At 47.8% G+C, this 115,343-nt stretch carries 109 protein-coding genes, 2 tRNA genes and 1 pseudogene (2 of these 112 cut by a window edge); 42 read left to right on the top strand and 70 right to left on the bottom strand.

The window, feature by feature from the left end:
* The 3 genes in view from RS24_RS08250 to RS24_RS08240 are tightly spaced (each overlapping or abutting the next) and all read right to left on the bottom strand, a layout consistent with a single transcriptional unit that may run on beyond the window.
* Positions 1–9: the beginning of an SDR family oxidoreductase gene (locus RS24_RS08250; RefSeq protein ID WP_021777751.1), read on the bottom strand. The gene continues 846 nt to the left of window position 1, outside the view; the window shows 9 of its 855 coding nt (coding positions 1–9); its start codon is at positions 7–9; its stop codon lies beyond the left edge, outside the window.
* Positions 6–1,211, bottom strand: a complete 1,206-nt coding sequence (gene queG, locus RS24_RS08245; protein WP_420885952.1) for a tRNA epoxyqueuosine(34) reductase QueG — start codon at positions 1,209–1,211, stop codon at positions 6–8. The genes RS24_RS08250 and queG overlap by 4 nt, the downstream gene beginning before the upstream one ends.
* Positions 1,198–1,875 carry a glutathione S-transferase family protein gene (locus tag RS24_RS08240; RefSeq protein ID WP_021777749.1) on the bottom strand — a complete coding sequence of 226 codons (678 nt, stop codon included), beginning with the start codon at positions 1,873–1,875 and terminating at the stop codon, positions 1,198–1,200. Before RS24_RS08240 ends, queG begins: the two co-directional genes overlap by 14 nt.
* A 148-nt stretch (positions 1,876–2,023) precedes the next feature.
* Here RS24_RS08240 and RS24_RS08235 point away from each other — a divergent pair, with 148 nt between their 5' ends.
* Positions 2,024–2,824 carry an undecaprenyl-diphosphate phosphatase gene (locus tag RS24_RS08235; protein ID WP_204365704.1) on the top strand — a complete coding sequence of 267 codons (801 nt, stop codon included), beginning with the start codon at positions 2,024–2,026 and terminating at the stop codon, positions 2,822–2,824.
* Between the two features lies 1 nt (position 2,825).
* Here the strand turns inward: RS24_RS08235 and RS24_RS08230 are convergent, their stop codons facing one another.
* Positions 2,826–3,767: a complex I NDUFA9 subunit family protein gene (locus tag RS24_RS08230; protein WP_021777747.1), complete on the bottom strand. Its 942-nt coding sequence runs from the start codon at positions 3,765–3,767 to the stop codon at positions 2,826–2,828.
* Positions 3,768–3,941: 174 nt separating this feature from the next.
* On the opposite strand from RS24_RS08230, the gene RS24_RS08225 reads away from it, so the two are divergent.
* The 8 genes from RS24_RS08225 (at position 3,942) to RS24_RS08190 (ending at position 8,358) form a co-directional block, all read left to right on the top strand.
* Positions 3,942–4,028, top strand: a tRNA-Leu gene (locus RS24_RS08225).
* 128 nt (positions 4,029–4,156) lie between these two features.
* Positions 4,157–4,771, top strand: coding sequence for a ribonuclease D (locus RS24_RS08220; protein ID WP_021777746.1), 615 nt, complete (start codon positions 4,157–4,159; stop codon positions 4,769–4,771).
* 24 nt (positions 4,772–4,795) lie between these two features.
* Complete coding sequence (locus RS24_RS08215) at positions 4,796–5,458, top strand: Type IV pilus biogenesi protein (protein WP_021777745.1); 663 nt, start codon at positions 4,796–4,798, stop codon at positions 5,456–5,458.
* Complete coding sequence (locus RS24_RS08210) at positions 5,451–5,993, top strand: LptA/OstA family protein (RefSeq protein ID WP_021777744.1); 543 nt, start codon at positions 5,451–5,453, stop codon at positions 5,991–5,993. The genes RS24_RS08215 and RS24_RS08210 overlap by 8 nt, the downstream gene beginning before the upstream one ends.
* Positions 5,994–6,079: 86 nt before the next feature.
* Complete coding sequence (gene lptB / locus RS24_RS08205) at positions 6,080–6,859, top strand: LPS export ABC transporter ATP-binding protein (protein WP_021777743.1); 780 nt, start codon at positions 6,080–6,082, stop codon at positions 6,857–6,859.
* A 53-nt stretch (positions 6,860–6,912) separates the two neighbouring features.
* A complete protein-coding gene (hpf, locus tag RS24_RS08200) occupies positions 6,913–7,488 on the top strand; it encodes a ribosome hibernation-promoting factor, HPF/YfiA family (protein WP_021777742.1) in 576 nt (191 codons plus the stop codon).
* 59 nt (positions 7,489–7,547) lie between these two features.
* On the top strand, positions 7,548–8,006 hold the full coding sequence (gene ptsN / locus RS24_RS08195; RefSeq protein ID WP_021777741.1) for a PTS IIA-like nitrogen regulatory protein PtsN: 459 nt from the start codon (positions 7,548–7,550) through the stop codon (positions 8,004–8,006).
* Between the two features lie 136 nt (positions 8,007–8,142).
* On the top strand, positions 8,143–8,358 hold the full coding sequence (locus tag RS24_RS08190) for a helix-turn-helix domain-containing protein (protein WP_021777740.1): 216 nt from the start codon (positions 8,143–8,145) through the stop codon (positions 8,356–8,358).
* A 30-nt stretch (positions 8,359–8,388) separates the two neighbouring features.
* Here RS24_RS08190 and RS24_RS08185 read toward each other — a convergent pair.
* Positions 8,389–8,464, bottom strand: a tRNA-Ala gene (locus tag RS24_RS08185).
* A gap of 105 nt (positions 8,465–8,569) precedes the next feature.
* A complete protein-coding gene (locus RS24_RS08180; RefSeq protein ID WP_038300992.1) occupies positions 8,570–8,986 on the bottom strand; it encodes a TIGR02300 family protein in 417 nt (138 codons plus the stop codon).
* 119 nt (positions 8,987–9,105) lie between these two features.
* On the opposite strand from RS24_RS08180, the gene aroA reads away from it, so the two are divergent.
* The 11 genes from aroA to RS24_RS08125 all read left to right on the top strand — a co-directional run bounded on the left by aroA (position 9,106) and on the right by RS24_RS08125 (position 19,513).
* Positions 9,106–10,473 (top strand): 3-phosphoshikimate 1-carboxyvinyltransferase, encoded by a 1,368-nt coding sequence (gene aroA / locus RS24_RS08175; RefSeq protein ID WP_021777738.1) that lies wholly within the window; start codon positions 9,106–9,108, stop codon positions 10,471–10,473.
* An 18-nt stretch (positions 10,474–10,491) separates the two neighbouring features.
* Positions 10,492–11,139 (top strand): (d)CMP kinase, encoded by a 648-nt coding sequence (cmk, locus tag RS24_RS08170; protein ID WP_021777737.1) that lies wholly within the window; start codon positions 10,492–10,494, stop codon positions 11,137–11,139.
* Between the two features lie 124 nt (positions 11,140–11,263).
* The gene (gene rpsA / locus RS24_RS08165) at positions 11,264–13,156 is read left to right on the top strand and encodes a 30S ribosomal protein S1 (protein WP_021777736.1); all 1,893 of its coding nucleotides are present in this window, start codon (positions 11,264–11,266) and stop codon (positions 13,154–13,156) included.
* A 108-nt stretch (positions 13,157–13,264) separates the two neighbouring features.
* Entirely contained in the window at positions 13,265–13,552 is a 288-nt protein-coding gene (locus RS24_RS08160; RefSeq protein ID WP_008518798.1) for an integration host factor subunit beta, read from the top strand.
* Between the two features lie 9 nt (positions 13,553–13,561).
* The gene (locus RS24_RS08155) at positions 13,562–13,843 is read left to right on the top strand and encodes a hypothetical protein (protein ID WP_021777735.1); all 282 of its coding nucleotides are present in this window, start codon (positions 13,562–13,564) and stop codon (positions 13,841–13,843) included.
* A complete protein-coding gene (gene pyrF / locus RS24_RS08150) occupies positions 13,836–14,555 on the top strand; it encodes an orotidine-5'-phosphate decarboxylase (protein WP_021777734.1) in 720 nt (239 codons plus the stop codon). The genes RS24_RS08155 and pyrF overlap by 8 nt, the downstream gene beginning before the upstream one ends.
* Positions 14,556–14,557: 2 nt before the next feature.
* Complete coding sequence (locus RS24_RS08145; RefSeq protein WP_021777733.1) at positions 14,558–15,199, top strand: phosphoribosylanthranilate isomerase; 642 nt, start codon at positions 14,558–14,560, stop codon at positions 15,197–15,199.
* A 39-nt stretch (positions 15,200–15,238) separates the two neighbouring features.
* Positions 15,239–16,453: a tryptophan synthase subunit beta gene (gene trpB / locus RS24_RS08140; protein ID WP_021777732.1), complete on the top strand. Its 1,215-nt coding sequence runs from the start codon at positions 15,239–15,241 to the stop codon at positions 16,451–16,453.
* A 12-nt stretch (positions 16,454–16,465) separates the two neighbouring features.
* Positions 16,466–17,290, top strand: a complete 825-nt coding sequence (gene trpA, locus RS24_RS08135) for a tryptophan synthase subunit alpha (RefSeq protein ID WP_021777731.1) — start codon at positions 16,466–16,468, stop codon at positions 17,288–17,290.
* Positions 17,291–17,348: 58 nt separating this feature from the next.
* Positions 17,349–18,236, top strand: coding sequence for an acetyl-CoA carboxylase, carboxyltransferase subunit beta (gene accD, locus RS24_RS08130; protein ID WP_021777730.1), 888 nt, complete (start codon positions 17,349–17,351; stop codon positions 18,234–18,236).
* 20 nt (positions 18,237–18,256) lie between these two features.
* Positions 18,257–19,513 carry a bifunctional folylpolyglutamate synthase/dihydrofolate synthase gene (locus RS24_RS08125; protein WP_021777729.1) on the top strand — a complete coding sequence of 419 codons (1,257 nt, stop codon included), beginning with the start codon at positions 18,257–18,259 and terminating at the stop codon, positions 19,511–19,513.
* On the opposite strand, the gene trxA is transcribed toward RS24_RS08125, so the two are convergent.
* From trxA to tsaE, 5 genes are all read right to left on the bottom strand, one after another.
* Complete coding sequence (trxA, locus tag RS24_RS08120) at positions 19,510–19,836, bottom strand: thioredoxin (RefSeq protein ID WP_021777728.1); 327 nt, start codon at positions 19,834–19,836, stop codon at positions 19,510–19,512. The two genes, RS24_RS08125 and trxA, sit on opposite strands and share 4 nt — an antisense overlap.
* A 94-nt stretch (positions 19,837–19,930) precedes the next feature.
* The gene (addA, locus tag RS24_RS08115; protein WP_021777727.1) at positions 19,931–23,440 is read right to left on the bottom strand and encodes a double-strand break repair helicase AddA; all 3,510 of its coding nucleotides are present in this window, start codon (positions 23,438–23,440) and stop codon (positions 19,931–19,933) included.
* Between the two features lies 1 nt (position 23,441).
* Positions 23,442–26,516 carry a double-strand break repair protein AddB gene (gene addB, locus RS24_RS08110; RefSeq protein ID WP_021777726.1) on the bottom strand — a complete coding sequence of 1,025 codons (3,075 nt, stop codon included), beginning with the start codon at positions 26,514–26,516 and terminating at the stop codon, positions 23,442–23,444.
* A gap of 46 nt (positions 26,517–26,562) precedes the next feature.
* On the bottom strand, positions 26,563–27,315 hold the full coding sequence (locus RS24_RS08105; RefSeq protein ID WP_021777725.1) for a nucleotidyltransferase family protein: 753 nt from the start codon (positions 27,313–27,315) through the stop codon (positions 26,563–26,565).
* A complete protein-coding gene (tsaE, locus tag RS24_RS08100) occupies positions 27,312–28,832 on the bottom strand; it encodes a tRNA (adenosine(37)-N6)-threonylcarbamoyltransferase complex ATPase subunit type 1 TsaE (RefSeq protein ID WP_021777724.1) in 1,521 nt (506 codons plus the stop codon). Before tsaE ends, RS24_RS08105 begins: the two co-directional genes overlap by 4 nt.
* 90 nt (positions 28,833–28,922) lie before the next feature.
* Between tsaE and RS24_RS08095 the strand changes: the two genes are divergently transcribed.
* A complete protein-coding gene (locus tag RS24_RS08095; protein ID WP_021777723.1) occupies positions 28,923–30,152 on the top strand; it encodes an NAD(P)/FAD-dependent oxidoreductase in 1,230 nt (409 codons plus the stop codon).
* A gap of 12 nt (positions 30,153–30,164) precedes the next feature.
* On the opposite strand, the gene ahcY is transcribed toward RS24_RS08095, so the two are convergent.
* The 6 genes from ahcY to RS24_RS08065 all read right to left on the bottom strand — a co-directional run bounded on the left by ahcY (position 30,165) and on the right by RS24_RS08065 (position 35,139).
* Positions 30,165–31,454: an adenosylhomocysteinase gene (gene ahcY, locus RS24_RS08090; protein ID WP_021777722.1), complete on the bottom strand. Its 1,290-nt coding sequence runs from the start codon at positions 31,452–31,454 to the stop codon at positions 30,165–30,167.
* Between the two features lie 186 nt (positions 31,455–31,640).
* Complete coding sequence (locus tag RS24_RS08085; protein ID WP_021777721.1) at positions 31,641–31,916, bottom strand: HPr family phosphocarrier protein; 276 nt, start codon at positions 31,914–31,916, stop codon at positions 31,641–31,643.
* Positions 31,916–32,323, bottom strand: coding sequence for a PTS sugar transporter subunit IIA (locus RS24_RS08080; protein WP_021777720.1), 408 nt, complete (start codon positions 32,321–32,323; stop codon positions 31,916–31,918). Before RS24_RS08080 ends, RS24_RS08085 begins: the two co-directional genes overlap by 1 nt.
* A 65-nt stretch (positions 32,324–32,388) precedes the next feature.
* Complete coding sequence (locus tag RS24_RS08075) at positions 32,389–32,844, bottom strand: HPr kinase/phosphorylase (protein WP_021777719.1); 456 nt, start codon at positions 32,842–32,844, stop codon at positions 32,389–32,391.
* Positions 32,845–32,863: 19 nt separating this feature from the next.
* Positions 32,864–34,435, bottom strand: coding sequence for a stimulus-sensing domain-containing protein (locus RS24_RS08070; protein ID WP_192814064.1), 1,572 nt, complete (start codon positions 34,433–34,435; stop codon positions 32,864–32,866).
* 5 nt (positions 34,436–34,440) lie between these two features.
* Positions 34,441–35,139, bottom strand: a complete 699-nt coding sequence (locus RS24_RS08065) for a response regulator transcription factor (protein ID WP_021777717.1) — start codon at positions 35,137–35,139, stop codon at positions 34,441–34,443.
* A 257-nt stretch (positions 35,140–35,396) separates the two neighbouring features.
* On the opposite strand from RS24_RS08065, the gene RS24_RS08060 reads away from it, so the two are divergent.
* On the top strand, positions 35,397–36,998 hold the full coding sequence (locus RS24_RS08060) for a phosphoenolpyruvate carboxykinase (RefSeq protein ID WP_021777716.1): 1,602 nt from the start codon (positions 35,397–35,399) through the stop codon (positions 36,996–36,998).
* Positions 36,999–37,031: 33 nt separating this feature from the next.
* On the opposite strand, the gene polA is transcribed toward RS24_RS08060, so the two are convergent.
* Positions 37,032–39,884, bottom strand: coding sequence for a DNA polymerase I (gene polA, locus RS24_RS08055; RefSeq protein WP_021777715.1), 2,853 nt, complete (start codon positions 39,882–39,884; stop codon positions 37,032–37,034).
* 82 nt (positions 39,885–39,966) lie between these two features.
* Here polA and RS24_RS08050 point away from each other — a divergent pair, with 82 nt between their 5' ends.
* Positions 39,967–40,959, top strand: a complete 993-nt coding sequence (locus RS24_RS08050) for an ABC transporter ATP-binding protein (protein ID WP_021777714.1) — start codon at positions 39,967–39,969, stop codon at positions 40,957–40,959.
* Positions 40,960–40,963: 4 nt separating this feature from the next.
* Positions 40,964–42,508 (top strand): cryptochrome/photolyase family protein, encoded by a 1,545-nt coding sequence (locus RS24_RS08045; RefSeq protein ID WP_021777713.1) that lies wholly within the window; start codon positions 40,964–40,966, stop codon positions 42,506–42,508.
* A 9-nt stretch (positions 42,509–42,517) separates the two neighbouring features.
* Here RS24_RS08045 and RS24_RS08040 read toward each other — a convergent pair whose 3' ends face one another.
* Positions 42,518–43,153 (bottom strand): inner membrane-spanning protein YciB, encoded by a 636-nt coding sequence (locus tag RS24_RS08040; RefSeq protein ID WP_021777712.1) that lies wholly within the window; start codon positions 43,151–43,153, stop codon positions 42,518–42,520.
* 126 nt (positions 43,154–43,279) lie between these two features.
* Between RS24_RS08040 and RS24_RS08035 the strand changes: the two genes are divergently transcribed.
* The gene (locus RS24_RS08035; protein ID WP_021777711.1) at positions 43,280–45,379 is read left to right on the top strand and encodes a TonB-dependent receptor; all 2,100 of its coding nucleotides are present in this window, start codon (positions 43,280–43,282) and stop codon (positions 45,377–45,379) included.
* A 111-nt stretch (positions 45,380–45,490) separates the two neighbouring features.
* On the opposite strand, the gene RS24_RS08030 is transcribed toward RS24_RS08035, so the two are convergent.
* A complete protein-coding gene (locus RS24_RS08030) occupies positions 45,491–46,654 on the bottom strand; it encodes a saccharopine dehydrogenase family protein (RefSeq protein WP_021777710.1) in 1,164 nt (387 codons plus the stop codon).
* A gap of 149 nt (positions 46,655–46,803) precedes the next feature.
* Here RS24_RS08030 and RS24_RS08025 point away from each other — a divergent pair, with 149 nt between their 5' ends.
* A complete protein-coding gene (locus RS24_RS08025; protein WP_021777709.1) occupies positions 46,804–47,607 on the top strand; it encodes a class I SAM-dependent methyltransferase in 804 nt (267 codons plus the stop codon).
* On the opposite strand, the gene RS24_RS08020 is transcribed toward RS24_RS08025, so the two are convergent.
* On the bottom strand, positions 47,547–47,918 hold the full coding sequence (locus RS24_RS08020; protein WP_021777708.1) for a GIY-YIG nuclease family protein: 372 nt from the start codon (positions 47,916–47,918) through the stop codon (positions 47,547–47,549). The two genes, RS24_RS08025 and RS24_RS08020, sit on opposite strands and share 61 nt — an antisense overlap.
* An 88-nt stretch (positions 47,919–48,006) precedes the next feature.
* Here RS24_RS08020 and bioB point away from each other — a divergent pair, with 88 nt between their 5' ends.
* Positions 48,007–49,035, top strand: coding sequence for a biotin synthase BioB (bioB, locus tag RS24_RS08015; RefSeq protein WP_021777707.1), 1,029 nt, complete (start codon positions 48,007–48,009; stop codon positions 49,033–49,035).
* A 21-nt stretch (positions 49,036–49,056) separates the two neighbouring features.
* Here the strand turns inward: bioB and RS24_RS08010 are convergent, their stop codons facing one another.
* The 3 genes from RS24_RS08010 to RS24_RS09810 all read right to left on the bottom strand — a co-directional run bounded on the left by RS24_RS08010 (position 49,057) and on the right by RS24_RS09810 (position 51,684).
* Positions 49,057–49,623: an ActR/PrrA/RegA family redox response regulator transcription factor gene (locus RS24_RS08010; protein ID WP_021777706.1), complete on the bottom strand. Its 567-nt coding sequence runs from the start codon at positions 49,621–49,623 to the stop codon at positions 49,057–49,059.
* A 195-nt stretch (positions 49,624–49,818) separates the two neighbouring features.
* A complete protein-coding gene (locus RS24_RS08005) occupies positions 49,819–51,069 on the bottom strand; it encodes an ActS/PrrB/RegB family redox-sensitive histidine kinase (RefSeq protein ID WP_021777705.1) in 1,251 nt (416 codons plus the stop codon).
* On the bottom strand, positions 51,070–51,684 hold the full coding sequence (locus tag RS24_RS09810; RefSeq protein WP_021777704.1) for an ankyrin repeat domain-containing protein: 615 nt from the start codon (positions 51,682–51,684) through the stop codon (positions 51,070–51,072).
* Between the two features lie 95 nt (positions 51,685–51,779).
* Here RS24_RS09810 and RS24_RS07995 point away from each other — a divergent pair, with 95 nt between their 5' ends.
* Entirely contained in the window at positions 51,780–52,397 is a 618-nt protein-coding gene (locus tag RS24_RS07995; RefSeq protein ID WP_021777703.1) for an SCO family protein, read from the top strand.
* Here the strand turns inward: RS24_RS07995 and gyrB are convergent.
* From gyrB to mutM, 8 genes and pseudogenes are all read right to left on the bottom strand, one after another.
* A pseudogene (gyrB, locus tag RS24_RS07990) lies at positions 52,394–54,831 on the bottom strand (DNA topoisomerase (ATP-hydrolyzing) subunit B). The gene RS24_RS07995 and the pseudogene gyrB sit on opposite strands and share 4 nt — an antisense overlap.
* Before the next feature lie 18 nt (positions 54,832–54,849).
* The gene (gene recF / locus RS24_RS07985) at positions 54,850–56,046 is read right to left on the bottom strand and encodes a DNA replication/repair protein RecF (RefSeq protein WP_021777700.1); all 1,197 of its coding nucleotides are present in this window, start codon (positions 56,044–56,046) and stop codon (positions 54,850–54,852) included.
* Between the two features lie 5 nt (positions 56,047–56,051).
* On the bottom strand, positions 56,052–57,170 hold the full coding sequence (dnaN, locus tag RS24_RS07980; RefSeq protein WP_021777699.1) for a DNA polymerase III subunit beta: 1,119 nt from the start codon (positions 57,168–57,170) through the stop codon (positions 56,052–56,054).
* A gap of 239 nt (positions 57,171–57,409) precedes the next feature.
* Entirely contained in the window at positions 57,410–58,879 is a 1,470-nt protein-coding gene (gene dnaA, locus RS24_RS07975) for a chromosomal replication initiator protein DnaA (protein ID WP_081696256.1), read from the bottom strand.
* Between the two features lie 45 nt (positions 58,880–58,924).
* The gene (locus RS24_RS07970) at positions 58,925–59,407 is read right to left on the bottom strand and encodes a rhodanese-like domain-containing protein (RefSeq protein ID WP_021777697.1); all 483 of its coding nucleotides are present in this window, start codon (positions 59,405–59,407) and stop codon (positions 58,925–58,927) included.
* Positions 59,408–60,001: 594 nt separating this feature from the next.
* Positions 60,002–60,265: a 30S ribosomal protein S20 gene (gene rpsT / locus RS24_RS07965; protein WP_021777696.1), complete on the bottom strand. Its 264-nt coding sequence runs from the start codon at positions 60,263–60,265 to the stop codon at positions 60,002–60,004.
* A gap of 153 nt (positions 60,266–60,418) precedes the next feature.
* Complete coding sequence (locus RS24_RS09805) at positions 60,419–60,784, bottom strand: hypothetical protein (protein ID WP_131443761.1); 366 nt, start codon at positions 60,782–60,784, stop codon at positions 60,419–60,421.
* 115 nt (positions 60,785–60,899) lie between these two features.
* On the bottom strand, positions 60,900–61,808 hold the full coding sequence (gene mutM, locus RS24_RS07955) for a bifunctional DNA-formamidopyrimidine glycosylase/DNA-(apurinic or apyrimidinic site) lyase (RefSeq protein WP_021777694.1): 909 nt from the start codon (positions 61,806–61,808) through the stop codon (positions 60,900–60,902).
* 115 nt (positions 61,809–61,923) lie between these two features.
* Between mutM and ubiE the strand changes: the two genes are divergently transcribed.
* The 7 genes from ubiE to RS24_RS07920 all read left to right on the top strand — a co-directional run bounded on the left by ubiE (position 61,924) and on the right by RS24_RS07920 (position 68,293).
* Entirely contained in the window at positions 61,924–62,694 is a 771-nt protein-coding gene (gene ubiE, locus RS24_RS07950) for a bifunctional demethylmenaquinone methyltransferase/2-methoxy-6-polyprenyl-1,4-benzoquinol methylase UbiE (RefSeq protein WP_021777693.1), read from the top strand.
* A 1-nt stretch (position 62,695) separates the two neighbouring features.
* A complete protein-coding gene (ubiB, locus tag RS24_RS07945) occupies positions 62,696–64,240 on the top strand; it encodes a 2-polyprenylphenol 6-hydroxylase (RefSeq protein WP_021777692.1) in 1,545 nt (514 codons plus the stop codon).
* An 89-nt stretch (positions 64,241–64,329) separates the two neighbouring features.
* Positions 64,330–65,568: a bifunctional phosphopantothenoylcysteine decarboxylase/phosphopantothenate--cysteine ligase CoaBC gene (gene coaBC, locus RS24_RS07940; protein WP_021777691.1), complete on the top strand. Its 1,239-nt coding sequence runs from the start codon at positions 64,330–64,332 to the stop codon at positions 65,566–65,568.
* Positions 65,568–66,047, top strand: coding sequence for a dUTP diphosphatase (gene dut, locus RS24_RS07935; protein WP_021777690.1), 480 nt, complete (start codon positions 65,568–65,570; stop codon positions 66,045–66,047). Before coaBC ends, dut begins: the two co-directional genes overlap by 1 nt.
* A 2-nt stretch (positions 66,048–66,049) precedes the next feature.
* Positions 66,050–66,505, top strand: a complete 456-nt coding sequence (locus RS24_RS07930) for an RrF2 family transcriptional regulator (RefSeq protein WP_021777689.1) — start codon at positions 66,050–66,052, stop codon at positions 66,503–66,505.
* Positions 66,506–66,521: 16 nt separating this feature from the next.
* Positions 66,522–67,472 carry a cysteine synthase A gene (gene cysK / locus RS24_RS07925; protein WP_021777688.1) on the top strand — a complete coding sequence of 317 codons (951 nt, stop codon included), beginning with the start codon at positions 66,522–66,524 and terminating at the stop codon, positions 67,470–67,472.
* Positions 67,472–68,293, top strand: coding sequence for a HesA/MoeB/ThiF family protein (locus RS24_RS07920; RefSeq protein ID WP_021777687.1), 822 nt, complete (start codon positions 67,472–67,474; stop codon positions 68,291–68,293). Before cysK ends, RS24_RS07920 begins: the two co-directional genes overlap by 1 nt.
* 28 nt (positions 68,294–68,321) lie before the next feature.
* On the opposite strand, the gene RS24_RS07915 is transcribed toward RS24_RS07920, so the two are convergent.
* Complete coding sequence (locus RS24_RS07915; protein WP_021777686.1) at positions 68,322–69,320, bottom strand: 2-hydroxyacid dehydrogenase; 999 nt, start codon at positions 69,318–69,320, stop codon at positions 68,322–68,324.
* 152 nt (positions 69,321–69,472) lie between these two features.
* Between RS24_RS07915 and RS24_RS07910 the strand changes: the two genes are divergently transcribed.
* Positions 69,473–70,012, top strand: a complete 540-nt coding sequence (locus RS24_RS07910; protein ID WP_021777685.1) for an SH3 domain-containing protein — start codon at positions 69,473–69,475, stop codon at positions 70,010–70,012.
* 1 nt (position 70,013) lies between these two features.
* Here RS24_RS07910 and RS24_RS07905 read toward each other — a convergent pair whose 3' ends face one another.
* From RS24_RS07905 to irrA, 4 genes are all read right to left on the bottom strand, one after another.
* The gene (locus tag RS24_RS07905; RefSeq protein ID WP_021777684.1) at positions 70,014–70,607 is read right to left on the bottom strand and encodes a DUF3501 family protein; all 594 of its coding nucleotides are present in this window, start codon (positions 70,605–70,607) and stop codon (positions 70,014–70,016) included.
* Between the two features lie 12 nt (positions 70,608–70,619).
* A complete protein-coding gene (locus RS24_RS07900; RefSeq protein ID WP_021777683.1) occupies positions 70,620–71,972 on the bottom strand; it encodes a (Fe-S)-binding protein in 1,353 nt (450 codons plus the stop codon).
* A gap of 102 nt (positions 71,973–72,074) precedes the next feature.
* Positions 72,075–72,491, bottom strand: a complete 417-nt coding sequence (locus RS24_RS07895; protein WP_021777682.1) for a rubrerythrin family protein — start codon at positions 72,489–72,491, stop codon at positions 72,075–72,077.
* Between the two features lie 141 nt (positions 72,492–72,632).
* Positions 72,633–73,073, bottom strand: a complete 441-nt coding sequence (gene irrA, locus RS24_RS07890) for an iron response transcriptional regulator IrrA (RefSeq protein ID WP_021777681.1) — start codon at positions 73,071–73,073, stop codon at positions 72,633–72,635.
* Between the two features lie 179 nt (positions 73,074–73,252).
* On the opposite strand from irrA, the gene fabA reads away from it, so the two are divergent.
* The 3 genes from fabA to RS24_RS07875 all read left to right on the top strand — a co-directional run bounded on the left by fabA (position 73,253) and on the right by RS24_RS07875 (position 75,306).
* A complete protein-coding gene (gene fabA, locus RS24_RS07885) occupies positions 73,253–73,765 on the top strand; it encodes a 3-hydroxyacyl-[acyl-carrier-protein] dehydratase FabA (protein ID WP_021777680.1) in 513 nt (170 codons plus the stop codon).
* A gap of 15 nt (positions 73,766–73,780) precedes the next feature.
* Positions 73,781–74,992 carry a beta-ketoacyl-ACP synthase I gene (gene fabB, locus RS24_RS07880; protein WP_021777679.1) on the top strand — a complete coding sequence of 404 codons (1,212 nt, stop codon included), beginning with the start codon at positions 73,781–73,783 and terminating at the stop codon, positions 74,990–74,992.
* A 131-nt stretch (positions 74,993–75,123) separates the two neighbouring features.
* Positions 75,124–75,306, top strand: coding sequence for a YegP family protein (locus RS24_RS07875; RefSeq protein WP_021777678.1), 183 nt, complete (start codon positions 75,124–75,126; stop codon positions 75,304–75,306).
* 97 nt (positions 75,307–75,403) lie between these two features.
* Here RS24_RS07875 and pnp read toward each other — a convergent pair whose 3' ends face one another.
* The 27 genes from pnp to mutS form a co-directional block, all read right to left on the bottom strand.
* Positions 75,404–77,560: a polyribonucleotide nucleotidyltransferase gene (pnp, locus tag RS24_RS07870; RefSeq protein WP_021777677.1), complete on the bottom strand. Its 2,157-nt coding sequence runs from the start codon at positions 77,558–77,560 to the stop codon at positions 75,404–75,406.
* Between the two features lie 64 nt (positions 77,561–77,624).
* Positions 77,625–77,894, bottom strand: coding sequence for a 30S ribosomal protein S15 (gene rpsO / locus RS24_RS07865; protein WP_021777676.1), 270 nt, complete (start codon positions 77,892–77,894; stop codon positions 77,625–77,627).
* An 11-nt stretch (positions 77,895–77,905) separates the two neighbouring features.
* The gene (gene truB, locus RS24_RS07860; RefSeq protein WP_021777675.1) at positions 77,906–78,877 is read right to left on the bottom strand and encodes a tRNA pseudouridine(55) synthase TruB; all 972 of its coding nucleotides are present in this window, start codon (positions 78,875–78,877) and stop codon (positions 77,906–77,908) included.
* A 2-nt stretch (positions 78,878–78,879) separates the two neighbouring features.
* Positions 78,880–79,416 carry a ribosome-binding factor A gene (locus RS24_RS07855; RefSeq protein ID WP_021777674.1) on the bottom strand — a complete coding sequence of 179 codons (537 nt, stop codon included), beginning with the start codon at positions 79,414–79,416 and terminating at the stop codon, positions 78,880–78,882.
* 43 nt (positions 79,417–79,459) lie between these two features.
* Positions 79,460–81,949: a translation initiation factor IF-2 gene (gene infB / locus RS24_RS07850; protein ID WP_021777673.1), complete on the bottom strand. Its 2,490-nt coding sequence runs from the start codon at positions 81,947–81,949 to the stop codon at positions 79,460–79,462.
* 54 nt (positions 81,950–82,003) lie between these two features.
* A complete protein-coding gene (locus tag RS24_RS07845) occupies positions 82,004–82,600 on the bottom strand; it encodes a DUF448 domain-containing protein (RefSeq protein WP_021777672.1) in 597 nt (198 codons plus the stop codon).
* An 18-nt stretch (positions 82,601–82,618) separates the two neighbouring features.
* Positions 82,619–84,337 carry a transcription termination factor NusA gene (nusA, locus tag RS24_RS07840; protein ID WP_021777671.1) on the bottom strand — a complete coding sequence of 573 codons (1,719 nt, stop codon included), beginning with the start codon at positions 84,335–84,337 and terminating at the stop codon, positions 82,619–82,621.
* Position 84,338: 1 nt separating this feature from the next.
* Entirely contained in the window at positions 84,339–84,956 is a 618-nt protein-coding gene (gene rimP / locus RS24_RS07835) for a ribosome maturation factor RimP (RefSeq protein ID WP_051295614.1), read from the bottom strand.
* A 150-nt stretch (positions 84,957–85,106) separates the two neighbouring features.
* A complete protein-coding gene (gene trmB / locus RS24_RS07830) occupies positions 85,107–85,841 on the bottom strand; it encodes a tRNA (guanosine(46)-N7)-methyltransferase TrmB (protein WP_051295613.1) in 735 nt (244 codons plus the stop codon).
* An 18-nt stretch (positions 85,842–85,859) separates the two neighbouring features.
* The gene (gene metK, locus RS24_RS07825) at positions 85,860–87,029 is read right to left on the bottom strand and encodes a methionine adenosyltransferase (protein ID WP_021777668.1); all 1,170 of its coding nucleotides are present in this window, start codon (positions 87,027–87,029) and stop codon (positions 85,860–85,862) included.
* Positions 87,030–87,112: 83 nt separating this feature from the next.
* Positions 87,113–87,538, bottom strand: coding sequence for a helix-turn-helix domain-containing protein (locus RS24_RS07820; protein ID WP_021777667.1), 426 nt, complete (start codon positions 87,536–87,538; stop codon positions 87,113–87,115).
* Between the two features lie 75 nt (positions 87,539–87,613).
* Positions 87,614–89,245: an apolipoprotein N-acyltransferase gene (lnt, locus tag RS24_RS07815; protein ID WP_021777666.1), complete on the bottom strand. Its 1,632-nt coding sequence runs from the start codon at positions 89,243–89,245 to the stop codon at positions 87,614–87,616.
* Positions 89,214–90,104 carry a hemolysin family protein gene (locus tag RS24_RS07810; protein ID WP_021777665.1) on the bottom strand — a complete coding sequence of 297 codons (891 nt, stop codon included), beginning with the start codon at positions 90,102–90,104 and terminating at the stop codon, positions 89,214–89,216. The genes lnt and RS24_RS07810 overlap by 32 nt, the downstream gene beginning before the upstream one ends.
* Positions 90,101–90,673, bottom strand: a complete 573-nt coding sequence (gene ybeY / locus RS24_RS07805; protein ID WP_021777664.1) for an rRNA maturation RNase YbeY — start codon at positions 90,671–90,673, stop codon at positions 90,101–90,103. The genes RS24_RS07810 and ybeY overlap by 4 nt, the downstream gene beginning before the upstream one ends.
* A gap of 72 nt (positions 90,674–90,745) precedes the next feature.
* Positions 90,746–91,831 carry a PhoH family protein gene (locus tag RS24_RS07800; protein WP_021777663.1) on the bottom strand — a complete coding sequence of 362 codons (1,086 nt, stop codon included), beginning with the start codon at positions 91,829–91,831 and terminating at the stop codon, positions 90,746–90,748.
* A gap of 146 nt (positions 91,832–91,977) precedes the next feature.
* Entirely contained in the window at positions 91,978–93,348 is a 1,371-nt protein-coding gene (gene miaB, locus RS24_RS07795; RefSeq protein WP_051295611.1) for a tRNA (N6-isopentenyl adenosine(37)-C2)-methylthiotransferase MiaB, read from the bottom strand.
* A 27-nt stretch (positions 93,349–93,375) separates the two neighbouring features.
* Complete coding sequence (locus tag RS24_RS07790) at positions 93,376–94,221, bottom strand: lysophospholipid acyltransferase family protein (RefSeq protein WP_021777661.1); 846 nt, start codon at positions 94,219–94,221, stop codon at positions 93,376–93,378.
* Positions 94,222–94,223: 2 nt separating this feature from the next.
* Positions 94,224–94,679, bottom strand: a complete 456-nt coding sequence (locus RS24_RS07785; RefSeq protein WP_021777660.1) for a Fur family transcriptional regulator — start codon at positions 94,677–94,679, stop codon at positions 94,224–94,226.
* Positions 94,680–94,687: 8 nt separating this feature from the next.
* Positions 94,688–95,203: a GNAT family N-acetyltransferase gene (locus RS24_RS07780; protein ID WP_021777659.1), complete on the bottom strand. Its 516-nt coding sequence runs from the start codon at positions 95,201–95,203 to the stop codon at positions 94,688–94,690.
* Positions 95,204–95,212: 9 nt separating this feature from the next.
* Positions 95,213–95,941: a tRNA (adenosine(37)-N6)-threonylcarbamoyltransferase complex dimerization subunit type 1 TsaB gene (tsaB, locus tag RS24_RS07775; protein ID WP_157833798.1), complete on the bottom strand. Its 729-nt coding sequence runs from the start codon at positions 95,939–95,941 to the stop codon at positions 95,213–95,215.
* Entirely contained in the window at positions 95,934–96,530 is a 597-nt protein-coding gene (locus RS24_RS07770; RefSeq protein WP_021777657.1) for a malonic semialdehyde reductase, read from the bottom strand. Before RS24_RS07770 ends, tsaB begins: the two co-directional genes overlap by 8 nt.
* Positions 96,523–97,116, bottom strand: a complete 594-nt coding sequence (locus RS24_RS07765) for a NifU family protein (protein ID WP_021777656.1) — start codon at positions 97,114–97,116, stop codon at positions 96,523–96,525. The genes RS24_RS07770 and RS24_RS07765 overlap by 8 nt, the downstream gene beginning before the upstream one ends.
* Positions 97,117–97,148: 32 nt before the next feature.
* Positions 97,149–97,625: a universal stress protein gene (locus RS24_RS07760; RefSeq protein ID WP_021777655.1), complete on the bottom strand. Its 477-nt coding sequence runs from the start codon at positions 97,623–97,625 to the stop codon at positions 97,149–97,151.
* Positions 97,626–97,704: 79 nt separating this feature from the next.
* On the bottom strand, positions 97,705–98,724 hold the full coding sequence (gene trpS / locus RS24_RS07755; RefSeq protein WP_021777654.1) for a tryptophan--tRNA ligase: 1,020 nt from the start codon (positions 98,722–98,724) through the stop codon (positions 97,705–97,707).
* Complete coding sequence (gene murJ, locus RS24_RS07750) at positions 98,725–100,338, bottom strand: murein biosynthesis integral membrane protein MurJ (protein ID WP_021777653.1); 1,614 nt, start codon at positions 100,336–100,338, stop codon at positions 98,725–98,727.
* A complete protein-coding gene (locus tag RS24_RS07745; RefSeq protein ID WP_021777652.1) occupies positions 100,338–103,139 on the bottom strand; it encodes a [protein-PII] uridylyltransferase in 2,802 nt (933 codons plus the stop codon). The genes murJ and RS24_RS07745 overlap by 1 nt, the downstream gene beginning before the upstream one ends.
* Before the next feature lie 83 nt (positions 103,140–103,222).
* Positions 103,223–105,979 carry a DNA mismatch repair protein MutS gene (gene mutS, locus RS24_RS07740; protein ID WP_021777651.1) on the bottom strand — a complete coding sequence of 919 codons (2,757 nt, stop codon included), beginning with the start codon at positions 105,977–105,979 and terminating at the stop codon, positions 103,223–103,225.
* Between the two features lie 158 nt (positions 105,980–106,137).
* Between mutS and RS24_RS07735 the strand changes: the two genes are divergently transcribed.
* Positions 106,138–108,399: an NADP-dependent malic enzyme gene (locus RS24_RS07735; protein WP_021777650.1), complete on the top strand. Its 2,262-nt coding sequence runs from the start codon at positions 106,138–106,140 to the stop codon at positions 108,397–108,399.
* 37 nt (positions 108,400–108,436) lie between these two features.
* On the opposite strand, the gene RS24_RS07730 is transcribed toward RS24_RS07735, so the two are convergent.
* Entirely contained in the window at positions 108,437–109,936 is a 1,500-nt protein-coding gene (locus tag RS24_RS07730; protein WP_021777649.1) for a YifB family Mg chelatase-like AAA ATPase, read from the bottom strand.
* 161 nt (positions 109,937–110,097) lie between these two features.
* Here RS24_RS07730 and RS24_RS07725 point away from each other — a divergent pair, with 161 nt between their 5' ends.
* Positions 110,098–110,382, top strand: a complete 285-nt coding sequence (locus RS24_RS07725) for a hypothetical protein (protein WP_021777648.1) — start codon at positions 110,098–110,100, stop codon at positions 110,380–110,382.
* Positions 110,383–110,390: 8 nt separating this feature from the next.
* Here the strand turns inward: RS24_RS07725 and gshB are convergent, their stop codons facing one another.
* Genes gshB through rsmI form a run of 4 tightly spaced genes read right to left on the bottom strand, consistent with a single transcriptional unit; the run spans position 110,391 to position 113,313 of the window.
* The gene (gene gshB / locus RS24_RS07720; protein WP_021777647.1) at positions 110,391–111,335 is read right to left on the bottom strand and encodes a glutathione synthase; all 945 of its coding nucleotides are present in this window, start codon (positions 111,333–111,335) and stop codon (positions 110,391–110,393) included.
* Between the two features lie 14 nt (positions 111,336–111,349).
* Positions 111,350–112,018, bottom strand: a complete 669-nt coding sequence (locus RS24_RS07715; protein WP_192814063.1) for a BON domain-containing protein — start codon at positions 112,016–112,018, stop codon at positions 111,350–111,352.
* A gap of 27 nt (positions 112,019–112,045) precedes the next feature.
* A complete protein-coding gene (locus RS24_RS07710) occupies positions 112,046–112,429 on the bottom strand; it encodes a YraN family protein (protein ID WP_021777645.1) in 384 nt (127 codons plus the stop codon).
* Complete coding sequence (gene rsmI, locus RS24_RS07705) at positions 112,426–113,313, bottom strand: 16S rRNA (cytidine(1402)-2'-O)-methyltransferase (RefSeq protein WP_021777644.1); 888 nt, start codon at positions 113,311–113,313, stop codon at positions 112,426–112,428. The genes RS24_RS07710 and rsmI overlap by 4 nt, the downstream gene beginning before the upstream one ends.
* A 178-nt stretch (positions 113,314–113,491) precedes the next feature.
* Between rsmI and RS24_RS07700 the strand changes: the two genes are divergently transcribed.
* Complete coding sequence (locus RS24_RS07700) at positions 113,492–115,153, top strand: penicillin-binding protein activator (RefSeq protein ID WP_157833797.1); 1,662 nt, start codon at positions 113,492–113,494, stop codon at positions 115,151–115,153.
* Here RS24_RS07700 and hemW read toward each other — a convergent pair.
* A protein-coding gene (hemW, locus tag RS24_RS07695; protein ID WP_021777642.1) for a radical SAM family heme chaperone HemW crosses the window boundary here: on the bottom strand, positions 115,064–115,343 show its 3' end. 905 nt of this gene lie beyond the right edge of the window; 280 of the gene's 1,185 nt are visible here — the last part of the coding sequence; its start codon lies off the right edge, out of view; the stop codon is at positions 115,064–115,066. The two genes, RS24_RS07700 and hemW, sit on opposite strands and share 90 nt — an antisense overlap.

The following is a 115,343-nucleotide window of genomic DNA, read 5'->3' as shown; positions in this document are numbered from 1 at the left end:
GAGATTCATAACCAGAACTCCCATTCAGCCCGCACAGTTTCATCCATCTCCTGAGCGGAAACAACACCTGATGAGGAGTCAGACAAAACATTGGTCGCTCGGGATTTCATGTCATCAGCGGAAAGATATTGGCCAAGCGCCCAGACCGCCATGCCACGCACAAGCGGTGCCGTATCCGCCAAGCGGCTTTCTATGGCTGTGAGATATTTTAATCTCTGCGCGTTGTTTGCCGCCCCCGCCGCATTACCAATAGCAATTAAGACATTGCGCACAAATCTGTCCCGCCCTGTTCGTTTAATGGGCGAGGCACGAAACAAAGCTCGAAAATTGGTGTCATCCAATTTCACAAGCGTTAACAAATCAGGCGCCGTAAGCTCTGTACGCGCGTGCAATTTGGCTTCCCGGCTGATAGAGGCATATTTATTCCACGGGCAAACAGTTAGACAATCATCACAGCCATAAATATGGTTGCCCATTTTAGAACGAAACTCGAGCGGGATTTGAGATTTAGCCTCAATCGTCAGATAAGAAATACACCGCCGCGCATCAAGTTTATAGGGTTCGGGAAACGCGTCAGTGGGGCAAATGTCGAGACACGCCGAACAGCTCCCACAGTGATCAATTTCAGGCGTGTCTTTTGGCAAATCAGAAGTGGTGAAAATACTCCCAAGAAAAAGCCACGAACCAAAAGTACGAGAGACAAGATTTGTATGCTTGCCTTGCCACCCTAGTCCGGCGGCTTCCGCGAGTGGTTTCTCCATAATTGGCGCTGTATCGACAAATACTTTCACTGCCCCGCCGGTTTCCTCAACAAGCCGCCGCGCCAGCTTTTTCAATTTCTTCTTAATGATATCATGATAATCATGCCCACGCGCATATACGGAAATCACACCCTTTTCTTTGACCTCCAACGCATCCAGCGGATTGGTGTCAGGGCCATAATTCATGCCAAGCATAATGACGGTTTTTACATCGGCCCAAAGATTAAGTGGCGCTTCTCGTCGTGTCTGGTGTGTCTCCATCCAATCCATATCACCATGTCTTCCCGCACTGATAAATTCATGCAGGCGTGTCGCGGCCTCGGGAATGGCATCAGGGCTGACAAAACCAACGGCATCAAATCCTTCAGCATGAGCTATATCTCTGAAAAGACGCGTCAGGTCTTCAGGTGCATCAATATGCGCGTGGTTTTCAATCTTAGAAGTCAAGATCAGTATAATGGCTCGCCGGGCGAAGACCGGCAAGGTGATCGGATAACAGGCTGCGGAAACTTGGACGTGACTTCAGTTTGGCATACCATTCACGGGCATCAGGCCATTCGCGCCATACAACATCACCCGTATAATCAAGACAGGATAAATGCGCCGCCGCAGTGATATCGGCAAGGCTCAATTCCTGTCCGGCGAGCCAGTCGCGTTGCGAGAGAAGATAGCAAATATATTCAAGATGTATTTTGAGATTATGCAAACCGATTCTGACATTTTCCATATCAGGCGTGCCGCCACCCTGTTCATGGTTCATGAAGCGGCGATCAATTTTTTCATGGATAATCAGACTGCCCACCTCTTTATGAAACTTATCATCAAACCAGGATATTAAACGTCGGACTTCCGCACGCCCCAGACCGCTATCGGGAAAAAGTTTGGCAGCACCTCCTTTTTCTTCCAGCCATTCTGAAATTGCATAATGACCTGCAATCGTCCCCACCTCACCTTCGAGTACGGGCACTTCGCCGGAGGGGTTAAGCATCAAGAAATCCAGACGCCGCTCCCATGGTCGTTCCTCAACCATATCGGCAGCGAATTTTTTCTCACCCATGATTAAGCGGATTTTCCGAGAAAACGGACAAAGCGGATTATGAAAAAGGGTCGCCATAAACTTCACCAGCCAAACAAGTTAAACTATTGTATGTATTAAAATATGAATTTCAATATATTAGGTTTCAATATGTCAGGTATGAGGGGGACAACCCGTCCCGCACTTACAAGAGACACAATAAGGCGGTTAAATTAGTCAGATGTCAATGACCCAAATTTTCTTACTCGCCATCATTCAGGGTGTTACGGAGTTTTTACCTGTCAGTTCTTCAGGTCATCTCAACCTATTGCATGGCCTGACTGATTTACCTGACCAAGGTATTATCATTGATGTCGCTGTTCATGCAGGGACATTGTTAGCAGTTATGATTTATTTCAGACATGATGTCCTCCGACTGCTCCACGGCGGGATAGAAATTCTAAGCCCTCAAAGCGCGAAAAAACCCTGTGAAAACAAATCCGCGGCCATTCAAATTATTATCGCAACTCTCCCGATACTCCCCGTCGGCGCATTATTGGTTCTAACCGGATGGATAGATCTGTTGAGAGACCCGAAAGTTGTTGCATGGGCGACAATTATTTTTGCTCTTCCGCTATTTCTCGCTGATCATTTTCGACAATCCAATATCTCGGTTGCGGCAACGGGATGGCGGGGTGCGGCGATTATTGGATGTGCGCAGATATTTGCTCTTATTCCGGGCGCCAGTCGCGCTGGGGTGACCATAACGGCAGCGCGGACTTTAGGATGCACCCGACAGGATGCCGCCAGATTTTCTATGTTATTGTCCATACCTGTCATTGTCATTTTCGCAGGGTTGGGTCTTATGGATTTAATCGTTGCAGGTGATTTGACTTTAATGGGGAATGCGGCTCTGGCAGCTGTGCTTGCGGCCGCAACGGCCTTGGTAAGTATTCATCTGTTTATGAAAATGACGGCAAAGCTCTCGCTCTTGCCATTCGTGCTATACCGCCTGGTTCTTGGCGCATCTCTGCTTTACATATTGTAGTTTAGCGGCTTTTAAAGCGGGAAAGATAATGCGGCAAGACCGACTCGATGGGTGTTGGCGCAATACCTAAATCGCCCAGACCGGGCAAATTATCATCTGCAATATTATCAGAACGGAGCATTATCACCTGATCAGGTGTTAATGGCGGGTTTGGGAGAAACTGTGTGAAACGGCTAATAAGTTGCGCCGCGAAAAACGGCAATGGTGCCAAAATTCTTTTTTGCCCCGTATGGCGCAACATGATTTCCATCAAATTTTTAAAACTAAAAATATCAGGGCCACCCAACTCATATATTTTGCCACCACAATCAGGGTTTTCTAACGCCTCACAAGTGGCTTGCGCGACATCCTGAACGGCGACAGGTTGATAAAGCGTTTCTCCGCCCCCTACCAAAGGTAAAGCTGGCGCCAATGCCGCCATTTTGGCAAATCGGTTGAAGAAGTCATCTTCAGGGCCAATAACTATGGACGGGCGTAAAATCACCGCCTGCGGGATAGCCTCGAGGACTGCAGCTTCGCCGGCGGCTTTACTTTGGGCATAGGCCGCCTCGCTTTCAGAGGACGCACCAATGGCAGAAAGCTGTACAAATTTTTGGACACCTTCATCGGCGGCGGATTGTGCGACGGTGCGCGCGCCTTCTGCCTGAACGGCAGAAAATTTCTGCTTTCCGGTTTCATAGAGGATACCCACCAGATTGACGACGGCATCCACGCCCTTAACAGCTTTACGCACGCTTGCTTCGTCGCGAATATTCGCTTGCATTATCGCTACCTGACCGACAGCACCGGCAGTTTTCAAAAACAAGGCTTCATTGGGGCGGCGAACGGCAACACGTAAGCGCCAGCCGCGTTTTACGAGCGCGCGCACAATGTGACGACCTAGAAAACCGGAGCCACCAAAGACGGTAACAACAGGTGAAGCGGAACTGACTGTCCGGGACATAAATACCTCGTTTAATACGAAACCTAGCAAGACTTTATTATCCGAATTGATGGGTTAGGTCGAGAAAAGAGTTGTCGCAGGGCATGAATTCAGCCCCCGCTGGAAATAGGGAAAACCGATTGACAAGTCCTACCCTGCGGCTTAATCAAAACCTCTGGATTTGCCCCTGTTAAAGCCCAGGTGGCGGAATTGGTAGACGCGCTAGCTTCAGGTGCTAGTGCCCGTATGGGCGTGGAAGTTCGAGTCTTCTCCTGGGCACCATTTCTCAGTTTTGTACTGGAAATTTCACCTAGTTCTTACCTGTAAGATGACCTGACAGCAAAACACTGTTATAAAGTTTCGATTATAAAAGTCTGATTTACCCGCAAATATCAGGAAGGTTTTGACTCATGAGTATTACGTTTCACAAAGGCGATTTGCCGGACGATGTCACCTTTTCAGGCAGTGTCGCTGTGGATACTGAAACCCTTGGCCTGAAAATATTGCGCGACAAGCTGTGTCTGGTTCAACTCTCAGCCGGTGACGGGACGGCGCATATCGTCCAACTGGACAGAGAAACCTATGAAGCACCAAATCTGAAAAAACTGCTGGGCGATCGCAATGTGGTTAAGATTTTTCATTATGCCCGTTTTGATGTCGCGGTTATCGCACATTATCTTAGAGTTCATTGTGCGCCTTTATGGTGCACAAAAATCGGCTCTAAACTGGCACGCACCTATACCGACCGCCACGGCTTGAAAGATTTGTGTCGCGAGTTGCTGAGTGTCGATCTGTCTAAACAACAACAAAGTTCAGATTGGGGGGCGGATGAGTTAAGTGACGCTCAGCTCCAATATGCGGCATCCGATGTGCTTTACCTGCACCAACTTCAACTTGAGCTGACAAAAATCTTGGAACGCGAGGGGCGGCTGGATATGGCCATGGCGTGCTTCGATTTTGTTCTGGTTCGCGCGGCTATGGATATTGCCGGCTGGGAAGATATGGATATTTTCTCGCACCATTAAAGTGTGGGAACAAAATAATCGAGCATGACCGATACCCCCCCGCACCAAAAACGAGATATAGAGTCCAGTTCCCAGCGACATTCCAGAAGAGTTAGGCAATTAAGAATTGTCTTGCCGGTGACGGCTGGCCTTTTAATGGTGGTCATCTTTCTTCTCATTCGACCCAATAACTCGAATACGCCAATCAGATTCGAAAATGCCGCCCTTACAAATCAAGGGGTGGTCATTCAAAACCCCGTCTTTTCTGACTCAAGTGAAAATGGTGAACCATTTGACCTGTCTGCGGCATCAGCAAGGGAGGATTTAGCTTATCCGGGATGGGTTTATCTCGACACGATCCGTGCCTCAATGACAAGCCGGGAGAATGTTTTAATCGAGCTGGTTGCCCCCGAAGGCGACATGCTGAGAGCACAAAAAAAGCTCGTCCTTTCTGAAAAAATTCTGAAGGGTGACACGCTTCCAGTTTCTCTGATCACCTCAAACGGGTACCACTTGGATATGCGAGATTTGAATGTGGATTTTGAAAAAAGGTCAGCCTATACAGATAATGAAGTCATTGGAAAAGGCCCTATTGGTCGTTTCCGTGCGGACAAAATGGTTTTAAAGCCCGATGCGCATCTCATTTCATTTATCGGCGACGTCACTATTCGCGTTACCCCGCAAAAACAGGAGGCACGCAATGAATAGCATCCTTGGAAAACTAAATGCAGTGATGCTTCCGATAATATGCGGCGCGGTTCTTATTGGCATAACCGACATGAAGGCAAGTGCACAGAAAAGCTCAAGTCACTTGTTCAAAACAGATGCCAAGGCAGAAATTTCTCTCAAAACTGACCGGCTTGATATTGAACTAGACAGTGAAACTGGCAGGCGGCAGGCTATTTTAAGCGGTAATGTGAAGGCGTCACAGGGCCCACTTTTATTGCATAGTGATAAAGCAATTATAGAAAATCAAAGAGGACAAGTCGGTAACATCAATGTCCGTGGAAATGTTATGATTGTTTCAGACAATGGTCAGCAAGCAAATGGCGACTGGGCTAATTATGAAATTGGTAAAAAAATTATTACCATGGGCGATAATGTGACCCTGACCCAAAATGGCAACAAGCTTCAGGGGCGCAAATTGATTATCGACACATTGACCGGTATCGGCACGTTGACCGCAGACCCTCAACAATCAGTCAGTCGAGTGCGCGGCGTCTTTACACCAGTCCAAAAATAATTTCATAAAATCGGTACAAATTAATCAGCCAGCAGAGACTTGTACATTTGCCAAGATTGGCTAGACTTTAATTGAGGTATTTCTTGTTGGACGCACAAAACAAAACAAACGACACCAAATTGACGACAAATTTTTCCGACAGCTCTTCAGGGCTGATCGTGCAAGGTATTGGTAAATCTTTTGACAAAAGACCAGTCGTTCGCGACGTTTCGCTGAGAGTTTCTCGCGGCGAGTCTGTTGGAATTTTAGGCCCTAACGGTGCCGGCAAAACCACCTGCTTTTATATGATTACTGGGCAAATTCCTGCCGACAGCGGACGCATCCTGCTGGATGGTGAGGATGTTACCGACCTTCCGATGTATCGCCGCGCGCGGCTCGGCATTGGTTATTTGCCTCAAGAAGCTTCAATTTTCCGTGGGCTTTCTGTTGAAGATAATATTTTAGCCATTTTGGAAGTCATTGAGCCGGATATAGAGTTGCGACATAAAAAACTCGAAAACTTGCTCACGGAATTTGCAATTGAACATTTGCGCCATCACAAAGGCGTATCTTTATCCGGTGGCGAGAGAAGGCGTGTGGAAATTGCGCGTGCGCTGGCAACTGACCCATCTTATTTATTGCTGGATGAACCATTTGCGGGCATTGATCCGATCGCAGTGAATGATATTCGCGAACTTGTCTCAATGTTGAAAAATCGGGGTGTCGGGGTTTTGATTACTGACCATAATGTGCGCGAAACATTGGGTATTATCGACAGGGCAATTATTGTTCATGACGGTCATGTGCTGACCGATGGGAAGCCAGAAGAGATAATCAAAAATGATGATGCTCGTAGGCTCTATCTTGGCGAAGCATTTGAACTTTAACGTTCATAAATTTGAACATTTAGATTTAAACGAGAAGCGTAAAGGAGATAAAAATGCAAATAAAAATCACCGGTAAGCATATCGATACTGGCGAGGCGCTCAGAAATCATGTTGAAAAAAATATTGAAGCATCAATCAGCAAATATTTTGAGCGTGGTGCGGAGACAAATATTATATTTTCCAAACAGGGACATTTTTTTCGGGCAGATTGTACAATTCATCTCGACTCGGGCCTGCTGATTAAATCCAGCGGCGATAATGATGATATTTATGCCTGTTTTGATACCGCCCTGCAAAAAGCCGAAAAACAATTACGTCGTTATAAGAGACGCTTGAAAAACCACCATATTCAAGGTGGTAAGCGTGTAGAACAGCAGAATGCGACGGCACGCATCATCGCACCTGAACCGGAAAATGAAGAATTACCCGAAGAATGGTCACCAATTACTATTGCGGAGGACAGTATTTCTGTGCCAGAACTCTCCGTAAGTGAAGCCGTCATGCAAATGGAAATATCGCATGAGGATTTTCTGATTTTCAGAAACGGCAGTCACGGTAGGCTGAACATCGTCCATCGTCGTCCCGACGGGAATATCGGTTGGATTGACCCTGAGGAAAATGCCAAATAATTGCAGGTTTAAAGCCAGCTTATAACCAGCATATAGGAAGACTCGAGTCTATCTAAGCGATGCTATTGTCAGAATTTTTAAGCCCTGACCGCGTTTTAGCGGGCGTAAAGGCATCTGGAAAAAAACAGATATTGCAGTTTCTCACAGAACTTGCAGCCGAACATACGCAACTTGATGCCCATGACCTTATGGACACTCTTCTTGCTCGCGAAAAACTCGGTTCGACAGGTGTCGGTCATGGAGTCGCCATCCCACATGGTAAAAATGAAGCTCTGCAGGAGCTTATTGGTTTTTTTGTACTGCTGGAGCGTCCGGTACCTTTTGATGCCATTGACCAGGAGCCGGTAGATCTTATTTTCTTATTGCTCGCGCCAACAACGGCAGGGGCTCAACATCTCAAGGCTTTAGCAACCATTTCTCGCCTTATGCGGGACGAAAGTGTTGTCAAAAGAATTAGAAATGCCACCCAAGCTGATGCCATTTATGCCTTGCTGACCGACCCAGATATCACCAGTTAGTTTTTTTAATGTCATCCTTGAGACTATAAAAAGGATGCACAATTATAATTTTCTGTCATTTCCTATCAAACTTTGGATAATTAATTGATACATAAAGTCTGTAGATATAAAGTCATCAGAATATTTTGATGACGTTATGAAAGCCTTTGAGAATATTATTAAAAAGATATTCGGGGCGCGTGTCAGAGCCTTACGAACCGAAAAAGGTTGGTCACAGGCAGACTTCGCTTTTGAGTGTGGTTTGCACAGGACTTACATTGGCGCCGTTGAACGCGGGGAACATGATATCTCACTTGAGAACATCAAAAAGATAGCCGATACATTCAGGGTTGATATTGCTGAGCTATTTTAAAGCTAGATAAACCGGACTGTAAAAGAAATATGGTGGAGCCAGGCGGAATCGAACCGCCGACCTCTTGCATGCCATGCAAGCGCTCTCCCAACTGAGCTATGGCCCCCGAGACAGAATGCAAAATCATGCCGTCTAAGATTGTGCGGAACTTAGGTAATTTAGCTGTGTCAATCAAGAAGATTTTATGACGGTTTCAGGATAACAAAAAAGCTTATTCTTCATTATCGTCGATAAGGGTGACATCGCCATCATCATCATCGATTTCGTCATCATCAAAGTCTTCTTCAAACTCATCAAACTCTTTGAGTTCATCAAGTTCATCGTCATCGTCTTCACTGAGATCGTCCTCAATTGAGTCTTCCAAGGAGACAGTCGTGTCATCATCCGCAATGACTTCAACATCATCGGCCTCAGCAGCTTCGTCTGTTTCCAACGCAACCTCTTCAACCTCAGGCGCTTCTTTAAACGGCGCAATGGGTGCAGACGGTTTAGGCGAAGCTATTTCTTCATAAGGGGTACCACATTTAGGGCAAATGATTGGGGTTTTACCCAAATCATAAAATTTTGCACCGCAAGAACCGCAAATGCGCTTTACACCAAGTTTATCTTTAGAAACTTCTTTGGACACTTTTATTACTCCAACAAGAATTCCACTTTTTTCCATTGCCACAAGGATAAGCCCCTGTCAAAAGCTAATATATTGAATTTTTAATTTTTCTTAACATCATTGAATATTAAACTGCCGACATGAAAAACAAAGAAACACCTCAGCCAGTCACCACAGAACGCTTAAAGGCATCCTTACGTGGTGAAATTCAGCTGCCTGGGGATAAATCAATTTCCCATCGAAGTTTCATTTTATCGGCGCTGGCTGTCGGCACGTCCAAAATCCACGGACTGCTTGAAGGCGAAGATGTATTGGCAACAGGTAAAGCTATGCAGGCCATGGGCGCTCAAACCGTTCGGCAGGCAGACGGCACATGGGAAGTCACAGGCCGAGGGGTTTCAGGTCTGACCAGTCCAGACGAAGCACTTGATTTTGGGAATTCTGGTACAGGCATTCGGCTGACACTCGGCGCCATGACAGGCTGCCCGGTCACGGCTAAATGCGTTGGTGACGAGTCTCTCTCTCGCCGCCCCATGGGAAGAGTGACAGAACCACTAGAGCAAATGGGTGCAGTTTTTGAATTTCATGGCGTGGCACGAGGACAATTACCCTTAACACTGACCAGCCCCCAAAGAGCCTTACCGATTGATTATGTTCTTCCTGTTGCATCTGCACAGGTGAAGTCCTGCATTTTGCTTGCCGGATTGGGCGCGCCAGGCATAACTGCAGTGACGGAAAAACAATCTACGCGTGACCACACAGAAAGAATGCTCACCTTATTCGGCGCGAAAATTTCATCCACGCCAGAAGGAAAAGGTCTCGTTAAAGGCAGGCGAATTGAACTGACAGGCGAGACAGAATTATTAGCTACAACCATAAACGTACCGGGCGACCCCTCCTCTGCAGCGTTTCCGATGGTTGCAGGTTTGCTCTCGGACGGGGCAGAAATTCGTTTAAACAATGTCATGGTCAACCCTTATCGAAGTGGCCTGTGGGATTGTTTGAAGGAAATGGGCGGCAAAATAGAAGAAGTGAATATGCGCGACGCCGCCGGTGAGAAAGTCGTCGATTATATTGTAAAAGGTTCAGAGTTGATCGGCATTGATGTGCCGCCCGAAAGAGCGCCCGATATGATTGATGAATTTCCTATTCTTGCCATGGCTGCAGCCTGTGCGCGAGGGACCACACATCTTCACGGTCTGGCAGAATTGAGGGTCAAGGAAAGTGACCGGCTCGCTGCTATTGCCGATGGGCTGAAGCTGTGTGGCGTGACAGTCACTGACGGCGAAGATGATCTGGTGATTGAAGGATGTGATGGTCCCGTTCCCGGCTTGCAGGATAATGTCCCCATCACAACCCATCTTGATCACCGCATTGCCATGAGTTTTCTGGTGCTAGGTCTGAATTCCGAAAAACCGATAAGGATTGACGACTCACGCATGATTGCCACCAGTTTCCCTAATTTCTTTGAACTTATGGGAACGTTGGGCGCAAAGTTTATCTCTTAATAGCTGGAAATAGTAAACATGTCTTACCCCTCACCCATAGCTATAGATGGACCGGCAGCCGCCGGCAAAGGCACACTTGCCAAAAAGCTGGGGAGCCATTTTAATTTCGCTTGTCTTGATACCGGAGCCTTATATCGGGGGGTTGCTTTGCTTGTTTTACAAGCACAGGATGACCCTACCGACTCGCAAAAATCTCTCGAAGCGGCACAAAAACTTGATATTGATAAAATTGACCATACCGCCATCCGTAGTGCGGAAGTTGGACAAGCTGCAGCGGATGTTGCTGTCCATCAGGGTGTTCGTAGCTGTATTCTTGACCTACAACGTCATTTTGCCGCCAACCCGCCAGCCGGAAAAGACGGAGCCATATTGGACGGAAGAGATATAGGCACATTTGTATGCCCGGATGCACCGGTTAAACTTTTTGTAACTGCAAGCGCAGAAATCCGCGCTCACCGTCGCTGGCTTGAACTTTCAGTCAATGACCCCTCACTCAAAGAGGCCGACATTCTGGAAGCTGTGATTGCCCGCGATAAAAAAGATATGGAGCGCGCAATAGCCCCTCTACGCCCGGCTAAAGATGCGCACTTGCTAGATACTTCAGATTTAGGTATAGAAAACGCATTCGAGGCGGCTCTGAAGCTGATTACATCAATCGGTGGCTGAAATCCAAACCGCTCGGGTAATTTCATAATAGCTCTTTGCCGTCGCATGGTGTGGCGGTTAGGGAAGACCGCCGGACACAACCGGCCGGCACTTATTTAATTTGATGATTAACAGGAGATGACACTTGTCTCAAACCTCTAACCCGTCGGAACTGAATCCGACAACTGAAGATTTTGCTGCCCTGCTGGAAGAAAGTTTTTCCGGTCAATCTGTTCTTGAAGGAACTGTCGTTAAAGGGCGCGTAACTGCTATTGAAAATGATCTCGCCATTATTGATGTGGGCCTCAAAACAGAGGGCCGTGTCCCTTTGAGAGAATTCGCTATGGCCGGACAGCCCGCCGATCTGAGTGTTGGCGACGATGTCGAGGTCTATTTGGAACGTATTGAGAATGCTATGGGCGAAGCCATGCTCTCGCGCGACAAAGCTAGGCGCGAAGAGAGCTGGACTGTGCTTGAAAAATCATTTGAAGCCAATGAACGTGTAACCGGTGTTATTTTCGGGCGCGTGAAAGGCGGCTTCACTGTCGATCTGAATGGCGCGACCGCTTTCTTGCCGGGCAGCCAGGTTGATATTCGTCCGGTTCGCGACATCACCCCGCTAATGAATAAGCCACAACCTTTCCAAATTTTAAAAATGGATCGCCGTCGTGGAAATATTGTTGTATCGCGTCGGGCGATTATGGAAGAAACACGTGCAGAAGCCCGTAGTGAGATTGTCCAAAATCTTGCAGAAGGCCAAGTCACAGAAGGCGTGGTTAAAAACATCACTGATTATGGTGCATTTGTTGACCTTGGCGGTGTTGATGGCCTGCTTCACGTTACGGACATTGCTTGGCGCCGGATTAATCATCCATCAGAAGTGCTGACTATTGGTCAAACCGTTCAGGTTCAAGTCGTTAAGATTAATGCTGAAACCATGCGCGTTAGCCTTGGCATGAAGCAACTCCATAATGACCCATGGGACTCTGCGGAAGAGAAATTCCCACTTGATGGCAGGTTTACAGGCCATGTGACAAACATCACCGATTACGGTGCCTTTGTTGAACTTGAAGATGGTGTTGAAGGTCTTGTCCACGTTTCGGAAATGTCATGGGTGAAAAAGAATGTCCATCCGGGCAAAATCGTCTCAACTTCGCAAGAAGTTGAAGTCATGATTCTCGAGGTAGACAGTTCCAAACGCCGCATTTCTCTCGGACTAAAACAATGCATGGATAATCCATGGGACAGCTTTGCTACAACCTATCCGGTTGGTACGAAAGTGACAGGGGCCATCAAAAACATCACAGAATTCGGTCTCTTTATCGGACTTGAAAATGATGTCGACGGTATGGTGCATATGTCAGACCTTGACTGGAATCTTTCCGGTGAAGAGGCGCTTGCAGGCTTTGCGAAAAATCAAGATGTCGAAGCAGTTGTTCTGGATATTGATGTGGAAAAAGAACGCATCAGTCTTGGTATTAAACAGCTTGAGAGTGACCCGATGGAAGGTATCAGCAAACTCAAGCGCGGCGATACAGTCACATGTTCGGTTACTGCCGTTAATGATGGCGGTCTGGAAGTGTCTGTTGGTGAAAGCGAATTTAGCGCCTTTATCAGACGCTCCGACCTGTCCCGTGACAGAGAAGACCAGAGACCTGAACGTTTCGCAATTGGTGATAAGCTGGATGCCATGATCACCAATTTTGATGCCAAGGCACGTCGGATTGGACTTTCTATTAAAGCTTTGGAAATCGCGGAAGAAAAAGAAGCTGTGGCACAATATGGTTCAGTGAGTTCAGGCGCGTCACTAGGTGACATTCTGGGTGAAGCTTTGAACAAAAACACGGATGCAGAAGCACCATCTGAAAAAGCTGCTGAAGAAGCACCAGCCGAAGAAGCCCCTACACCAGAAGTTGCCGAGGAAGTGCCCACTGAAGAAGTTACAGAAGAGGCAACTCCTGAGGAAACGCCCGAAGCAGAGGCAACGGAAGACACAACAGATGAATCTGCTGATGAGTCAGGTGACGATTCCGCATAATTGAATAAGTTAAGGGGTGATATTTTTTTAAGAATATTGCCCCTCTAGCGACTTGACTGATATGCGGTTGAAAGGATAACTTTTCCTTACACCAAGGAATTATAACTCATGATCAAATCTGAACTCGTTAATCGTCTTGCCGACCAATATCCCCATCTTTATCAAAGAGATGTAGAGCGGGTGGTGAATACGATACTTGATGAAATCACCGAAGCCCTTGGTCGTGGTGATCGCGTTGAGTTACGCGGGTTTGGCGCTTTCTCTGCTAAAATACGTCCACCCAGAATAGGACGTAATCCCAGAACCGGCGAAGCCGTTGCCGTTGCCGAAAAATGTGTGCCTTTCTTCAAGGCCGGTAAGGACTTGCGGGATCGCCTGAACAATGAAGGCTCGTGAGGGCCTCTATTGAAACTTCTTAACAGGCTGATATTTTTTCTGATTGCTTTGGGTGTTATCTTTCTAGCCCTTGCCAACAGACAAATCGTTTCCTTTAGCCTAAACCCATTCTATCCTGATGACCCTTCATATGGATTTCGCGCACCGCTTTTTGTCCTTTTAATGGGCGCCATTGGCTTTGGCATTTTACTCGGCTATATACGCAGTGGCGTGACCAGTGTGATGAATGGTTTAACTAAAAATATGGACCGTATTTTTTCGAGGGATAAGGATAGAGAAGACGATGAATGAAAATCCAGTTTTTTGCGCCCTCGACACACAGAACCCCGCACGGGCAACTGAACTCGCTGAGAACTTGTCACCCCATATTGGCGGCATTAAAATTGGCATGGAGTTTTTCTACGCCGCAGGTTTGGCAAGTTATCAAAACCTCGCCGCGACCGGACTGCCGATTTTTCTAGATTTAAAGCTTCACGATATTCCTAATACTGTGGCGGCTGCTGTGAGCGCGTTATGCCCGCTTCAACCAGCCATTTTAAATGTGCATGCGGGGGGCGGCCTCGACATGATGCGCGCCGCCAGTAAAGCCGCTAAAGATACCGCGGCGGAAAATGACCTTACTGCGCCTTTGATGATTGCAGTTACCGTGCTCACCAGCCTTGAAGATGACGACCTTAATCTGATTGGTGTTAACGCCACTCCGCGTGACCAGGTATTAAGGCTTGCCGATCTTGCCCAACAAGCCGATATGGGGGGGGTTGTCTGCTCAGCGCATGAAGTAGAGGCGCTCAGAAACCAGTGCGGCCCAGATTTTAGACTCATAGTCCCCGGCATTAGACCGGCTGAACATGCAACAGATGACCAAAAACGCATTATGACGCCCGAAGCTGCTTTGGAAGCTGGGGCGGATATTCTTGTCATTGGACGCGCTATTACCCAAGCCACCGACCCCGTTCAAGCGGCATCTGCTATTTTGGCTTCTCTAAAGAGTGCCAGGGGCTAGAGATGAGCATTAAAGTTAAAATATGTGGCATTACTAAAATAGAAGATGCGCATTTTCTGGAGGAGTCTAAAGCCGATTACGCCGGCTTTGTCTTTCACCCCGGATCATCTCGTCATTTATCTTATGAACAAGCCGGGTTGATTGCCAAAGAACTGCATGCGTCTATCAAGAAAGTCGCTTTGGCCGTCGACCCCGACGATTATCTGACAGAATATATGATTGAGGCCATTGCACCGGATTATATTCAGCTGCATGGCGCGGAAAGCCCTGAAAGATGCACAATGCTCAAGCAGAAATTTGACTGCAGAATTATCAAAGCACTGGGAATTGGCTCTGCGGCGCATTTGGAGTCTGCCAAAAACTTTGATAGCTGTGCGGATTTCATTCTTCTGGATGCCCTACCTCTTCCTGATGGTCCAAAAGGGGGCACAGGACATCGTTTTGACTGGTCGTTATTGACGGATTATGACGGCGCTCTTCCCTGGTTCTTGGCAGGGGGGCTGACACCAAACAATATCAGAGAGGCTGTGCTAGCGACCGGTGCAACCTATGTGGATGTTTCTTCCGGTGTGGAAAGCCAAGCAGGGATAAAAGACCAGGATAAAATTTCACGATTTATTCAAGCAGCCCGCTTAGAAAAATGATATATAACCCACTTTGTGATTTCAGAAATGGAACAGGCCATGTCGAAAGCAAATTCCTATACAACTGGACCGGATGAAAATGGCCGTTTTGGCATTTTTGGTGGGCGCTTTGTTGCCGAAACGCTTATGCCGCTTATACTTGATTTGGAAAAAGCCTACGGCGCAGCACGTCAAGATCCGGCATTTCTCGACCAGTTACAGGATTTACAAACTCACTATGTAGGACGCCCCAGCCCATTATATTTCGCTGAACGCCTTACGGAACATTATGGCGGCGCGAAAATCTACCTTAAACGGGATGAGTTAAATCACACAGGGTCTCACAAAATAAATAACTGCCTTGGTCAAATATTGCTCGCAAAGCGCATGGGCAAAAGTCGTATCATTGCCGAAACTGGAGCAGGTCAGCACGGTGTTGCTGTGGCAACAGTGGCAGCGCGCTTTGGTCTGCCTTGTACAGTATTTATGGGCGCAACAGATATTGAACGCCAGAAGCCCAATGTGTTCCGCATGAAATTACTGGGGGCGGAAATCATGCCGGTCACATCCGGCGCGGGCACATTGAAAGACGCGATGAATGAAGCCCTGCGCGACTGGGTCACCAATGTCGACTCGACTTTTTATATTATCGGCACTGTCGCAGGGCCGCATCCATATCCCGCTATGGTCAGAGACTTCCAGTCCATTATCGGGCAGGAAACCAAGCAACAAATGCTCGAACGCGAGGGCCGGCTTCCGGACACTTTATGTGCCTGTATTGGCGGCGGGTCTAATGCGATGGGCTTGTTTTATCCTTTCCTCGATGACGAGTCAGTCAACATTATCGGCGTTGAAGCAGGTGGGCATGGTCTTGATACACCTGAACACGCCGCTTCACTGGCGGGGGGCAAGCCGGGTGTATTACATGGGAACAGAACCTATCTCCTGCAGGATGAAGATGGGCAGATTACCGAAGGACATTCTATTTCTGCTGGCCTAGATTATCCTGGCATCGGGCCAGAACATGCCTATCTCAAGGACACTGGTCGCGTTACTTATGTGTCCGCCACTGACCAAGAGGCGCTTGACGCTTTTCAGCTTTGCACAAAACTTGAAGGTATTATTCCCGCTCTCGAACCGAGCCATGCGCTGTCTCATGTCGGTAAAATAGCGCCAGACCTTCCAAGCGATCACCTTCTGGTGATGAATATGTGCGGTCGCGGAGACAAAGATGTGTTTTCCGTTGCAGAGCACCTTAATGTGGATATTGGCTGACGGACAACACTGATGCAGCAGACTAGACTTGATAAGACTTTTAAACATCTCAGTGAAAGCAATTCTAAAGCTTTTCTGGCATTTATTTCCGCCGGTGACCCTGACCCGACAACCTCACTAGAAATTATGAAAGGGTTACCCGGCGCAGGTGCGAATATTATTGAGCTGGGAATGCCTTTCACCGACCCAATGGCGGATGGGCCGTCTATTCAAGCCTCATCGCAAAGGGCTTTAAAAGCGGGCATGACCCTTAAAGGCACGCTTGACATGGTACGCCAATTCCGCACTCATAACGACCAGACACCAATTGTACTCATGGGCTATTACAATCCGGTTTATATATATGGCGTAGACGCCTTTATTCATGACGCCAAGCAAGTAGGTGTCGATGGCCTGATTATTGTCGATTTGCCGCCCGAAGAAGATGATGAGCTTTGCATACCAGCTTTGGATGCAGGGCTGAATTTTATTCGCCTTGCAACACCGACAACCGATGACGTCCGCCTTCCCGAAGTACTCGCGAACACCTCTGGCTTTGTTTATTATGTTTCCATAACAGGTATTACCGGCTCCGCCAGCCCCGAACGTCATGTTGTTGAAGAGGCTGTCGCACGCGTGAAAAGACACACCGATTTACCGGTTGCCGTTGGTTTTGGTATAAGAACTGCTGACCAGGCTGAAGCTATCGCCTCTGTCGCTGATGGGGCTGTGGTCGGTTCGGCCTTGGTAGATATCATAGCTGACTCGCTTGATTCACAAGGGCGCGCAAGTTCCGAAACAGTGGGGAAAACGCTAAAAAAGGCACAAGAGCTTGCAGATGGCGTAAAACGAGCGTAAAAGGGTTACTTATATTCAGAATATCGAATAAATCCATGCAGACTACATGGGATAGAAAATGAACTGGATTAAAAATTTCGTAAGGCCAAAATTCGAGAGTGTTTTCCGCGGTAAGGATGACACTGAAGAAAATTTATGGGTCAATTGTACAGAATGCGGCGAAATGATTTTCCATCGAGATATGGATGATCTGAGCAAAGTATGCCCTGGCTGCGATCATCACATGCGCCTTTCAACAAAAGAACGCTTTGAGCTTCTTTTTGATGGTAGCTATGACCTTGTGGAAACACCAGAGGTACCCGTTGACCCACTGAAATTTAAAGACCAAAAACGTTATATTGACCGTTTGAAAGAAGCACGCAACAAAACTGGCATGCAGGATGCTGTGTCCATTGGTGTTGGCGATATTAGCGGCGTTGAAACAGTTGTGGTCGTGCAAGATTTTGCCTTTATGGGCGGGTCTCTGGGCATGGCAGCTGGTGAAGCTGTTATTCGTGGCGGGGAAACAGCACTTGAAAAAAATTGCCCGTTTATTGTTGTCGCGGCGGCTGGTGGCGCGCGTATGCAGGAAGGCATCATGTCCTTGATGCAAATGCCACGCACAACAGTCATTATTCAAGAATTACGCGATAGGGGCCTGCCCTATATCGTTATTTTGACCGACCCTACCACAGGCGGCGTGACTGCTTCTTATGGCATGTTGGGTGATGTTCATATTGCCGAACCGGGCGCACTTATCGGTTTTGCTGGACCACGCGTTATTCAGGACACGATTAACGAAAAGCTTCCTGAAGGTTTCCAGCGTGCAGAATATCTGCTGGAGCATGGCATGGTTGACATGGTTGTTCACCGTCACAGGCTGGCTGAAACGCTTGGCAAATTATTGCGTCTTCTGATTGACCCGCAAAGTGGTCAGGAGAAACAAGCTATTCCTGCCGGAGAATAATTCTGTCGCGTCAAAGTGATATGACGCTAGCAAATTTACTGGCGCTTCACCCGAAATATATAGATTTATCATTAGACCGCATGTGGCGTTTGCTTGACGATTTGGGCAACCCTCAAAACCACCTGCCTCCGGTCATTCATATCGCCGGAACGAACGGTAAAGGCTCAACTCTCGCCATGCTCATGTCTATGTTGGAGGAAAATGGAGCGCAGGTGCATAGCTATACATCACCGCATCTCGTAAATTTCCATGAACGCATCCGTCTCAACGGATGTGATATTTCCGAAGACCTGCTCTCTGAAACTCTGGCAGAGGTTGAACAGGTCAATAATGGCGAACCAATTACTTTTTTCGAAGCCACAACCGCCGCCGCTTTTTTGGCGTTTAGCCGCCACCCTGCAGATTATCTTTTGCTGGAAGTTGGACTTGGCGGAAGATTAGACGCCACAAATGTTATTGACGCACCCTTATTATCCATCATCACACCTGTCAGTTTGGATCATGAACAGTTTCTGGGCACGGATATCAGGGCTATTGCAGCTGAAAAGGCGGGTATTCTTAAACCAAGCCTCAACGGAATGCCTGTAATCATATCGCAACAAGATGAGGGTGCGCGCGAAGTTATCATGGCGCGCGCCACCGAATATAATCTCCCTCTAATGTGTTACGGACACGATTGGGGAGCCTATACAGAACATGGAAGGCTCGTCGTCCAGCACCCAGACGGGCTGATGGACTTGCCCATACCGGGACTTATCGGAGCGCACCAAATAGTTAATGCCAGTACGGCTGTGATGGCAGCATATTATCTGGGCATAGCTGAACATGCGATATGTGAGGGTCTTAAAAAACCTGTATGGCCCGCGCGCCTCCAAAAACTCACCACCGGGAAACTTATAGATATGGCGACAGGTGAAGTCTGGCTTGATGGTGGGCATAATCAGGCAGCGGCAGAAGCACTTGCCGTCTGGTTATCTGACTATTTTTCTAGCGCGGATAAACCTGTAACTCTTATTTGCGGATTAATGGCAACCAAACATGCTGAAAAATGGCTGGAATCATTCAGTCAAAGCCATGTGGTCTTGAATTGCATCACCATTCCTGACCAACCAAATAGTTACACCGCACATGACCTGACCGCAAAAGCGCAAGCCGCCGGACTAAAGGCGGTAGCATTCAATGACCTTGAAACTGCTATTTCCGCAGCACAGGGAGATGTCTTAATTTGCGGATCTCTGTATCTGTCAGGCTATGTGCTAGCAGAAAACGATAACTAAACCGTTTCCTCAATCCAGCTTACCAGATCGGATTTCGATGCCGCGCCGACTTTTGTCGCTGTTGTCTGACCGTCCTGGAAAATCATCATTGTCGGAATAGACCGCACACCATAATTAGTTGGGGTTTTAGGGTTTTCATCAATATTGACTTTAACAATCTTGATGTTTCCCATTTCAGCCGCAATCTCTTCAAGAGCCGGGGCAATTTGCTTGCAAGGCCCGCACCACTCTGCCCAAAAATCGACCAAAACGGGTGTGTCGGCATTTAATACTGTTTCTTCAAAATCACTGTCACCGGCGTTGATGATGGCATTATCTGACATGCAGTTTCTCCTTGTTTTGTTCTATGAAACTATGTCTTCGAGCCACTAATTTCAAGAACCTGCCAATAAGTTTACGCGATTTGCACACGTAATTTTAATTTATTTTTTTCCAGGCTGTTTCAAGTTCTTCAGATGTAACAGCTCGGTAATATGGCCCTGTTGTCCAAACAATAGCACAGCGCACCTCTTTACCGGGGCAGGCGGCGGTTACAAGTTTTCTATAGATTTCCAACTGAACGGCAATATCCGTCTCAATAGGATCATCCGGTGAAGGTGGATGCCGTGTCGTTTTATAATCTGCAATTAAAATCTTTTCAGGCAATTCGACATATCGGTCAATTCGCCCGCTGAAAAGTTGCTGATCGCCACCGGGCATAAGCACCCGCCCGCCTATCGGAACCTCAGCACGGCTATGTGGCCCGAAGAGCATTTGCAAATCTGGGTTTTCCAGAAGTTTTATCACCTCAGAGATTATCTGCTCATGTTCAACTTCCATATCAGGGTAATGCATCAAAAATTGTCGTGCAGTTGTTTCGTAATATTCAGCTTCAAGTCCGGCAAGCCCTTCCAGCAAAAGGTGTATAATTGTTCCGCGTTGGCGAGCTTTTATATCTGGTGTTGGCGTTTCATCAGACCTCTTTGGTAACGGGTCTTTAGGCCCCCGCCTTTGGTGAAAATAATCAGAGGGACCAAGTGGCAGGTTTGAAATGGATTCCCTTTTGGCGGCCTGATTTACCCATGATGGAAGCGGCACATGAGTTGTTGGAAGGTCTTCCGCATTTGGTACTTCAGAAGACACAACACCTTCTTCATCAAGCGCAATTTTTTCACCGACAGCAGAAGCATCTCCAATTTGCCACCCAGCCCCATCCGGCAAAGCATGCCCGTCAAGTTTTATGCCTTCTTCAATCAGACTGTACCAGCAGGCCTCTGGCAAATTCCTATTCGCGGGAAGAAATCCTGTGACATATAGACGGTCTCTTGCGCGTGTGAGCGCGACATATAGAAGCCGCTTGTGCTCGGCACTTTCAAGGGCGCGCTCTTTATCGCCGGTTTGTTTTCCCGCTTTACTGATAAGTTTTTTCGATGGCTGCCACAGAACATTCCCTGCAGGAGAAAAGCTTATAGGCGATTGAAGATTTGCGGATTTAACGGGCGAACGGCAAGTATCAGGCAAGAAAACCACCGGTGCTTCAAGACCTTTGGCGCCATGCACTGTCATAATACGCACCGCATCGCCCCCCTGTTCCATATCTCGCTTGATTTGCAAATCATCATATTGAATTCTGTGCAAAAAACCTTGCTGGCTGGGCAAATTTTGTCGCTCATATTCCAGCGCCTGATTTAAAAACTCCTCCACTGGATCATCGACCTCTACCCCCAACCGGGCTCTTAATTTGTCCCGCCCGGAAAGCGCGTCTAACAAATAAGCATAGAATTCATACGGCGGGAGCTTGTCAGCATGGGTCATCAAAATATCAATCATCTCCAATGCTGCACGGGCGCGCATGAGATAACCCTTGTCTTCGCCAGATGTCCCGTCGGCATCAATTTGACGCAAACAGGCAAGCAAAGATTTTTTTCCACGATTAAACCCAGAATTGAGACAGAGTGTCATAAGGTCCTGTTCACTCATCCCCCCTAATGGCGAGCGTAAAAATGTAGCTAACATCAAATCATCTTGCGGCATCAAAACAATTTGCCCAGCGCAGATAAGATCTTTAACTGCTAACTGGTCAGTCAATGTCATCCGGTCAGCCCCGGCAACATCTATCGGCGGATGTTGGCTCTTGAGAGCACGTATCATATCTTGCACAAATGGTCCGCGATTTTGTACCAAAATCAAAATATCGCCAGGCGTGATATTGCTCTCTGGATCATCCCGCCATTCGGCAATTTGATGCGCAATTTTGCGCGCCACCTTTTGCTGTGGTGTCATCGTCACCCCACCTGTGATGTCCGATGCAGTTTCCGAAGCCTGTCGGGGGTCAAATAAATCTACCGCCGGGCGTGTTTCACCTTTTTCAACCGGCCATAATGTTACCAACCCGCCTGTCTCATTTTTCTTGGCACGCATGCTGATATGCGAAACCTTCTCACCCTGCTTGGTTAATTGCGACTGCACTTTCTGATTTTCACAAACCCTATCAACAAGGTGCAAAACATCCTTTGTGGATCGCCAGGATGCAGTGAGTTCAACCTGTTTAAAATCAGCCTGCGCATGGGCGGTTTTGTCTGCGTAAAAACTCCGCATGCCATCAAATTTATCGGGGTCTGCCCCCTGAAAACTAAATATGGATTGTTTCTCATCGCCTACGGCAAATAGGGTACGCTGGCGGGGGGAGGCGCCTTCACCGGCAAAAAACTCCTCCGCAATAGCGGAGATAACCGACCATTGCCGCGGGCTTGTATCCTGCGCCTCATCGACCAGAATATGATCAATGCCGCCATCCAGCTTATACAGCACCCATCCAGTATCCCGGCGATTGCTGAGAAGTTTATCGGCATAAAAAATTAAATCATCATAATCAAGATAACCCTGTTGATTTTTTTTGAGGTCAATCTCAGCCAGCAACGCATCTGCCAGAGTATAAATATCCAAAGAAATTTGTAGATTAAGCTGCGCGAGAAAATCCTCCCGCAAGCGGATATAAATCGCCTGAAGCTCCAACAAATAGCCGGTTTCTTTCGGGAATTCTTCGGCAACAGATTTGGTAGCAAATTTCTTTCGAGGGCCATTATCCGTCATGAAGAAATCTTCCATCGTCGGGAAAAGCATTTCAAAATCGGTGAATTGTTCGAGCGCCGCCAGCAATGTCTCAATTGAGTTGGCGAGTTTCTGATCACTTGTGCCGGACTTTTTAAGGCATTGCGCTGCATCCACCAATGTGGAATTTGAGATACCCTTGATAAACGCGTCGCCGAAGCTTTCCAACGGAACATGCTGTGTTACGTTCAACATATTCATTAACCCGTCACGTCGCTCTTCATCGCTTTGCGTCAAAAAATCTCGCCGCTTTTCAGTAATAGCTTTACACAAATTGTTAAAAACAGTTTCATTCATGCGCCGCGTTAATCGTTGCAGTGCTTTTGTCAGCTCATCTGACTCGGTTTGTTGAAGAATTTTTTGTCGCGTATCTGTCGCAAGTGCCTGAAAAGCCCTTTCGTCCATCACTTTGAAACCCGGTGATATGCCAGCTTCAAGGGGAAAGCGATTCAGCAAAGCTTCACAAAAAGCGTGAATTGTCTGAATTTTCAGACCTCCAGGTGTGTCCATAGCGCGGGCAAAAAGCTGACGCACATCGTTAATTTGTTTTTGTGTTGGCGTTAGACCGGTGCGGCGTTTCATTTCGGATTTCAACTTACCATCCGGCAATACCGCCCATTCACCCAACAAATCATTAAGGCGTTGCTTCATTTCCGCCGCAGCTGCACGCGTGTAAGTCAGGCAGAGAAGTTTTTCAGGCCGCGTGCCGGACAGCATGAGCGTCACCAGACGGGTGATTAACACATAGGTCTTGCCCGACCCCGCATGCGCTGACACCCATGCAGAGTTTTCTGCACTGGTAGCCTCTTGAACAGCTTGCTGATGTGCGCGCTCCATATCAACTATCTTCCTCGCTCATCCATTCTTGCACCCTTGCAAGATGGGCATAATCCCTGAAGCTCACACGGTCTGGGTGAAGCTCGGGAATATAAGCCGTGTTTTCATCAGCGTAATATTCCAGTAATTTCTTCAAGCCGGATAAGGCTGTTTCAGCAAGTTCCTCAGGGTTCTCTTCCGTTCTGATTGTCCCTGCGGGATACCCGCCATGCACCTGAATATGTGACAGCTCCTTAATGCGGGCGTTTTTGTCGATACCCTCAAAACCACCAGAAATGGCAATGGCGGCCTCAAGTGGCATTTGCGGCGCACGCATTTTTTCAATATCGGACTTGCTGGGCGGTAATCCGGTTTTGTAATCGAGAATATTAATATACCCCTTATCGGTCAGCTCAATCCTGTCAGCCTTAGCAGTCAAATTAAAAGGCTTGTTGGCAATATCGAATGTCATACTGCCGGTAATTTCAGTAAATATTTTGCTTATCCCGGGACGACGGGACATTTCAAAATCCGCAATCCAATCTGCAACAGCCGAAAACCTTGACCACCAATAAAGCAAAACAGCTTGCCCCTCGGCGGTTTCATCAGCCAATTTTAATGCTGTTTCGCGCAAAGCGGCGGCCGTATCATCCGGCAAAGTATCTGGATGATTGAGAGTGAATTGCTCCAACACTTTATGAATAAAACTACCGCGTATCGCCGCGGTCACATCTGCTTCAAGCGGGTCAAGCGGCTTAAGCTTCAAAATATGTTTTGCGTAAATTGCATATGGGTCAGATTGAAGAGTTGCAATTTGGGTAACGGACAGGCGGTCAGGTCGAACATCGGCAGGCGGTTTAGGTTCAGGCCGTTTTTCCGCCTTTGGTGGTGGTGGTGTATCCAGTGCCGTCCACAAAGTTGATAACCGCTCTGCATCTGGCCAGGAGCAGATATCCTCATATAAGCCTGCATGTAAGGCTCTGAGGCGGCTCAACCAGCGTGAAGGCAATTGCGGTGTACCTGATATTTTTTCCGCACGGGTCAGGAGGACTTCCGGTGCGCTAAACGCCTGAACGAAATCGTGAGCACTTTGACCAATACGGCGCTCCGGCGCAACCATACCAAGGCTCTCCCGCATAGGACGCGACAACCAAGCCCCGGTTTCCGGCAGGGTCGGCCAAGTCCCTTCATTCAGACTACCGAGTATGACCAAATCCGCGTCAACAAGCCGGGCTTCGAGCAAACCCATAATTGATAATCTGGGATGTGCATTGACCCTTGGGCGAACGGGCGTCTGATATAGCCAGTAATCTAACAGAGCCGACCATTCACTTTGTGGCACAGTGAAATCTTCAGCTTTAATAAATTCAACCATTACCGACATGAAGGCATCGAGATGCTCACTATCCTCTTGCCGCGCAGAGTCCCATAAAATTGAGATATTCGCGTCATCACGACTGAGGCTCTCCATCACCGCCAAAAGAGCCAGACCAACTTTGTTCAAAGTTGCCTGAAATGGCACTTCCCTCAGTGGCTTAAATAATTGCTGAAGCTTATCTATAAAGGTAATCACTTCGCCAATATGCGCTTCTTCTTTTGTATTTTGTTTGTCCTGCCTTTTTTCAGATTGCAGGCGCTCAAGGCGCGCCTTGATATAATCAAGACCGTTTTTACTCTCAACTTTTACCCCGTTTCCTGCGGGCTTAAAGCCACGAAGGGCATAAAGCTCCAATCGAGAAATCATCTGTCGGTAGGTCTTGGCACTCTGCCCAGCGCGGCAAAAAGGATGCTTTAAAAGAGCAAGTAAATTAACAGGGGAAAAGTCAGTAACCATGGCTTGTAAGACCAGACCGGCAAAAATACCAACCGGTGTCCGCGACAATGGTTGACCCGCCGTATCGTTAATCTTAACGCCCCATTTTCTCAGCAAAATCGAAACGCGCCGTGCCAATTGACGATCGGGAGTAATTAACATGGCTGTCTTTTTAGGCGTTTCCAAAACCTCTCTGAGGGCCAAGGCGATAACGCCGGCTTCACTTCGTATATCCGGCGCCTCATAGATATGCATGTTTTCAAAAAGATTTTGGGATGGTTTTTCGTCCGTGAGCAAATCAACCCATCGCCCCGTCAGCGATGTCGGCCATAAAGCCTGGTTCACAAAGGCCGCACGCGCGCATTGGATATTCGTGGTAGATTTTGTCTGTAATCCAGGGAAGGTCCGAATATCTGATCGTTGTAATTCCATTGCCTCGCAAAGGTGAAACAAACCAGATTGCGGATGAGCATGTTCATTTTTTAATTGTGCCCAACCTTCCGGCGGCAACTGCATGTCCAACCCCGATAAAACAACCGCCCCCTTTTCAAGCCGCGCAATGCATTGCAATAATCGAGAAGTCGCAGGAATACTCCCCGTAGACCCTGCTGCTAAGACCGGTCCGCCGGGGGGATGCGTTGTCCATAATGTCGTCAGCCTGTCCAATAAGAGGCGACGCCTTTCACTCGGATCACAACGACCAATTTCTTGTTTATGAAGCGGCCATGCCGATGTTAAGATTTTTAGAAATTCAAGCGTCTGTTGCCAATTATGACTGAATTCGCCCGGCACGAGGGAATTCAGTTGAGAGGTATCAACTTCCTCAATTTGCAAACTGTCCAGCAGGGCTGTCAGTTCAGCGGTTAGTTTCGAGGCTGATGCCAGCCCCCCGGCACGACCAGATGTCTCAAGCCAGGCTTGAACCAAGCTCATCAAACTTATATCGCGTTCAATGCCAGAGATTGCCGGTACCTGCGAAGGTAACGCACCGGAAAGACCTGTTAGTCCGGCCTCGGCCTCAGCAAAAATCATCTCCTCTGGATCGACATCCCCCAGAGGGCGGATTTCAGGCATTAAAAGCACATCTGTTCCTGATTTTTGCAACAACAGATTTTGTAAATTTCTTACCGCCCGGCGAGTCGGAAGTAAAATTGTGTAATCCTGTAGGCGTGTTTGCGAGTCAAATAACCCATCGAGAGTCGGGTCAGATAAAATCGTTGTTGCCAGTTGCTCAAGAAAGCTAAAGCCGGAAGGAATATTAAAAACATGCGAGCGTCGTGACATGTTTTTATTCTACCAAATTATCTGAGGGCGCGGATATGTTTAGAGATTATTTTTCTTGCAAAATGCGTTCGGCATCTTGCACACCTTGCGGTGTGCCTACATGCAACCATGTGCCATCCAAAGAACACCCGTAAAGCCGTTCTGCGGCAAGTGACTCATCCCATAAAACATTAAAAGAAAAGGGGTGTGACTTTACCGCCTCAGGCGTTTTTTCAAACAGAGAGGGTGATACAATCTGAACCCCGGCATAAATCCATTCCGCACCCGACTCCACTTTACGTCTTTCAATCTTTCCATGCAGCGTATAGTTGAAATCCCCTGTACCATCATAACCGGTGCAATTATCTCTTGAGGCTAGTAACAAGCACGCGTCCATTTTCTCCGGCTCAAAAGTGCTTGCTAACTTTTCAAGCGTCTTCGTGTTCACATTTTTGGCGTTTTCAATCCAAAGCACATCCGCGTTACACACGAAAAACGGCATATCACCGAGCAGGGGGAGAGCTTGAAAAACACCCCCCCCTGTCTCCATTAAGCTGGCGCGTTCATCGGAAAAAATAATTTCAAAGGGATAATCTACATCTCGCAAATGCGCCTCAATCATCTCCGATTTATGATGCAGATTAATCACCACATGCGTTACCCCGAAATCCGCAAGGCGTGTCAGCATGCGATCCAATAAGGCAATGCCACCGATTTTGGTTAGAGGTTTCGGCGGGTCCGTTTCGGAGGCCTGCATCCGCTGCCCCAATCCGGCTGCAAGCACCATGGCATGTGTCGGCTTAGACATTGGAGAGGTCATGTTGCCAGCACCTCTGGAACATAAGTCTCAAACCAGCCCCGCAAATCAGCCAGCGCCGCATGTGCCAAGCCAGCCTTAATATAACCATTCACCCTTGGAATATGTTGCAAATAGCTTGATTTGCCCTGCACTTTCGAAAGCCAAACAAAAATACCCAAAATTCTAAGATTTCGCTGCACCCCAAAAATGTTATAGGCTGTGTCAAAATCTTCAGCATCCAGACCAGTTTCAGTCACATAAAGGGCTTTGAACCGTCCTTCAAAATCTTTCGGCAAATCGCGCCGCGCATCCTGAAGCAACGACACCACATCATAAGCGGGGTGCCCGGCGATACCGTCCTGAATATCAATAAACCCGACACGTCTTATGGACTGGCGATTGTCGAGCCAATGCAAATTGGGCGAGTGAACATCTCTGAGCATCATCACATCATGGACCTTCATAGCTTCCAGCTTGGTGACCAACGTCCCCCAAATCTCTTCCCAAGCTGCAAGCGCGCTATCAGGTAAGGTCTTTTCTAATGAGGGCATATACCAATCAATGAATTTCTGAATTTCGGTTAAAATAATTGCTTTGTCATAACGAACCGGCGTACTGAATTGCCTTCCGTTGGTTTGAGGATTTTTCGTATCTGCATGATGATAAAGCGCCGCGAGAGCCATGATGGACTCGTGATATAAAATGGGTAAATGCGGGTCTTTCGCGTCTATAGTTTCTGTGAAATTATGTTGACCGAAATCCTCCAACACCAGAAAACCCTGTGCGTCATCCTGCGCGTAAATTTCGGGGGCGGACAAACCACACCGGATTAAGTAAGCGCATATATCACGAAAATCCGTGACACTTTTGGAGAGAAAAACCTTCGCCTTATAGTCATCATTTTCATTTGGAAGAGCCGGCCAGTCCATCAAGATGAAACGCTTATTATCCATCTCAAGTCTCTCATAGCGACGGCTTGATGCGTCACCAGCCAATGTCGTTCGAACAGCTTGCCCATAACCGTTTTTTTCCAGAAAATCGGTTAGCACCTTCTCACGGTTGATAAAATCATCAAGTCCATGAAAAAAGTCAGCATTATCCGGGACGACGTGGAGCGTGCATTGGCGTATAGATCCAACATCCTCCAGGTGTATCGTCACCGCTTTTTCCGGCATATACGCACCGAGTTTTTCTGGCCATTCAACCAGAACGATGCTATCTGTTTCATCCAGAAGCCCCAATTCAGCTATTTCTTCAGAACTTTCAAGACGATAAAGATCGGTATGCAATAATTTAATTTCTGGTGACTCGTAATGCTGAATGAGTGTGAATGTAGGACTAGGCACATCTGTATACACACCGAAAATCTGGCGAATAATGCCTCGTGCGAGTTCCGTTTTGCCTGCACCCAAATCGCCGGACAACAATAACCAGTCACCTTTGTTTAGCCGTGGAGCTATCCATCCTGCAAAACGCCTGACAGCCGAAATATCGGGCAAAGCCAATTTTACGGAAATTGTCGCATTCCCATTTTTCATAAATGTGGTTGTATATGGTGAAAATTATTGTCGCAAGGGTTGAAAGTTTACCAAATGTTTTTATCCTGCTGCAAAAATAGGAAATGACTCATGAATCACATTGTTATTATCGGCGCCGGTCAAGCAGCAGCACAAGCCATTGTTAGTCTCCGGCAAGGTGGATATGAAGAAGCCATCACTCTGGTCGGTGATGAACAAGAATTACCCTATCAACGCCCGCCGCTTTCAAAAAAATATTTGTCTGGTGAAATGGAGGCTGAACGGCTGTTTTTCAGGGGGCAAGAATATTATGACAATGAAAATGTGACGCTGAAACTGGGTTGCCGCGCCACGGCTATTTCTGCCGACAAAAAAACTGTGACGCTAGAAGATCAAAGCGACCTTGCTTTCTCCAAACTGATTATCTGCACAGGCTCACGCCCTCGCCAATTACCCCTTCCGGGCGCGGAACTGAAGAACATTTTTGACGTACGCACTATTGCCGATATAGACGCAATGAAACCCGCTTTTACACCAGGAAAAAAACTCATCATTATCGGGGGCGGCTATATCGGTCTCGAGACAGCAGCTGTTGCCTGCAAAATGGGTCTGGAAACCACCGTCATTGAAGCCGCTGACAGGGTGCTCGCACGGGTAACCGATTCAGTCATGTCGGCCTTTTATCAACGCGTCCATGCCGAAGAGGGTGTAACCATCCTGACAGGCACAGGCGTCGCCGGTCTTCATGGAACTGAGGTCACTGTGTCAGGCGTCGAACTGTCAGACGGACGAATTCTTGAAGCAGATTGCGTTGTTGTCGGTATCGGTATTGTACCCAATACCGAGCTGGCTGAAGCCGCTGGGCTGGACGTGGATAACGGTATTGTTGTTAATGACGTAGCCCGCACATCCCATCCAGATATTTATGCCGCTGGAGATTGCACCCAGCACCCAAATGATTTGCTGGGTCGTCGCCTGCGCCTCGAGTCTGTTCAAAATGCCATCGAACAGGGCAAAGCCGCTGCGAGCGATATTCTCGGCACACCTGTCGCCTATCACCAGATACCTTGGTTTTGGTCAGATCAATATGACGTAAAGCTTCAGATTGTTGGTATGTCAGGCGACCACGATAAAATCGTGACCCGCGGCGATTTAAACAGCCGATCCTTCGCAGTATTCTACTTTAAGGGAGATCAACTCACTGCCGTCGATGCGGTAAACAGACCCGGCGAGTTTATGGTCGCCAAGAAACTCGTCCACCGTGCCGCCGAGGGCGACGTTTTCGAACCTGACAAGCTCGCAGATGAGAGCCTGTCAGCTAAAGACTTGATGGCTCTTTGACCTGCAAATTTTTTAATATCTGTAGTGTTCCGGCTTGAATGGGCCTTGCTGAGCCACACCAATATAACTCGCTTGTTCGTCGGAAAGCTTTGTCAGCTTCGCACCCAGCTTGGCAAGGTGCAATGTCGCAACCTTCTCATCCAAATGCTTGGGCAGAACATAAACTTTGCGCTCATAATTCGTGTGGTTTTGCCATAGTTCGATTTGCGCCAGCACTTGGTTGGTGAATGATGCACTCATCACAAAGCTTGGGTGACCTGTGGCACAACCCAGATTGAGAAGACGACCCTCCGCCAACAGAATAATTCGTTTACCGTCGGCAAATTCGACCTCATCAACCTGTGGCTTCACATTATGCCATTTTTGGTTTCTCAGCGCTTCAACCTGAATTTCACTGTCAAAGTGGCCAATATTGCCAACAATCGCACGGTCTTTCATATCCCGCATATGGTCAACGGTAATCACATCTTTGTTGCCAGTTGCAGAGATGAAAATATCGCCAATTGGCGCAGCTTCATCCATGGTAATGACTTCATAGCCTTCCATCGCAGCTTGAAGCGCGCAAATCGGGTCAATTTCTGTAACCATAACGCGCGCGCCTTGACTGCGGAGACTTTCAGCTGATCCTTTACCAACATCGCCGAAACCACAAACGACAGCTATTTTACCGGCAATCATAACATCGGTAGCGCGTTTCACGCCATCAACGAGACTTTCACGGCAGCCATAAAGATTATCAAATTTGGATTTTGTCACACTGTCATTAACATTGATCGCCGGTGTACGGAGCGTGCCTTTCTGTTCCATTTCATACAGGCGCAACACGCCGGTTGTTGTTTCCTCAGAAACACCTCGCACATCGTCCAGCAATTCAGGGTATTTATCATGCATGATGACCGTTAAATCACCGCCATCGTCCAACAGGATATTCGGTGTCCAGCCATCCGGCCCTTTTATGGTCTGCTCAACACACCACCAATATTCTTCTTCGGTCTCACCTTTCCAGGCAAAAACCGGAATACCTTCTGCGGCAATCGCGGCAGCGGCATGGTCTTGCGTCGAGAAAATATTACAACTTGACCAGCGAACCTCTGCACCAAGAGCAATCAGTGTTTCAATCAACACGGCTGTTTGAATGGTCATGTGAAGACAACCGGTAATGCGCGCACCATTAAGCGGCTTCTCTTCGCCAAATTCTTCTCTGAGCGCCATGAGTCCAGGCATCTCGGTTTCCGCAATCGCGATTTCTTTTCTGCCCCAGTCAGCGAGGCTAATATCCGCGACTTTATAATCTTCAGCCATGTTGTATCTCCATTAATTTATCGGCTTTTTATCAGCCTAAAACGCTGAAAGCAATGACAATATAAAGATTTCTTTATATGTTTTGCCGCTTCTACATTTCCCAAAATTGTCGCTTACCGGGTAAAAAACCAATCCAACTCAAAGTTCTTTCAGGTTTTAGTCGGGCTTATGGTTATTTTGGGCGCTCTAATCGGCATCATTCTCACCAAAACCGTTCTGCACAAGCGTGACCAGTTCTGCCAATGCAATTTCGGCATCTGCGCCTTCTGCTGATATTTTTATAGAACAACCGAGACTGGCCGCCAGCATCATCAGACCCATGATCGACGTACCGGGTACATTTGTGCCATCACGCGTGACATCAATTTTTGCGTCAAATCTGCGGGCACAGGTAACGAATTTAGCAGAGGCACGCGCATGAAGGCCGCGTTTATTGGTTATCTCCACGACCGCTTCAGGCATTAATCTTCTTTTCGGCTCAGAACTTTACTGGCAACTGAAATGTATTTACGCGCTGAGTCTTGTGCCGCTTCCACAGCTTCTTCAAGGCCCATTTTTTCGCGCACACCCACAAGTTTAATGAGCATGGGCAGATTTACACCTGCAATCACCTCCACGCGCCCATGATCCAGTAGAGAAATCGCAAGATTGGAAGGTGTGCCACCGAACATGTCGGTTAATAAAATCACCCCGTCGCCGCTATCAACATCCTTAGTTGCAACAGCAATGTCTTCCCGCCTTTTTTCCATATCATCATCTGGGCCAATACAAATAGCCTCAAACTGATGCTGTTCCCCTACAACATGCTCAAGCGCGGCTCTGAATTCATTGGCGAGACCGCCATGTGTCACTATCACAAGACCAATCATATTTTCTCCTTAAGTCACCATGCCTGACCCGCTCTTCTCAGGCAAGACCGACTTTGTGTCATAGTTTACACTTTAAAAAGCATCTCTTTTTTCAAAAGCTCCGTAGCCAGCCATAATGTATCGGCACTACTCGCCTCATGACCAGCCAATCTCAATAAAGGGAGAGACAGACCTTCTATTTCTTTTTCACTTTTTTCAGCTATGAGCGGTACATCCTCATGCGGCACAAGCTGAATAATCAAATGCAGTGGCACAGGGGCCATGTAATCAAAATCAACAATACCAATACCATGAATATGCATCATGCCTTTCAGAGCTTCGGGCGGACACGCCATCAAGATTTTATGCGCGCGATTGATAATGACTTGGTCATCTGCAACGAGAGTTCCGCGCCCTGAATTGATCATCGCCAAAGTCAGACCCGTTTTGCCACTGGCGGCCTTTCCTAGAATCAGCACCCCAGTTTCATTTACCCAAAGGCAATTTCCATGTAGAGAGGATGTATCTTGCTGGTCTGTCATAAGCGTCTCATCTGGCTTTTTATTTGCCTTGATGCGGTAGAAATAAAGTGAACCGCGAACCGTAAGCATTAATACGATTGCGGGCAGTCAAATTGCCACCATGTGCGCGGGCTATTTGTTGCGAGATAGAAAGACCCAGGCCGGAGTGAAGGTCATGCCCGTCTGGTCGATCAGTGTAAAAACGGTCAAAAATTTTCTGTTCCACCCCATCAGGCAGACCCGGCCCTGCATCATCTACGTGAACGAAAATACCTGTCCGGTCGCTATCCAAACGAACTGTAATATCCTGCGCCGGAGAAAAAGACAGAGCATTATCCAATAGGTTACGAATGATTTGGGCAATCCGGTCTTTTTGGGCGTTAATACTAACCTTTGTCTTTATTTTTAACTGGATATCGCTATTCACCAGAGGAATCATCTGTTTCAGCAAATCCGATAGGTCAAAATTTTCAGCAGCAGCACGCCCTAACTCTGCATCAAGGCGGGAGGCTTCTGAAATATCAGTAATCAGACGATTCATGCGTAATATATCAGCCTGCAAAATACCCATAAGCTCCTGCCGCGCGACATCATCCGAAGTTGCGGCAAGCGACTGTACAGCGCTGTTAATTGAAGCGAGTGGGTTTTTCAATTCATGAGCAACATCAGCGGCGAAATTCTCAATCGTATCCAACCGGTTCATGAGGCGGTTTAGCATATCCCGTAAGGCCAGCGACAGATCGCCAATTTCATCCTGACGGTTGGAAAAATCCGGCACGGTGCTGGGCGCAGGTAACGGCCCACCTGAAGCCTGAAATGCCTGAATAGCCGTCGCCAAACGACGAACAGGCATGGTGATCGTCCCGGCCAGCGCGAATGATAAAACTAATGTCACACTCAACACGACCAGAAAAACTTTTGCCAGAAAGGTGCGTTCAGCCGCCACCAGGCGGTCAATCTCACCCGGCGGGCTGGTCAGAAGGAGAACGCCGATTATTGCCCGATAATGTTGAACCGGAACCGCCACCATAACAATATCGTCACCATTTGGCGTTCTTTGAGCCGATGCACGCATCTCTCCCTGCATGGCTATATTGATGGCACCCAATAAGGCCTCGTCTCTGCTGCCTTTATTTGCGTCAGGTGGCGTTAAATTAAGCGCGGGTGAATTTTCTTTTTGTGTCTGTGAAGACGGCGGCGGCAAATCGCGAGAAATGACCGCAGCGGAATGAAGCAGAACATCACTATCGATTACTAATTGTCGTTGACGATCATAAACCCTTGCCCGATTTAATGTAGGCTTAATAATGCGTCTTAAAATTTGCTCAGTCAGTTCTGCATTAAGGCGCGGCGCCATAATTTGCCCGGCCTGCACGGTATCTTCATTACTCTCATCAGGGTTGATAATATCACCGGCGCCAGTTTCATCTCCTGCAGACTCACCCAAAGCCTCAGCAATAATTTGCGCCTGCACCTCAAGACTTTGTGTATATGCATCAGTGAGGCTTTCACGTGTCTGGCCTAAAACCAAAATGCCAGCAAAAAAGCCTAATAGTCCGAGACTATTAATCACCACGAGACGCGCCGAAAGCCCTGATTTAAAAAAACTCAACACATTCACGCCTTATACCTGTACCCGACACCGTAAAGCGTCTCAATCGCATCGAAATTTTGATCAATTTTTTTGAATTTTCGGCGCAATCTTTTTATGTGACTGTCAATAGTGCGATCATCAACATAGACCTGATCATCATAAGCGGCATCCATGAGCGCATCGCGGCTTTTTACAAAGCCCGGGCGCTGAGCCAGCGCTTCAAGGATTAAAAATTCTGTCACCGTTAAATTAACCGGCTGTTCTTCCCAAAGGCATTCATGGCGCGCCGCATCAAGCCTTAGCCCGCCGCGCACCATAATATCCTCCTCATCTTCCGTAACTGCCTGCCGCGCTTTGGTGCGACGCAGAATGGTTCGCACGCGTTCAATTAATAGTCGCTGGGAGAAGGGCTTAGTAATATAGTCATCTGCCCCCATTTTAAGACCAATAAGCTCATCAATTTCGTCATCTTTAGACGTAAGATAAATTACAGGTAATTCATGTGTGGCACGCAATCGGCGAAGAAGCTCAAGGCCGTCCATTTTGGGCATTTTGATATCAAAAATACCAATATCAAAGCTATCCGATGGCTGAGATGTCAAAGCTTCAAGCGCGGCAGCACCATCTTCAAAAGCTTCCACAACAAAACCTTCACCCTTCAAAGCCAAAGATAGCGAGGTCACAATATTTTTATCGTCATCTACAAGCGCAATACGTGTCAAACCACCCTCTCTATTCTTTCTAGCCTTTCTATACCCTTTTCGGGAAAGCTTTAATAAACCTCTCCAAAATAGCTGTTGCTGAGCTTTAGTTTAACTCTAATTTGGTTGTTAACAAGCTGGATAATTTTACGTTGCAGAGTCAAATGGTCCGCGCTTAAAGTGTGACATTATCTATTATTTAAAAAGATATAAAGTTTCTCCGATAAGCTTTTTTCTTTTGCGATTTGTACTTAAAGGGTTTAAGAGGTAGTGCCATTATGGATCAAACCGGTTTTAATAAAAGTAAATTTGGCCCCGATATTCACGGGTTCAACGACCTGAAAGCCCTGCACTGGAATCATCGCCCTGCCGCACTTTACCAAATGTCCCTTGAGCGTGGTGAGGGTGAAATTGCCGATGGTGGCGCTCTTGTTGTTAAAACTGGCCAACATACTGGCCGATCTGCTCAAGACAAATTTATCGTGCGTGATGAGACGACTGAAAACACCATATGGTGGGACAATAATAAATCTATCACCACTGATCAGTTTGATAATCTCTACGAAGATATGAAAGCACATACCAATGGTCGTGAACTTTTTATTCAAGACTTGCATGGTGGGGCAGATGTGACACATAGATTGCCAACACGCATTTATACTGAACTTGCATGGCACTCCCTGTTTATTCAAAACCTGCTCATTGAGCCACCTGCAGAAGATTTAGAAAACTTCAACCCTGAATTTGTAATTGTTAATCTGCCGAGCTTTAAGGCGAACCCTGAGCGTCATGGCTCACGAACCGAGACAATTATCGCAGTTAATTTCGCCCGTAAAATTGTGCTGATTGGCGGCACATCCTATGCCGGTGAAACCAAAAAATCTGTCTTTTCAATGTTGAATTACACCCTACCTGCAAAAAACGTCATGCCCATGCACTGTTCGGTAAATGTCGGAAGTGATAATGACGCAGCCGTTTTCTTCGGCCTGAGTGGAACGGGTAAAACAACCCTTTCAGCTGACCCGAACCGGACACTGGTCGGCGACGACGAGCATGGGTGGTCAGAAAATGGAGTGTTTAATTTTGAAGGTGGTTGTTACGCCAAAATGATTAACCTTTCCGCTGAAGCGGAGCCAGAAATTCATGCCACAACACAACGTTTCGGCACAGTGCTTGAAAATGTCGTGATGGATCCTCAAACCCGTAAGCTGGACTTATATGATAATTCTCTAGCTGAAAATTCCCGCGGGGCCTATCCGCTATCATTCATTCCGAATGCTTCAGATACAGGGCGCGCAAGTCACCCCAAAAACATAATTATGCTGACAGCAGATGCGTTTGCCGTTCTACCACCCATCTCACGTCTAACACCTAGCCAGGCCATGTATCATTTTCTTTCTGGCTATACCGCCAAAGTCGCCGGCACCGAAAAGGGCGTGACAGAACCAGAAGCGACTTTCTCGACTTGTTTCGGCGCTCCCTTTATGCCACGACATCCGTCGGAATATGGCAATCTTCTGCGTGACCTCATCGCCGAGCATAATGCAAGTTGTTGGCTGGTGAACACGGGCTGGACCGGCGGGCCTTATGGTATCGGTAACAGAATGCCGATTAAAGAGACACGCGCACTTCTTTCCGCCGCCCTGGATGGCACTTTGAATAATGTTGAATTCCGCATTGACGAAAACTTCGGCTTTGAAGTGCCGGTCAGTGTGCCTGGTGTTGATGTCTCAATCCTGAACCCACGTGATACATGGGAAGATAAAGAAGCCTATGATGCTCAGGCACGTAAGCTTGTTGGCATGTTTGTCGCAAACTTCCAGAAATTCATGGACTATGTCGGCAGTGATGTACGTGAGAGCGCCCCCGCCGCTGAATAGACCAGAACAATCGTCACAACCAACAAATTGTATTTAATGCGCCTCGTCCCAATTCTTGGCGGCCTGAGCTTCTACCACGAGAGGCACAGATAACGACAGGCGCGGCGCACACGCATTCTGCATCACCTCCCTGACATTCTGCATCAACTTGTCGGTTTCTGACTCCGGGGCCTCAAAAATCAATTCGTCATGAACCTGCAAAAGCATACGGGATTTAGGCAATTTCTTTTTCAAAACAGGCGGCATGGCTATCATAGCGCGGCGGATAATATCTGCTGCTGACCCTTGTATTGGCGCGTTAATAGCCGCGCGTTCAGCAAAAGCGCGCCGCGCCGGTATTTTGCTGATTATCTCGCGCAGATAAATACGCCGCCCGAAAAGGGTAGAAACATAGCCCTGTGCATGAGCTTCTTGCTTAACCGCTTCCATATAATCTTTGATGCCCGGGAACTTCTCAAAATAGGCCTTGATATAGTCACTCGCTTCACCGCGTGAAATACCCAGCTGGTTCGCAAGTCCAAAAGCCGAAATACCATAAATAATCCCAAAATTAATTGCCTTTGCTCGGCGGCGGGTTTCAGCCGTCATATCTGCAAGCGGCACACCAAACATTTCAGAGGCCGTCATGGCATGAATATCCTGACCATCGGCAAAAGCCTGACGCAGTGAGTCAATATCGGCAATATGCGCCAACAGTCGTAATTCAATCTGACTATAATCCGCACTCACGAGAAGATTACCCTTCTCTGCCACAAAAGCTGTCCGAATACGCCGCCCATCTTCCGTACGAATAGGAATATTTTGCAAATTTGGGTCTGACGAGGCCAACCGCCCCGTTGTCGTTGACGCAAGTGAATAAGAGGTGTGAATCCGCCCCGTTTCAGGATTGATAAATTCCGGCAAAGCGTCTGTATAGGTGGATTTAAGTTTTGCCAGGCCGCGCCATTCAAGTACTTGCGCAGCTAAATCATGACCTTCAGCTGCCAGGCCTTCCAGCACATCCGCACCTGTGCCCCATGCACCAGTTTTGGTTTTCTTTCCACCGGGCAACCCCATTTTGTCGAATAAAATATCGCCCAGTTGTTTGGGGCTGGCGATATTAAACGTCTCACCTGCCAACTTATAAATATCCTCTTCCATTGCAGCCATTTTCTGAGCAAATTCTCCTGACAGACGGGAAAGAACATTGCGGTCAACGCAAATGCCGTTTTTCTCCATATCCACAATCACAGGCACGAGCGGTTTCTCGGTTGTCTGGTAAACACTAACCACTCGATCCTTGACGAGTTCAGGGCGCATCATCTGCCAAAGCCTTAATGTGATATCCGCATCCTCGGCAGCATAGGGCGTGGCTTTTTCCAGTGGCACTTGGTCAAACGTAATTTGAGATTTACCCGTCCCCAGCAATTCTTTGATAGAGATGGGCTTATGCCCCAAATAAAGCTCGGAAAGTTCATCCATACCGTGACCACGCTGACCTGCGGCAAGGGCATAGGACATCAACATCGTGTCCTCAACAGGGTGAACCTCAATCTTGCGTTGCCCAAGAACCTGCAAATCAAATTTTGCATTTTGCAGAATTTTCATAATGGATGCATCTTGCAAAAGTGGCTTTAGCCGCACCAAAACATCCGCCTCAGCAAGTTGCGATGGCACATCATCGGCGAGAGCAAGTCCTTCACCAATACCATGCGCGAGTGGAATATAGCAGGCATGCCCCGGGCGGGTGGCCAGCGATATACCAACCAAACGACAACTCACTGCATCAAGGCCATCTGTCTCAGTATCAATCGCCACATAACCAGTAGCGATAATGTCCTCAATCCAGTTATCAAGCACAGCCATATCCGTTACACATTCATATGCAGAAGAATCAATTGGCGGCAGGTCGGTCATCGCTGGCGGCAGGTCAGATGAAGCTTTTTCTGTTGCGCCTGAGGAAGATATTGCTGTCGGTTTAGCTGCCAGATCCGACGAAGCCTCATAATCATCCGCATTTATGTCGTAGCGTTTGCTGACTCGTCGAGTCAGTGTGTTAAATTCCATTGCCTTGAGGAAACCCATCAACATGCCAGCCTCAGGCGGTGTCAGGCCCATCTCACTCATATCAACTGGCAAAGGCGTATCAGTTCGGAGCGTCACCAGTTCACGGCTTATTCGCGCTTGTTCGGCAAATTCAATGAGATTCTCACGGCGTTTATTCTGTTTAATTTCTCCGGCGCGCTCAAGCAGAGTTTCCAGGTCGCCATATTCATTAATCAGCAGAGCCGCCGTTTTAATCCCAATACCCGGCACACCGGGGACATTATCAACGCTGTCGCCTGCAAGCGATTGAACATCAATCACGCGTTCTGGGCCGACTTCAAATTTCTCAAGCACCTCCGCGGGACCGATTTTTCTATCTTTCATTGTATCAATCATATTCACCCGATCAGTCACGAGTTGCATGAGATCTTTATCTGAGGACACAATTGAAACGCGTGCGCCGCTTCGTGTGGCGGCATGCGTGTAGGCCGCAATTAAATCATCGGCCTCATAACCCTGTAGCTCAATCGAAGGAATACCGAATGCTTTCACTGCCTCCCGAACAAGAGGGAATTGTGGTATCAGGTCTTCAGGTGGCGCATCCCGATTAGCTTTATAGTCAGGGTAAATATCATTTCTGAATGTTTTGCCGGATGCATCGAAAATCACAGCAAGATGTGTTGGGCTTTCCTCTGCCGCCATATCATCCATCAGCCGCACCAACATATTGCAAAACCCGGCAACCGCACCAATCGGTAATTTGTCACTTTTTCTGGTGAGTGGTGGTAATGCATGGAAAGCACGAAAAATATACCCAGAACCATCAACAAGATAGAGGTGATCCGATTTTTTGAGGCTCATAAGGCCACTCCTTGCTCTAAGTTTTACTCTTTGCCTTAAACTGACCGCGTGCTAGTTCTGATAATAAGCTTGAGGACGAATAATGCAGAATTTATCCAACCCTGACAATCATATTGATGGCGATATTGAAAATGCCATCACGGCAGAGGGTCTCTCAAAAACATATCAAACCAGTGGCAATCAGTCCGAAAAAAAGGCTCTCAAAAGTATTAATCTTGAAATCCCTCGTGGGATGATTTTCGGGCTTCTGGGACCTAACGGTGCTGGTAAATCTACCTTCATCAACATTCTTGCAGGACTTGTGATTAAATCTACCGGCAAAGCATCTGTCTGGGGGTTTGATATTGACGAGAACCCGCGCATGGCAAGAGCCTCCATAGGCGTTGTGCCGCAAGAGATTAATTTCGATCCGTTCTTCACCCCATTGGAATCACTTGATTTGCAAGCAGGGCTTTACGGCGTCACAGCAAAGCAAAGACGCAGCATGGAGATTCTGGAAACACTCGGCCTAGGAGACAAGGCGAATGCCTATTCTCGAACCCTATCAGGCGGCATGCGGCGGCGGCTATTGATTGCCAAAGCCCTTGTTCATCAGCCGCCAATTCTGGTGCTGGACGAACCGACTGCCGGGGTAGATATTGAACTGCGCCACCAACTCTGGACCTATGTCCGCGCCCTTAATGAACAAGGTGTGACCATTGTACTGACAACGCATTACCTAGAAGAAGCCCAGGCGCTTTGTGACCGCATTGCGATTATTGACCACGGTGATCTTGTAATTTGTGATGACACACCAAAGCTGTTGACCCTGTTGGATAGCAAAACACTTTTGCTTCGCCCTGACACCACGCTCTCTGAAGTTCCGGCAGGCCTTGAAAGCTTCCACACGACTTTGCAGTCGGATGGCAGGTTAGCACTCACATTTAACCCACGTGAAAAAACTGCATTGCAGGTACTAGATGAAGTGCGGCAAAAAAATATCTCGATTACAGATTTAGAAACCGAAGGCACTAGTCTGGAAGCTGTATTCATGAAACTAACGGGTAATCAGACCCTATCCAAACAGGCAGACTGACATAATGAAACGGCTCATCGTCATTTGTGGTGACCAACTCAATCCTTCAGCGCAAGTTCTCAGCGACTTTGACCCAGACCATGACGCTATCGTTATGACGGAAGCCGTTGAGGAAGCCACACCCAGACAGCATAAAAAAAGACTTATTATGTTTTTCGCTGCCATGCGCCATTTCCGCAATGCGCGCCGCGCCGAGGGAAAGCAGGTTTATTATTATCCGCTTGATGATACAGTAGAAAAACAAGAAGCACCGCAAACCATTGCAGAGGGTATGTTGCGCGCCGCCGAAGATTTCGAGCCGGATCACATACTTATTACCCGAACCGGCGACTGGCGTATTCAAGAAGCCCTCACCAAAGCCGCAGGTAATCGGCTGATACGCGTTGAAGATGATCACTTTTTCACAACGCCGGATGATTTCGCGAAATTTGCCGAAGGACGGAAAAAACTGGTGCTGGAAGATTTCTATCGTCCCCTTAGACGCAAAACCGGCTGGTTAATGAATGGCAATGAACCGGTTGGCGGACAATGGAATTTTGATAAGGAAAATCGCAAAAGTTTTGGTAAAGATGGCCCCCCTCTTATCCCCAAACGTCGCCCTTTTGAGCCAGATGATGTCACGCGCTCGGTTCAGGCCATGGTTGACCGTATGTTCCCGGATGCGCCGGGGAAAAGTGATGGTTTCGCAGAACCTGTGACTCCGGATCAGGCGAAACAGGCACTCAAGGACTTTATCGACTATCGGCTACCGGATTTTGGTACTTATGAGGATGCCATCGCCATGGGGCATGTGACGCTCTATCACTCACGTCTGTCAGCGGCGATGAATATACATCTGATTTCACCAAAGGATGTTTGCGAAGCCGCTCTTGAAGCTTATGAAAAAGGTAATGCCCCTATTAATGCTGTCGAAGGTTTTATCCGACAAATTTTAGGCTGGCGGGAATTTGTGCGGGGACTTTACTGGCATTACATGCCGGATTATGCAGCATTGAATAAGCTCGGCGCCAATGAAGAAGTCCCCGAATTCTTCTGGACAGGCGAAACCGATATGGCCTGTGTTGCCGACGCACTCAGCAGTGTTTTGTCTGAAGGCTATGCACATCACATTCAGCGTCTGATGGTACTCGGCCTGTTCCTTATGCAATATGGCGCCAACCCCTATGCCGTGCATGAATGGCATATGGGGCTTTATCTTGATGCGATTGACTGGGTATCCTTACCTAATGTCGTCGGCATGAGCCAATTTGGGGATGGTGGCATTATGGGGACGAAACCCTATGCGGCCTCTGGTGCCTATATTGATCGTATGTCGGATTGCTGCAAGACCTGCCCCTATACACCCAAAAAAGCACATGGGCCTGAAGCCTGCCCCGTGACCGCGCTTTATTGGGATTTTCTGGCGCAACATGAACAGCAGTTTAGAAAAAATCCGCGCATGGCATTTCAATTGAAGAACCTAGACAGAAAAAACCCCGAGGAGCTTGCTTCCATTCGAGATACGGCAAAGGCATTGCGAAATAAATGTGCGCGTGGCACGAGAATTTAACAGGTTAAGTTACGCATCTTGATCAAGCGGCAATCGCCCACGAAGCGTTAGCGGTAATTGTGCCAGCATAAAAATACCTGTTGCAGGAGACATAACAAAAGTTCTGAAGATCACCCAATTCGCCTCGGTTAAATAACGCCAGGCAAGTTCATTACCAATGGCCGCAACGAGAAAAAACACCCCCCAGCGAAAACTGAGTTGAAACCAAGTTGCTTCAGTTAACCGAAATTGTGTTCCGAAAAAAACCTGCATCATAGCTTTCCCGCGCAACAGGCCTCCAAGCAAAACACCCGCCATCACAAGCGAAGAAATTGTTGGTTGAATTTTAATGAGCATTTTTTCGGATGCCAAAATCGCCGTTGCTGTCAGAACGCCCGAAAACAGCGTTGAAAAAACCACAAATTTAGCCACACGTCGCTCAACCAGCCAAAAATATAACAGCATAAAGGCCGACATGGAGACCCCCGCAATGGCCGCTGCATAAAGACCATAAAGCCGATAAAAGACGAAAAAGCTCGCCAGAGGCAAAATTTCACTTAAAAAAGACCCCAAACGCATTGATTTTGTGGGGTTCACAGTATGACCTTCAGAGCTAATTTTAGGCGGTTTTTCGTCTGTTTCAGTTGTTTTCATCGTGTCTGACATGTTTTTTCTACGCAAATAAATATTAGATGGATGTTTTTTGCTATTGCAACTTATTCTTAATTAGAATACGAGAATATTTGAGAATAATTCTCAATTGCAAAAAATTATAGCCGAGGAGTACAACAAATGATTAATAGGAGAAATAATGTTGACATGCCCACAAATATGATTAAACCGGCGGTTCTTATCACCTGCTTAATCACCGGGCTGCTCAGAACCGAAATTGTTTCGGCACAGTCAACTGACGAAATTGTTGTGGAAGGTAAGTATCTTTTCACAGATCAGGTGAATGCTCTCAAAACCCCAGTACCCATTTTAAATGTACCCCAAAGCTTATCCATTATTACAGATGATGATATCCGCCAGCAGGGTTTTAGAGAATTAGGCGATATTGTACGCTATACTCCGGGCGTGAATACGTCACAGGGTGAAGGTCACCGCGACTCCATCGTCTTTAGAGGGGTTCGTTCAACAGCGGATTTCTATCTCGACGGCGTCAGAGATGATGTTCAATATTACCGCTCATTATATAATCTTGACCAGGTTGAAATTCTTCGTGGCCCAAACGCACTTCTGTTTGGTCGCGGTGGTACGGGCGGTATCGTTAATCGCGTCACAAAAAAAACCACTATTGGAGAAAACTTTGGCGCCATTGATATCGGAGCTGATAGTTTCGGCGCCTATGATGTAGCGGCTGACTACAACATTGCAACGAGTGAGAAAGCCGCCCTGCGCATAAATGCCCATTACGATGCCTTGGAAAATCATAGAGACTTTTATGATGGTGACCGCATCGGATTTAATCCGACCCTCAAGATTGCATTGAGCCCCAAAACAACTTTAGACCTTTCATATGAATATGCCGATCATGAGAGGTTTATCGACAGAGGTATTCCAACACAAAACGGTGAGCCGGTTGAAGCATTTGAAAAAATCACTTTTGGCGACGAAAATATCAACCTCACCACGCTTGAGGCACAAATTTTCCGTGGCCTTCTTAGTCATGAATTTTCCGACACTATGAAGGGTAATGTGACAGTTCATTATGGTGACTACGAGAAAATGTACAGAAACCTCTATGCCACTGGCTATGACGGCACGAATGTGACAATGGACGGGTATCTTGACCCGACAGAGCGCACCAATCTTATTGTCTCCGGCAATCTTATTAAGGAATTCAATATGGGCGATACCCAGCACGTCTTACTGGTGGGGCTGGAGCACATTAAAACTGAAAATGAGAATTTGCGTCACAACACATACTGGTCAACAACCGGCAACGATAAAGAAACTTTCAGCGTTACACGTCCAATGGACTTTACGGTCAATTCGGCTGGAGTCACGACAAGTGTTGATTTCACAACTGATTTAAACGACCACACCGAGTCTGATATCACGGTAACATCTCTTTTGATTCAGGATCAAATTGATGTCTCCGAGACTTTCAAAATCATGCTGGGTGCACGTCTAGATAATTTTGACATCACAGTGGACGATATTGATGACGCATCATCTACCTCGAGAGAAGATGAGGAAGTTTCCCCGCGTGCCGGCCTGATTTTCAAACCGCAGGAAAATCTCTCTCTATATGCGAGCTACAGCGAAAGCTTTCTGCCGCGCTCCGGTGAACAGTTCAAAAAATTGTCTGCAAGCGCTTCGCGTTTGGATCCTGATGTCTTTGAAAATTTTGAAATCGGCGTTAAGTGGGACATCCGACCCAATTTGAGTTTCACCATGAGTTACTTTGACAGCGAACAAACCCAAGCAGTTCGTGACAGTGATACTGGTGAGGCATCTGAAGTCATCGGCCTGACAGTGGACGGCATCGAGTTGGAACTTAAAGGTCAACTGACTGATCAACTCAGCATCGCCGCAGGCTATAGTAATTTTGACGGTGAAACAAGCTCAGGCGGTGTGCCGCGTGAAATTCCGGAGTATAGTTTTTCTCTCTGGAGCACCTATCAGGTTAACGAAAAACTGGGCATAGGTCTTGGTGTGACGCATCAAGGAGAGTCCAATATCAAGAATAATAGTGCGACCCCAATCCTACCTGATTACACACGGTTAGATTTAGCTGCCTATTACGACATTGATGAAGATATGACGCTTCAACTCAACATCGAAAATTTGACTGATGAGTTGTACTTCCCTCACGCGCATAGCACTCATCAAGCTTCTGTTGGGGAACCGTTAAATGCACGTGTTTCTATTCGCAGAAATTTCTAGGTCTCCCAATGCCTGGATAAAATTAGGGAGACAGTTCGCTAAGAGTTAGGGAAGGCGCTGAGGGACATTCTTCCCCTTCCACCTAAATTTTCGAACTGTCTCTCTAATCAATTATTCCATATTGAATGTGAGGCCTGCATTGGCCTCAAGTCGGGTGACGAGCCTATCGCCCATCGCGGAAGCAACGGTATAAATACCCCCACCTAGATCTCCACAATCTTGCACCAAACATAAAGCACTCTCTGCAATCATCTTGGAGGTTGACCCATATCCAGGATCCATATCTCCCTTGACGGAAGCTTTGAGAATCGCACCATCAGCTCCCTCAGCAAGAAACAGCACATCATAATTACCGGCTTCACGCTTTTCCTTAGATGGGCCTTCCCCCGGTTGAGGTACGTTTTCGCCTTCAAGTGGAGAGGCTTTAGCCACAAATTCAGCAACCGCTTTGCCTTCATCACCGACACCCGCCACCATCATTTCGTCATAAAGGAAATTCTCACCATAGGCATAGCCCATCAGGGCATTTGAACGGTGAACATTTTTGGTGTTAATCGCCGCCATGATGAAAGGCGCAACCCATGCGCCCAACACATCATCTTCATAAGGTTTGTTGTCAGCCGGTTGTTCTGGGCCAGCTTTGCCAGCCAGACAGAATGGATCGATAAGCACATTGAAAAGCTCCGGGCGAGTCTCTAGAGATTTCACCGTAGCTTTAAATGATGCAGCCGTGCCGCCGGAGAACTCTCCATTCATGGCACGGACACGGCATCTGACACGACCAGCAGGTTCGCCCCATTTTCCAATAGCGGCTTTTTGAACATATTGCACACCTAAATCAAAAGGCACAGAGTCAAAGCCACAGCTAAACACCAGACGCGCGCCGCTTTTACTGGCGGTATCCTGATATTTACCAATCATGTCATACATCCAGCCTGGCTCACCGCATAAATCCACATAATGCGTTCCCGCTTCGGCGCAGGCTTTGAACAAACCTTCACCATAAAGCTGATAAGGCCCAGTGGTTGTCAGAACAACATCCGCCCGGGCAACCATATTTTTTAAAGAGGCCTCATCATCTGAGTCAGCGATAATAAGCGGTACATCACCGGCGCCAACTTCTTCTATTACAGATTTAAGCTTTTCTTCATTGCGGCCAGCCATCGCCCATTTCAGATTGTCGCCATATTGCGCTGCGAGATACTCAGCAACCAGACGTCCTGTAAAGCCGCTGGCACCAAAAACGACCAGACTGAATTCTTTTTCATTATTCATAACGGTAACCCCCTGAATTTTTTCCCATTACTAGTCAACCTAGACACATATTCTTTCTGACGCAATAAAAGCTCGAAACCATCAACCTTCTCGTTTATTTCCCCACAAATCATGTTATTTTAAATCAACACAAAATAAGAAAAATAAAAATGTTAGAATCTATTAAATTGTCTGAAACATCAGCGCTGGTATTGCTTTTTTTGCAGGATCAGGTTTATCACTCCAATGCCGTAAAAGAATATCTTCTCCACCTTGATCTATCTGCTGGGAAAGAACTTCACAACGCCTGCAACGCGATTTGGCCGCAATATGCAGAAGTCATTGTTAATCGCAAGCATACTATCCTCCAACATATTAATGAGGCCTTAGCAAAAAATCCCTCATTGCAAATCATATCCGGCGCAGCGGGGCTTGACCCGTTTGGGTTAGAATTAACTCAACGCCATAAAGGATTAGAAATTTATGAGATTGACCGCGAACAAATGCCCATAAAAGCTGGGTTAATCAACATACCAAACCTGCATCTCATTGCGTGTGATCTTGCCGATACAACAACTGTTATTGAAAAATTGAAACAGTCTGGTTGGCAACAGGACGAACCGACATTTTTGGTTATGGAAGGCATTAGCTATTATCTGACCCCGGACATTTTGAGAAATTTTGTCACAACAATAAAACCGCGATACGCCATTTTTGACCATTTGCGTGAAAGTGGCATGAATGAAGCGGCGGACCTTATCGGTTCAAACGTATTTGACCTCATTCACGATTATATCAAAATGGATAAAATGCAACGCTATAACGCCTTGTCATTAAGAGAATTACTAGAAATGAAAATAATCAAAAATTGGTCTTTATGCGCCATGGAACATCAACGTATAGGGCAGAATGTTCATTTCCCTTCTGACGATTTTGGCTGGGTGGATGTCACAGCTTTTGAATCCAAAGGGTAATCTTTACGGGCCAGCATTTCCTCACGCAAGGATTGATTAGTTTTTAAAGTTTTTTTAAGCGCCGCCTCACGCGACATTGCTGCCCCACGGGTTTTAAATATTTCAAAATGTAAAATCTGCCAGACACGACCTCTGGTCGCCTTGGCTCCCTTACCAGCATTATGGGCTGCTAATCGTTTTTCAAGATCATGCGTCCAACCGGAATAAAGACGCGGACTGCCCCCCTTGGCACAATCAGACCAAGAGCCAAGGACATAGGCATAACAAGGCTTCACTTGTTCTTTTTCATCCTTTTTTTGGGGTGTTTCCATTAGTTCGTCTTTCTAAGGCATAATCGTGCGCCTAGGCTTGCATAATCACCTAAAAATCGTAAATTGGCTAATCACAAAAGAGGTAAATATGACCACTCAAATGATTCGCCATGACTGGACCGCCGAGGAAGTGCAGGCCCTTTTTGACCTCCCTTTCAATGATTTGATTTTTAAGGCCCAGACCATCCATCGGAAATTTTTTAATCCGAATGAAGTCCAAATGTGCCAGCTTCTGTCCATTAAAACTGGCGGGTGTCCAGAAGATTGCGGCTATTGCAGCCAGTCGGCATTTGCCGAGTCAGACCTTGGCGCCAGCAAGCTTATGGAAGTTGAACAGGTTTTAAACGAAGCCCGCAAGGCTAAAGAAGGCGGCGCGACACGCTATTGCATGGGCGCTGCATGGCGTTCCCCGAAAGACCGGGATATGGAAAAGCTTAAAGCGATGATTAGCGGTGTGCGGGATATGGGCATGGAAACTTGCGCAACGCTCGGCATGCTTACCGCAGAACAGGCTCAAGAACTGGCTGACTCTGGTTTAGATTATTATAATCATAACATTGACACCTCTGAGGAATTTTATGGTGAAATCATCACCACAAGAACTTTCCAAGATCGCCTTGATACGCTCGAAGTCGTAAGAGAAAGCGGCATGAAAGTCTGCTGCGGTGGCATTATCGGCATGGGAGAAAAAATACTCGACCGGGCAGAAATGCTTCGTACACTGGCAAATCTTGCCAGCCACCCTGATTCCATTCCGATTAATCAACTTATTGCCATTCCCGGTACCAAACTGGAAAATGTCAATCTGCCACATGCGATTGATTTTGTCCGGTGTATCGCTGTTGCACGGATAATGATGCCCCGATCAACTGTCAGGCTCTCAGCCGGGCGTGAAGAAATGTCAGATGAAATGCAAGCACTGTGTTTCTTTGCCGGTGCGAATTCAATTTTTGTCGGTGATGAGTTGCTGACCACGGATAATCCGGGACGCGATAAAGATGCAGAATTGATGTCCAAATTGGGTATAGAGCCGCTTCCAGCTTTTGAAGAACCAGCACTGGATAAAGCACCTACCAACACGCTACTTACCCCTGCCTCGCGTGAAAAGCGGGCTTAACAAGATCAATAATTTAGGACTTTATCGGGGTGCGCGTTTAGCCAGTATTCTTTGTAATGTGCGGCGGTGCATATTCAGTCGTCGCGCTGTCTCAGAAACATTACGATCACAAAGTTCATATACGCGTTGAATATGCTCCCACCGGACCCGGTCAGCAGACATGGGGTTTTCAGGTGGTTTTGGTTTGGACTCACCATCTACAGTAAGAGCTGCTTCAATCTCATCCGCATCGGCTGGCTTGGCAAGATAATCAACCGCGCCTTTTTTTACTGCTTCTACAGCAGTCGTAATATTGCCATATCCAGTGAGCATAATCACCCGCCCCTCTGGGTTTGCCTGTTGCACAGCTTCAATCACATCCATGCCATTACCATCCTGAAGACGCATATCCACAACGGCATAAGCAGGCTTTACGCTTTTAGCGAGCACCAACCCCTCGGCCACAGTGTCAGCAATACTGACGATATATCCGCGACGCTCCATAGCGCGAGCAAGCCGCGTTAACCAAGGCTGGTCATCATCAACCAAAAGCATTGTTTTCCCTTCAGGGAGTAAGCTTTCTTCCGTGTCATGCTCTTTATCAGTCACAGTATCCTCATTAACCGATTAAAGTCTCACCATATATATAGGTTACCTATTAAAATACGCAAATTTACATCGACTGATTCTCAAAACGCGACTTTTATTAGCTATTTTATGCCTCAGAATTGGCTTCTAAAAGAGCCCGTGACCATGTCACCTTAATCTCAGCACCCTTTTCAGATAACGCTTTATTTGTCGCCGTTACTTGTCCACCGGTTCTCTCAAGCAAGGTTTTGGCAATAAAAAACCTAAGCCCATACCCGATTGCGCGGTCATATCACCAGAGGCCGGACGCGAGGTCAACCAAGGCTCACCAAGGCGCGGTAAAATATCATTGGCAAAGCCCGGCCCGTCATCAGAAACACAAATTTCGATGCGCTGCGCCTCAATCTGGGCTGCGACGGTAACTGCATTTGTTGCAAATTCTGCCGCATTCTCTATGAGATTCCCAAGACCATAAATAATTTCAGGCTGTCGGATAACATAAGGCTCAGATATATCCGTCGGCCCGATAGTAACTAGAATTTGTTTTTCATGCCCTCCGGCTTCATCAATTGCTTCCTGAATAAGGGCAGACAGAGACATGCGAGAAAAAATGGTGTCACCCTGATCAGATTGTGTGGTCAAAGAGGACAATATTTCCTTACATCGTTTGGTTTCAGTGAGCAAAGACTTCAAATCTTCCGATAACTCCCCGTCTGCAAGCGGGCTAGATTGCAATTCTTTGGCAATCAGACCAATTGTACCGAGCGGTGTGCCAAGTTGATGTGCAGCAGCAGCTGCCAGCCCATCCAAGGCGGATAATCTGTGCTCACGCGCAAGCACTTGTTGTAAGGCCGTACTCGCCGCTGTCATTCGCCGCCCCTCATGGCTAATGCGCCAGACGTAAGCCGAGATAAATGCTAAACCAAGCATTAATGCCGCCCACACACCAAGCAAATAAATTTCAGGAAAATTCGGTGGCTCTCCCTTCCAGGGAAGCGGCAAATGGAAATATGCAAGGAGGCTGATAACCGCACAGGACATACCGACCAACAACAAGGTAGCCCGTGCAGTCAAAACAGTTGCAGAGACAGTCACAGGTGCAAGAATCATCACAATAAAAGGATTAGCAAGACCACCTGTCATAAACAAAAGTGCCGTCAACTGCAGCAAATCATACATGAGATAACCAGCAGCAAATTTTGGTGATAAACGATAATTAGATGGGTAATAAAGCCAAAGCGCGGTATTGACCATAACAGACATCAAGACCAGCCCAATACATGGCACCAGTGGCATTTGATACTCAAGCACAAAACCAACGACAAAAATCGTTACCGATTGACCGGAGACAGCCAGCCAGCGCAATAATGTTTGAACACGTAAAAGGACACCCGCATCGCGGGTTAAAAACTGGGCTGGTTGTTGATTGCCACCGTAAATGTTAGCGTCAGCAGTTTTTTCAGACATTTACTCTTGTGTTTCTAAATACGATACAATTTTACGATGACGTTGTTCTCGCGCCCAATCGAGCGCCGTCCGACCGGTCAAATCCGTGTCATCGGGATAGGCGCCATTTTCTATTAACACCTTTACGGCCTCTAGGTGACCGTTACGTGCGGCCCGAATAAGCGGCACTTCACGGCGCAAACCTGTTTTATCTGGGTCAGCTCCAGCTTTCAGGAGATGCCCAACTATGGCGGCATGGCCTGCCGCTGCAGCCACCCCAAGAGGCGTCCGACTGTTCAGGCCCCTGTCATTGACCCTTGCACCTCTTGAAATCAGGTAACGAACACCGAGTTCATAACCGTTTTCTGCAACAATGATGATCACTGGGTCACCTTCACGGCTTCGGCTATTAGGGCTGTTGCCCTCAATAAAACCTCGCTCCATGATACCGACGCTATTATTTTTTGCCCCCTTAACCATATCACTTTCCTTGCCAAAGCCTTGCGCATTGGCATCTGAAGATACAGTCGACAAGGTAAAGCACACCCAGAAACCACAGGCACGTAATGGTTGAAAAACATTTCTTATATTTTTTAGGTTACCCAATTGCATGGTCATAACGTCCTTATCAAGCATATGCACTTCTCATTGACACTGTTAAACATTCTGTAGCATAGAATAAGGATTGTTGCCACGCATACAAAACAAATGATTTGAATGGAAATATAAATTTGTCAGCTAAACTTAGAATATTCCTGCTTACGGCCATTGCACTCTTAGCGCTGGTTCTGGGTTATCTTGTTGCTGCTCTAACCCGTCCCACACCCCCGTTAAATCAGGCCGCACCAAACTTTTCACTTGATGGCGGATTTAATCTGGTTGATGAAACCGGACAGCTGGTAACACAAGACAGCTACACAGGGAAATTCAGGCTAGTTTACTTCGGCTTCACTTTTTGCCCAGATGTATGTCCGATGCAACTTGAAGTAGTAAGCCGTGCGCTCGAAATTGCAAAAATCTCACCCGATTGGCTGACGACGCTCTTTATTACGCTGGATCCCGAACGCGACAGACCCGAGGAAATGGCGATTTACACAGATACTTTTCACAAAAATATTATTGGTCTGACGGGGTCATTGGATCAAATTCAACAGGCGGCAAAAGCCTATAAGGTTTATTTCCAAAAAGTTTCAGATCCGGAAACCACCGGCGGTTATACCGTTGATCACAGTTCAATCGTCTTTCTGATGGGGCCAGATAATAATTACAGGCAACATTTTACACATCGCGACAGCGCCGAAGATATTGCCGAAAAAATCACGACAATCATTCAAGTAGCTCACAACTAGATATCGAGATTTGTCACTGACAAGGCATTATCCTGAATAAATTGCCTACGTGTTTCGACCACATCACCCATTAGCTGTTCAAATAGATTATTGGTCTCGGCAACATCACTGATTTTAACTTGCAATAAAGATCTCGCATTATTATCCAGCGTTGTTTGCCAAAGTTGGTCAGGATTCATCTCCCCCAACCCTTTATATCGTTGCAGGCTGAAACCCTGTTGCCCGATTTCAAGTACAGCCTTTAGGAGGTCTGTCGGCGACAAGATGCGTATGGATTTATCCTTATGATTTAATTGCGCCGGGCCAAGGTAAGACGCTTGTAATTCCTTGGTCATTTTATCTAGCCTGCGCGCATCCGCTGATGCGATAAGCGGGCCATCAATATGAATTTCCTCGCGAACGCCACGCAAAACACGCCACAAATGCAGCCCACCATCTCCAGACGGCTCCCCATGCCAACCCCGTTCAATATCCTCAAAAAGCATATCCAGTCTTTTGGCAATATAAGCCGCGCTTTGCTCCGCTAGGTCTGTTTTGGACATAATATCCGGCGTCAACGCGCCCGCAATTGCAGTTTGTTCAATGACAAAATGCGGATATCTTGGCGGTAAACCCGCGAGTATCGTTCGAATTTTAAGTGCTTGATTAACCAGTTCACGCAAATCATTACCGGAAATCTGCTCACCATTATGCAGAACCAAAACAGCATCCTCGAGCCCTGAATTAATAAGGTAATCTTCAAGCCCGGCTTCGTCCTTAAGGTAGGTCTCGGAGGATTGCTTTTTCACCTTATAAAGTGGCGGCTGAGCAATATAGAGATGCCCGCGCTCAATAATTTCCGGCATTTGCCGATAGAAGAAAGTCAGAAGTAAGGTTCGAATATGCGCCCCATCAACATCCGCATCCGTCATAATGATGATTTTGTGATATCTGAGTTTCTCAATATTAAAATCTTCACGCCCAATACCGGTTCCCAATGCGGTAATCAGCGTACCTATTTCATTAGATGACAGCATCTTATCAAAACGTGCGCGTTCAACATTCAAGATTTTACCCTTAAGTGGCAAAACTGCCTGATTGCGTCTGTTTCTACCTTGCTTCGCAGACCCGCCCGCAGAGTCACCCTCAACAATAAACAATTCGGAAAGCGCAGGGTCTCTCTCCTGACAATCCGCAAGTTTGCCCGGCAGACTTGAAATATCCAACGCCCCCTTGCGGCGGGTTAATTCACGCGCCTTGCGGGCGGCTTCTCTGGCCGCAGCAGCCTCAGCAACCTTGGCGACAATATGCTTTGCCTCATTGGGATGTTCCTCAAACCAGTTATTCAACACATCATTGACGACGCTCTCAACAACCGGGCGCACCTCAGAGGACACCAACTTATCCTTGGTCTGGCTGGAAAATTTGGGATCAGGCACTTTAACCGATAAAACAGCCGTTAGACCTTCACGGCAATCATCGCCTGTAAGCGTCACTTTTTCTTTTTTAGCTATGCCGCTGGCATTGGCATAACTGTTCACAGTTCGCGTTAACGCCCCTCTAAAACCAGCCAAATGCGTGCCACCATCTCGCTGAGGAATATTATTAGTAAAGCAAAGTACAGTCTCATGATAGCTGTCATTCCACCACAATGCGATTTCAACCCCGATGCCATCTTTATCAGAGGCAATCAATACAGGGCTCTCAATCAAGGGTTGCTTAGCCCGGTCAAGATAACGGGCAAAAGCTTCCAGTCCGCCTTCATAAAACAGTGTGGTCTTTTTTCTTCTGCCCCGCGCTGGTCGCTAAGCTCAATCGTAACGCCACTATTGAGAAAAGCCAATTCGCGCAAGCGATGCTCCAGTGTGTCAAAGCTGAAATCCGTCATGGTGAAGGTTTCATCTGATGGATGGAAGGTAATCTGAGTGCCGGTCGTATCAGCCTTGCCGATCTCTTTCAAATCCTCTTTAGCCTCACCATGCTCGAAGCGCATCGAATGGGTTTTGCCATCGCGATAAATAGTCAGCTCAAGCCAGTCCGAAAGCGCATTGACCACGGAAACACCCACCCCATGCAGACCACCAGAGACTTTATAACTATTCTGGTCAAATTTACCCCCAGCGTGAAGCTGTGTCATAATCACCTTAGCGGCTGACATGTTTTCTTCTTCGTGGATTTCAGTGGGAATACCGCGCCCATTATCCGACACAGTAACCGAACCATCTGGATTCAGCATAACGGTGACCCTATCACAATGCCCTGCCAGTGCCTCGTCAATCGCATTATCGACAACCTCATAGACCATGTGATGCAGACCTGTGCCATCATCCGTATCACCGATATACATGCCCGGGCGTTTTCTGACAGCTTCCAGGCCTTTCAGAACCTTGATGGAGGACGCGCCGTAATCTTCCTCCTGATTATCCCCTTTTGACTTTTTCTTTTTGTCACTCATTATTCTCTCCACATGCTATCAGGCGTTCTTGATGAGCTGCCCGTCAAAAGTTAAATGTGTCCCAGTAAACGCAATCTGCTGAAACACCGCCGGATCGGTTCCGGTAATCCAGGCCTGCGCCCCCAGATTTTCAATCACCTCAATAAGCGCGGCGCGGCGCGTCCCGTCCAGATGGGCGGCAACTTCATCAAGCAATAAAAGCGGCACCCGCCCAGTCTCACCAGACATCACGCGCGCTTGCGCCAAAACCAGCCCGACAAGAAGAGCTTTTTGTTCACCTGTCGAGCAATCAGATGCAGGCATATCTTTACCCTTATGACGCACAACCAAATCACTGCGATGCGGCCCTTCGAGCGTTCGCCCAACAGAAGCATCCAACCCACGCGATTTTTTCAAATGAAGACGAAAAGCATCTTCAACATCCAGCGCAGAGTCCTGCCGTAAGGCGGCTTCCATCCAGCCCTCAAGTGCAATTTCAGCTTCGGGGAAGGCATCATGGCTATGCTGTAACCCTGCAGCCAACGCATCCAACGCAGTTAGGCGGGCATCGGCAATCGCAACGCCCGACACCGCCATATTACTTTCCAAACTGTCAAGCCAGCTATCAGCAGACGGATCCTCCTGTAAGAGACGATTACGCTCCCGCATGGCACGTTCATAATCTTGAGACATTTTCGCATGTTGCGGCGACAGACCCAATGCATAACGGTCAAGAAACTTGCGGCGCCCGGATGCGCCATCAACAAACAACCTATCCATCGCCGGTGTAAGCCATAATTGCGGCAACATCACTGTAAGACGGTCAAACCCTTTAACATTTTGCCCGTCAATTCGCAGTCGGCGCGTATCGGCATTAGGGTCAATTCCAACACCAATTTGAATATCTTCTTCCTGTGTACGCACCAGTGCCGATACTGACCACGCATTGGCACCATCGCGTCGCGCCAGTTCAGATAGCTTTGCAGTTCGCAAGCCTCGCCCTGGGCCGAGCATAGAAATTGCTTCAAGAATATTGGTCTTGCCGACCCCATTATCTCCGGAAAGAACAACAATACCCTTGCTCGTAACAATATGGGCTTTAGCATGCGATCTAAAGTCAGTCAGCTTCAGTTCAGCAATAGAAGGGGCAAAGGTTTTAGCTTTTTCATTATTTGCCACATTTCGTTTAGCACTTTTTATCGTGCCATCTGGCAAGTCATGATTAGTTTGAAGCATGTGCCTCAAACCCGCATTGGCATGAGGACATAAAGCGCGTCGGAGTCCTGCTCATCGCGAATAAGAGTTGGCGAGCCGGAGTCTGCTAATTCAAAAACCGCCATATCTCCATCCAACTGGCCAGTAATATCTAGCAGATAACGCGCATTAAAACCGATATCGAGAGCGTCGGCATTATAACCAACCCCTAATTCATCCGTCGCACTGCCACTCTCAGGATTTGAAACCGTGAAGGTCAGTGAGTCATTTGCCAGACTGAGCTTAACAGCGCGTGATCGTTCATTTGAAACGGCAGATACCCTATCCACACATTGCACAAATGCTTTGGCATCAACCGAAAGGCGTTTGTCATTATTAGACGGAATAACGCGGTTATAATCCGGGAACTTACCGTCAATGAGTTTCGACGTTAGCGACATATTCTCATGCGAGAAATTAATTTTGGTTTCAGAAACCTGTACCGAGACTTCACCACTTGAATTTTTTAATAGTTTTTGCAGCTCGTTGACCGTTTTGCGCGGCACAATAATCGCCGGCATTTCATTGGCCCCAACAGGTTGCGGGCATTGTGCTTGCGCCAGCCTATGACCATCAGTGGCAACGGCGCGTAACATGGATGTCCCGCCCTCATCAACAATGTGAAGATAAATGCCGTTGAGATAATGACGTGTATCTTCATTTGAAATCGCAAAACGGGTTTTATCAATGAGCCTAAGCAAATCTCCCGCCGGCAGAGCGAAGGCATGCGGCATGTCACCTAATGTCAGGGAAGGGAAATCCTCACGGGGTAGGCTTTGAAGAACGAAGGAAGAGCTGCCAGAGTTCAAACTTAATTGTGTCGCAGCCTCATCTTTGGAGAGATTGACCTGACTGCCAGCTGGCAATTTATTGACAATATCATAAAGCATATGCGCCGGAGCAGTGGTGGCACCGGTTTCGGCAACTTCAGCCTCAATGCTCTCTTTTATTTCTATTTCAAGATCAGTCGCGGTTAGCAACAAAGCCCCGTTTTGAGCTTCCAGAACAACATTAGACAGGATTGGGATGGTATTTCTGCGTTCCACAACACTCTGGACATGTTCAAGTGCTTTTAGGAGGGCGCCCTGTTCAATTGTTACTTTCATTTCTTCATTATCTCCTAAAGATAGGCATTTCTAAAGGCTCCTAAGCGTCTGCAAGCCGAAAGACGAATCACGTTTAGAATATAACACCTAAATGGCCTTCATGACACTATTTAGGTACGGATTTATGACCTGTTTTGCCGATTAATTGGGCAGAAAATACAGCTTCATAAGCCGTCATAAGTGATACTTAAACACAAGATGTAAAGATTTTGGCTTTCAACTCAAAGGGAGGGAGCGATTTATGCCTCAAGGCTGCGTAACAGCAGATCTACATCTTCTTCAATTGAAGGGTCGGACTCACGTAAGCTCTCAACTTTACGAACAGCATGAATGACCGTTGTGTGATCCCGCCCGCCAAATTTGCGACCAATTTCAGGCAGAGACCGTGTCGTTAATTGTTTAGAGAGATACATAGCAATTTGACGCGGACGAGCGACAGCGCGTGAACGCCTTGCCGACAACATATCCCCCATGCGGACATTATAATAATCCGCCACCTTGCGCTGTATCTGATCAATGGAAATCCGACGTTCTGACGCGCGCAACAAATCACGCAAAATTTCTTTTGCCATTTCAAGCGTTATCGGACGACCACTAAAGGAGGCGAAAGCAACAACTCTGTTAAGTGCGCCTTCCAGTTCACGTATATTCGTCGCAACACGCTGGGCAAGAAATTCCATCACCTGCTCAGGAACAACAGCATCCTTATGATTACGCATCAGTGTCTCAGCTTTGGACTGCAAAATACCCAGCCTTAACTCATAATCTGTCGGGTGAATATCCGCGACAAGTCCCCAGCCCAGTCGGGATCGAATGCGCTCCTCAATACCCTCAAGGTCTGAAGGCGATCTGTCAGCCGAGATAATCACCTGATGATTGCCGTCAATTAATGCATTGAAAGTATGGAAAAACTCTTCTTGAGTGGATTCCTTACCAGCAATGAACTGAATGTCATCAACCATCAAAACATCAACCTCACGGAATTGCTGCTTAAAAGACATCATGTCTTTATATCTGAGCGCCCGGATGAACTGGTACATAAACTTTTCTGCAGATGTGTAAATCACTCGTCGGCTCGGGTCATTACGACGAATTTCCCAGGCAATCGCGTGCATCAAATGGGTCTTACCAAGACCAACGCCGCCATAAAGGAAAAGCGGGTTATGCAGTTTATAGTATGACGGATTTCCATCGGTAATCCGACGGGCTGCTGCATGAGCCATCTCATTGGATTTGCCGACCACAAAATTATCAAAAGTATATCTTGGCTCCAGCGGCGCACCGACATCATCCTGGCCACGCTCTTCCGACGGTAAATGGTTGACTTGTGTATTTTGGACCGGCTGCGAGGAACGGCTATCCGTTACCACACGGCTTATCGTCTCAGGTTGCGTAGCAGGTTGGTGCATCGCAGGTTGAATGCTTACATTGATTTTACTGATGGCATCATTCTCTTTTTTCCAATGGCCAAGAATGCGCTTCAGGTAATTCGTTTCAATCCAGCTGCCGATAAACTTGGTGGGCACCTGAATCGTAATTGAGGTGGCTGTGGCTTTCAAAATTTCAAGATGACGGAACCAACTATTAAAAGTAGCTTCCCCCAATTCGGCTCTCAACCTCGACCTGACACGCTCCCACTGCCGTTTGGCAATGACGAGGTCGTCTGTCGTTTTACCTTGACGATTTTGCTCCGTGTTTTCTTCTGACATCGTTGCTCCATCCTGCTTATGCAAGAAATATTTCCTGTATCGTTATCATTGTTGAACCCATGGGAGGTTGTCTGACTTCCACCCATTGACACCGCCTCTATGATGTTCACGGTTAGCATCACCCTCAAAACCGCCGGCAATATTAAAACTGGCTTCATAACCATGAGCTTTTGCAACTCTGGCAGCAGAAGCCGATCGTGCGCCGGAGCGACACAAAAACAGCACGGGCGATGTTTTGTCCGGAATGGCAGCTTCCAGCATATTTATGAAATCAGCATTAAGATTCATCTCAGGAAACATTTGCCAGCTGATGAACTTTGCTTCCTGATGAATTGAGGACACATCAGGGATGCCGACAAAAGTCCATTCTGCTGAGGTTCGAACGTCCACCAAATTTGCGGCGGCGTCACGACTGAGAATTTCATAAGCGGTGTGAGGCGTGACATCTCCGTCATATCCGTTGGCGGAGTTTTCAAGAATCGAAAATTCGAAAGATACTGTTTCTTTCCTTTCGACATCACCCTGCATTTCCGTCTCCGCTTTAAGTCATTCGCTGATAATCAGCAATTTGTTTTGTGTGTGACAAGAGAAGTTTCGGCGGATGAAAGCTTAAGGTAACTTAAGATAGTTCATCATATACTTATCATGTCATAGCGCTTTTGGAGTTAGGCAACAAAGTCTGTAAAAGGCACGCACTCAATTTTTGAAACTAAAGATACTCAAAAAATTATTCTCAAATAGAATTTCCCAACGAACTGATTCTCATTCAAATCTTTAAAATGCTCCTAAGATGCCCCCAAATAAAAACCTCAGTTTAATCCGGTATTTCTTCATCATTTATGAAAATATTTAAGATTTATGAACTATTGAGATGTGATTTTAAGACCCTTATGACGATTGTTTCCTGTTCTCCCAAGAATAACCATATCCAGACGGAGCATGGCTGGCAACTAGAAGGAAACAAGAACTTCTACTTTTTTTTATTTTTTTTTAATGTTTTTGAAAACCCGATGTCACAATGAGGAACTAATCCTGACAAATTTAAAAATGCCTGTGAGTAAAAGTGAATGAATATGAGATTTTGAGACTAGCGGCAATATTAAGTGCCAAAAATCCGCAGGGTTAGCCGAGTTTTGCAACGCGCTTAGATAGACGGGATACTTTGCGTGACGCTGCCCGTTTGTGCAAGATGCCTTTTTGACCATTTCTCATAATGGCCGGCTCAGCGTTTTTCAGGGCTTCCTGGGCTGCGCTTTTATTGCCTGCGGAAATGGCTTCTTCAACGCTACGGATAAAACTACGCATGCGCGAACGGCGGGCTTTGTTTACCTCGGTACGTTTGGCAATTTTACGAACCATTTTTTGGGCAGATTTAGTATTCGCCATAATGAGTGGTCTCTCTCGTTAATACGATTTTGTAAATCAATATGATTTAGGCAATTTCGCGTAAAAATACGTCTGACAAATTTTTCATCAGGATGGGCGGTTTTATAGGCCGCACTGACGCAAGCGTCAACCTTTAAAGCGACAAAAATTGAATTAATTTCCGGAGATTGGTTGCAGACGGAAAAACACCACACCGCCTTCATATTTAATTGTTAACGCCTCGTCTTCACGGTGGAAGGTCTCGCTGTTCCTGACCGCCAATTCGGGCTTAATCTGCCAGCCCAGATTAGGCAGGCTTAAACGATAAAAAGCGAAAATATCTGCCGAAGGAATTGCCGCCAAAGCTTCAATGGAAACAATTCGGCCTTCCGGTTTGTCAAAAATTAACGCCCCCGTCTCGGCTTCAGACAAGCCAGGCGCAAGAGGTATATCCGGCGCAACAGACAGGAATGTAGCCGCAAGTGAACTCCCGACTGAAAGAACAAATACGATAGACCACACGATCAATTTTTGTGACATATTTTTAAAAATTATATACATCATCTTGTTTGTGTCATGATTTCTCGTGAGATGACAATATTTTATTTTCGGGACGCATGTTTATCTATTGACGGATCACACCATTCTTACCAAGTCACCTTTGACATTTCGAACAATAAAAACTGGAACGTCCGGACTGCACAATCCTTTTAACTTTACCCTCACAATAAGACGTCAAACAAGCCTCACCCTCGCGGTCGTAAACATCAAAATTATGCTGAAAATATCCCGCTGACCCTTGTGCACCTGCAAAATCTCTTAACGTTGAACCACCTGCGGTTATGGCTTCATCAAGAACATTTTTGATGGCCCTAATAAGCCGCGCGGTACGAACGGGGCCAATATGGCAAGCGAGTCTTCGCGGTGAAATGCCTGAACGGTATAAAGCCTCACACACATAAATATTACCCAGCCCGGCAACGACACGTTGATCCAACAAGGCAGATTTAATGGGTGTCCGCCGATTTTTCAGCTTCTCCAGCAACAAATCTGCATCAAAACGATCACCGATAGGCTCCGGCCCCAATGCGCGCAGATGTTTTGACTCATCCATATCAGTCGATGCCATCAAATCCATGTAGCCGAACCGGCGCGGATCTGTATAAACAAGCTCCGTCCGGTCATCAAACCAGAGATGCACATGGTCATGCACGCCAATTTGATTATGTGTCGTATGATAAAAACGAGCCGTTTCGCCGGTTTCACCCTGGACAAGTTTATCTGATTGGGTCGGATAAACCGTAAAACGTCCGGTCATGCCCAGATGGGTTAGCCAGATTTGGTCATCTTTATCACCAGCTTGGTGATTGCCGAGTTCAATGAGAATATATTTAGCACGCCGGGTAATATTTTTAACCGTGCTGCCCTCCAACCCTTCTTGCAACCCATGAGGGAAAGGGAAGCGCAAATCGGGGCGCCGAAGCTCAGCACGCACAATACGCCGACCAATTATATGTGCGCGCAATCCCCGGCAAACTGTCTCAACTTCAGGTAATTCTGGCATGGAACATCTTTCAATCTGATATACATATCACTTATATCAATTTTTCAGTGCCGCTATTTCTAGCCTATTCACAAGGATTGGGCTATCGTCCTGAAAAATAACCAAATGAAGTGACATGACAGAGAAAACCACAACAGCATCCTTCGGTCGCGAAGACGTGCCAATAGATGAAAAACAAAAACGCGTGCATCGTGTTTTTGAAAGTGTTGCTGATAAATATGATGTGATGAATGATCTCATGTCGGGTGGCCTGCACCGCGTCTGGAAACAACATATGGTTAACAGCCTCGCTTTGCCCAACGGAAACCGCGACTTTCATCTACTGGATGTTGCGGGTGGCACGGGCGATATTGCTTTTAAAGCCGCCGCTCAAGCTGGAAACGGGTTTGCCGCTATCATTTTAGATATCAATGAAGCCATGTTACAAGCTGGGCAAGCACGGCTTGAGAAAAAGAAAAATATATCTCACCCAGAAAAAATTAATTTTACTGTCGGTAATGCCGAAGCACTTGCCTTACCTGATGGGTTCTTTGACGCTTACACAATTGCTTTCGGCATTAGAAACGTCACACATCGCGACAAGGCACTAGCGGAAGCCTATCGTGTATTAAAACCCGGCGGACGGTTTTTGTGTCTGGAGTTTAGCCATGTGGCCGATCCGATACTCGGAAGACTATATGACCGCTGGTCGTTTAACGTCATCCCCAAAGTCGGCAAGCTCATCGCCGGAGATGAAGAAGCTTATAATTATCTTGTTGAAAGCATCAGACGGTTTCCCAAGCCGGATAATTTCTCTCGTGAAATTGAAGCGGCTGGCTTCTCACATGTTCGGCATGAAAAGCTCTCCGGAGGTATTGTAGCCCTGCATAGTGCATGGCGGGTTTAAAATGCGGCTTGTCAGTTTCTTCAAACTTATCGGTTTCATTCGGCTGGTGTTCGCACAAGACAGCTTGTTACCTCCTGATTTCAAAGAAAAGGCACCATTATGGCTGAAGGGGCTCCGCAAGGTTTTCACTTTTGGTGCTAGAAAATTTGACCAGGACTCACGCGGCGTTGAATTATCTAAAAAACTGCAATCACTCGGCCCTACTTACATAAAGCTCGGTCAGTCACTCGCAACCCGTCCCGATATTGTCGGCCTCAAGCTGGCAAAGGATTTACAATTCCTTCAAGACAGCCTGCCCGCCTTTCCGATGAAGGTTGTAGAGAAACTCCTAATTGACGAACTGGAACAACCTGTCAGTGAGTTGTTTGACGATTTTGCCCCCCCCGTTGCAGCCGCTTCAATTGCACAAGTGCATAAAGCCAAACTCAAAGACGGAACACATGTGGCGGTCAAAATATTGCGCCCGGGCATTGAACAAAAACTAACCACTGAATTATCGACCTTTATGTTTGTTGCCCATCTGGTGGAGGCTCTTATCCCATCAGCGAGACGCTTACGCCCGGTTGAGGGTGTCCGCACACTCTGGGATAGTGTGAAGCTTGAAATTGATTTGCGTATGGAGGCTGCGGCACTTTCTGAAATGCGTGAAAATACACTGAAGGATGCTAAATTTGATGTTCCGGAGGTGATATGGGAAGCCACAGCCAAACGGGTTGTGACCATGCACTGGTCAGATGGCACAAAAGCCTCAGATCTTGAAGCCCTAGAAGCCGCTGGGCATAATATGCAAGATCTTTCCATCAGGCTGATACAGGCCTTTTTGACCCACGCGCTCCGCGATGGGTTTTTCCATGGCGATATGCATCAAGGAAATTTACTGATTTGCCCCGACGGAACATTCGTAGCTATAGACCTCGGCATCATGGGACGACTTGACCCGAACAGTCGTCGTTTTCTGGCAGAAATTCTTTATGGCTTTATCACTCGAGACTATCGGCGCGTGGCACAAACCCATTTTGATGCGGGTTATGTACCGGATAGCAAAAGTATGGAGGCCTTCGCTCAGGCTCTGCGTGCCATTGGGGAACCCATTCGCGGGCAGGATGCCGACAGCATTTCCATGGGGCGGGTTTTAACCCAACTGTTTGAGGTCACCGAACAATTCGACATGCAGACCCAACCACAATTACTCCTCCTGCAAAAAACCATGGTTGTCGTGGAAGGCGTTGCTCGAAGTTTTGATCCCAAACTTAACATATGGGATGCGGCTGATCCCGTTGTCTCGGGCTGGATTAAAGGCGAATTGGGGCCTGAGGCAATTTTAAAAGACGCAGTAGACGGCGTGCAACGCGCTGCCAAATCTATCGGGCGGCTACCTGACACGTTGGAACGCGTTGAACGCAATCAGGAACAGCTTGAAAAAATTCTCTCCGATAAAGGGTTTAAAATTCATTATGAAGACGAGAAAAAAAATATTCTGAAGCCATGGTTGCTCATATCAAGTCTCGCTCTCGGCGGTTATTTGACTTATCGTATTTTCCAATAAATTCTGGAATGGTATCAAGAGCTTAAAATTACATTTAATTTCGGTAGAATTTGTTTTATACCAATTGCAGACAGATAAAGGATTTCCGAATGTCTGCACGATTGTTAAATAAACGTATTTTGCTGATTGTCGGAGGCGGCATTGCTGCCTACAAAACCCCCGAACTCGTTCGACAATTGGTCAAAGAAGGCGCAGATGTACAATGTCTGCTCAGTAAATCAGGTAGTGAATTTGTAACCGCCCTCACCCTAGCATCGGTCAGTGGCAATAAAGTCTATCAAAATCTTTTTGACCTCACCGATGAAACGGAAATGGGTCACATTCAACTGTCTCGGAACGCAGATCTCGTACTTGTCGCACCGGCAACGGCAGATTTGATTGCAAAAATGGCCCAAGGATTTGCTAATGACCTCGCCAGCACCACTTTACTGGCAACCGACAAGCCGGTGATGATTGCCCCGGCTATGAATGTGCGCATGTGGCTTCATGACGCCACTCAACGCAATCTTGAAACACTTAAAAATGACGGCATTACCATTATTAACCCCAATGAGGGTGATATGGCCTGTGGTGAAACCGGCCCCGGACGCATGGCTGAACCCGTGGAAATTATGGAAGCCGTTGCTCAAGCACTGATGCCAAAAGGCCCTCTAAAAGGACTGAAGGCACTTATTACAGCGGGGCCAACACATGAGCCGATTGATCCTATTCGTTATATTGCCAATCGATCTTCCGGTAAACAGGGCTATGCCATTGCAGAGGCAATCGCTGTCCTGGGTGCAGAAACCTTGCTCGTTTCCGGCCCTGTTAATTTGCCGGATCCGGAAGGTGTGCGGGTTATTCGCGTAGAGACTGCGCTTGAAATGGCCGCAGCCTGCGAGGAAGCTTTACCAAGTCAGATTGCCATCATGACTGCGGCAGTTGCAGACTGGCGCACGAAAGAGTCCGCTCAAGAAAAAATCAAAAAAAACACCGACAACACCCCGCCGTCATTAGAGCTGACAGAAAACCCGGATATTCTTGCCGGACTTGTCGCTCATACACTTCGCCCTGATTTGATTGTCGGCTTTGCCGCTGAAACCGAACAAGTCATGGATCATGCGCGGGCAAAATTTACCCGTAAAGGTTGTGACTGGCTCATGGCGAATAATGTGTCCCCCGATACTGGAGTGATGGGCGGTGACTTTAATACCATTCATTTTTTGACCCAAACATCCGAAGAAAGTTGGGAGATGCTGAGCAAACAAGATGTGGCCCTCAGGCTTGCGGATAAAATTGCGGATTACTTCTTAGAAACGCATAAACTAGAAAAACAGGAGGCGCGCTAATGGCCCGACATGTGAGTATTGAGATTAAACGCATGCCCCATAGCGAGGGCTTACCTCTGCCATCTTATGAAACAGAACAAGCCGCAGGCATGGATTTGCGCGCCGCGTTACCGGAAGATAACCCCATGACGCTGGCTCCAGGCAAAACTGCAATGGTACCGACAGGTCTGTCCATGGCTCTACCCCAAGGTTTTGAAGCTCAGATTCGCCCACGTTCGGGACTCGCAGCCAAATTTGGTGTGACCGTGCTCAACAGCCCCGGCACGGTTGACAGTGATTATCGCGGCGAAGTGAAAGTCATCCTTATTAATCACGGGCCAGAAGCCTTTGAGATTAATCGAGGTGACAGAATTGCTCAGATGGTTATTGCGCGAATCACACAAGGCATTCTGCAGGAAACAGACGCGCTACCCGATACGGAGCGCGGCGAAGGCGGATTTGGCTCCACTGGCGGCACATCCAATGGCTCTCAGGGTTAAAGATGCTGTTTCTTAGTCGGAAAACAGTTTTAGCATTAGAGACTGTTGTGGATGTCGCCCTTCATTCGCGTCCCGACCCGGTGCAAGCAAAGGACATCACAAAACGTCAAAATGTACCTCAGCGTTATCTTGAGCAGATTATGCAAACCCTTGTTAAAGCCGATATTCTTCGCGGCGTACGCGGGCCAAAAGGGGGCTACAGACTTGCCCGCGAAAGGCGCAAGATTTTTGCCGGTGAAGTAGTGCGCGTTATCGCTGAAATTGAGCGTGCTGAGAACGAGGCTGCACAGACGCCAAAAGAAAGCCAACTTGGGGCAGGAATAACTTTTGAAAAATGCTCTGAACTAGAAGGCGAATTTCTAAAACATCTCGACAGAGTAAGCATTGACGATATTTGTCAGAGCCATCAAAATAAGAACCGCTTAAGTACAGAAAAATCAGTTGACTTCAACATTTAACCAATCAGGTATAATAATGACATTCGAAAATCGCGGAAAAATTTATAATAATATAACCGAAACAATCGGTGCGACCCCTCTGGTGCGTCTCAACCGGCTACCCGAACAATATGACGTTTCAGCAGAGATACTTCTGAAACTTGAATTTTTCAATCCCATGGCCAGCGTGAAAGATCGCATTGGCGTGGCAATGATTGAAGACCTGGAAAACCGTGGTCTCTTGAACGAGAAGTCTGTAATTGTAGAACCGACATCCGGCAATACGGGTATTGCGTTGGCCTTTGCCTGTGCCGCAAAAGGTTATCGGCTTATTCTTTGTATGCCTGAAAGCATGTCTATTGAGAGACGCAAAATGCTCCTCCTACTCGGTGCAAAGTTGGAGCTTACACCTGCCGAACTTGGCATGAAAGGTGCGATTGCAAAGGCCGAGGAGCTAATCACTAATCTCGATAATGCCGTGATGCCCCAGCAATTTGACAACCCCGCAAATCCGGAAATTCATCGTAACACCACAGCGCAGGAAATTCTCGCCGATACAGACGGCAAGCTGGACGCGGTTATCTCCGGTGTCGGAACGGCAGGCACTTTGACCGGCGTTGGCAGTATTTTGAAACAACATAATCCGAACATTAAAATTTATGCTGTTGAACCAGAAGACAGTCCTGTTCTGTCAGGTGGCGATCCCGGCCCTCATAAGATTCAAGGTATTGGCGCAGGTTTTAAACCGGGCAATCTAGATGAAGCCTTAATAGACGGCGTTGTTACCATTGGAAATGAAACCGCTTTTGAAACGGCTCGGCGGCTCGCTAAATCCGAGGGAATTCCCGGCGGCATATCCTCCGGCGCAGCAACAGCAGCGGCCCTCGAAATTGCCGCCCTGCCCGAAATGGCAGGCAAACGCATTGTCACGATTATTCCGAGTTTTGCAGAACGCTATCTCTCAACAGCACTTTTCGAAGGCCTTTGATGACAGGCAGTGACGGTCTGCCAGAAAACGCCGCATACACTGAGCGTTATGCGCGCCATCTCGTCCTCAAAGAAATTGGGGGTGCGGGACAACAGAAGCTCTCCGCAGCGCGGGTGCTGGTTATTGGCGCAGGTGGGCTGGGCGCATCTCTGCTCGCTTATCTAGCTGCTGCAGGTGTTGGCTCTATCAGCATCATTGATGATGATGTTGTGTCGCTTTCCAATCTACAAAGGCAAGTGCTTTTTAATCATGACGATATTGGTCTACCAAAAGCCATCTGTGCCGCAAAGTTTCTAGCGAGACTTAATCCTGATTGCAAAGTAACGCCTATAGATGCTCGTCTCACGGTTGATAATGCGCAAACTTTGATAGAGGCGCATGATATTATCGCCGATGGTTGTGATAATTTCACGACGCGATTCCTGGTCAATGATGCCTGTTATTTCGCTGGCAAACCCCTTGTTTCAGCAGCAGTGGGTCGGTTTGACGGACAACTAACAACCTTTAAAGCCTATGAGAACGATTTAAAGGGGACACCCTACCCATGTTATCGCTCTTTCGTATCTGACGATATGAAGGCATCCGAGGCTGCTGATTGCGAAACAACAGGTATTATTGGTGCCCTAACGGGCATAATGGGTAGTCTGCAGGCTTTAGAAGTTATTAAAGAAATCACAGGCGCGGGGGAAAGTTTAGCAGGGCGGCTTATGATTTATGATGGTCTTGCTGCAACCGCGCGGGTTGTAAACCTCCCATGGGATCCAACCAACCCACTTAACGGGGAAACGCCAACAATTAAAGATCTGTCGTGCCATGCATAGCCATCACCCGCGACACTTTTAATGACACTTAATGCTCTTCGGCAAGTGTCGGCAATACGCGATCCGGCGGGCGGTGACCGTCCAAAAAAGTACGGATATTAATGAGCACCTTTTCGCCCATGCCAAGCCTTCCCTCAATGGTTGCCGAGCTCATATGAGGAAGGAGAATAACATTTTGGAATTCCAGCAGACGAGGGTTAACCGCAGGTTCACGTTCAAAAACATCTAGCGCTGCACCGCCAAGGCGGTTTTCTTCCAGCGCATCCGCCAGCGCGTCTTCATCAAGAACCTGACCCCGCGAAGCATTAATCAAATACGCTCCCTGTTTCAGAAGTTTCATCCGTCTTTGCCCGATGAGATGATAGGTTGCAGGCGTACTTGGACAATTCGCAGATACAAAATCAACATGACCAAGCATGCGGTCCAGACTGTCCCAGTATTTAGCGCCAAGCTCCTGCTCAATTTCTTCATGTACGCGATTACGGTTGTGATAATGAATTTCAAGACCAAAGGCGATGGCGCGTTTCGCAACCGCCTGCCCGATGCGTCCCATGCCAACAATACCAAGCTTCTTGCCGCCCAGCCGCCGGCCCAGCATCCAATTGGGTGACCAGCCGGTGAAACTACCCGGTTCGCGCATAATGCGATCACCCTCCACCATCCGGCGTGGAAGCGCTAATATGAGCGCCATTACCATATCTGCCGTATCTTCAGTCAGTACGCTCGGCGTATTCGTCACAGTAATGCTCCGAGCATAGGCCGCATCGACATCTATATTATCTACGCCATTGCCAAAATTCGCGATGAGCTTTAACTGGTCGCCGGCAGTTTCAATCAGTTCAGCGTCGATCCTGTCCGTGACTGTTGAAACCAGCACATCCGCACGCGCCATAGCTGAAGCGATTTCTGCTTTATCGAGGTGACGGTCTTCATTATTGAATTCCACATCAAAAAGCTCCGCCATTCTTGCTTCAACGGCAGCCGGGAGTTTTCGAAGGACAATTACTTTGGCAGATTTTCCGGTCATATTCTGATAAGGTGTAGCAAATGCAGCTCTTCGGCAAAACTTTTTTTAACATTAATTCTACCTGGACAGGCTATTTGGGATTAAATAAGGCAATAAGATAAGCAAACCGGTATACAAAGACCTATTATTTGTTAGCTCAATAAGGCGTATTTATGATTTCAGTATTCTTCACACGGCATTTTAGTTTATTGGCGACCGGTTTAGCTGTACTGGTCTTATTATTGACGCCCACCTCCCCAATTCATGCAGAGGATGACAATCGTGGTGAGAGTGGCCTGCCACTACCCAGATTTGTGAGCATTAAAGGCAATCCGGTTAACTTAAGACAAGGGCCTGGCACACAATACCCTGCCCTCTTAACCTTCAGACGCGTGGGCTGGCCAGTTGAAATTCTTGACGAAAATAGTAATTGGCGCAAAGTCAGAGACTATGATGGTGACACTGGCTGGATACAAGCAAATTTGTTGCGCGGTAAACGCAGCGTCGTTATGCACCAAAGCCCAACAGCACATAAGCTTCGCAAAAGACCTGACGAGAATTCTGTTATCTTAGCCTATCTCCAGCCCGGTATAGTTGCCGAGCTTGAAGATTGCGAGGGTGAATGGTGTGACATCCGCGTGGAGGGCTATCGTGGCTGGATTTCCCGTGTGTCACTATGGGGCGTCTACCCACATGAGTTCACAAAAAAATAGTTTAAGCAAAATCTCCAGCCAACGAAGCGCGCGTTTCCTCTGACAAAATCGTCATATGCGCGTAATTCTCGTGACCAATACCTAGGATGGCTTGATTATTCGTATCTCTGAAAGCCGCAATTTGCTCTGCCGTAAACGGAAAGTGCAAAAAATGAACAGATGATGTCTTGCCGTCAGAAGCTGTGCGTTCAACTTCCTGCTCAGGAACGGCAAAAACCTTCTCACCCGCCACCTCTATATAAGCGGTCAATTCAACATCCGTCAGGCGACGCAGAATGGATCCGCGACGTTGCGGGTCATCTATTTCAAACATCAAAGTTGCGGTCAATTCGGAACCATCCGGAATCATTGGATTGTAAGCGGTCAGTTCATCTTCAAGCTGTTCGTCACCGCCTTTTTCGATGTAAAGCATCTCCTGAATCTGCGCCAACATTGTCGCGTAATTCTCAAAATAGAATGTTGCGACCGGCCCAATTTCAATCCGACGCGGTTTTTTTAGAGCAAGCACAGCTTGACGCCTTTCCTTACGCTCAGCAACGTAAGTGGTCATTGGCACAATATCTTCGGGGGTAATTACTCTGTTTGCTTCAGACATAAAACTCTCCATTTATATTAACCCGTAAGCGCGCGCAAATACCTCTACAGGGTGCGCGGCCTCCGGCAGTTTTGCAGATGAGTCTAAGTATTCGACTCCTTGAACGATGTGTTTTGCCGCCAGCGGACAGTCTGAAACAACTGTCTTAGCCTCAGATTTGGCAACATTTCGGGCGACAGGTTTTCCGACTTTGACAGCAAGCTGATGGGTGTCTTTCATCACACCGAAGGTACCGCCATGGCCGGAGCAACGCTCTATGACACCAATGTCAGCATCAGGAATGAGACGCAATAGGTCGGCTGATTTCGGCCCCATATTTTGGGCACGTGCATGACAAGCCAGATGCACCTGCACGCCACCTTCTATCGTTTGCAGACCGTCTGGAAGACCATTTTTATCGGCAATTTGAACAATATACTCACTGATATCGCGCGTCGCGGCACTGAGCGCTTTAACGTCCTCGTTATCAGGTACAATTAACGGCCATTCAAATTTGAACATCAGTCCACAGCTTGCCGTCAGAGTTAAAATATCATACCCCTCATCAATAAAAGGGCGTAGAGCAGCGGAAACACTTGCCGCATTTTGAGCCACTTTTTCAAGATTGCCTTGCTCTAAATAGGGCATTCCGCAACAACCCGGATAATCAGTTTTCACAGAAACACCAAGATGGGTAAGCACTTTGAGTGCTGCCTCGCCCACGCCGGGATTATTATAATTAACTGAGCAGGTAGCATAGATAAGGGCTTTTCTGTCTTTTGCAGTGCCTTCTTTATTGGGCTCCAACTCGCCATTTTTGGCAGATTTTTCAGCACGCTTCATAAATGTCTCACCAGTAAATTTTGGTAGCTCAACATTCTTATCAATACCCAAAGTCGCCGACATAACCGGACGGGTAACAACATTACCTTTGGCAGATCCCCAATTTGCAAGACCGGACACCTTTTCTGCAAGCGAACCATTTCTGTCCATCTGCGCAAGCTGGTTTTGTGTGAAAGGGGCTTTGCCTTTTTCTTTCAATTCAACAGCGCGATAGCGAAGCATAAGATGAGGGAAATCAAGGTTAAATTCATGCGGCGGGACATATGGGCATTTCGTCATGAAGCACATATCGCACATGGTACAACCGTCAATAATCGGCCCAAAATCATCACTCGCGACCGTATCAAGTTCGCCAGATTCAGATTCGTCGATGAGATCAAATAGGCGTGGAAAACTATCACAGAGGTTAAAGCAACGTCTGCAACCATGACAGACATCAAACTGACGGCGCGCTTCTTCATCAAGTGCTGCGCGGTCATAAAATTCTTCGTTATGCCAATCTAAAGGGTAACGAATTGGCGCTTCAGTGCTGCCCTCTTTCATGAGATGTTCCTTTTTATATATAGATAGGAGACAAGTGAGACTATGGCGTTAGCCGCCATAGTCTCCTTGAATCTAGTGTCTCAAAGAGACACAGAGTGGAAATTAATCCATTGAATCCAGTGCCTTTTGGAAACGGCCAGCATGAGATTTCTCTGCTTTGGCAAGTGTTTCAAACCAATCGGCAATTTCATCAAAACCTTCTTCACGTGCAGTGCGTGCCATGCCGGGATACATGTCTGTATACTCATGTGTTTCACCAGCAATAGAGGCCTTCAGGTTTTCAGCAGTTGAACCGATTGGCTCACCAGTTGCCGGATCTCCAACTTCTTCTAGAAATTCGAGGTGACCATGTGCGTGGCCTGTTTCACCTTCAGCAGTTGAACGAAATACAGTTGCAACATCGTTATATCCTTCAACATCGGCTTTTTGTGCGAAGTAAAGGTAGCGACGGTTTGCTTGGCTTTCGCCGGCAAATGCGTCCTTCAGGTTTTCCAGAGTTTTTGAATCTGCGAGTGACATTATCATCTTCCTCTAAATACGCTTTCCGGCCCATCCGAAAAGCTCATAAGTAAGAGAAAGGCCTTTCCCTAACTCTTATTGGAACTATATAAGTCTCGAGAAAGATATGTCAACAGTTTAGAACAATTCTAAACAAATAATTTAGACTTCAGGCTTAATTCTTATCAAAATATCCACGCCATCAATAATCTGTCCCTCGGGTAAGTTAGGAAGACCTGGAAGGTTGATTTCTTCATTGGGAATATCTGTCAGCTGACCGTTATCAATATTAAAAAAGTGATGATGAGATGACGTATTTGTATCAAAATAGGTACGAGAAGGATCAATCAAAACTTCTCTCAGAAGTCCGGCATCCGTGAACTGGTTCAGAGCATTATAAATAGTAGCCAGTGAAATTTTCATGCCCGAGGCCACGGCCTCATCATGCAGGCTCTCAGCAGTCACATGACGATCTTTTCCGGAAAAAAGAAGGCTTCCAATATCCAACCTTTGGCGTGTTGCACGCAGACCAACACCTCGCAATTTATCGGTGAGTGATTGGTAATTATCATTTTGATTTATTCGAGTGTTAAGCTTATCCATGATACCTAAAATCAATATTATACAACAGTTAATTATAATTATTATAAACTAGAAGCAATTTCAAGCCTTTCCATTTTATCCCTATGGTTTTTGCAACACAGCTTTTCAAATTATGATAGTCTTCTGGCTGGTATAATGCATCTAAAATAATTAAAGAGTCCTTTATTTATGAGTAAACAATGACAATGAAAAACAGTTTTAACTATGACGAACTCATTGACTGTGCCAAGGGCAATCTATTTGGCCCAGAAAACGGTCGTCTGCCGATGCCACCGATGCTCATGTTCGACCGCATTACACAGATTACTGACACTGGCGGCAGTTACGATAAAGGCCTCATGATTGCCGAACTAGATGTAAAACCAGATTTATGGTTTTTTGACTGTCATTTTGTTAATGATCCAGTTATGCCCGGCTGTCTTGGTTTAGACGCCATGTGGCAACTTGTCGGATTTTTCCCTTTGTGGGCCGGCCTGGAAGGGCGCGGACGAGCACTCGGCGCTGGGGAAGTGAAATTTGTTGGTCAGGTTGAACCTGATGCAAAATTAATCACCTATGAAATTAACATTAAACGTATCATTTCACGCGCACTCGTTATGTGTCTCGCTGATGGCGTCATGAGGGTTGACGACAAAGAGATTTATACTGCAAAAGATTTAAGAGTCGGCCTTTTCAAAACCGGACAGCTTTAAAAAAAAGGGTTTCAAATGAGACGTGTCGCCATAACAGGTATTGGAATTGTTTCGTGTATCGGTAATTCCACCGCAGAGGTTTCTGACAGTTTAAAAAACAGTAAGTCAGGAATTTCCCGTGCCGATAAATATGTAGAGCTTGGCTTTAGATCCCAAATATACGGGATGCCGACATTGGATATTGAGGCAGCTGTCGATAAGCGTGTCCGCAGATTTATGGGGGAAGGCGCCACCTGGAATTATGTTGCGATGGAACAGGCTATTGCAGATGCGGGGCTTGAAGAAAACGATATAATCAACCCGATGACCGGTCTCATCATGGGTTCGGGCGGACCCAGCACGCGCACACTTATTGAAGCAGCAGATACCACCCGTGAAAGCGGCCCAAAACGGATTGGGCCATTCGCAGTGCCAAAATGCATGTCCTCCACAAATTCAGCAACGCTAGCCACCCCATTTGGCATTAAAGGGGTTAATTACTCGATTTCTTCGGCATGTGCGACATCAACACATTGTATTGGTAATGCGGCAGAGATGATCCAATGGGGTAAGCAGGATGTGGTGTTTGCCGGCGGCGGCGAAGCTCTGGAATGGTCGCTCTCCTCACTGTTTGACGCGATGGGCGCCATGTCCAGCAAATATAACGACACGCCCGCATCAGCCAGCCGCGCTTATGACAAAAACCGCGACGGATTTGTTATTGCCGGCGGCGCAGGGGTTCTGGTACTCGAAGAAATGGAACGCGCACAAAAACGCGGCGCAAAAATTTATGCCGAAATTGCCGGCTATGGCGCAACATCTGATGGGCATGACATGGTTCAGCCTTCCGGCGAAGGCGCGATACGCTGTATGGAAATGGCCATGAAAGATTTAGACGTACCGGTTGATTATATCAATCCGCACGCGACCTCCACCCCCGTCGGCGACATTAAAGAGATTGAGGCCCTGCGTGAAGTTTTCGGCGCAGACTGCCCACCCATCTCAGCCACCAAATCCCTAACCGGTCATTCGCTCGGCGCCGCCGGCGTGCAAGAAGCAATCTACAGCCTGCTCATGATGCAAGACGATTTCATCGCGGCATCGGCACATATCGAAGAGCTGGATCCGGATTTTGCTGATATGCCGATTGTTCAGGAAACACACGAGAACGCTGGCTTGAATTGCATACTGTCAAATTCCTTTGGCTTTGGCGGTACGAATGGCTCGCTGGTGATGAAGCGGGTTTAACATTTAAATCCACGGCAAGCACCTCTACCCAACTTGACTTAATAGGCTGGCTCGGTAATCCTGAGTACGGTTAAAATTTAATATCATTTTGTGCGTTGCGTTCTACAAAATCAAAACAAAGGAAAGCAAAAATGGGCACATTCGTTTTAGGTAAACAAACAGACGGTCAGTTTTACTGGAAGCTCAATTCAGCAAATGGTGAAACGCTTTGCGTGAGTGAAGGCTATACAACCAAACAAAATGCAATAAACGGCATCGAGTCATGCAGAAGAAACGCCCCCAACGCTGACATTGACGACCAAACTACCGACTAAGCGCGGCAACAATCTCAGCTGACCCCACACAACAAAAAGGGCGGTGCTAAATGAGCGCCGCCCTTGATTATTTGGAACTGTAAAAACAGCTAGGGATTTAGTCCTCGCTATCGGCCTCAGCTGCATCATCAGCCGCTTTGCTGGCTTTGCCTTCAAGGTCTTCACCTGTTTCCTGGTCAACGACCTTCATGGACAGGCGTACCTTGCCGCGATCATCAAAGCCCATAAGCTTGACCTTCACCGTGTCGCCTTCTTTGACAATATCGGTTGTCTTCTCAACGCGTCTGTCTGCCAGCTGGGAAATATGAACCAGCCCATCGCGCTTACCGAAGAAATTCACAAAAGCACCAAAATCCATGGTCTTCACAACCGTGCCTTCGTAAATCACACCCACTTCAGGCTCGGCGGCTATGGAATTAATCCAGTCAATCGCAGCCTGAATGACAGCAGCATCGCTGGACGCTACTTTAATCGTGCCATCATCGGAAATGTCCACCTTCGCGCCTGTCGTCTCGACAATCTCACGAATGACCTTCCCGCCTGAACCGATAACCTCACGAATTTTATCCTGTGCGATTTTAATGGTTTCGATTTTCGGCGCATATTCACCCATTTCAGTACGGGCTTCGCCCAAGGCACTCGCCATTTCACCCAAAATATGATCCCGACCACCTTTAGCTTGGGTCAGAGCAACTTGCATAATCTCTTCGGTGATGCCGGTGATTTTAATATCCATCTGCAAAGACGTAATCCCGTCCTGCGTACCAGCAACCTTAAAGTCCATGTCGCCAAGATGATCTTCATCACCAAGAATGTCAGAAAGAACGGCAAATCTGTCGCCCTCTTTAATCAGACCCATGGCGATACCCGCGACCGGCTTTTGTAACGGCACACCCGCATCCATCATAGCCAGAGACGCACCACATACCGTCGCCATGGAAGACGACCCGTTGGACTCGGTAATTTCAGAGACGAGACGTAATGTGTATGGAAAATCTTCGGCAGTCGGCAACATCGGCTTTATGGCGCGCCATGCCAGCTTACCGTGACCAATTTCACGACGACCCGTAAACCCGACTCGGCCTGTTTCACCGACAGAATAGGGCGGGAAGTTATAATGCAACATGAAGTTTTCTTTATATGTGCCTTCAAGTGCATCAACAAGTTGTTCGTCATCGCCGGTGCCGAGCGTGGCAACGACCAACGCTTGTGTTTCACCTCTGGTAAACAGTGCCGATCCATGGGCACGAGGCAGAACACCAACTTCGGAAACAATCGGGCGCACATCGGCAAGACCACGACCGTCAATACGTTTTTCGGTATCCAGAATACCGCCGCGCACAATGTCACTTTCCAGACCTTTAAACGCGCCTGAAAGTGCAATCGCTGTATCGGCATCTGCATCTTCGGGAAGCAAATCAGCCATAACTTTATCTTTAGCTGCAGCGATTTTTTCCTGACGCGCAGATTTGTCAGCCTCTTGATAGGCAGCCTCAAGGTCGCCACGGGCAATACCAGAAACTTTTTCCTTCAACTCATCATCGTTATTTTCAGGCACTTCACGCGGCTCTTTTGCACATTTTTCAGCAAGGCTAATAATGGCGTTAATCACCGGCTGAAATTCACGATGCCCGTGCATAACCGCACCGAGCATAACTTCTTCTGAAAGTTCACTGGCTTGGGACTCAACCATCAAGACCGCATCGCCCGTCCCCGCAACCACAAGATCAAGATTACTTTCTTTCATCTCTTCCAGCGTTGGGTTCAGAATATATTCACCATCGGCGAAACCGACACGCGCCGCACCGATAGGCCCAAGAAATGGGACACCTGAAATCGTCAGGGCTGCAGAAACAGCAACCATAGCGACAATGTCACTATCATTTTCCAGATCATGACTGAGAACAGTGGCAATAACCTGTGTTTCGTTTTTGAAACCTTTGACAAAAAGTGGGCGAATAGGACGGTCTATCAGGCGCGAAACAAGTGTTTCTTTTTCTGATGGACGGCCTTCACGCTTAAAATACCCCCCGGGGATTTTACCGGCAGCATAGGATTTTTCTTGGTAATTCACGGTCAGTGGGAAAAAGTCAATTCCCGCTTTGGGGCTACGGTCGGCAACCACAGTCGCCAATACAGTTGTATCCCCATAAGTTGCCAGAACAGCACCGTCAGCCTGACGGGCAATGCGACCGGTTTCCAGAATTAGCGGACGCCCGCCCCAATCGATTTCTTCTCTTGAAATTGTAAACATTTTTTCTTTCCATATGCCCGCATCCCCTGATGCAGGCTGTTAATCAACCGAAGTGTTAAAAAATCTAGCGGCGGAGACCCAGACGCTTAATGAGAGTTTGATAACGCTCAGAATTGCGTGCATTAAGATAATCAAGAAGACGGCGACGTTGGCTGACCATTTTCAATAGACCCCGGCGTGAATGATTATCTTTACCGTGAGATTTAAAATGTTCGGTCAGATTGTTTATCCTCTCCGTGAGGATAGCCACTTGAACCTCAGGTGATCCTGTATCACCATCCTGTGTGGCATATTCTTTTACAAGCTCAAGCTTGCGTTCAGGACTAATCGACATCGGTAACTCCTTTAATTTATATCGGACAGGTTAAAAACACGCACCGGCTGAAATCTGCCCTCTTCCAGCTTACCCAATGCAACTGGATGGTTGTCGGAAAGCACTAAAACCTGTTCGGCTCCATGACTTTCGGACAGTTTATCATCCACCACATGAGCGGTGATGTTGACTGCTCTGCCCATACGAATATCTCGCGCTTCCTTTTCATTAACCGGCAGAGCCGGGATGTCGTCCAGCACTGTCTGTAAAGGAAGCAAATGGGGCCTTAATTGCATGTTCATCGCATCAAGAGCATCAACTTCGGCGGCAATATGGCCTAAATCATCAAGAATATCCAGCCCTATTGTGTTTTTTTCATTAAATGGCCCAACACGCACCCGACGCAGATAGCTGACATGCCCTAAAGTCCCAAGTTTTTCGGCCATATCGCGCGCTAAAGACCTCACATAGGTACCTTTCCCGCACTCCACCTCGAAATGCGCAGAGTCACAATCAGGTCTATTCACCAAAGTAAGCCGGTCAATCAGAACATTTCTTGCAGAAATTTCAGGTGCTTCGCCCGCCCGCGCCATATCATAAGCACGGCGCCCATCTATCTTAATCGCCGAAAAAGCCGGTGGCACTTGCGAGATATTTCCGACAAACGCCCCTAAAACAGCTTCAATATCGTCATCTGTCGGGCGATGCTCAGATGTTTCCAGCACATCCCCCTCGCGGTCATCAGTCGTGGTCGCCAGCCCCCATCGCACCGTGAAATGGTATGTTTTCGTGGCATCCATCATAAAAGGAACTGTTTTTGTGGCTTCCCCCAACGCAATCGGCAGAATGCCCTGGGCGAGCGGATCCAGCGTCCCCGCATGTCCGGCTTTTTGTGCATTAAACAAGCGGCGAATTTTACCGACGGCAGCAGTTGACGTCATACCTTCAGGTTTATCGAAGTTAACCCAACCATGTATTGGCAAGCCTTTGCGTCTCCGGGCCAATCTTACGCCTCGTTCGTTGGTTCAGACTCTGCTTCAGGTGGCGTAATGGAAATTCCTGAATTATTTGACGCGCTTTCCTGCTGATTAAGCTGCGAATTTGATAAATCACGCTGGACTTCCTCACGCGCCAACAAATTATCCATCATAGCGGCATTGTCGAAGCTATCATCCGATTTAAACGAAAGGCTTGGAACATATTTGAGGTGAAGGCCATCGCCCATCTTAATTCTCAATGCTCCAGCATGACAATTCAATTCTTCAGTTAAATCGGCGGCAGAGTTTGCGACTGTACTGCGTTTACGCTTTGATAAAGTTTCTGTCATTTGCAAAAGCGGCACAACAAAAGCTGTCGCCTTTTTCAAGTCAGGGCTAACGCGCACTTCCGTGACAGTCACAAGTCGGGTATCAAGATTTGTGCCGCTAACATCCCCTCTTGAGAAGACTTCTGAAAGCTTCTGACGCAGTAATTCGCCAACACGCAACTGTCTTTGACTGCGAGGCGCGTCCGAATGTGCAGATTTTTTGAAACGCTTTGCCATGAATATATTCCGGCTTAAAGTTTATGGGCAGATGACGAAACTATTAATTAACGTCGTCAAGCGTACGCGCGATTTCCTCGACCTCGTAACACTCAATCACATCTCCCTGCTTCAGGTCTTCGTAATTCTCAAAAGCCATACCGCATTCTTGACCGGCATTAACCTCTTTCACTTCGTCCTTAAAGCGACGAAGGGAACTAAGCTCCCCTTCATGAATAACGACACTGTCCCGAATAAGTCTGACTCTGGCACCACGACGCACCAGCCCGTCTGTTACTTTACACCCTGCCACTTTGCCGGATTTAGAAACATTAAATATCTCAAGTATTTCAGCATTGCCAAGCATGGTTTCGCGTAAATCAGGACTCAACATGCCGGACATGGCAGCTTTCATATCATCAACAAGGTCATAAATCACATTGTAATAACGGATTTCAACGCCTTGCTCGTCAGCCAAATTCCGCGCCTGTGAATTTGCGCGAACATTGAAGCCCAGAATAGAGGCGTTGGAGGCCGCCGCCAATGTAATATCGCTTTCTGTAATACCGCCAACTGCCGTATGTACCACGCGGCCGCATACTTCATCAGTGCCGAGCTTATCTACCGCTTGTGAAATTGCTTCGGCAGACCCCTGCACATCAGCTTTCACAACAATCGGAAGCTCTTTAAGCTCAGTGTCTTTGAGCTGCTGCATCATCTGATCCAGCGTTGTGCGATTGCCAGAGGCTGTTCGTTTCTCACGACTGATGCGCGCGCGATATTCAGCAATCTCTCTGGCCTTAGCTTCTGTCTCGACTACGTTGAACATATCCCCCGCAGACGGTGAACCACCAGCACCCAGCACTTCAACCGGAGATGCGGGAAGCGCAGATTTTATGCTTTCGCCTTGATCATCCAGTAGCGCGCGAACGCGACCGGATTCTTCACCGACAACAAAAATATCCCCGACAGACAGCGTGCCACGTTGCACGAGAACAGTCGCAACCGCGCCTCTGCCTTTTTCGAGTTTTGACTCGATTACAATGCCTTCCGCGGCCCGGTATGGATTAGCTTTTAGATCAAGCAATTCAGCCTGCAGCAGAACGGACTCGAGTAAATCATCAAGCCCTGTTCCAGCTAAAGCAGAAACTTCCACGAACTGAACGTCACCGCCCATGTCCTCAGAAATAATTTCATGCTGTAGCAATTCATTCTTCACCCTGGTCGGGTCGGCTTCGGGCTTGTCAATTTTATTCACCGCAACCACAATCGGCACTTCCGCGGCCTTGGCGTGGCTGATGGCTTCAACAGTTTGTGGCATCACACCATCATCAGCAGCAACAACAAGAATAACAATATCCGTAACCTTAGCACCACGCGCACGCATGGACGTAAAGGCCGCATGACCCGGTGTATCTATAAATGTTACCTTTTCACCGTCATCCTTGGTGACCTGATAGGCCCCGATATGTTGGGTAATGCCCCCGGCCTCACTAGTGACAATGCTGGTTTTGCGTAAGGCATCCAGCAAGGACGTTTTACCGTGGTCAACGTGACCCATAACTGTCACAACCGGCGGGCGCGGCTTTTTATCGTCATCGGTGTCTTCTTCAGTATCAATGCTATCTTCAACATCTGCATCTGTGACGCGGTTGACCTTATGCCCCAATTCTTCGGCAATTAATTCGGCTGTGTCAGCATCAATCGTATCATTGATTTTTGCCATAACACCTTGCTGCATGAGCAATTTAATAACATCTACAGCGCGCTCCGCCATGCGGTTAGCCAGCTCTTGAATAGTAATCGACTCAGGCAATGTAATAGTACGCGCCACTTTTTCGCGTGGCTCCATGGACATTGACTGTCTTTTTTCGCGCTCGCGGCGGCGGCGAATAGACGCCATTGAACGCATCCGTTCTTCATCATTAAGCGCATCGTTAATGGTTAGTTTTCCTGTACGTCGTCGCTGCTGCTCACCGCGTTTAGCAACGGCAGGACGCCGCGGCTCTTCGGTTTTTTCTTTGCGGCGTGCAGGTGTATCTTCACTCGTACGTGCTGGTTCTTTCCGGCGCGGTGTAGCTGGCGCTTCCGTGGTTTCCACTGGTGCCACAAGGACATCTGTAATGTCCGGTGACTCAAGTTTTCTTTTCGCCTCTTCTTTTAAGCGTTCAGCTTCTTCTAAGGCCCTCTTTTCTGCCTCTTCTTTTTCCCGAATAGCTTCTTCAGCCGCCCTTACCTTGGCATCAGCAACAGCAGCCTGACGTGCGGCCTGCTCCTGACGGGAAAGACCGCCAAGATTATTTTCAGAAGTTTGCTCTTTAACCTCAGGGGCTTTTGTTTCAACTGGCTCTGTTACGCTTGGCGTCACTGAACTTGGAGCCGCTGCATTAGCTGGGGCAACCATGCGTTTACGTTTGCGCTCAACCTGAACAGATTTAGTCCGGCCATGAGAAAAATTCTGACGCACCTGACCAGAGTCAACAGTCCGCTTCAAGCTCAGCGTCTTGCCGGTCTTTTGTTCGTCAGTTTTTTCGTTCTCTTCTTTTTCACTCATATCCGTTATCACTTCCAACCTAATAGCATAAACCTATTGTCATATGTTGAGGCCTTATGCTGCCTCGTGTCCGTTAACATAAAGAGACAATCTGTCAATCGATGCGTTCAGGCGTTCGGCCCATCCTGAACCGATAATGCCTGCATGTATAACATTTGTCTGGCCTAAAGCCATACTTAATCTGGCGGAAGGCAAAAACGTAACTTGTTGGCATTGTACCGCCTCAGCGAGGCGTGTCATTTTCATTCGCCCATCTTCCGCACCGTCAGATGCCGTCAACAGCAACTCACACTTCCCTGATTTCAAACTGCTCTCAACTTTTGCGAAACCATTAAGAACGGCCCCGGCGCGGCGCGCCAAGCCTATAAGCCCAAGCACTTTATCCATAAGTTGTGACTCAATTTTATCTAGAAATGAGGCGGAAATAACCGGCTCATCATCTAACCGGTCTTTGACAAAAAGCCTTATGAATGTCCCATCACGAAGCGACTCCTCAAGAGTGCCTCGATAGCCCAAAAGTCGAATACCTTCGCCAGGTAGCTCCTCGGATAAATCAGCAATAACCGCATTATCAGGCCCGATGACGAACCTGATTGTTTCTTCACGCGGTAGCAGCTTTCCGGTCAGCGCACATTGCAAATTTTCTGTCATGGATGATGCACACTCTCATTATTCTGTCGGGGTGTCTGTTGCTGGTTCAGATGTTTCGTTAGAAACAACATCTTCAGCAGGTGCTTCCGGATTTATTTCCGAAGTTGCCTCTGGCGTTTCCTCAGAGGTATCAACCTCAGCACCCTCATCGTCACCAGCCTCATCTTCAGAAGCCAATAAGTCTTCCTCTGTAATCCAGCCGACCATGACACGCGTGTTCATAATCATTGTTTGCGCTTCATCTGCAGACACATCAAAATCATCAAATATACCCGGCTGACGTACGCGCTGCCTGTCAACAGACTCATACCATCCCGTTAAATCATCAGGAACACAGCCTGCAAAATCTTCAAGCGTGAAGACATCATTTTTGCCCAGCGCAACAAGCATAGCAGGCGTAAGACCTTCTACATTCATTAATTCATCGGCAACACCAAGGGCTTTGCGCTCTTCATCAAGCGCCTGATTTTGTCTGTCGAGATGCTCGGTTGCGCGTCTCTGCAGTTCTTCCGCCGTTTCATCATCAAAACCTTCAATGACTGTTATTTCATCAAGCGGTACATAAGCGACCTCTTCAATCGTGGCAAAGCCCTCAGATGTCAGAAGCTGTGCAATCATTTCATCAACATCCAGAGAAGCCATGAAGATTTGCGTTCGTTCGACAAATTCCGCCTGACGCCGCTCAGACTCTTCCGCTTCAGTTAGAATATCGATATCCCAGCCAGAAAGCTGGGAAGCCAAGCGGACATTCTGCCCACGGCGTCCGATTGCCAAAGAAAGCTGGTCATCCGGCACCACAACCTCAATCCGTTGAGTGTCCTCATCAAGCACAACCTTCGCAACCTCGGCAGGGCCAAGACCGTTTACAATAAAGGCGGCAGCGTCTTCGGACCATGGAACAATGTCGACTTTCTCGCCTTGAAGTTCATTAACAACAGCCTGAACACGGCTGCCGCGCATACCCACACAAGCCCCAACAGGGTCAATGGAATTATCATTTGAAATCACAGCAATTTTCGCACGACTACCCGGGTCACGGGCGACGGCTCTAATTTCAATCACCCCATCATAGACTTCCGGCACTTCTTGGGCAAAAAGCTTTGCCATAAAAGCTGGATCCGTCCGGGATAGAATGATTTGCGGGCCACGTTGCTCGCGCTTGACATCCTGAATGTAAGCACGAATACGATCATTGGGATTAAATACTTCACGAGGGATGAGATTATCACGCCTTAGCATGGCTTCCGCGCGCCCAAGATCAACAACGACATTACCATATTCAACGCGCTTCACGATGCCGGAAGCAACTTCGCCAACCCTGTCTTTATATTCTTCATATTGGCGCTCACGTTCAGCGTCACGTACACGCTGGACAATAACCTGTTTTGCCGTTTGTGTTGCAATTCTGCCAAATTCAACCGGCGGCAATTCCTCACTTAGAAATTCACCGATTTCTGCATCCGCCTTAATTTTTCTGGCTTCGTCCAGGGTTAATTGCGTGTTGTCGTTTTCAACATCTTCAACCACCTCCATAAACCGCTTAAGGATTGTGTCGCCGGTTTTGGTATCGATTTCTGCGCGAATATCATTCTCCGCGCCATATCTTGCCTTGGCAGCTTTTTGAATTGCATCCGCCATAGCGCCAAATACCAGTTCAGGTTCAATACCTTTCTCCCGCGCCATAGACTCAGCGATACGGAGGAGTTCAAGTTTATTTGCGCTTACGCCAGTTGCCATTTTAGTCTCCATTTTTCCCTTTTTGACGCTTTAAGGCGTCAGCAATCATTTCGTCATTCGCCACTAATCGGGCTTCTACGATATCCTCAAATTTAAAACCAAGCGTTGGGGTCTCATCATGCCCATTCAACGGTACATCCATCAAAACCTCGCCATCCTCAAAGCCTGAAAGCACCCCACGAAAGCGCTTGCGACCATCAAAAGCACGGGACAATTCCAGCTTGGCTTCAAACCCTGCCCACCGGATAAAATCTTTCGGGCGGCAAAGTGGGCGCGCCATACCAGGTGACGAAACCTCCAAAATATATTGCCCCTTTAACGGGTCTTCCACATCCAACACTGCCGAGATTGCACGGCTAATACGCTCGCAATCCTCAACCGTAATCATGCCCTCATCTCTGTCGGCCATAATCTGGAGAACTTGTTCACCATCCTGACCGGTCATGCGAATACGCAATAATTCCAACCCGCTATCTTGAACAACTGGCGCAACCAGAGACAAAAGCGGTGCGGCAGGGCCGGGCGCCATCAAATGCGCGGCGGTTTCCCAAGCGTCTTCCAGCGCGATAGCATTGTCTTTTTGCGCCATATTTTGTGCGGGTGCTGTATCTGTCATCATCCAATACTACTGCTGAAAAAAACCAATAAAAAAAGCGGGGGCGTTTCCGCCGTCCACTTCAAAAAAAGCAGCCTGTTTCGAAGGAATATACAAAGTGAAACTGAAAAAGCAAGAAATTTTAATCTCTTATTATTTCGTCAAATATCAAATCTAAAGATACCCAGGCCGAATATGCTCACGGTGCTGGAACCGCAAATATGTCGGCGTCCGCCCTGCAATCAAAGCCTTTTCCTCATAGCGTGTCCGAACCCAACCTGCAAAAGGGGTCTGCCAATCTGCGGACGCCCGCGCCTGCCACTCAAACCCTCCATGATCGCGTATATGCATCAAAGCCCATGAAACATAATCCGGAATATCGCTGGCAAAATAAAACATCCCATCTGGCTGCAAAAGGCGATGAATGTGATGCAGATTTTCTGGATTTACAAAACGCCTTTTATGATGCTTTTTTTTCGGCCACGGGTCGGGGTAGAGCAAATATACCGCCGCAAGACAACTATCAGGCATTAATTCAATAAGGTCACGCGCATCCTCATCATGAATACGAATATTTAGTAAGTCATGTTGCTGGATGTGATTAAGGAGCTTGGCAACGCCGTTGAGAAATGGCTCGCACCCGATAAACCCGATATTTGGATTTGCCTCGGCCTGAGCCGCCAAATGCTCACCGCCACCAAAGCCAATTTCCATAACCAAGTTTTCTGGTTCAAAATTGTTGTGCGTAAAGGCCAGAATCGGCGCGGCGGCAAAGTCGGTTATTCTGATGCCGGGAAGAAAACTCTCAACCAAACGCGCCTGCTTAGGATGTAGCTTATGCCCTTGCCGACGTCCGTAAAAAACCCTTCTAATAAGGTCATTTTTATTGGTATGGGACTTTGTATTCACGCGGTGTATGTGCCGGATTTAAAGTGCTGACTTAATCGCCTCAACGAGATCCGTTTTTTCCCAAGAAAAACCGCCATCATCTTCAGGTTGGCGACCAAAATGTCCATAGGCCGCAGTGCGCGCAAATATTGGTTTGTTCAGGCCAAGATGCGTTCTAATCCCTCTCGGGCTGAGATCCATAACTTCGCCAAGCACACCTTCCAGCTTCGTCGCGTCCACTTTTCCGGTTTCATGCAGATCAACATAAACAGAAATTGGCTTTGAAACACCAATCGCGTAAGAAAGCTGAATTGTGCATTTATCAGCAAGGTCTGCTGCGACAACATTTTTGGCAAGATAGCGCGCAGCATAAGCCGCCGAACGGTCAACCTTTGTCGGGTCTTTGCCGGAGAACGCACCACCGCCATGCGGGGCAGCACCACCATAGGTATCTACGATTATCTTACGACCAGTAAGACCGGCATCCCCGTCAGGCCCGCCAATGACAAACGTGCCAGTTGGGTTGACGTAAAATTCATCTTCAGGGCACATCCAGCCGGATGGCAAAACAGCTTCGACAAATGGGCGTACAAGTTCACGGACATCACTCTGTGACAGGCCTTCATCATGTTGTGTCGACACAACAACTGATGTTGCTGCGACTGGTTTTCCGTTTTCATATTTAAGGGAAACTTGGCTTTTGGAGTCCGGGCCCAAACCTTGAACGGCACCGGACTTTCTGGCCTGTGCCATATCTGATAGAATTTGATGAGAGAACGCGATGGGCGCCGGCATTAAAGTATCCGTTTCCCGACAAGCATAGCCAAACATAATACCCTGGTCGCCCGCACCTTCATCCTTATTGCCGCCATCACTGTCTACGCCTTGCGAAATATGCTTTGACTGGGCGTGAACATAAACATCCACATCAGCGTTCTGCCAATGAAAACCGTCTTGTTCATAGCCGATGTCACGCACACGCTCACGGGCGATATTGACCATTTCTTCAGCACTAATAAGACCTTCTGGGCGTACTTCACCAGCCAAAACAATTTTGTTGGTTGTTGTTAATGTTTCAACAGCAACACGCGCTTCAGGTTCTTTAGTGACAAAAGCATCCAGAACGCTATCCGAAATCAGGTCACACACTTTGTCCGGGTGACCTTCGGAAACTGACTCACTTGTAAAAATATAATCTTGACGGGCCATAAAACCTCCACTCGTTGGCAAATCTTTAGCAGGGCGTCGCGCATTAGACAAGCCATATAAAGCTTTCCTTATGTGTTTTATTTCTATTTTTGCAGACAGGACAGGCGGTGGGTGTTGTTACCCCGCGAGAGATTTTGCCATATCAATGTGTGCGCGGCGGGTCCGGCGAATTTAATGCGCGTAAAAGCGCGGTTTAAACTCATACCTTCATTTTTGCTGACAAAATCAAGAAATTTTGGAATGGGGGCACTGTCCTCCATTCTGAGATAAGAGCCGGATGTTTCATACCCTTCAAAGAAATAAGAGATATCAACTTCGAGAATACGTGTGAGTTCAAACAAGCGAGATGCTGAAATCCGGTTCGCACCTTTTTCATATTTTTGGATTTGTTGGAAAGACAAGCCAACCTTTTCACCGAGTGCCTCTTGGCTCATGCCAGAATCAACACGTCTCAGCTTGAGCTTATAACAAATATGTTTATCGATATTAGATGGATCTTTTAACGCCACCAGAAAAACTACGCTTGCAATGATTTCATATTAGATATCAGTATTTAATATTAAATTCTACTGATTTTTACTTTTTTAAATTTCGGGTCGCCGCAATTTGAAAGTAAACCCCACGACAGCAAAGAGCATTAGGGAAAAAATCAAATCCCCGTAGCGGGCATAGATTGTCTCATGGACAGCTGGGGGCAGAGGCACGTCTAAAACCCCCCTTTGCATCAATGGCATCAAGGCTTGCTGGCGGCCCAGCGCATCAAAGACAGCAGAAATGCCTGTATTTGCTGACCTTATAATGGGCAGCCCCTCTTCGATTGTGCGCATGCGCGCCATTTCAAGGTGTTGCCAAGGGCCCGCAGATTTTCCAAACCACCCATCATTAGTCACCGTGATTAATACATCTGGACGCGCCTCTGCAACAACGCGGCCAGGAAAAATCACCTCATAACATATGAGGGGCGAAAAAGACTTGCCCAGCCTGCCAAGTGCAAGCGACCTAGGCCCATCACCTGCAGTAAACCCACCACGCAATCGGGTAAGCTGCTGAAGTCCGAGAAATTCTAAAAACTTTTGTTGCGGGAGGTACTCTCCAAAAGGCACAAGGTGATGCTTATCGTAAAAATCTTCAATATTACCCTCAGGAGAAATCACAAAAACGCTGTTAAAGCTTCGCCATGGCTTTTTATTTTCCGATACACCGGCATCAGATGGAGCATCACCAGCCCCACCTGATTTTGTATCTGATGCCTTAGCAAGAGGCTCACGCCGCAATCCACCAGTAATCAAATACGCACCATCTGGCAAAATATCGGTGATTTGCTCTCGCAACCATACATCCCTATACAGCAATGCGGGCAAGGCCGTTTCTGGCCAAACCACCACATCTATCGGCACGTCAGCAGGCTGTCCGGTCAACTCCAGATGTGTTCGAATAATCCCCAACCGATTTTCAGGTATCCATTTTTCTTTTTGCGGAATGGATGGCTGCACAATTCTGACCATCACGGAATCCGTTGTTGCCGGCTCATAAGAGTTGAGCCTCGTATAACCATCCCAAACAGCTAGCAAAAAACCCAAAAATAACAGGGCTGCCAACTTTCTTTCGTGCCGGATGAAGAGAGGGAGCATCGCCACGCTTAACATAAGGAGCGACAAACCATGAACTCCCCATAAACGGGCTGATTGCGCAAGTGGTAGCCAGCTTAATGCCGACATGCCATACAGATTCCAAGGCAGGCCAGTCAATATGTTGGAACGCAACCAGGATACCAGTACCAGGCATAAAACAAGCCCAAGGGCGCGCACGGCAAATCTGGGCTGATCACTAAAAAGACGAAACCAAACAAGAGCGGCCAACATAGGAAACACCGCGAGACCAGCAGGCAGAAGTGTTACAGCAAAGGGCAGAGCCCATAAAAAAAGGTCCGGCTCCACCAAAAAGGCAAACCCAATCCAGTAAAGGCCGATAAAGAATTGACCAAAGCCGAACAGCCAGGCGGTAAGCGCAACATTCTGCCAACGCCGGATGCGCTGCAATCTCAATAACAAGGCGGGAAAAATAAAAAATAAAACCGGCCACGCCCCAATCGGGGGCATTGCCAGAGGCACAAGCGCACCGAGGAAAAAATCAAAAATTCCACCCCTTACAGGAGACAGTAGGGCCAGTCTGGCTGACTGATTATCAATCCAGTTTCTGAGCAGGTGGAGCATCATCTTCAGATTTTACCTGAACCTTTTTCTGTCTAATACGCAGGGTTTTAATGCGACGCGGATCAGCATCTCTGACTTCAAATTCAATCCCGTTTTTGTGGATGATGACCTCACCGCGCTGCGGGACACGACCAGCCAGCGTAAACACCAGCCCACCCAGCGTATCAATATCCTCATCTTCATCAATGAGAGTAATGCCGAGTTTTTCTTCAAGCAACTCAATGGGAGTGCGCGCCTGCGCCTCCAAAATATCGCCACTACGCGTTACAATTTTAGGGCCGTCCTGGTCGTCATATTCATCCTCAATTTCACCGACAATTTCCTCGATTAAATCTTCAATCGTTACAAGTCCATCAGTGCCGCCATATTCATCTACAACCAATGCCATATGGGAACGCGACGCCTGCATCCGGAGCAGTAAATCCAGCGCCGGCATAGAAGGTGGCGCAAATAAAATATCTCGAATAAGCGCCTTAAGCGGCACTTTTGGGGCTTTCCCGGATAACATAACCACGAGATCTTTAATGTGCACCATGCCTATCGGATGATCCAGCGACTGATTATAAACCGGCAGGCGCGAATGACCGGACTCCGAAAACAAGCCGCCCAAATCCTCCAATGAAGTTTTTTGATCAACGGCAGTAATCTCCGCGCGCGGCACCATGACGTCTTCAACGCGCACATCTTTGAAGCCAAGGAGATTTCTGAGCATATGAAGCTCTTCGCCGGTCAGACTTTCATCATTACCAGCCTCTTCCTCAAGCACATCTTCGAGGCTTTCGCGCAAATTTGTGTCCGGCGGAATGAGAATGGATTTGAGTTTAGCCCATAAACTCTGGCCCTGAAATTCAGAACTGCTCATATAACATTTTCCTTATTCTTTTCCTTATAGGGGGAAGCCACTCCGATATTGGAAAGCACTTTGACCTCCAGAGACTCCATTATGTCAGCCTCCTGATCTGTTTCATGGTCAAACCCCAGCAAATGAAGAACCCCGTGAACAACAAGATGTTTAACATGATGCACGGGCGGCAAATTGGCGTCATCCGCTTCAGCCTCAACAGTTTGTCGCGCCAGCACAACATCACCTAACAAAACGGCAGAGTCAGCATAGACAGCCTCTGAGCTAGCGTCCCAATTCGGAAAGGAGAGAACATTTGTCGGGCGATCAATGTTCCGCCATTTGGCATTAAGGGTTTTCATTTCCTTATCATCCGTCAAACGAATGCTAATCTCAATATCAGCTTCGGGAAAAGTCATAGCCGTATTCGCCTCAATACCGGCATGAAATGCTGCGATTGCCGCATGTCGAATATCAGCGTCAACACCCGCCCAAACACCTGTTTCCCAATCGGATTGCTCGGCTTCAATCTCAACTAAAAGGGCGCGCTCATTTTTATTTGCTACATTTGCAGACGTTTGATCAGGCATTTCAATGCAATTTATACCATTAACAGTCCAGTTATGTGAAGCGGCAACGCTTTCGGCTTCTCTCGAAACTCTTCATTCACTCTCAGGGGCTTTACTATCTTCCGTTTCATTATTGTCTTTAAAATCTGTGAGTTTTCTGTCGCGTTTATTATAAGCTTTGACGATGCGGGTGACCATATCGTGCCGCACAACATCTTTCTCCGTAAAGTTCACAATACTGACCCCTTTAACTTTGGGCAGAATTTCCATCGCATCACGCAGGCCAGATTTTGCCCCAAAAGGTAAATCCACCTGACTCGGATCACCAGTAATCACCATGCGGCTGTTTTCGCCCATTCTGGTCAGGAACATTTTCATTTGCATCGGTGTCGCATTTTGGGCTTCATCCAAAATGACAAAAGAATTTGCCAATGTCCTGCCGCGCATAAAAGCGAGTGGGGCAATTTCAATTTCCCCGGACTCCATGCTCCGCATAACCTGCGGCCCGGGGAGCATGTCGTAAAGCGCATCATATAGCGGGCGCAAATAAGGGTCGACCTTGTCCCGCATGTCACCGGGCAGAAAACCCAAATTTTCCCCCGCCTCTACGGCTGGCCGTGAGAGGATGATTCTATCCACCTTACCTTCAACAAGCATAGACGCCGCAACGGCTACCGCGAGATAGGTTTTGCCGGTTCCTGCGGGGCCACTACCGACAATCAACTCGTCGCGCATTAAGGCTTCAATGTAACTTGCCTGTGTGGGCGACCTTGGCGCAACCGCCCGTTTTTGAGTTCTGACACCGCTGTTCAAATCTTGCCCACCCGATCCTTTGCCGTTTTTGACGTATGACTTGTTTTTCTTAACCTTTAAGGGCGCCACTGTCATGCGTAGCGCACCATCAACATCACCTTTACTGATACGATCACCAGCTTTAAGACGGCTGTAAAGCTGCTCTAGAACCTCGCCAGCACGCTGGCATGCTGTTTGATTGCCGGAGAGGAAAACCTTGTTACCCCGGCTAACAATGGATATGCCGAGCGTTTCTTCAATTCGAACCAGATTGGTATCGTGTGCTCCAAAAAGTTCACTCAGCAAAAGATTGTCATCAAAATCAAGAATTAGCTGACTGTTATATCTGGAGCGATCCGCGGTAGCTCCGGCTTTCAAATTGCTCAATCGCGGGCTCCTCGAATATAGCTGTTAAGTTGAAATATCATTAATAAAAATATGGCGTGATTGCGTCTGCCGCGCAAGGGACAATCCCTGAATTCACACAAGCTTCATATAGGTGTAACATCTAAAGGAGCAAATCCAAATAAGAATTAAATAGAAGAAATTCTACCAGACAGGCTGTTAGCGTGAGCTTTTTCAATTTTGACAGGCAAAATTCTCCCGATTACCGTCTCATCTGCATCCACATGAACGGTTTGCAAATAAGGGCTGCGCCCAACCATCTGCCCAACTTTTTTACCCTGTTTTTCGAACAAAACCTCTAGCGTCTCATTCGTCTGCGAAGCATTAAAGGTGACTTGTTGAGCATTGAGAACATCCTGTAGGCGCGCTAGACGCTCTGATTTTACATCTTCAGCAATCTGCTCTTCCTCAGAAGCTGGCGTTCCGGGGCGCGGGCTATATTTGAACGAATATGCTTGCGCGTAAGTCACCCGCTTCACAAGATCCAGCGTCGCGGTAAAATCCTCTTCGGTCTCACCCGGAAAGCCAACAATGAAATCAGAGGACAATGCAATATCAGGACGTGCAGCACGGATGCGGTCAACCAGCTCGATATAATCCTCCGCCGTATGCTTGCGATTCATGGCTTTGAGGGTTTTATCCGATCCGGCCTGCACGGGCAGATGCAAATAAGGCATCAGCTCAGGCAAATCAGCATGCGCTTCGATTAGCGCATCATCCATATCACGCGGATGCGAAGTGGTATAACGAAGGCGCTCTATGCCATCCACTTGCGCTAACCGCCTTAATAGCTGCCCCAATCCCATATCATTTTCTTCAGCGTCAAGCCATGCATTGACGTTTTGCCCCAAAAGAGTGATTTCACTGACGCCTTTTTGCGCAAGGGACACGACTTCGGCTTCAATTTCTGCCGCAGCGCGGGAGACTTCAGCACCCCTTGTATAAGGCACAACGCAAAAGGTGCAGAATTTATCACACCCCTCCTGAACAGTGACAAAGGCAGCAGGACTGCGGACCAAGGGCTGTCGTGGTGTTTCGAACAACGTGGTGAATTTTTCTTCCGCCGGAAAGCTTGTTCTGACGACGCCCTTTGCTTTCTTGATATGTCCGTTTTCTTCCAGCGCGTCGGCCCTGTTATCCGCCAGCTCCTCAAGCATTTCGGGCAATGCCTGGAAAGTCTGAGGGCCGAACACCAAATCCACCGTCGGCGCACGAGAGAGCATTTCTTCACCCTCCGCTTGGGCAACACATCCGGCGACACCGATAATCATATTTTCATTTATGTCTTTTAGCTTTTTGAGCCGACCAAGCTCGGAATAAACTTTCTCAGCCGCTTTCTCACGGATATGGCAGGTATTGAGAATAACCATATCGGCCTTGTCTGGCGTATCCACCGGATGATAGCCAGCCGTATTCAGCGCCTCGCCCATGCGTTCGCTATCATAAACATTCATTTGGCATCCATAAGTCTTTATGAAGACGGATTTATGCTTTTCCATGATTTTCGTTTAGACAGTTTAGACGTTCTAGGCAAGAGGCTTGGGGGAGACTTCGAACTCGGGTGTCACATCAGCATCTGACGCCACAACAGAAACAGAGCCCACAGTGGTGTTAGCAACACCATTTTGTACTTGACGATGGGCGGAGAGAGCAAGCTTCTTGCGCCCCCCTGCGGCAACAAGATTGGTGGGCTCGTGGAAAGTTAAATTAATCGTGAAAGAATAGCTTCTCAAGACATGAAGCATATTGGCTAATAAACCCACATCACCAATCCAGGCATATTTTATCCGAATGCGGCGACTCATCGGAATACCGCTTAATTCTGCGAAAGCGACGGATAAAGGTTGAATAGGTATCGGCTTGTCGTCTTCTGGTAACTCAGCCGCCGCAAAAAGAGCAGACTTAAAGGGAAATACAATTGTACCATCCCCTGTTGTCCCTTCAGGGAAGAGCACCAAACGGCTGCCATTAAGCAGTCTGTCCTGCATAGCATTTCTCTGATTAGCCGTATCACTGCGTCGATCCCTATTTATAAAAAGTGTCTTTTGCAATTTCGCCATAGATCCGAAAATAGGCCAGCCAGATATATCCGCTTTGGCAACAAAATTAACAGGCAAAACGGAACCGATAATGCATATATCCAGCCATGACACATGATTACTGACAATCAGCGTCCCCGGCGCAGGCAAAGGCCCCGACAGCCGTACTCTAGCACCAATAATTTTGAGGACGCCTTTATGAAAAAGTTGCGGCAAGAAATGACTGCCGGGCAAACGCAGAGTAATTATAAGAAATTGAAAGGGAGTAAGAAGAGCTATTAATGCTAAAACTAATATCAGGCGAAGAGCAATACGAACAATATCAGGAAGCATAATTAACTATCTTGATTATCGTCAGAAGCACCTGCGGGTTTTCCATGTTCAAGCGGAACACCGTAAAGCTCCAACCTATGATCAATAAGCTTATATCCTAGCTTCTCTGCTACTTGCCGCTGGAGTTCTTCAATGGCATCATTTGAAAATTCGATAACTTTTCCGGATTGCAAATCAATAAGGTGATCATGGTGATTCTCAGAGATCGTCTCATATCTTGAGCGACCATCTCCAAAATCATGGCGAGTCAAAATGCCGGCTTCTTCAAAGAGTTTGACAGTGCGATAAACCGTGGCGATTGAGATCCCCGAATCTTCGAGAACGGCGCGGCGGTGAAGCACTTCAACATCAGGATGGTCATCCGACTCGGACAGGATCCGAGCAATAACACGACGCTGACCCGTCATGCGCATACCGGCGCGCTCACAAAGAACTTCAATTTTACTGTTATCAGCCATAATCACTCTTACCTAAAATTAAACTCTGTTCCAAGTCCGATTTCCATTAAAAAAGCATCTCTTTTACCTTCAGGGCCCGCATAATAATTTTTACGAACCCCTATGCGTTTAAATCCTGCGCGACTATAAAGCCCCAAAGCGGCCTCACGATCCGGAGCCACTTCCAGAAGCATGCGTGTCGCCCCCTTATTAAAAGCATGAAGCATTGCAGCTTTTAATAAAGCAACACCATAACCTTTCCTCCGCAGGCCGGGCAACACAGTAAAGGTAAGAATCTCAGCGGTCTCGAAACTTATTTGGGTCATAATGAACCCGGCGGAAAACTGGTGAACAAAAACACCTGGCATAGCAAGCATTTCAGACATGGCCTTATTATTCCAGTGTTGTTCATATGCGCTCGTAAAACCACCCTTATGCAGATCCGCAAGGAAAGCCGGGTCAGCTTGTGCCGGGCAGATTATAGGCTCTCCACCATCTATGTCTTCAGGCGGGGATAGGTTGGTATCGTGAACTTTCATAATCATGAAAAGTTTTCACCCCTCTTGGCGCGTCAGGAAGCTGGAAGCATCGGGAAGAGCTGCATCGGGCGGGCGCAAATACAAAGGCTCTGGCGGCGGTGTATTTTCCGGCAAGACCTCCTGACGGGCAACCCAATCGGCAATCAACCCAGCCTGAGGCCAAAAGGGCATTTCTAGACATGACACAGCATCTGCACGCATGAGCGCGGCAAGAATTTCAGACCCCGAACCAATAATGTTGGAACGGGATACACCTTCCTTTGCTATAATTTTTACCAGCGCTTCCGGGGTATGAGCCATCACTTCACTAACAGGGTGACCTTGCGCATCAAAAATCTGGCAATAAAGTTCACCACGTCGTGCATCAATCGCAACAATGCAGTGATGCGCTTCATCTTCCTGCATCATTTGTTGGATAGGCAAGGCAAGAGCATGTGTGGTTGTTATGGGATATAACGGCAGGTGGTGGCTAATCCTTATGGCGCGCATCGCCGCAAGCCCCACCCGCACACCTGCAAATGTTCCTGGCCCCACCGTGACACCCAACCTATCCACATCCTGCAGACCAACGCCAGATGACTCTAAAATATCAGCAATCATCAAGGGAAGTTTTTCGGTATGCCCGCGACCTGTTTCTTCAAGACGCTCAATGATGTTGCCATCTGCAAGTGCAAGCGCAACAGAGCACGCCTGTTGTGACGTGTCACAAGCCAGAACGGTAGGGCGGTGTTGCGGGTCAGGCAATAGTGCAAGCATCCTCAAAGGAAAGGCGTGGCGAACGTTCGAAAACAGCCGACGGATCGCCCTTACCTAAATTACATAGAAAGTTTACCTTTATCGTGCTGTTCGGGAAAAAAGCCTCCTCAACCCCTATTGGGTCAAAGCCTGACATCGGGCCAACATCAAGCCCCATTGCACGCGCAGCAATCATTAAATACGCGCCCTGCAAGGAGCTATTTCTAAGAGCCGTCTCTGCAGCAAAATTATCGTCATTGCTGAACCATTCCCGCGCCTCTGGCAGATGCGGAAAAAGCTCGGGGATACGGTCATAAAATTTAACATCATGCCCGATAATCGCACACACGGCGGCTGATTTCGTTTTCTCTTGATTGCCCCCCATAAGGTGCGGCAATAGCTTTGCTTTACCTTCTTCACTGCGGACGAAAATAACGCGCGCCGGAGAGCAATTCGCACTCGTTGGGCCATATTTCCAAATATCGTAAAGCTCTTTGAGCATGTCGTCCGTTAGAGGCGCATTAACATAAGCATTCTGTGAACGCGCTTCACGGAACAATAAATCCAACGCTTTATTATCTAGCGTATTGTCAGACATGACTATCTCCTTCTGCACCACCTTCTGTTGCCCTCACTTCATTAATTTCAGGGATAAAGTGCTTCAGTAAGTTTTCAATGCCATGCTTGAGCGTCGCGGTTGAACTCGGGCAGCCAGCACATGCACCACGCATAGTTAGAGAAACCACACCGTCCTCATAGCCGTGAAAAACGATATCCCCACCATCCTGCGCTACGGCAGGACGAACACGCGTATCTAGCAACTGCTTAATGGTGGACACAATCTCAGAGTCACCTTCTTCACCATCAGCGCCTTCGGAAACATCTTGAGGGGCTGGTGTCTGGTTAATAACGGGCAAACCCGTTAAAAAGAAATCCATCAATGCGGTGAGAAGAATGGGCTTAAGTTGCCGCCAATCATCCTCAGATTTTGTGATTGTAATAAAATCCGAGCCAAGAAAAACACTACTTACCTGAGGAATCTTGAAAAGTGATTCCGCAAGAGGGGAAGCTTTAGCGCTCTCAGCATTCGGGAAATCAGCCGGCGGCGCAGCGCCCATCACATCGTGCCCGGGTAGAAATTTCAGTGTTGCTGGGTTTGGGGTTTCTTCAGTTTGTATAAACATTCTTTCTCCAGATTTTCGTGCACGGATCTTATTTAGGTCAACGCATCTATTTCATCATCACTTAACTCGCCCGGCACAACTGTAACGGGGATGTGAAAACCCGCCTTTCCAGTAGCCAGAGCACCGACAAGCGGCCCCGGGCCGGCTGGGTCCGTGCCGGCGGCAAGCACAAGGGTTGAGATGGTCTTATCACTATTGATTAGCTCTATCACCTGCTCAATTCTGTCACCCTCCATTATATGGGTCTCCGGCAAGCGTCCGGCAATTTTTTCAACCTCTGTAGAGAGTTCTTTTAGTATCTGCTCGGCGTTCTCTTTGGCCTCTTCTTTCATCAACGTTTCCACACCAAGCCAATGCTCAAAGCCGCCGGGCTCCAAAACCACAAGCAGAGCTAACTGGCCGCCATTGCCATGCGCCCGTCGCTCGGCCCACCGCAAGGCCGCGCGTGACTCGGGCGTGCCATCAACGACAACCAGAAATTTTCGCGGTAAGTGTGCGTCTTTATACATGGTTATAAATTGCCTTATCTCAAATGATGCGGCAAGCGCTGTTTTGTTCTTGTTCTTTGTCGCAGATATTAAAACCGTCTTAGGTCGAGAAACCAACCATTTCTTTCACTTTTGACAAAACAGGGCTTGCGATGGCATCAGCCCGCGCCGCACCGTCGGCAAGAAACGCCTCAAGATGCTCGGGTGCATCAAGCAAACGGGACATCTCCGCGCCTATCGGGGCAAGCACCTCGACAGCCAAATCTGCCAGAGCCGGTTTAAATTCTGAGAATTGCTTGCCACCATATTCGGTGAGTACAGCATCCACATCCCGATCAGATAGAGCAGCAAAAATACCCACAAGATTCGATGCTTCAGGACGCCCCTGAAGCCCTTCCTTGTCGCCGGGAAGCGGATCAGGGTCTGTCTTGGCCTTCTTGATTTTTTTGGCAATCTCATCAGCATCATCCGTCAGTGTGATGCGAGACATTTCAGATGGTTCAGATTTAGACATTTTACGTGATCCGTCGCGCAATGACATCACACGCGTCGCCGCTCCGGTAATAACTGGCTCCGGCAAAGGGAAGAAAGGCGGTGCATTTTCACCGAGATAATCATGATTAAATTTTTGCGCTATGTCTCGCGCCAGTTCGAGGTGCTGTTTCTGATCATCACCGACCGGCACATGTGTTGCACGATAGGCCAAAATATCTGCCGCCATCAAATTGGGATAAACATAAAGACCGACTGAGGCATTTTCACGGTTTTTACCTGCTTTTTCCTTGAACTGGGTCATCCGGTTCAACCAACCAATACGAGAAACGCAATTTAGAATCCAGCCTAACTCAGCATGAGCAGAAACACGGCTTTGATTGAAAACAACATGTTTAGTGGCATCCACCCCGGCTGCCAGAAACGCCGCAGTCACTTCGTAAATATTCTGTTTCAACTCCTGCGGATCCTGCCAGACAGTTATGGCATGTAAATCAACCACACAATAAATGCAATCATGGCTGTCCTGTAAGGCAACAAAATTTTTGATCGCGCCAAGATAATTACCAAGATGGAGATTGCCAGTCGGCTGGACACCAGAAAAGACCCGTGGATGGAAATCCGTCATTTAATCATCCTTTTCATTTTCATCAGCCTTATCACGCAATGCGTTGGATTTGGCAAGCCGTGACGCACGATCAAGAGATTTAAAATTGCCAAGTAAATCTCTTCCCAAAGCCCCTGTTACCAAAGCGGAGAACAGGAAAAGCACTGTGCCTGCTAGAATATGACCACCAAGCCATAGCGCAAGTGACACAGTCTGATTAGGTTCACCTTCAGGCGGCGCAAAAGGAGAATTATAAAGCACCACAGCCATCAGCACTGCCGAAAAAAGAATTGCCAGCGTGCCAAAAACCAAAGCCCTATCAGGTCGCCAGCCACTGATGAACAAATGCACACTCATGGTTACCAGTGTGAGCCATCCTGCAATGCTCGTGGCAATGGCAATCGCTACATGCCCATAGATAGGGAAGAATGTCAGGCTAATAGCGATATTCGCCACCACACCCAGCGCACCATAAATAAAGGGATAAAAAGTATTCTCGCGCGCGAAGAAGCTTGGTTGCAAAACTTTAATGCCTATAAAAGCGGGAAGGCCAATGGCAAAACCCATAAGCGCAACACCGGTAGCCGTAGTATCTGCCACAGAAAATGCGCCGCGTTGAAACAAAACGGCAATGACCGGATCAGCCAGAAGATACAAGCCGACGGCACATGGGATAGAAAACAATATGGCGATTTGCAAACTGCGATTCTGGCTGTTGCGCGCACCCGCCTCATCGCCCGCCTTTAATCGCCGCGAGAGGTCAGGCAATAAAGCGATTGAAAGGGCTATGCCAATAACACCAAGCGGCAATTGATATAGCCTGTCGGCATAATAGAGCCATGACGCCGCCCCATTTTGTGCAGAGGCGATATTCGTCCCCACTAATAAATTAATTTGACCTACGCCCGCAGCGAGTACGCCCGGAATACCCAGAGTCAAAACCCTTTTTACATCCTCGGTAAGGCGAGGGCGTTGCAGTCTTATGCCCAGACCAGCTTGCTTGACCGCGAACCAAACCATCAGAAATTGCACCACCCCGGCAATCGCAACGCCCCAAATCAAGGATGCGAGACTGTCCCGCCCCATCATTGCCGCCAATACCAGAGCGCCAATTAGAACAACATTGAGCAAAACAGGCGCAAATGCGGCAACAGCAAAACGACCCGACGCATTCAGCATCGCCGCATAAAGCGACAAGAGCGACATGAAAACAAGATAGGGAAAGGTGATGCGCGAATAGGTTACTGCCAAATCAAACTTTTCCGGCGTAGCCCGAAAACCGCCCGCCAGCGCATGCACTAAATAGGGCATATACCACTCAGCAAGAAGCGTGAAAACAATCAGTCCGGCAAGCAATACCGCCAAAACCTCTGCCGATAACTTGCGCGCCGCGTCAACACCTTCAGCTTCCATCCGCTTTGCAAAAACAGGCACAAAAGCAGCGTTAAATGCGCCCTCTGCAAAGAGCCGACGGAAAAGATTAGGCAACCTAAAAGCAACAACAAATATATCCGCCAAAGGGCCCGCGCCCAATGAGGCTGCAATCATCACATCGCGCATAAACCCAAGAATACGACTCATTAAAGTCGCAACCCCCGCCGTCGCCGCAGCTTTGATTATGGAAAAACGCTTCATCAAGCCGCTTTTCTTCCTTGTTTAGCTGGTTTGGCGCGTTTTGGGTTGGATTGGTTAGCTAGCACCATCTCCAAGCCGTCCATTATGGCCGTCAATTTGGATTTACGTTTTATTTTTTCTCCTGTTAGGTCTTGCACATAAAACACATCCACCGCTCTTTCACCAAAAGTAACCGCGCGCGCCGATACGATTGTTACATTGAGATTAAATAATGTTTTGGCGAGGGCATAGAGTAATCCTGGCCGGTCAAGTCCGCTGACCTCAATAACTGTCGAATGACTCGATAGCTCATTATCAATCGTCACATTATTAACAACATTAAAGGCGTTAACCCGCCGTGAGAAAGGCACATCTGCAAGGCGGTCAGGAGGTAAAATATCGCCCTGTAAAACACTTTTTATGGTTGCAATAAGTCTTTTAACTCGCGCCTTATCGGGAAAGTTTTCACGCTCAGGCTCTTGCAACCGCAAAACATCCAGCGCCATGCCGTCCTTGGTGATGGCCAGCTTGGCATCAACAATCGTCAACCCAGCCACAGCACATGCGCCCGATAAACGCGAAAACAAGCCGGGATGGTCAGGGCAGGTGAAGTTTAACTCAAGAATTTCCTGCTTTTTATCTTCCGTAACCTCAATCTGAAAAGCTGAGTCTTCAACCGAAGAGAGCAAAGTCGCATGCTTAATTTTTGTATCAATGTCGTAACTCAACCAATAGGCATCATGATGACGGGCGATATATTTCTTGCATTGGGCTTCCGCCCAATCGGGCATGTTTTTTTTCAAAACATCGAGAAATTCCTTCTGAGCATTTGCAACCCGCAAGGGTCTGTTGGCATGGCTGGCAGAACCAACCAATAAAGCCTCGGCCTCAAAATAAAGCTCTCGCAAGAGCTGGCCCTTCCAGCCATTCCAAACACCCGGCCCGACGGCACGAATATCGACCACGGTGAGAACTAATAAATGGCGTAATCTTTCTAACGTCTGAACACTCGATACAAAATCTTCAATGGTTTGTGGATCCGTCAGATCGCGCCGTTGCGCCGTATCACTCATAACCAGATGGAATTCCACAAGCCAGGCTACAAGTTCGGTTTCATTTTTGGTCAAGCCAAGCCGTGGCCCAAGACGCCGAGCAATACGCGCGCCAGCAAGCGAGTGATCCTCAGGCCTCCCCTTGGCAATATCGTGGAGCAGGACAGCCAGGTAAATCACCTTGCGGTTGATATTTTGCGACATTAAGCGGTGCGCCAACGGACTGTCGTCCTCCAATTCACCGCGCTCCAATTCAGACAAAATACCAATGGCTCTGAGCAAATGCTCATCAGCCGTATAATGGTGATACATGTTAAACTGCATCATAGCGACAATCCGCCCGAAATCCGGCAATAGCTTGCCCAAAACTCCGGCCTCATTCATGCGGCGCAAAATGCGCTCAGGGTGATTGCGCGATGTGAGGATTTCCAGAAACAGCTTATTGGCTTCAGGGTTTTCGCGTAAATTCTTATCAATAAGGTGGCGCGACCGCGTTACCTCCCGCAACGTATTGGGGTCGATTAGCAATTTATAATCATTGGCAATTTTAAACATGCGGATGAGATTGACTGGATTGCGACGAAAGACATCCGAGCGAACCATGGTGAGGCGCTGTCCGGATATGGTGAAACCATGTACCTGTTTTTGACGTTGGAACAGCGCCGGCAAACGCGCCATGCGACCTGGCTTGGTTTGCTCCGCCTCAAGGCGCGCGCAGAAAATTCTTGTCAGATCGCCAACATCCTTGGCGATTAAAAAATATTGGCGCATGAAGCGCTCAACCTTACTGAGGCCACTTGTGGACCTGAAACCCATTGCTTCTGCCATGGCAGATTGATTGTCAAAGCCCAGCCGCTCCTCGGCGCGCCCTGTCAGAAAATGCAAATGACATCTGACAGCCCATAAAAAATTGTCACAACGTTTAAAAAGGTTCAGCTCCTCCCGAGAGAGAAATCCGCAACTTACCAGCTCATCAACCGTGTCAACCGCATAACAATATTTAGCAATCCAGAATAATGTGTTCAGATCGCGCAACCCGCCCTTACCTTCTTTAACATTGGGTTCAACCAAATATCGGCTTTCACCACTTCTTTTGTGCCTGAGGTCACGCTCATCCAACTTGGCTTTGACAAAATTACGCGCCGACCCGCTTAGAATTTTTCCAGCAAATTTCTTACGAAATTTAGTGAACAAGACTTCATCACCCGTCAAAAAGCGTGACTCGAGCATCGCTGTCCGGGTCGTCATATCCTCTTTGGCTTGGAAGATGCAATCCTCAACATCACGCGTCGCGTGTCCAACCTTAAGCCCCATATCCCAGAGCATATATAAAATAAATTCCACGACTTCCAGGCTGGCTTTGTCTGCATTTGGCGGGGTGATAAATAGCAAATCAATATCAGAGCCGGGTGCAAGACGCTGGCGCCCATAGCCCCCAACCGCAACAATCGCACATGATATCGGCTGCCCATCTTCACCCTTCAAAAGATTGTTAGCGAAGCGCGCCAGTTCAACAATAATATCATCCATCAAAGTGCTAATGACTTCTGCACATTTGCCGCCACGATAAATCCGGTTGAGCAAGTTTTTATGCGCGCGCGCATGCCCTTTTGCCAGTGTCTTTTTAAGCATCTCAAGCGCTCTAGCTTTTGATTGATTGAGGGCATCATCAGACACGTTCATATGGTCGCGCGCAATTTTATCAAACTCTTTTCGAATTTTTCCTGCCGTATGTGGCTTTTTTAATTTTTGTGACTGTTTAGTTTTCATGAGCCCATTCACTTAAAATCCAACCCCCCTTTTATATACAAAACCTCTTCTACACATAAGCTGGGAACCGAAAAATTACATCTTCACACGTCATCCAAAATATTGCGCAAGCGATAAATAAAATCCAAAGCCTGTTTCGGAGACAAGCTGTCCGGATCCAGCTCAGCAATCTCACGACTTAACTTTTCGGCTGGACTATCCGTTTTACTGACCTGCACCTGTTCCACAGATTGCGTAGGCGCGAATAACGGCAAGCTCTCCAGCACACCCTCAGGAACAGCTTGTTCACGACTTTGTTCCAACTGGTCGAGCAGTATTCTGGCGCGGTCAATCACAGGGGCGGGCAGTCCCGCAAGCTTAGCGACATGAATGCCGTAAGAACGATCAGCAGCACCGGCAACAACCTCGTGGAGAAAAACAACATCGCCCTGATATTCTGCAACCCGCATGGTAATATTCGTCACCTTGTCAAGCTTCTCCGACAAGCCCGTCAGTTCGTGATAATGCGTGGCAAACATAGTTCGACATTTATTCATCTCATGCATATGCTCAATGGTTGCCCAAGCAATCGAGAGACCGTCAAATGTTGACGTACCACGCCCAATTTCGTCAAGAATGACCATGCTCGCAGGCCCCGCCTGATTTAATATCGCCGCTGTTTCAACCATTTCGACCATAAAAGTTGACTGTCCGCGAGCCAAATCATCAGCCGCCCCGACACGACTAAACAGCCGATCAACAATCCCGATTTCTGCCTTCGTAGCAGGCACATAGCACCCACTTTGGGCCAATACGGCAATTAATGCATTTTGGCGCAAATAGGTTGATTTACCCGCCATATTTGGGCCCGTGAGCAATAATAATCGGCCTGTATTGCCCTGTTTATCATCTGCATGAATATGGCAATCATTGGCAATGAATGGGCTGTCACCCTGTCCGGACAATGAGGCCTCAACCACCGGATGTCGTCCGGCCTCGACAAAAAAGCGATGATCATCATAAATCTCAGGCCGTACCCAGTTCATGTCGCAGGCGAGCTCAGCGAGTGCCAGCGCCACATCCAGTTCAGCCAGCGCCTCAGCCGCACGGCTGACCGCCTCGGCTTGGGCCAGCACCTCACCGCATAGGGTGCTAAAAATTTCCTGCTCCAGCCCGGTCGCTTTTTCACCGGCACGAGAAATTTGACCCGCGAGCTCCGCGAGTTCCGTGGTTGAAAACCGCACCGAATTTGCGAGTGTCTGGCGATGAAAAAATGTATCGGCATAAGGTGCTGTCATCAACCGGTCGCCATGTGCCGCCGGGACATCAATGTGATAACCCAGCACAGCATTATGTTTAACTTTAAGTGCTTTAATGCCCGTATCTTCTCGGTAGCTGTTTTGGAGGCCCGCAATCACACGACGGCTTTCATCTCGCAAGCGACGGGCTTCATCCAAGCCGGGGTGATAACCCATGGCAATAAAGCCGCCATCACGTGTCAGAACTGGCAGTTCGTCAGCAAGCGCCTTAGCCAAATGGTCACACAAATCTTTCAGGGGTTTTTGAATAGGCGCAATAGCCGCCAGCACCGACTCAATTTGTGGTGGGCAGGGCGTGATATCGGGGAGCGCCGTTGCCGCCAATTCAAAGCCCTGCATCAGCCCATCTCTTACTGCCGCCAAATCGCGCGGCCCGCACCTTTCCAGCGACATGCGCCCGAGCGCACGCGCCATATCCGGCGCATTTTTTAAGATAGACCGTTTGGTTTCACGCGTTTTTGTGGTCTCGGCATCATGCCCTGCATAAAAACTGATCGCATCAAGCCGCCCCTCAATAGCATCTTTTTGCGCCAGAGGTGCCGCAAGCCTTTGCGACAGCATGCGCGCGCCGGGCCCGGTGACTGTTTTGTCAATGGCTGCAAAGAGTGACCCCTTTTTCTCACCGGTTTTATTTTGAAGAATCTCCAAATTCTGACAGGTCGCCACATCTATTCGCATTCTGTCATCAGCAGACATTAAACGCGGTGGCTTTAAGTTCGGTAACTTTCCAAGCTGGGTAAGGGTGAGATAATTAATCAGGGCGCCGCCTGCGGCATACATTGACCGCGACCAATTACCGAAACCATCCAGTGTCGAGACATGATACGCTTCTACTAAAGCCGCATGACCGGACTCAGAATTTGCCTGTGAGGCGGTGAGCTCTGTCGCCACAACATCACCGCAACTTTCAGTCAAAAGACGCTGTTTCTCTGGTGGTAAACTGTCCGGTAAAAGTAATTCGCGCGGCATTAAGGCAGCTAAACGCCCCTGAATGGCATCGAACTTCCCGGCGAAAATCTGCACGTCACCTGTCGATATATCCACCCAGGCTAAAGCAGGGCTTTCCTCATGTCGGGTTTGTCCGAACGCGGCGAGATAATTATTCGCCCTCGCCTCCAAGAGACCCTCTTCCGTTAGGGTGCCAGCGGTTACGAGGCGCACCACCTCGCGCCGGACAACAGATTTTGAACCCCGCTTTTTGGCCTCAGCAGGATCTTCCGTCTGTTCGCAAATCGCCACCTTATGCCCCTGCCGGATAAGCCGATGCAAATAGCTCTCGGCGGCATGAAAAGGCACACCACACATTGGAATATTTTCGCCCAGATGTTTTCCACGGTGGGTGAGGGTGATATCTAATGCCGCCGCAGCCACAATGGCATCGTCAAAAAACAACTCATAGAAATCACCCATCCTATAAAAAAGCAGAAAATCTTGATGGTCTGCCTTGATGTCCAGAAACTGACGCATCATTGGGGTGATATTTGGATCTGTTGTCGGCATTTTTGGTGTTGTTGATGACATGTTGTTTTCGGCGTTCAGCATGACACTATCTTAGCAGAGCCATACCGCAATGGAAAACGCGATATCGAAAATTACTGTTGGGAAATATCTGTTAAAATAATAATTACATTCAGATGAAATAAACTCAGGGCTTGAGATAAATCGCACTTCACCGTAAACATCATCAAGGTAGGTGTTCAATGGATGATTCAACTGAAAAAAATATAGGTGACCGTGAGGCGCTGAGATTTCATAGTCGCGGCAAGCCGGGCAAACTTGAAATCAATCCGACCAAACCCATGGCGACGCAGAGAGATTTGTCTCTTGCTTATTCGCCGGGAGTGGCGGTTCCGGTGCGCGCGATTTCAGATAATCCCGACGCATCCTATGATTTAACCAGCCGCGGTAATATGGTCGCTGTTATCTCAAACGGTACAGCTATTTTAGGACTTGGCAATCTTGGCGCCCTCGCGTCTAAACCAGTCATGGAAGGCAAGGCTGTTCTTTTTAAGCGTTTTGCTGATGTTGACAGTATTGACCTTGAAATTGATACCGAAGACCCAGATCAATTTATCAATGCCGTACGTTATATGGGCCCCAGCTTTGGCGGCATTAACCTTGAAGATATCAAAGCGCCGGATTGTTTCATTATTGAACAAAAACTGCGCGAGGAGATGGATATTCCCGTCTTCCATGACGATCAGCACGGCACAGCTATTATTTGCGTTGCGGGGCTTATCAATGCCCTACATCTCACGGGAAGAGATATCAAAGAAACAAAAGTCGTAATGAATGGCGCTGGCGCGGCGGGTATTGCCTGTCTGGAACTATTAAAGGCGATGGGCTTACCGTCGGATAATGCGATTTTATGCGACACAAAAGGCGTCATCTTTACAGGGCGCGAAGAGGGCATGAACCAATGGAAATCAGCCCATGCTGTCAAAACAGACTCACGGACACTCGCTGAGGCCATGCAAGGCGCAGATATTTTCATCGGGCTTTCGGTAAAAGGCGCACTGACGGGTGAGATGCTGAAATCAATGGCGAAAGACCCGATAATTTTTGCCATGGCAAACCCAGACCCCGAAATCACACCCGAAGAGGCGCATGAAATTCGCCCTGATGCGATTGTTGCCACCGGTCGGTCAGATTATCCAAACCAGGTAAATAATGTGCTCGGCTTTCCCTATATCTTCCGTGGCGCATTGGATGTGCAAGCCACAACGATTAATGAAGAAATGAAAATCGCTTGTGCCGAGGCTTTAGCGGCATTAGCGCGGGAAGATGTGCCCGATGAGGTCGCTGCAGCTTATAATGATGAACGTCTGCGCTTTGGCCCGAATTACATTATCCCGGTGCCGTTTGACCCACGTCTTATTAGAGATATTCCGCCTGCTGTGGCCATGGCCGCGATGGAAACGGGCGTTGCCAGAAAGCCGATTGTGGATATGGATGCTTATCGAGATCGTTTGTCAGCGCGCCTCGATCCCGCAGCGGGTTCCTTGCAAGTTATTTTCAATAAAGTCCGCCAGAAACCTAAACGCATGATATTTGCTGAGGGCGAGCAAGAACAAGTTATCCGCGCAGCGATTGCCTATAAGGATGCCGGTCTGGGCGAGCCTGTTCTTATTGGGCGCGATGAAATTGTGCTCGAAAACATGAAATCAATTGGACTGGGCGACAGAGATGATCTGGAAATCGCCAATACCAGTAAATCTGAACGGGTTAATGACTATGCTGCTTATCTCTATAATCGCTTACAACGTAAAGGGTTCCTTGAAAGGGATGTGATGCGCATGGTCAGCAATGACCGAAATATTTTTGGCTCTTGCATGCTGGCACTGGGCGATGCTGATGCGATGATTACCGGCGTAACACGCAATTATTCGATAGTGCTTGAACAAGTCACCAAAGTGATTGACCCGCTGCCCGGCAAAAGAATGATAGGGGTTTCTATGATTTTGACGCGTGGGCGGACTGTGCTTGTTGCTGACACTAATGTTCATGACATGCCGAATGGTGAAGAGCTGGCGGATATTACAGAGCAAACGGCTGAAACTGCGCGCGCGCTCGGTTATGAGCCAAGAGTCGCCCTACTCGCCTATTCTACCTTCGGTCACCCAGAGGGCGACAGATCAAGATATGTGCGCGACGCCATCAAGATTTTGGAACATCGTTGCGTTGATTTCGAATTTGATGGGGAAATGGCTGCTGATGTGGCGCTTAATAAAGATGTGCGGAGCATGTATCCGTTCTCCCGCCTCAAAGATAATGCCAATGTGCTCGTCATGCCTGCCATTCACTCCGCTTCTATTTCGACAAAAATGTTGGGTGAACTCGGCGGCGCAACGGTGATTGGGCCAATGCTTATCGGAATGTCCAAGCCGGTTCAAATTGTTCGCATCGGGTGTACGTCTTCCGAATTGCTCAACATGGCAGCGATTGCGGCTTATGATTTTTAAATAATCATCACCCTTTTACATCTGATGTCACGCCGCGCTATACCATGGCTGAAGCAACATGTCTTGCGGCAAGATGTTCACAGCCGTCCAAATCGGCTATCGTCCGCGCAACCCTTATAATGCGGATATAACCTCGCGCCGTCAGCTTGGAGCTTATGGCCTCATTGGTGATTTTATCAATAAGCGCCTGCCCCTCCTCATCAGGCCTTGCGAGGTCTCGCAAAAGCTCACCATCCAGATTGGCATTCAAACAACCTTGATTGCGATTAAACTGGATGTTCTGAGCGTGTTCGACTCGCCGGGCAATATCAGCGCTACTCTCCCCGCTATCGGGTGACAACATATCTCGTGACGATACCGGCGGTACTTCAATGCGAATATCAAACCTATCTAACAAAGGCCCAGACAGGCGGACCAGGTATTCGTTTATACATTGCGGAATTCGACGACAGGCAAGCTCTGGATCATTGGCGTGACCACAGCGACAGGGATTCATGGCTGCAACAAGCTGAAATTTCGCAGGGTGGGTGATATGCGCTTCCGCGCGAGCAATCTCAACTTCTCCGGTTTCAATGGGCTGGCGCAAGACATCAAGCGTCTGGCGAGAAAACTCAGGCAATTCATCCAGAAACAAAACACCATTATGCGAAAGGGAAATCTCACCCGGCTTGGCCTGACGCCCACCCCCAATTAAAGCCGCCATGCTTGCCGAATGATGAGGTGCGCGAAAAGGCCTATGACTTGCCATATTCACCCCACTCCCGCCACAGGAGAGACTCTTAATCATCGTTACTTCAAGGCGTTGCCTTGACTGAAGCGGTGGTAAAATGCCCGGCAACCTTGCGGCCAACATGGACTTTCCAGCACCAGGAGGGCCAGTAAGCAAAAGATTATGCCCGCCTGCCGCCGCGACCTCTAGCGCAAGCCTTGCTTCCGGTTGACCCCGCACATCCGACATATCAGGCATGTCTTCGTGTGCCGTTTCAATACGAGGCTCAGGCGGAGGTAGAGTTTGTGTCTCGCGCAGGTGACTAATCAGTTGAAGAATATGCTCTGCTGCGATAATGCCCTGATTGTCTGGCGCGCCCAACCCCGACCATGCAGCCTCCGGGCCACAATCGGCGGGACAGATGAGACACAGCCCCCACGACATCGCAGCCATTGCAGCGGGAAGTGCGCCCGGGACCCCGCCAATGCGCCCATCCAAGGACAGTTCGCCTATAGCAACAAACCCATCTACAGCTTCTGCAGGTAACGCACCCATCGCGACCATTAACCCCAACGCAATGGGTAAATCATAATGACTGCCTTCTTTTGGCAAATCAGCCGGCGCAAGATTGACGGTAATGCGTTCCGGCGGCAAGCCCAATCCTATTGCAGAAAGCGCACTTCTTACCCGCTCACGGCTTTCACCGATTGCTTTATCAGGCAATCCCACAGTGTTAAAAACCATCTTGCCAGGGGAGAGGTGTACTTGCACATCCACCTTAACAGCATTCATGCCTTGAAAGGCTAGTGTATTGATACGTGCGACCATTATTCTTCTTTATTGGGCCGGACCGATTTAAAGGGAAAACAAGATAGATACACTTACAAAATAATTGAGATTATAATCGACCAAGCAGAAATTTTTTGTTTATTAGCGCTTTTTTATGTAGTATTAATTGTCTGTTTTTGTTGCAAAGTTGAGCTTTTGTTATGTTTAACCAGAAACGCATAGAAGTAAAAATCGGCGATGTTTTTGTCGAATATTTTCACAACAAGAAAAAAATCCTGTCCATGATGGGGTTGTCTAAAGATTTTGAAATTTCCAACTTTCAGAATCTATGGACAGTTGTCCGTATTAATAATTTCAGCGGTTATCCTCATGCAGAATTGCATGATACAAAAAGCGGCGGCACCAGAATTATTGCCGTTGATGCCCTTGAAAAACAAGAAAACTACAAAAAATACACCCCGGAGCAACTCGATAAGGCTGTTTAAAAGAAGCTTTAACGCTTCAACCGAACCTCTATCGCATCCCAAATGAGCTTGGCAACGTCAGGCCCTCCAAATTCTGCGATTTCGCGAATGCAGGTCGGAGACGTTACATTGATCTCTGTGAGATAATCACCAATCACATCAATGCCAGCAAAAACAATCCCATTATCCTTCAAATAACTCCCGATAGTTTTAGCAATTTCAAAATCCCTATCAGATAATTCAGAGGCCTCCGGGCGACCGCCGACATGAACATTTGCCCGCGCCTCACCTGGCTGTGGAATGCGGTTCACCGACGCCACCGCCTCACCCTCAACAAGAATGACACGCTTATCGCCTTGCCGCACATCGGGCAAATATTGCTGGGCAACTATCGGCTCGCGGTTGGAGACCATGAACATTTCTACCAAGGCAGAAAAATTTTCATCTTGCTCTGTAACCCTGAAAACCCCGGCGCCACCATTGCCGTAAACGGGCTTGAGAATGATATCGCCAAACTCTTCTCTAAAGTCTTCCAGCGCATTCGAATCTCGCGTCAATAAAGTCGGCGGCTGAAGCGAGGGAAACAGAACTGGCAGGATTTTCTCCGGCCCGTTCCGCACAGCAACAGGATTGTTGACCACCAGCGTATGGTCACAAATTTGCTCTAGCATATGTGTGGCGGAAATATAAGCCATGTCAAAAGGCGGATCCTGCCGCATCAACACAACATCCATATCCGTCAGATGGCGCACCTCTTCCGGCCCTGCAGAGAAATAATCTTCGCCTTTGTCCTTGAGAGCCAAGGAACGAATGCGCGCTGTAACCGCACCATCCCGCAGACTCATATTTTCAGGCAAGTAATAATAAAGTTCAAAACCCCGCTTTTGCGCCTCTAAGCCAAGGGCAAAAGTACTGTCGCCGCCTACATCAATCGACTCGATGGGATCCATTTGAATTGCGACTTTTAAAACCATTTCATTTATCCGGATTATCTCTCGTGTGATGCCTCTGCATTACTGAGCTCTTCTGCGGCGGCAAATGCCAGCATCATTTCATCCACTGTTTCAAACTCAAGCTTAACCTCAACCACACCAGATATTGTTCGGGCATGATTAACGACACGTATCGCCTCTTCTTCCGTTGGCGCAATACCCAGAATATATACCACACCTCTGTGGGTTCTGATGATGAAATTCACCGCTGAGATGGCTTGGTCAGTCATCATAGCAGTTCGCAGGCGGGCACTGATAAGACCATCGCGTGCCACTTTTGAAAAACTGCGCGCCTCACTGACCTGTACATAATCAAAAACCTGCCGAATGCCATCTGTTTCACCAACAATCTTCTGCAAGGTTTTTTGAGCCGCTTCGTCTTGCACCGTACCCGTCAGCATCAACCGCCCTGCCAAAGCATCAATTTTGATTTTAAGCAGAAGTGTATCGTCTTCTTGAAGAAGCGCGCGGTTCAGCGCAACCATGAGGCCGGCATCATCCACCCGCCTTTCAAAACCAGGCGCACTCAACGCCGCCGACCCGACAGCTGACATGCCACCAACTATCGTACTTGGCACTGTGCAGCCAAGGGACACCAAAGCTGGCAATAAGGCCGACCAAACAACTAAAGCATGCCGATTAATTCGATGCTTCAATGTTTCCATTTTTTTACTATTTACAAAACCCATATACTAGTCGAGCCACATATTTTTAAATCGCCTTGGCCATTTCCTCGGAACAATAATAATCGCATCAAAACGCCATGAGCAATCAGCGTATTGCCCATGCCGTGCCATAAATAAATCTGCAGCATTTGAAATCCGTCGCCATTGATGCGCTGTTATCGAGTCAATCGCCGCCTGCTCGTTCCGGCGCGCCTTCACTTCGATAAAGGAAATGATTTTTCCTCTTTTGGCAACCAAATCAATTTCCCCCAACGGACATTTCCAACGCCACACCAAAACGCGCCAACCCGTTACCGACAAATAAAGCCCGGCAACAATCTCAGCACGTATACCCCGTCTGTATGCCTGAATTTTTTTGTTTTGTAGCTTTTTCTTTTCTGTAAAAATCATTCATCTACATTTTCTGAAAACGTCAACGCTAATTGATAGACATCTCGCTTTGACCACCCGGAAAGCGCAGCAACCCGCGCGGCGGCCGTTTTTAAGGGTTGGCTTTGCAAGGCGACCCTGAGACTCTCCCGCACATCTGCCTCGGACATTCTTTCGCGCGCAGCGGGCGGATGAATAAGAACCACAACTTCCCCACGCGCAGAGGCATTGGCATCAAGGGTTTCGATCAATTCTGCTGGCGCCCCGACAAGAACCTCCTCATACGCTTTGGTCATTTCGCGGCAGATCGCGGCTTCGCGATTAGGCATTACAGCATCAATATCTTTCAATAGTCCCGTCAGCCTTTTCGGGCTTTCGAACAAAACAAGTGTGACCGGAATGTCGACTAATTCTCCCAGAGCAGTTTGCCGTGCCGCAGATTTAGTTGGCAGGAATCCAGCAAATAAAAACCGGTCACTCGGGAAACCTGCAATACTCAAAGCCGCAATCGGACTGGAAGCACCAGGCACTGAAAAAACCTCTTGCCCCGCATCACGCACCTCTTTCACTAAACGATAACCCGGATCTGAAATCAGCGGTGTTCCGGCATCACTGACCAACGCAACAGTGAGGCCATTTTCAAGGTGATACAAAATCTCTGCCCGGACATGATCTGATGAATGCTCGTGATAGCTATCTGGCTTGCGTTGAATACCGTGCAAGGAAAATAATTTTTTAGTGATGCGCGTATCTTCGCAATAGACTTTATCTGCCTGCATCAGAACGTCCAGCGCACGCAGAGTAATGTCCATGGCATTGCCTATAGGCGTAGCAACAACATAAAGCCCACTCTTTAGGCCGCCCTTGGCATGCGTCATTGGCTTTGAGACAGTATGGTCAGTCATGATATGACTTTGCCTTATTCGCCCCAAATGGCAAGAGCCTATCCCTTAAGGTGGGCCTCAAGCTTCCCAAGCATAGGTATTTCAGCCAGTTCGGGAATATGTTAAAGCCATACTCCGGACATAATTTATATCTAAACCTGTTAACATGAGTAAAGTGATGTTGATGAGATACGCCGAAATGAAAAAAAATACCCTTATGGCACTGGTGCTGACTGGCCTTATTGCGGGCTGTGCAAGCGAAACTGGTATAAGTGGGTCAAAAGTGCGCGGCTCTGTAACTCAAGGCACTATTTATGAAATGCCGGGCAAAAAAGCGCCAGCCAGCCCCTTGGACTATCGCATCGTTGAAAACACTAAAGCTTTTTTGCGCGCTTTGCCTGAAACCAGCAATCAACCGACAGCATTTGAAAGTCGGTCCGACACCCTCCCGAAAGAGAGCCGCACCCAGGTCATAAATGATGGGCGGATACGCGTCGGGCTGTTGCTCCCCTTCGAGTCAGGCAATGAAACCGTAAATGAGGTTGCTACCGATCTTTTTAATGCGGCACAGTTGGCGGTTTTTGATGTTAACCGCCCTGAAATAACGCTTATTGTGAAGCCCACAAATGGCACAAAAAAGGGAGCGGTAAGAGCCGCACGCGCAGCACTTAATGAGGGCGTTCAGATTATTATCGGCCCTGTCTTTGCTGACTCCGTTCGTGCCGTAACCCCAATCGCCAAATCCGCAAATATACCGTTAATTGCTTTTTCCAATGACCGCTCTGTAGCTCATCAGGGCGTCTGGCTTATCGGGTTTTTGCCAGAGCAAAATCTAGAAAGAATAATCGAAACGGCTAGACTTGAAGGAAAAGAGCGTTTCGCAGCACTCATTCCAGAAACACCTTACGGCCAAAGAATCGCGGCGGCATTAGAGCCGACGGTCACGCGCTATGGTGGTGAGTTGGTACAAGTGGAATATTATCAAGAAGAAGCGCAATCCATGTTCGACCCGGTTCAAAAGCTTGCCCAATATGATGACCGAAAACTCGCCAAGGAAGAAGAAATGGCGCGGCTTATGGAGGAGGCACGCCTCTTACTGCCCAACACGGAAGAGGAAGAATTTGAAAAGGCGCTAGCGGAGAAAGCGCCCGAACTTTTTGCCCAGATACAAGAACTTGAGCGTCGCGAGACTTTCGGCGAGCTACCCTTTGATGCGGTTATTCTGCCAGAAGGTGGTGTGAAACTAAGAAGTCTTGCACCTTTACTCCCTTATTTTGATGTGGATCCGCGTGAAGTTAAATTTTTAGGAACCGGCCTGTGGGATGACCCTCAACTTGGCCAAGAGCCGCCACTTGTTGGCGGCTGGTATGCCGCACCTGACCCTGGGGGCTGGAAAGCATTTTCAGGCCGCTACAAAAAAGTATACGGACAGAAGCCGCGTCGTATTGCCAGCCTTGCCTATGATGCCGTTAGCCTGACTGCCGCGCTTTCTGTCATAAATCCGGACAACCCCTTTAACGATACAGCGATGACAAATGCCGACGGATTTTTAGGTATTGACGGCATTTTCCGCCTTAATGAAGATGGGCTCAATGAGCGGGGCCTAGCCGTGCTTGAAGTGAGGCGGCGAAAAAATAAAATCGTGACGCAAGCGCCTGATAGTTTTGTCCAAATTGACCGCGCTAAGTTAAATTTCAATGCGCTGTTCCTGTCTGATGATTTGGAAACACCAACAGAAATAAAGACAGAAGACGGAGTTTTATTTCTGGACTCAGGCGATCAACAATTCAGCGACCAGCCTGTCGAGGACAAGACGCCCGCTGCGGGTGGCGACGAGCCTGTCTCGCCGATCCTCCAATAAGCCTGCGCCGACAAGAAAATCAATTTTTGCGGGGCCTAACGCGCCATCCGGTGCTGTGGTATTTTTAAAAATATCTGAAAAAGACACGCCATCAACAAGGCGCAAACCGAACATCAGGCGTTCTTCAAAAACCTCTTCATTCGACAAGCACTCAAGTGAGGCGAGACCGTGACCAACGGAAATGTCTGAT

This window comes from Candidatus Micropelagos thuwalensis, from assembly GCF_000469155.1.
Lineage (GTDB): Bacteria > Pseudomonadota > Alphaproteobacteria > RS24 > RS24 > Micropelagius > Micropelagius thuwalensis.
The sequence above is the reverse complement of the archived record's forward strand: the minus strand, read 5'-3'. Positions and strand labels throughout refer to the sequence as shown.

Excerpts from the sequence above, each read along its gene's own strand:
- RS24_RS08240 (WP_021777749.1), bottom strand. The coding sequence starts at position 1,875 with ATGGCGACCCTTTTTCATAATCCGCTTTGTCCGTTTTCTCGGAAAATC.
- RS24_RS08235 (WP_204365704.1), top strand. The coding sequence starts at position 2,024 with ATGACCCAAATTTTCTTACTCGCCATCATTCAGGGTGTTACGGAGTTT.
- RS24_RS08230 (WP_021777747.1), bottom strand. The coding sequence starts at position 3,767 with ATGTCCCGGACAGTCAGTTCCGCTTCACCTGTTGTTACCGTCTTTGGT.
- RS24_RS08220 (WP_021777746.1), top strand. The coding sequence starts at position 4,157 with ATGAGTATTACGTTTCACAAAGGCGATTTGCCGGACGATGTCACCTTT.
- RS24_RS08215 (WP_021777745.1), top strand. The coding sequence starts at position 4,796 with ATGACCGATACCCCCCCGCACCAAAAACGAGATATAGAGTCCAGTTCC.
- RS24_RS08210 (WP_021777744.1), top strand. The coding sequence starts at position 5,451 with ATGAATAGCATCCTTGGAAAACTAAATGCAGTGATGCTTCCGATAATA.
- hpf (WP_021777742.1), top strand. The coding sequence starts at position 6,913 with ATGCAAATAAAAATCACCGGTAAGCATATCGATACTGGCGAGGCGCTC.
- ptsN (WP_021777741.1), top strand. The coding sequence starts at position 7,548 with ATGCTATTGTCAGAATTTTTAAGCCCTGACCGCGTTTTAGCGGGCGTA.
- RS24_RS08190 (WP_021777740.1), top strand. The coding sequence starts at position 8,143 with ATGAAAGCCTTTGAGAATATTATTAAAAAGATATTCGGGGCGCGTGTC.
- aroA (WP_021777738.1), top strand. The coding sequence starts at position 9,106 with ATGAAAAACAAAGAAACACCTCAGCCAGTCACCACAGAACGCTTAAAG.
- cmk (WP_021777737.1), top strand. The coding sequence starts at position 10,492 with ATGTCTTACCCCTCACCCATAGCTATAGATGGACCGGCAGCCGCCGGC.
- RS24_RS08160 (WP_008518798.1), top strand. The coding sequence starts at position 13,265 with ATGATCAAATCTGAACTCGTTAATCGTCTTGCCGACCAATATCCCCAT.
- pyrF (WP_021777734.1), top strand. The coding sequence starts at position 13,836 with ATGAATGAAAATCCAGTTTTTTGCGCCCTCGACACACAGAACCCCGCA.
- RS24_RS08145 (WP_021777733.1), top strand. The coding sequence starts at position 14,558 with ATGAGCATTAAAGTTAAAATATGTGGCATTACTAAAATAGAAGATGCG.
- trpB (WP_021777732.1), top strand. The coding sequence starts at position 15,239 with ATGTCGAAAGCAAATTCCTATACAACTGGACCGGATGAAAATGGCCGT.
- trpA (WP_021777731.1), top strand. The coding sequence starts at position 16,466 with ATGCAGCAGACTAGACTTGATAAGACTTTTAAACATCTCAGTGAAAGC.
- accD (WP_021777730.1), top strand. The coding sequence starts at position 17,349 with ATGAACTGGATTAAAAATTTCGTAAGGCCAAAATTCGAGAGTGTTTTC.
- RS24_RS08125 (WP_021777729.1), top strand. The coding sequence starts at position 18,257 with ATGACGCTAGCAAATTTACTGGCGCTTCACCCGAAATATATAGATTTA.
- trxA (WP_021777728.1), bottom strand. The coding sequence starts at position 19,836 with ATGTCAGATAATGCCATCATCAACGCCGGTGACAGTGATTTTGAAGAA.
- addA (WP_021777727.1), bottom strand. The coding sequence starts at position 23,440 with ATGGAGCGCGCACATCAGCAAGCTGTTCAAGAGGCTACCAGTGCAGAA.
- addB (WP_021777726.1), bottom strand. The coding sequence starts at position 26,516 with ATGTCACGACGCTCGCATGTTTTTAATATTCCTTCCGGCTTTAGCTTT.
- RS24_RS08105 (WP_021777725.1), bottom strand. The coding sequence starts at position 27,315 with ATGACCTCTCCAATGTCTAAGCCGACACATGCCATGGTGCTTGCAGCC.
- tsaE (WP_021777724.1), bottom strand. The coding sequence starts at position 28,832 with ATGAAAAATGGGAATGCGACAATTTCCGTAAAATTGGCTTTGCCCGAT.
- RS24_RS08095 (WP_021777723.1), top strand. The coding sequence starts at position 28,923 with ATGAATCACATTGTTATTATCGGCGCCGGTCAAGCAGCAGCACAAGCC.
- ahcY (WP_021777722.1), bottom strand. The coding sequence starts at position 31,454 with ATGGCTGAAGATTATAAAGTCGCGGATATTAGCCTCGCTGACTGGGGC.
- RS24_RS08085 (WP_021777721.1), bottom strand. The coding sequence starts at position 31,916 with ATGCCTGAAGCGGTCGTGGAGATAACCAATAAACGCGGCCTTCATGCG.
- RS24_RS08080 (WP_021777720.1), bottom strand. The coding sequence starts at position 32,323 with ATGATTGGTCTTGTGATAGTGACACATGGCGGTCTCGCCAATGAATTC.
- RS24_RS08075 (WP_021777719.1), bottom strand. The coding sequence starts at position 32,844 with ATGACAGACCAGCAAGATACATCCTCTCTACATGGAAATTGCCTTTGG.
- RS24_RS08060 (WP_021777716.1), top strand. The coding sequence starts at position 35,397 with ATGGATCAAACCGGTTTTAATAAAAGTAAATTTGGCCCCGATATTCAC.
- polA (WP_021777715.1), bottom strand. The coding sequence starts at position 39,884 with ATGAGCCTCAAAAAATCGGATCACCTCTATCTTGTTGATGGTTCTGGG.
- RS24_RS08050 (WP_021777714.1), top strand. The coding sequence starts at position 39,967 with ATGCAGAATTTATCCAACCCTGACAATCATATTGATGGCGATATTGAA.
- RS24_RS08045 (WP_021777713.1), top strand. The coding sequence starts at position 40,964 with ATGAAACGGCTCATCGTCATTTGTGGTGACCAACTCAATCCTTCAGCG.
- RS24_RS08040 (WP_021777712.1), bottom strand. The coding sequence starts at position 43,153 with ATGTCAGACACGATGAAAACAACTGAAACAGACGAAAAACCGCCTAAA.
- RS24_RS08035 (WP_021777711.1), top strand. The coding sequence starts at position 43,280 with ATGATTAATAGGAGAAATAATGTTGACATGCCCACAAATATGATTAAA.
- RS24_RS08030 (WP_021777710.1), bottom strand. The coding sequence starts at position 46,654 with ATGAATAATGAAAAAGAATTCAGTCTGGTCGTTTTTGGTGCCAGCGGC.
- RS24_RS08025 (WP_021777709.1), top strand. The coding sequence starts at position 46,804 with ATGTTAGAATCTATTAAATTGTCTGAAACATCAGCGCTGGTATTGCTT.
- RS24_RS08020 (WP_021777708.1), bottom strand. The coding sequence starts at position 47,918 with ATGGAAACACCCCAAAAAAAGGATGAAAAAGAACAAGTGAAGCCTTGT.
- bioB (WP_021777707.1), top strand. The coding sequence starts at position 48,007 with ATGACCACTCAAATGATTCGCCATGACTGGACCGCCGAGGAAGTGCAG.
- RS24_RS08005 (WP_021777705.1), bottom strand. The coding sequence starts at position 51,069 with ATGTCTGAAAAAACTGCTGACGCTAACATTTACGGTGGCAATCAACAA.
- RS24_RS09810 (WP_021777704.1), bottom strand. The coding sequence starts at position 51,684 with ATGCTTGATAAGGACGTTATGACCATGCAATTGGGTAACCTAAAAAAT.
- recF (WP_021777700.1), bottom strand. The coding sequence starts at position 56,046 with ATGCTTCAAACTAATCATGACTTGCCAGATGGCACGATAAAAAGTGCT.
- dnaN (WP_021777699.1), bottom strand. The coding sequence starts at position 57,170 with ATGAAAGTAACAATTGAACAGGGCGCCCTCCTAAAAGCACTTGAACAT.
- dnaA (WP_081696256.1), bottom strand. The coding sequence starts at position 58,879 with ATGTCAGAAGAAAACACGGAGCAAAATCGTCAAGGTAAAACGACAGAC.
- RS24_RS07970 (WP_021777697.1), bottom strand. The coding sequence starts at position 59,407 with ATGCAGGGTGATGTCGAAAGGAAAGAAACAGTATCTTTCGAATTTTCG.
- rpsT (WP_021777696.1), bottom strand. The coding sequence starts at position 60,265 with ATGGCGAATACTAAATCTGCCCAAAAAATGGTTCGTAAAATTGCCAAA.
- RS24_RS09805 (WP_131443761.1), bottom strand. The coding sequence starts at position 60,784 with ATGTCACAAAAATTGATCGTGTGGTCTATCGTATTTGTTCTTTCAGTC.
- mutM (WP_021777694.1), bottom strand. The coding sequence starts at position 61,808 with ATGCCAGAATTACCTGAAGTTGAGACAGTTTGCCGGGGATTGCGCGCA.
- ubiE (WP_021777693.1), top strand. The coding sequence starts at position 61,924 with ATGACAGAGAAAACCACAACAGCATCCTTCGGTCGCGAAGACGTGCCA.
- ubiB (WP_021777692.1), top strand. The coding sequence starts at position 62,696 with ATGCGGCTTGTCAGTTTCTTCAAACTTATCGGTTTCATTCGGCTGGTG.
- coaBC (WP_021777691.1), top strand. The coding sequence starts at position 64,330 with ATGTCTGCACGATTGTTAAATAAACGTATTTTGCTGATTGTCGGAGGC.
- dut (WP_021777690.1), top strand. The coding sequence starts at position 65,568 with ATGGCCCGACATGTGAGTATTGAGATTAAACGCATGCCCCATAGCGAG.
- RS24_RS07930 (WP_021777689.1), top strand. The coding sequence starts at position 66,050 with ATGCTGTTTCTTAGTCGGAAAACAGTTTTAGCATTAGAGACTGTTGTG.
- cysK (WP_021777688.1), top strand. The coding sequence starts at position 66,522 with ATGACATTCGAAAATCGCGGAAAAATTTATAATAATATAACCGAAACA.
- RS24_RS07920 (WP_021777687.1), top strand. The coding sequence starts at position 67,472 with ATGACAGGCAGTGACGGTCTGCCAGAAAACGCCGCATACACTGAGCGT.
- RS24_RS07915 (WP_021777686.1), bottom strand. The coding sequence starts at position 69,320 with ATGACCGGAAAATCTGCCAAAGTAATTGTCCTTCGAAAACTCCCGGCT.
- RS24_RS07910 (WP_021777685.1), top strand. The coding sequence starts at position 69,473 with ATGATTTCAGTATTCTTCACACGGCATTTTAGTTTATTGGCGACCGGT.
- RS24_RS07905 (WP_021777684.1), bottom strand. The coding sequence starts at position 70,607 with ATGTCTGAAGCAAACAGAGTAATTACCCCCGAAGATATTGTGCCAATG.
- RS24_RS07900 (WP_021777683.1), bottom strand. The coding sequence starts at position 71,972 with ATGAAAGAGGGCAGCACTGAAGCGCCAATTCGTTACCCTTTAGATTGG.
- RS24_RS07895 (WP_021777682.1), bottom strand. The coding sequence starts at position 72,491 with ATGTCACTCGCAGATTCAAAAACTCTGGAAAACCTGAAGGACGCATTT.
- irrA (WP_021777681.1), bottom strand. The coding sequence starts at position 73,073 with ATGGATAAGCTTAACACTCGAATAAATCAAAATGATAATTACCAATCA.
- fabA (WP_021777680.1), top strand. The coding sequence starts at position 73,253 with ATGACAATGAAAAACAGTTTTAACTATGACGAACTCATTGACTGTGCC.
- fabB (WP_021777679.1), top strand. The coding sequence starts at position 73,781 with ATGAGACGTGTCGCCATAACAGGTATTGGAATTGTTTCGTGTATCGGT.
- RS24_RS07875 (WP_021777678.1), top strand. The coding sequence starts at position 75,124 with ATGGGCACATTCGTTTTAGGTAAACAAACAGACGGTCAGTTTTACTGG.
- pnp (WP_021777677.1), bottom strand. The coding sequence starts at position 77,560 with ATGTTTACAATTTCAAGAGAAGAAATCGATTGGGGCGGGCGTCCGCTA.
- rpsO (WP_021777676.1), bottom strand. The coding sequence starts at position 77,894 with ATGTCGATTAGTCCTGAACGCAAGCTTGAGCTTGTAAAAGAATATGCC.
- RS24_RS07855 (WP_021777674.1), bottom strand. The coding sequence starts at position 79,416 with ATGGCAAAGCGTTTCAAAAAATCTGCACATTCGGACGCGCCTCGCAGT.
- infB (WP_021777673.1), bottom strand. The coding sequence starts at position 81,949 with ATGAGTGAAAAAGAAGAGAACGAAAAAACTGACGAACAAAAGACCGGC.
- RS24_RS07845 (WP_021777672.1), bottom strand. The coding sequence starts at position 82,600 with ATGACAGAAAATTTGCAATGTGCGCTGACCGGAAAGCTGCTACCGCGT.
- nusA (WP_021777671.1), bottom strand. The coding sequence starts at position 84,337 with ATGGCAACTGGCGTAAGCGCAAATAAACTTGAACTCCTCCGTATCGCT.
- rimP (WP_051295614.1), bottom strand. The coding sequence starts at position 84,956 with ATGATGACAGATACAGCACCCGCACAAAATATGGCGCAAAAAGACAAT.
- metK (WP_021777668.1), bottom strand. The coding sequence starts at position 87,029 with ATGGCCCGTCAAGATTATATTTTTACAAGTGAGTCAGTTTCCGAAGGT.
- lnt (WP_021777666.1), bottom strand. The coding sequence starts at position 89,245 with ATGATGCTCCACCTGCTCAGAAACTGGATTGATAATCAGTCAGCCAGA.
- RS24_RS07810 (WP_021777665.1), bottom strand. The coding sequence starts at position 90,104 with ATGAGCAGTTCTGAATTTCAGGGCCAGAGTTTATGGGCTAAACTCAAA.
- ybeY (WP_021777664.1), bottom strand. The coding sequence starts at position 90,673 with ATGCCTGATCAAACGTCTGCAAATGTAGCAAATAAAAATGAGCGCGCC.
- miaB (WP_051295611.1), bottom strand. The coding sequence starts at position 93,348 with ATGGAAAAGCATAAATCCGTCTTCATAAAGACTTATGGATGCCAAATG.
- RS24_RS07790 (WP_021777661.1), bottom strand. The coding sequence starts at position 94,221 with ATGCTTCCTGATATTGTTCGTATTGCTCTTCGCCTGATATTAGTTTTA.
- RS24_RS07785 (WP_021777660.1), bottom strand. The coding sequence starts at position 94,679 with ATGGCTGATAACAGTAAAATTGAAGTTCTTTGTGAGCGCGCCGGTATG.
- RS24_RS07780 (WP_021777659.1), bottom strand. The coding sequence starts at position 95,203 with ATGATTATGAAAGTTCACGATACCAACCTATCCCCGCCTGAAGACATA.
- RS24_RS07770 (WP_021777657.1), bottom strand. The coding sequence starts at position 96,530 with ATGTCTGACAATACGCTAGATAATAAAGCGTTGGATTTATTGTTCCGT.
- RS24_RS07765 (WP_021777656.1), bottom strand. The coding sequence starts at position 97,116 with ATGTTTATACAAACTGAAGAAACCCCAAACCCAGCAACACTGAAATTT.
- RS24_RS07760 (WP_021777655.1), bottom strand. The coding sequence starts at position 97,625 with ATGTATAAAGACGCACACTTACCGCGAAAATTTCTGGTTGTCGTTGAT.
- trpS (WP_021777654.1), bottom strand. The coding sequence starts at position 98,724 with ATGACGGATTTCCATCCACGGGTCTTTTCTGGTGTCCAGCCGACTGGC.
- murJ (WP_021777653.1), bottom strand. The coding sequence starts at position 100,338 with ATGAAGCGTTTTTCCATAATCAAAGCTGCGGCGACGGCGGGGGTTGCG.
- RS24_RS07745 (WP_021777652.1), bottom strand. The coding sequence starts at position 103,139 with ATGAAAACTAAACAGTCACAAAAATTAAAAAAGCCACATACGGCAGGA.
- mutS (WP_021777651.1), bottom strand. The coding sequence starts at position 105,979 with ATGCTGAACGCCGAAAACAACATGTCATCAACAACACCAAAAATGCCG.
- RS24_RS07735 (WP_021777650.1), top strand. The coding sequence starts at position 106,138 with ATGGATGATTCAACTGAAAAAAATATAGGTGACCGTGAGGCGCTGAGA.
- RS24_RS07730 (WP_021777649.1), bottom strand. The coding sequence starts at position 109,936 with ATGGTCGCACGTATCAATACACTAGCCTTTCAAGGCATGAATGCTGTT.
- RS24_RS07725 (WP_021777648.1), top strand. The coding sequence starts at position 110,098 with ATGTTTAACCAGAAACGCATAGAAGTAAAAATCGGCGATGTTTTTGTC.
- gshB (WP_021777647.1), bottom strand. The coding sequence starts at position 111,335 with ATGGTTTTAAAAGTCGCAATTCAAATGGATCCCATCGAGTCGATTGAT.
- RS24_RS07715 (WP_192814063.1), bottom strand. The coding sequence starts at position 112,018 with ATGGAAACATTGAAGCATCGAATTAATCGGCATGCTTTAGTTGTTTGG.
- RS24_RS07710 (WP_021777645.1), bottom strand. The coding sequence starts at position 112,429 with ATGATTTTTACAGAAAAGAAAAAGCTACAAAACAAAAAAATTCAGGCA.
- rsmI (WP_021777644.1), bottom strand. The coding sequence starts at position 113,313 with ATGACTGACCATACTGTCTCAAAGCCAATGACGCATGCCAAGGGCGGC.
- RS24_RS07700 (WP_157833797.1), top strand. The coding sequence starts at position 113,492 with ATGAAAAAAAATACCCTTATGGCACTGGTGCTGACTGGCCTTATTGCG.